At 44.9% G+C, this 115,343-nt stretch carries 113 protein-coding genes and 3 pseudogenes (2 of these 116 cut by a window edge); 60 read left to right on the forward strand and 56 right to left on the reverse strand.

The features are described 5' to 3' along the window. The 4 genes in view from IPL83_18555 to IPL83_18570 are tightly spaced (at most 13 nt apart) and all read left to right on the forward strand, a layout consistent with a single transcriptional unit that may run on beyond the window. Positions 1-180, forward strand: the final stretch of a protein-coding gene (locus tag IPL83_18555; GenBank protein ID MBK9041122.1) for a tetratricopeptide repeat protein. 597 nt of this gene lie to the left of the window's left edge; only the last 180 of its 777 coding nucleotides appear in the window; its start codon lies beyond the left edge, outside the window; the stop codon is at positions 178-180. A gap of 6 nt (positions 181-186) precedes the next feature. Next, positions 187-1,293, forward strand: coding sequence for a helix-turn-helix domain-containing protein (locus tag IPL83_18560; GenBank protein MBK9041123.1), 1,107 nt, complete (start codon positions 187-189; stop codon positions 1,291-1,293). Between the two features lie 13 nt (positions 1,294-1,306). Then, the gene (locus IPL83_18565) at positions 1,307-2,626 is read left to right on the forward strand and encodes a glycosyltransferase family 39 protein (GenBank protein MBK9041124.1); all 1,320 of its coding nucleotides are present in this window, start codon (positions 1,307-1,309) and stop codon (positions 2,624-2,626) included. After that, complete coding sequence (locus IPL83_18570) at positions 2,623-3,834, forward strand: hypothetical protein (GenBank protein ID MBK9041125.1); 1,212 nt, start codon at positions 2,623-2,625, stop codon at positions 3,832-3,834. The genes IPL83_18565 and IPL83_18570 overlap by 4 nt, the downstream gene beginning before the upstream one ends. A gap of 33 nt (positions 3,835-3,867) precedes the next feature. Here the strand turns inward: IPL83_18570 and IPL83_18575 are convergent, their stop codons facing one another. After that, positions 3,868-4,194, reverse strand: a complete 327-nt coding sequence (locus tag IPL83_18575; GenBank protein ID MBK9041126.1) for a (2Fe-2S)-binding protein — start codon at positions 4,192-4,194, stop codon at positions 3,868-3,870. 37 nt (positions 4,195-4,231) lie between these two features. Here IPL83_18575 and IPL83_18580 point away from each other — a divergent pair, with 37 nt between their 5' ends. Beyond that, a complete protein-coding gene (locus IPL83_18580; GenBank protein MBK9041127.1) occupies positions 4,232-4,855 on the forward strand; it encodes a 3'-5' exonuclease in 624 nt (207 codons plus the stop codon). Between the two features lie 16 nt (positions 4,856-4,871). Here IPL83_18580 and IPL83_18585 read toward each other — a convergent pair. The 3 genes and pseudogenes from IPL83_18585 to IPL83_18595 all read right to left on the reverse strand — a co-directional run bounded on the left by IPL83_18585 (position 4,872) and on the right by IPL83_18595 (position 8,011). After that, positions 4,872-6,516: pseudogene (locus tag IPL83_18585) on the reverse strand (NAD+ synthase). A 66-nt stretch (positions 6,517-6,582) separates the two neighbouring features. Continuing rightward, positions 6,583-7,005 (reverse strand): DUF2203 domain-containing protein, encoded by a 423-nt coding sequence (locus IPL83_18590; protein ID MBK9041128.1) that lies wholly within the window; start codon positions 7,003-7,005, stop codon positions 6,583-6,585. A gap of 133 nt (positions 7,006-7,138) precedes the next feature. Further along, positions 7,139-8,011, reverse strand: coding sequence for a hypothetical protein (locus IPL83_18595; protein ID MBK9041129.1), 873 nt, complete (start codon positions 8,009-8,011; stop codon positions 7,139-7,141). A gap of 41 nt (positions 8,012-8,052) precedes the next feature. Here IPL83_18595 and IPL83_18600 point away from each other — a divergent pair, with 41 nt between their 5' ends. The 14 genes from IPL83_18600 (at position 8,053) to IPL83_18665 (ending at position 20,076) form a co-directional block, all read left to right on the forward strand. Continuing rightward, positions 8,053-9,087: a tetratricopeptide repeat protein gene (locus IPL83_18600; GenBank protein ID MBK9041130.1), complete on the forward strand. Its 1,035-nt coding sequence runs from the start codon at positions 8,053-8,055 to the stop codon at positions 9,085-9,087. A gap of 256 nt (positions 9,088-9,343) precedes the next feature. Further along, the gene (locus tag IPL83_18605) at positions 9,344-9,538 is read left to right on the forward strand and encodes a hypothetical protein (protein ID MBK9041131.1); all 195 of its coding nucleotides are present in this window, start codon (positions 9,344-9,346) and stop codon (positions 9,536-9,538) included. A 117-nt stretch (positions 9,539-9,655) separates the two neighbouring features. Next, on the forward strand, positions 9,656-9,862 hold the full coding sequence (locus tag IPL83_18610) for a hypothetical protein (GenBank protein MBK9041132.1): 207 nt from the start codon (positions 9,656-9,658) through the stop codon (positions 9,860-9,862). 1 nt (position 9,863) lies between these two features. Further along, positions 9,864-10,358 (forward strand): prepilin peptidase, encoded by a 495-nt coding sequence (locus IPL83_18615; protein MBK9041133.1) that lies wholly within the window; start codon positions 9,864-9,866, stop codon positions 10,356-10,358. Continuing rightward, positions 10,359-10,643, forward strand: coding sequence for a hypothetical protein (locus IPL83_18620; protein ID MBK9041134.1), 285 nt, complete (start codon positions 10,359-10,361; stop codon positions 10,641-10,643). Next, positions 10,640-11,281, forward strand: coding sequence for a hypothetical protein (locus tag IPL83_18625; protein ID MBK9041135.1), 642 nt, complete (start codon positions 10,640-10,642; stop codon positions 11,279-11,281). The genes IPL83_18620 and IPL83_18625 overlap by 4 nt, the downstream gene beginning before the upstream one ends. A gap of 2 nt (positions 11,282-11,283) precedes the next feature. After that, entirely contained in the window at positions 11,284-11,814 is a 531-nt protein-coding gene (locus IPL83_18630) for a hypothetical protein (GenBank protein ID MBK9041136.1), read from the forward strand. An 18-nt stretch (positions 11,815-11,832) separates the two neighbouring features. After that, the gene (gene cpaB, locus IPL83_18635) at positions 11,833-12,720 is read left to right on the forward strand and encodes a Flp pilus assembly protein CpaB (GenBank protein MBK9041137.1); all 888 of its coding nucleotides are present in this window, start codon (positions 11,833-11,835) and stop codon (positions 12,718-12,720) included. 93 nt (positions 12,721-12,813) lie between these two features. Beyond that, positions 12,814-14,265, forward strand: coding sequence for a pilus assembly protein (locus IPL83_18640; protein MBK9041138.1), 1,452 nt, complete (start codon positions 12,814-12,816; stop codon positions 14,263-14,265). Between the two features lie 119 nt (positions 14,266-14,384). Beyond that, the gene (gene tadA, locus IPL83_18645; GenBank protein MBK9041139.1) at positions 14,385-16,637 is read left to right on the forward strand and encodes a Flp pilus assembly complex ATPase component TadA; all 2,253 of its coding nucleotides are present in this window, start codon (positions 14,385-14,387) and stop codon (positions 16,635-16,637) included. Beyond that, on the forward strand, positions 16,634-17,512 hold the full coding sequence (locus IPL83_18650) for a type II secretion system F family protein (GenBank protein ID MBK9041140.1): 879 nt from the start codon (positions 16,634-16,636) through the stop codon (positions 17,510-17,512). The genes tadA and IPL83_18650 overlap by 4 nt, the downstream gene beginning before the upstream one ends. A gap of 26 nt (positions 17,513-17,538) precedes the next feature. Then, complete coding sequence (locus IPL83_18655) at positions 17,539-19,239, forward strand: cell wall-associated protein wapA (protein ID MBK9041141.1); 1,701 nt, start codon at positions 17,539-17,541, stop codon at positions 19,237-19,239. A 22-nt stretch (positions 19,240-19,261) separates the two neighbouring features. Continuing rightward, positions 19,262-19,591 (forward strand): hypothetical protein, encoded by a 330-nt coding sequence (locus IPL83_18660; GenBank protein ID MBK9041142.1) that lies wholly within the window; start codon positions 19,262-19,264, stop codon positions 19,589-19,591. A gap of 227 nt (positions 19,592-19,818) precedes the next feature. Beyond that, positions 19,819-20,076 (forward strand): hypothetical protein, encoded by a 258-nt coding sequence (locus IPL83_18665; GenBank protein MBK9041143.1) that lies wholly within the window; start codon positions 19,819-19,821, stop codon positions 20,074-20,076. Positions 20,077-20,130: 54 nt separating this feature from the next. On the opposite strand, the gene IPL83_18670 is transcribed toward IPL83_18665, so the two are convergent. After that, positions 20,131-20,520: a hypothetical protein gene (locus tag IPL83_18670; GenBank protein ID MBK9041144.1), complete on the reverse strand. Its 390-nt coding sequence runs from the start codon at positions 20,518-20,520 to the stop codon at positions 20,131-20,133. Then, positions 20,517-20,894: a response regulator gene (locus tag IPL83_18675; GenBank protein MBK9041145.1), complete on the reverse strand. Its 378-nt coding sequence runs from the start codon at positions 20,892-20,894 to the stop codon at positions 20,517-20,519. Before IPL83_18675 ends, IPL83_18670 begins: the two co-directional genes overlap by 4 nt. A 51-nt stretch (positions 20,895-20,945) precedes the next feature. Here IPL83_18675 and IPL83_18680 point away from each other — a divergent pair, with 51 nt between their 5' ends. After that, on the forward strand, positions 20,946-21,605 hold the full coding sequence (locus IPL83_18680; GenBank protein ID MBK9041146.1) for a DedA family protein: 660 nt from the start codon (positions 20,946-20,948) through the stop codon (positions 21,603-21,605). 39 nt (positions 21,606-21,644) lie between these two features. Here the strand turns inward: IPL83_18680 and IPL83_18685 are convergent, their stop codons facing one another. Continuing rightward, a complete protein-coding gene (locus IPL83_18685; protein ID MBK9041147.1) occupies positions 21,645-22,862 on the reverse strand; it encodes a hypothetical protein in 1,218 nt (405 codons plus the stop codon). Between the two features lie 104 nt (positions 22,863-22,966). On the opposite strand from IPL83_18685, the gene IPL83_18690 reads away from it, so the two are divergent. After that, complete coding sequence (locus IPL83_18690; protein MBK9041148.1) at positions 22,967-24,583, forward strand: autotransporter outer membrane beta-barrel domain-containing protein; 1,617 nt, start codon at positions 22,967-22,969, stop codon at positions 24,581-24,583. Positions 24,584-24,712: 129 nt separating this feature from the next. Here the strand turns inward: IPL83_18690 and groL are convergent, their stop codons facing one another. The 3 genes from groL to IPL83_18705 form a co-directional block, all read right to left on the reverse strand. Further along, positions 24,713-26,365, reverse strand: a complete 1,653-nt coding sequence (gene groL, locus IPL83_18695) for a chaperonin GroEL (GenBank protein ID MBK9041149.1) — start codon at positions 26,363-26,365, stop codon at positions 24,713-24,715. A gap of 23 nt (positions 26,366-26,388) precedes the next feature. Beyond that, a complete protein-coding gene (gene groES, locus IPL83_18700) occupies positions 26,389-26,691 on the reverse strand; it encodes a co-chaperone GroES (protein MBK9041150.1) in 303 nt (100 codons plus the stop codon). 229 nt (positions 26,692-26,920) lie between these two features. Beyond that, complete coding sequence (locus IPL83_18705; GenBank protein ID MBK9041151.1) at positions 26,921-27,562, reverse strand: hypothetical protein; 642 nt, start codon at positions 27,560-27,562, stop codon at positions 26,921-26,923. Between the two features lie 269 nt (positions 27,563-27,831). Here IPL83_18705 and rmuC point away from each other — a divergent pair, with 269 nt between their 5' ends. The 4 genes from rmuC (at position 27,832) to IPL83_18725 (ending at position 32,697) form a co-directional block, all read left to right on the forward strand. Beyond that, on the forward strand, positions 27,832-29,328 hold the full coding sequence (rmuC, locus tag IPL83_18710) for a DNA recombination protein RmuC (protein ID MBK9041152.1): 1,497 nt from the start codon (positions 27,832-27,834) through the stop codon (positions 29,326-29,328). Positions 29,329-29,551: 223 nt separating this feature from the next. Beyond that, a complete protein-coding gene (locus IPL83_18715) occupies positions 29,552-30,694 on the forward strand; it encodes a hypothetical protein (protein MBK9041153.1) in 1,143 nt (380 codons plus the stop codon). A 233-nt stretch (positions 30,695-30,927) separates the two neighbouring features. Next, positions 30,928-32,139, forward strand: coding sequence for a hypothetical protein (locus IPL83_18720; GenBank protein MBK9041154.1), 1,212 nt, complete (start codon positions 30,928-30,930; stop codon positions 32,137-32,139). A gap of 135 nt (positions 32,140-32,274) precedes the next feature. Further along, complete coding sequence (locus IPL83_18725) at positions 32,275-32,697, forward strand: CoA-binding protein (protein MBK9041155.1); 423 nt, start codon at positions 32,275-32,277, stop codon at positions 32,695-32,697. 18 nt (positions 32,698-32,715) lie between these two features. Here the strand turns inward: IPL83_18725 and IPL83_18730 are convergent, their stop codons facing one another. The 7 genes from IPL83_18730 to IPL83_18760 form a co-directional block, all read right to left on the reverse strand. Further along, positions 32,716-33,495 carry a hypothetical protein gene (locus IPL83_18730; GenBank protein ID MBK9041156.1) on the reverse strand — a complete coding sequence of 260 codons (780 nt, stop codon included), beginning with the start codon at positions 33,493-33,495 and terminating at the stop codon, positions 32,716-32,718. A 151-nt stretch (positions 33,496-33,646) separates the two neighbouring features. Beyond that, complete coding sequence (locus IPL83_18735; GenBank protein ID MBK9041157.1) at positions 33,647-34,318, reverse strand: ABC transporter ATP-binding protein; 672 nt, start codon at positions 34,316-34,318, stop codon at positions 33,647-33,649. Between the two features lie 18 nt (positions 34,319-34,336). Next, positions 34,337-35,581, reverse strand: a complete 1,245-nt coding sequence (locus IPL83_18740) for an ABC transporter permease (GenBank protein ID MBK9041158.1) — start codon at positions 35,579-35,581, stop codon at positions 34,337-34,339. 34 nt (positions 35,582-35,615) lie between these two features. Next, positions 35,616-36,398 (reverse strand): efflux RND transporter periplasmic adaptor subunit, encoded by a 783-nt coding sequence (locus IPL83_18745; protein MBK9041159.1) that lies wholly within the window; start codon positions 36,396-36,398, stop codon positions 35,616-35,618. A gap of 61 nt (positions 36,399-36,459) precedes the next feature. Then, a complete protein-coding gene (locus tag IPL83_18750; GenBank protein MBK9041160.1) occupies positions 36,460-39,033 on the reverse strand; it encodes an FtsX-like permease family protein in 2,574 nt (857 codons plus the stop codon). Continuing rightward, positions 39,030-39,689, reverse strand: a complete 660-nt coding sequence (locus IPL83_18755; GenBank protein MBK9041161.1) for an ABC transporter ATP-binding protein — start codon at positions 39,687-39,689, stop codon at positions 39,030-39,032. The genes IPL83_18750 and IPL83_18755 overlap by 4 nt, the downstream gene beginning before the upstream one ends. Beyond that, positions 39,686-40,285, reverse strand: coding sequence for an arylesterase (locus tag IPL83_18760; protein ID MBK9041162.1), 600 nt, complete (start codon positions 40,283-40,285; stop codon positions 39,686-39,688). The genes IPL83_18755 and IPL83_18760 overlap by 4 nt, the downstream gene beginning before the upstream one ends. 86 nt (positions 40,286-40,371) lie before the next feature. Between IPL83_18760 and IPL83_18765 the strand changes: the two genes are divergently transcribed. The 6 genes from IPL83_18765 (at position 40,372) to IPL83_18790 (ending at position 45,358) form a co-directional block, all read left to right on the forward strand. Further along, positions 40,372-41,631 (forward strand): hypothetical protein, encoded by a 1,260-nt coding sequence (locus IPL83_18765; protein ID MBK9041163.1) that lies wholly within the window; start codon positions 40,372-40,374, stop codon positions 41,629-41,631. Positions 41,632-41,742: 111 nt separating this feature from the next. Further along, complete coding sequence (locus tag IPL83_18770; protein MBK9041164.1) at positions 41,743-42,252, forward strand: hypothetical protein; 510 nt, start codon at positions 41,743-41,745, stop codon at positions 42,250-42,252. Further along, on the forward strand, positions 42,224-43,621 hold the full coding sequence (locus tag IPL83_18775) for a hypothetical protein (protein MBK9041165.1): 1,398 nt from the start codon (positions 42,224-42,226) through the stop codon (positions 43,619-43,621). The genes IPL83_18770 and IPL83_18775 overlap by 29 nt, the downstream gene beginning before the upstream one ends. A gap of 102 nt (positions 43,622-43,723) precedes the next feature. After that, positions 43,724-44,029, forward strand: coding sequence for a 30S ribosomal protein S14 (gene rpsN, locus IPL83_18780; protein ID MBK9041166.1), 306 nt, complete (start codon positions 43,724-43,726; stop codon positions 44,027-44,029). A 142-nt stretch (positions 44,030-44,171) separates the two neighbouring features. Continuing rightward, positions 44,172-44,429, forward strand: coding sequence for a hypothetical protein (locus IPL83_18785; GenBank protein ID MBK9041167.1), 258 nt, complete (start codon positions 44,172-44,174; stop codon positions 44,427-44,429). Positions 44,430-44,662: 233 nt separating this feature from the next. Beyond that, a complete protein-coding gene (locus tag IPL83_18790; protein MBK9041168.1) occupies positions 44,663-45,358 on the forward strand; it encodes a response regulator in 696 nt (231 codons plus the stop codon). Positions 45,359-45,434: 76 nt separating this feature from the next. On the opposite strand, the gene sppA is transcribed toward IPL83_18790, so the two are convergent. Further along, positions 45,435-47,237 carry a signal peptide peptidase SppA gene (gene sppA / locus IPL83_18795; GenBank protein ID MBK9041169.1) on the reverse strand — a complete coding sequence of 601 codons (1,803 nt, stop codon included), beginning with the start codon at positions 47,235-47,237 and terminating at the stop codon, positions 45,435-45,437. A 238-nt stretch (positions 47,238-47,475) separates the two neighbouring features. Between sppA and IPL83_18800 the strand changes: the two genes are divergently transcribed. Both IPL83_18800 and IPL83_18805 read left to right on the forward strand, forming a co-directional pair. Further along, the gene (locus tag IPL83_18800) at positions 47,476-48,222 is read left to right on the forward strand and encodes a ParA family protein (GenBank protein MBK9041170.1); all 747 of its coding nucleotides are present in this window, start codon (positions 47,476-47,478) and stop codon (positions 48,220-48,222) included. Beyond that, the gene (locus IPL83_18805) at positions 48,219-48,692 is read left to right on the forward strand and encodes a hypothetical protein (protein ID MBK9041171.1); all 474 of its coding nucleotides are present in this window, start codon (positions 48,219-48,221) and stop codon (positions 48,690-48,692) included. Before IPL83_18800 ends, IPL83_18805 begins: the two co-directional genes overlap by 4 nt. Here the strand turns inward: IPL83_18805 and IPL83_18810 are convergent. The 3 genes from IPL83_18810 to IPL83_18820 are packed head-to-tail and all read right to left on the reverse strand — an operon-like array spanning position 48,687 to position 50,664. Beyond that, on the reverse strand, positions 48,687-49,364 hold the full coding sequence (locus IPL83_18810; protein ID MBK9041172.1) for a DUF4336 domain-containing protein: 678 nt from the start codon (positions 49,362-49,364) through the stop codon (positions 48,687-48,689). The two genes, IPL83_18805 and IPL83_18810, sit on opposite strands and share 6 nt — an antisense overlap. Then, the gene (locus IPL83_18815; GenBank protein MBK9041173.1) at positions 49,361-50,056 is read right to left on the reverse strand and encodes a ribonuclease H-like domain-containing protein; all 696 of its coding nucleotides are present in this window, start codon (positions 50,054-50,056) and stop codon (positions 49,361-49,363) included. Before IPL83_18815 ends, IPL83_18810 begins: the two co-directional genes overlap by 4 nt. 26 nt (positions 50,057-50,082) lie before the next feature. Continuing rightward, complete coding sequence (locus IPL83_18820; GenBank protein ID MBK9041174.1) at positions 50,083-50,664, reverse strand: NAD(P)H-dependent oxidoreductase; 582 nt, start codon at positions 50,662-50,664, stop codon at positions 50,083-50,085. Between the two features lie 256 nt (positions 50,665-50,920). Here IPL83_18820 and IPL83_18825 point away from each other — a divergent pair, with 256 nt between their 5' ends. Further along, complete coding sequence (locus IPL83_18825) at positions 50,921-51,223, forward strand: helix-turn-helix transcriptional regulator (GenBank protein ID MBK9041175.1); 303 nt, start codon at positions 50,921-50,923, stop codon at positions 51,221-51,223. Positions 51,224-51,249: 26 nt separating this feature from the next. Here IPL83_18825 and IPL83_18830 read toward each other — a convergent pair whose 3' ends face one another. After that, positions 51,250-52,575, reverse strand: a complete 1,326-nt coding sequence (locus IPL83_18830; protein MBK9041176.1) for an alkaline phosphatase D family protein — start codon at positions 52,573-52,575, stop codon at positions 51,250-51,252. Between the two features lie 232 nt (positions 52,576-52,807). Here IPL83_18830 and IPL83_18835 point away from each other — a divergent pair, with 232 nt between their 5' ends. From IPL83_18835 to pdxH, 3 genes are all read left to right on the forward strand, one after another. After that, entirely contained in the window at positions 52,808-53,719 is a 912-nt protein-coding gene (locus IPL83_18835) for a DMT family transporter (GenBank protein MBK9041177.1), read from the forward strand. A 133-nt stretch (positions 53,720-53,852) separates the two neighbouring features. Beyond that, positions 53,853-54,140: a cytochrome c gene (locus IPL83_18840; GenBank protein MBK9041178.1), complete on the forward strand. Its 288-nt coding sequence runs from the start codon at positions 53,853-53,855 to the stop codon at positions 54,138-54,140. A 133-nt stretch (positions 54,141-54,273) separates the two neighbouring features. Then, positions 54,274-54,945 carry a pyridoxamine 5'-phosphate oxidase gene (gene pdxH, locus IPL83_18845; GenBank protein ID MBK9041179.1) on the forward strand — a complete coding sequence of 224 codons (672 nt, stop codon included), beginning with the start codon at positions 54,274-54,276 and terminating at the stop codon, positions 54,943-54,945. Between the two features lie 59 nt (positions 54,946-55,004). Here the strand turns inward: pdxH and IPL83_18850 are convergent, their stop codons facing one another. Next, entirely contained in the window at positions 55,005-56,324 is a 1,320-nt protein-coding gene (locus IPL83_18850) for a chloride channel protein (GenBank protein MBK9041180.1), read from the reverse strand. 114 nt (positions 56,325-56,438) lie between these two features. Next, positions 56,439-59,663: a vitamin B12-dependent ribonucleotide reductase gene (locus IPL83_18855; GenBank protein ID MBK9041181.1), complete on the reverse strand. Its 3,225-nt coding sequence runs from the start codon at positions 59,661-59,663 to the stop codon at positions 56,439-56,441. Positions 59,664-60,065: 402 nt separating this feature from the next. Between IPL83_18855 and IPL83_18860 the strand changes: the two genes are divergently transcribed. Continuing rightward, positions 60,066-61,010: a hypothetical protein gene (locus tag IPL83_18860; protein MBK9041182.1), complete on the forward strand. Its 945-nt coding sequence runs from the start codon at positions 60,066-60,068 to the stop codon at positions 61,008-61,010. On the opposite strand, the gene typA is transcribed toward IPL83_18860, so the two are convergent. Next, positions 61,007-62,827 (reverse strand): translational GTPase TypA, encoded by a 1,821-nt coding sequence (typA, locus tag IPL83_18865; GenBank protein ID MBK9041183.1) that lies wholly within the window; start codon positions 62,825-62,827, stop codon positions 61,007-61,009. The genes IPL83_18860 and typA overlap by 4 nt on opposite strands. A 134-nt stretch (positions 62,828-62,961) precedes the next feature. On the opposite strand from typA, the gene IPL83_18870 reads away from it, so the two are divergent. Both IPL83_18870 and IPL83_18875 read left to right on the forward strand, forming a co-directional pair. After that, a complete protein-coding gene (locus IPL83_18870; protein ID MBK9041184.1) occupies positions 62,962-63,750 on the forward strand; it encodes a hypothetical protein in 789 nt (262 codons plus the stop codon). Positions 63,751-63,772: 22 nt separating this feature from the next. After that, positions 63,773-64,582: a mechanosensitive ion channel family protein gene (locus tag IPL83_18875; GenBank protein MBK9041185.1), complete on the forward strand. Its 810-nt coding sequence runs from the start codon at positions 63,773-63,775 to the stop codon at positions 64,580-64,582. On the opposite strand, the gene IPL83_18880 is transcribed toward IPL83_18875, so the two are convergent. Beyond that, positions 64,563-65,573 (reverse strand): hypothetical protein, encoded by a 1,011-nt coding sequence (locus IPL83_18880; protein ID MBK9041186.1) that lies wholly within the window; start codon positions 65,571-65,573, stop codon positions 64,563-64,565. The two genes, IPL83_18875 and IPL83_18880, sit on opposite strands and share 20 nt — an antisense overlap. A gap of 180 nt (positions 65,574-65,753) precedes the next feature. Then, on the reverse strand, positions 65,754-66,593 hold the full coding sequence (locus tag IPL83_18885; protein MBK9041187.1) for a hypothetical protein: 840 nt from the start codon (positions 66,591-66,593) through the stop codon (positions 65,754-65,756). A gap of 131 nt (positions 66,594-66,724) precedes the next feature. Between IPL83_18885 and IPL83_18890 the strand changes: the two genes are divergently transcribed. After that, positions 66,725-67,630 carry an RsmB/NOP family class I SAM-dependent RNA methyltransferase gene (locus IPL83_18890; protein ID MBK9041188.1) on the forward strand — a complete coding sequence of 302 codons (906 nt, stop codon included), beginning with the start codon at positions 66,725-66,727 and terminating at the stop codon, positions 67,628-67,630. Here IPL83_18890 and IPL83_18895 read toward each other — a convergent pair. Beyond that, positions 67,627-68,805: a class I SAM-dependent RNA methyltransferase gene (locus tag IPL83_18895; GenBank protein ID MBK9041189.1), complete on the reverse strand. Its 1,179-nt coding sequence runs from the start codon at positions 68,803-68,805 to the stop codon at positions 67,627-67,629. The genes IPL83_18890 and IPL83_18895 overlap by 4 nt on opposite strands. 12 nt (positions 68,806-68,817) lie before the next feature. Beyond that, on the reverse strand, positions 68,818-69,783 hold the full coding sequence (locus IPL83_18900; GenBank protein MBK9041190.1) for a hypothetical protein: 966 nt from the start codon (positions 69,781-69,783) through the stop codon (positions 68,818-68,820). A gap of 139 nt (positions 69,784-69,922) precedes the next feature. Here IPL83_18900 and IPL83_18905 point away from each other — a divergent pair, with 139 nt between their 5' ends. The 4 genes from IPL83_18905 to IPL83_18920 all read left to right on the forward strand — a co-directional run bounded on the left by IPL83_18905 (position 69,923) and on the right by IPL83_18920 (position 72,654). Next, on the forward strand, positions 69,923-70,678 hold the full coding sequence (locus IPL83_18905; GenBank protein ID MBK9041191.1) for a TerC family protein: 756 nt from the start codon (positions 69,923-69,925) through the stop codon (positions 70,676-70,678). Beyond that, entirely contained in the window at positions 70,675-71,679 is a 1,005-nt protein-coding gene (locus tag IPL83_18910) for an AI-2E family transporter (GenBank protein ID MBK9041192.1), read from the forward strand. Before IPL83_18905 ends, IPL83_18910 begins: the two co-directional genes overlap by 4 nt. A 57-nt stretch (positions 71,680-71,736) precedes the next feature. Continuing rightward, positions 71,737-72,090: a DMT family protein gene (locus IPL83_18915; GenBank protein ID MBK9041193.1), complete on the forward strand. Its 354-nt coding sequence runs from the start codon at positions 71,737-71,739 to the stop codon at positions 72,088-72,090. Between the two features lie 315 nt (positions 72,091-72,405). Continuing rightward, the gene (locus tag IPL83_18920; GenBank protein MBK9041194.1) at positions 72,406-72,654 is read left to right on the forward strand and encodes a hypothetical protein; all 249 of its coding nucleotides are present in this window, start codon (positions 72,406-72,408) and stop codon (positions 72,652-72,654) included. Positions 72,655-72,698: 44 nt separating this feature from the next. On the opposite strand, the gene IPL83_18925 is transcribed toward IPL83_18920, so the two are convergent. Further along, positions 72,699-73,175, reverse strand: coding sequence for a hypothetical protein (locus IPL83_18925; protein MBK9041195.1), 477 nt, complete (start codon positions 73,173-73,175; stop codon positions 72,699-72,701). A gap of 198 nt (positions 73,176-73,373) precedes the next feature. On the opposite strand from IPL83_18925, the gene lspA reads away from it, so the two are divergent. Then, complete coding sequence (lspA, locus tag IPL83_18930; GenBank protein ID MBK9041196.1) at positions 73,374-73,910, forward strand: signal peptidase II; 537 nt, start codon at positions 73,374-73,376, stop codon at positions 73,908-73,910. 20 nt (positions 73,911-73,930) lie between these two features. On the opposite strand, the gene IPL83_18935 is transcribed toward lspA, so the two are convergent. The 4 genes from IPL83_18935 to IPL83_18950 form a co-directional block, all read right to left on the reverse strand. Then, positions 73,931-74,908 carry a hypothetical protein gene (locus tag IPL83_18935; GenBank protein ID MBK9041197.1) on the reverse strand — a complete coding sequence of 326 codons (978 nt, stop codon included), beginning with the start codon at positions 74,906-74,908 and terminating at the stop codon, positions 73,931-73,933. Then, positions 74,905-75,966, reverse strand: a complete 1,062-nt coding sequence (locus tag IPL83_18940) for a branched-chain amino acid aminotransferase (GenBank protein MBK9041198.1) — start codon at positions 75,964-75,966, stop codon at positions 74,905-74,907. The genes IPL83_18935 and IPL83_18940 overlap by 4 nt, the downstream gene beginning before the upstream one ends. A gap of 2 nt (positions 75,967-75,968) precedes the next feature. Further along, complete coding sequence (locus IPL83_18945) at positions 75,969-77,129, reverse strand: aminotransferase class V-fold PLP-dependent enzyme (GenBank protein ID MBK9041199.1); 1,161 nt, start codon at positions 77,127-77,129, stop codon at positions 75,969-75,971. A 122-nt stretch (positions 77,130-77,251) separates the two neighbouring features. Next, positions 77,252-77,935 carry a PIG-L family deacetylase gene (locus IPL83_18950; GenBank protein MBK9041200.1) on the reverse strand — a complete coding sequence of 228 codons (684 nt, stop codon included), beginning with the start codon at positions 77,933-77,935 and terminating at the stop codon, positions 77,252-77,254. 23 nt (positions 77,936-77,958) lie between these two features. Between IPL83_18950 and IPL83_18955 the strand changes: the two genes are divergently transcribed. After that, positions 77,959-78,585 (forward strand): 6-phosphogluconolactonase, encoded by a 627-nt coding sequence (locus IPL83_18955; GenBank protein ID MBK9041201.1) that lies wholly within the window; start codon positions 77,959-77,961, stop codon positions 78,583-78,585. A 42-nt stretch (positions 78,586-78,627) separates the two neighbouring features. Here the strand turns inward: IPL83_18955 and IPL83_18960 are convergent, their stop codons facing one another. Beyond that, on the reverse strand, positions 78,628-79,884 hold the full coding sequence (locus IPL83_18960; protein ID MBK9041202.1) for a DUF1704 domain-containing protein: 1,257 nt from the start codon (positions 79,882-79,884) through the stop codon (positions 78,628-78,630). A gap of 142 nt (positions 79,885-80,026) precedes the next feature. Here IPL83_18960 and IPL83_18965 point away from each other — a divergent pair, with 142 nt between their 5' ends. The 3 genes and pseudogenes from IPL83_18965 to IPL83_18975 all read left to right on the forward strand — a co-directional run bounded on the left by IPL83_18965 (position 80,027) and on the right by IPL83_18975 (position 84,420). Then, positions 80,027-81,220 (forward strand): ATP-grasp domain-containing protein, encoded by a 1,194-nt coding sequence (locus IPL83_18965; protein MBK9041203.1) that lies wholly within the window; start codon positions 80,027-80,029, stop codon positions 81,218-81,220. 65 nt (positions 81,221-81,285) lie between these two features. Further along, a complete protein-coding gene (locus IPL83_18970; protein MBK9041204.1) occupies positions 81,286-82,692 on the forward strand; it encodes a hypothetical protein in 1,407 nt (468 codons plus the stop codon). Positions 82,693-82,832: 140 nt separating this feature from the next. Then, positions 82,833-84,420, forward strand: a pseudogene (locus IPL83_18975) (FMN-binding glutamate synthase family protein). Between the two features lie 54 nt (positions 84,421-84,474). Here IPL83_18975 and IPL83_18980 read toward each other — a convergent pair. The 7 genes from IPL83_18980 to IPL83_19010 all read right to left on the reverse strand — a co-directional run bounded on the left by IPL83_18980 (position 84,475) and on the right by IPL83_19010 (position 92,600). Further along, positions 84,475-86,238: a hypothetical protein gene (locus IPL83_18980; protein MBK9041205.1), complete on the reverse strand. Its 1,764-nt coding sequence runs from the start codon at positions 86,236-86,238 to the stop codon at positions 84,475-84,477. A gap of 284 nt (positions 86,239-86,522) precedes the next feature. After that, entirely contained in the window at positions 86,523-88,073 is a 1,551-nt protein-coding gene (locus IPL83_18985) for a PAS domain S-box protein (GenBank protein MBK9041206.1), read from the reverse strand. Positions 88,074-88,155: 82 nt separating this feature from the next. After that, entirely contained in the window at positions 88,156-88,983 is an 828-nt protein-coding gene (locus tag IPL83_18990; protein ID MBK9041207.1) for a ChaN family lipoprotein, read from the reverse strand. Between the two features lie 121 nt (positions 88,984-89,104). Continuing rightward, positions 89,105-89,410 (reverse strand): helix-turn-helix transcriptional regulator, encoded by a 306-nt coding sequence (locus IPL83_18995; protein MBK9041208.1) that lies wholly within the window; start codon positions 89,408-89,410, stop codon positions 89,105-89,107. Between the two features lie 194 nt (positions 89,411-89,604). After that, positions 89,605-90,579, reverse strand: coding sequence for a deoxyhypusine synthase family protein (locus IPL83_19000; protein MBK9041209.1), 975 nt, complete (start codon positions 90,577-90,579; stop codon positions 89,605-89,607). 101 nt (positions 90,580-90,680) lie between these two features. After that, entirely contained in the window at positions 90,681-91,682 is a 1,002-nt protein-coding gene (locus IPL83_19005; GenBank protein ID MBK9041210.1) for a YhdH/YhfP family quinone oxidoreductase, read from the reverse strand. A 132-nt stretch (positions 91,683-91,814) separates the two neighbouring features. After that, the gene (locus IPL83_19010) at positions 91,815-92,600 is read right to left on the reverse strand and encodes a hypothetical protein (GenBank protein ID MBK9041211.1); all 786 of its coding nucleotides are present in this window, start codon (positions 92,598-92,600) and stop codon (positions 91,815-91,817) included. Positions 92,601-93,209: 609 nt separating this feature from the next. Between IPL83_19010 and IPL83_19015 the strand changes: the two genes are divergently transcribed. Beyond that, a complete protein-coding gene (locus IPL83_19015; GenBank protein MBK9041212.1) occupies positions 93,210-96,095 on the forward strand; it encodes a M20/M25/M40 family metallo-hydrolase in 2,886 nt (961 codons plus the stop codon). Between the two features lie 9 nt (positions 96,096-96,104). On the opposite strand, the gene IPL83_19020 is transcribed toward IPL83_19015, so the two are convergent. From IPL83_19020 to IPL83_19030, 3 genes are all read right to left on the reverse strand, one after another. Beyond that, positions 96,105-96,593: a low molecular weight phosphotyrosine protein phosphatase gene (locus IPL83_19020; GenBank protein ID MBK9041213.1), complete on the reverse strand. Its 489-nt coding sequence runs from the start codon at positions 96,591-96,593 to the stop codon at positions 96,105-96,107. A 15-nt stretch (positions 96,594-96,608) separates the two neighbouring features. Continuing rightward, entirely contained in the window at positions 96,609-97,733 is a 1,125-nt protein-coding gene (locus IPL83_19025) for a DUF2914 domain-containing protein (protein ID MBK9041214.1), read from the reverse strand. A gap of 68 nt (positions 97,734-97,801) precedes the next feature. Next, the gene (locus IPL83_19030; protein MBK9041215.1) at positions 97,802-97,987 is read right to left on the reverse strand and encodes a hypothetical protein; all 186 of its coding nucleotides are present in this window, start codon (positions 97,985-97,987) and stop codon (positions 97,802-97,804) included. Positions 97,988-98,307: 320 nt separating this feature from the next. Between IPL83_19030 and IPL83_19035 the strand changes: the two genes are divergently transcribed. Then, positions 98,308-99,033, forward strand: a complete 726-nt coding sequence (locus IPL83_19035; GenBank protein ID MBK9041216.1) for a dienelactone hydrolase family protein — start codon at positions 98,308-98,310, stop codon at positions 99,031-99,033. Here the strand turns inward: IPL83_19035 and IPL83_19040 are convergent. Beyond that, positions 99,005-99,337, reverse strand: coding sequence for a hypothetical protein (locus IPL83_19040; protein MBK9041217.1), 333 nt, complete (start codon positions 99,335-99,337; stop codon positions 99,005-99,007). The two genes, IPL83_19035 and IPL83_19040, sit on opposite strands and share 29 nt — an antisense overlap. 200 nt (positions 99,338-99,537) lie before the next feature. On the opposite strand from IPL83_19040, the gene IPL83_19045 reads away from it, so the two are divergent. Further along, on the forward strand, positions 99,538-100,035 hold the full coding sequence (locus IPL83_19045; GenBank protein MBK9041218.1) for a MerC domain-containing protein: 498 nt from the start codon (positions 99,538-99,540) through the stop codon (positions 100,033-100,035). Positions 100,036-100,073: 38 nt separating this feature from the next. Here the strand turns inward: IPL83_19045 and IPL83_19050 are convergent, their stop codons facing one another. After that, entirely contained in the window at positions 100,074-101,234 is a 1,161-nt protein-coding gene (locus IPL83_19050) for a ferredoxin--NADP reductase (protein MBK9041219.1), read from the reverse strand. A gap of 14 nt (positions 101,235-101,248) precedes the next feature. Then, a complete protein-coding gene (locus IPL83_19055) occupies positions 101,249-102,103 on the reverse strand; it encodes a diaminopimelate epimerase (GenBank protein MBK9041220.1) in 855 nt (284 codons plus the stop codon). Positions 102,104-102,401: 298 nt separating this feature from the next. On the opposite strand from IPL83_19055, the gene IPL83_19060 reads away from it, so the two are divergent. Continuing rightward, positions 102,402-102,743, forward strand: coding sequence for a hypothetical protein (locus tag IPL83_19060; protein MBK9041221.1), 342 nt, complete (start codon positions 102,402-102,404; stop codon positions 102,741-102,743). A 130-nt stretch (positions 102,744-102,873) separates the two neighbouring features. After that, positions 102,874-104,040 carry a hypothetical protein gene (locus IPL83_19065; protein MBK9041222.1) on the forward strand — a complete coding sequence of 389 codons (1,167 nt, stop codon included), beginning with the start codon at positions 102,874-102,876 and terminating at the stop codon, positions 104,038-104,040. 3 nt (positions 104,041-104,043) lie between these two features. On the opposite strand, the gene IPL83_19070 is transcribed toward IPL83_19065, so the two are convergent. Beyond that, positions 104,044-104,319: a hypothetical protein gene (locus IPL83_19070; protein ID MBK9041223.1), complete on the reverse strand. Its 276-nt coding sequence runs from the start codon at positions 104,317-104,319 to the stop codon at positions 104,044-104,046. Positions 104,320-104,343: 24 nt separating this feature from the next. On the opposite strand from IPL83_19070, the gene IPL83_19075 reads away from it, so the two are divergent. Then, the gene (locus tag IPL83_19075) at positions 104,344-104,718 is read left to right on the forward strand and encodes a hypothetical protein (GenBank protein MBK9041224.1); all 375 of its coding nucleotides are present in this window, start codon (positions 104,344-104,346) and stop codon (positions 104,716-104,718) included. Here IPL83_19075 and IPL83_19080 read toward each other — a convergent pair. The 6 genes from IPL83_19080 to lexA are packed head-to-tail and all read right to left on the reverse strand — an operon-like array spanning position 104,687 to position 110,631. Continuing rightward, the gene (locus tag IPL83_19080) at positions 104,687-105,451 is read right to left on the reverse strand and encodes a hypothetical protein (protein MBK9041225.1); all 765 of its coding nucleotides are present in this window, start codon (positions 105,449-105,451) and stop codon (positions 104,687-104,689) included. The genes IPL83_19075 and IPL83_19080 overlap by 32 nt on opposite strands. Then, positions 105,448-105,990 (reverse strand): hypothetical protein, encoded by a 543-nt coding sequence (locus IPL83_19085; protein ID MBK9041226.1) that lies wholly within the window; start codon positions 105,988-105,990, stop codon positions 105,448-105,450. The genes IPL83_19080 and IPL83_19085 overlap by 4 nt, the downstream gene beginning before the upstream one ends. A gap of 36 nt (positions 105,991-106,026) precedes the next feature. Continuing rightward, the gene (locus IPL83_19090; GenBank protein MBK9041227.1) at positions 106,027-107,913 is read right to left on the reverse strand and encodes a PHP domain-containing protein; all 1,887 of its coding nucleotides are present in this window, start codon (positions 107,911-107,913) and stop codon (positions 106,027-106,029) included. After that, positions 107,897-109,165 (reverse strand): hypothetical protein, encoded by a 1,269-nt coding sequence (locus IPL83_19095; GenBank protein MBK9041228.1) that lies wholly within the window; start codon positions 109,163-109,165, stop codon positions 107,897-107,899. Before IPL83_19095 ends, IPL83_19090 begins: the two co-directional genes overlap by 17 nt. Continuing rightward, the gene (locus IPL83_19100; protein MBK9041229.1) at positions 109,158-109,826 is read right to left on the reverse strand and encodes a hypothetical protein; all 669 of its coding nucleotides are present in this window, start codon (positions 109,824-109,826) and stop codon (positions 109,158-109,160) included. The genes IPL83_19095 and IPL83_19100 overlap by 8 nt, the downstream gene beginning before the upstream one ends. A gap of 4 nt (positions 109,827-109,830) precedes the next feature. After that, positions 109,831-110,631, reverse strand: a complete 801-nt coding sequence (gene lexA / locus IPL83_19105; GenBank protein MBK9041230.1) for a transcriptional repressor LexA — start codon at positions 110,629-110,631, stop codon at positions 109,831-109,833. Positions 110,632-110,907: 276 nt separating this feature from the next. On the opposite strand from lexA, the gene IPL83_19110 reads away from it, so the two are divergent. Beyond that, positions 110,908-112,170 carry a hypothetical protein gene (locus IPL83_19110; GenBank protein MBK9041231.1) on the forward strand — a complete coding sequence of 421 codons (1,263 nt, stop codon included), beginning with the start codon at positions 110,908-110,910 and terminating at the stop codon, positions 112,168-112,170. An 18-nt stretch (positions 112,171-112,188) separates the two neighbouring features. Here IPL83_19110 and IPL83_19115 read toward each other — a convergent pair whose 3' ends face one another. Next, on the reverse strand, positions 112,189-112,557 hold the full coding sequence (locus IPL83_19115; protein MBK9041232.1) for a hypothetical protein: 369 nt from the start codon (positions 112,555-112,557) through the stop codon (positions 112,189-112,191). Positions 112,558-112,757: 200 nt separating this feature from the next. On the opposite strand from IPL83_19115, the pseudogene ung reads away from it, so the two are divergent. The 3 genes and pseudogenes from ung to IPL83_19130 all read left to right on the forward strand — a co-directional run. Further along, positions 112,758-113,461: pseudogene (ung, locus tag IPL83_19120) on the forward strand (uracil-DNA glycosylase). A gap of 84 nt (positions 113,462-113,545) precedes the next feature. Continuing rightward, a complete protein-coding gene (locus IPL83_19125) occupies positions 113,546-115,207 on the forward strand; it encodes an ABC transporter substrate-binding protein (protein MBK9041233.1) in 1,662 nt (553 codons plus the stop codon). Positions 115,208-115,276: 69 nt separating this feature from the next. Then, on the forward strand, positions 115,277-115,343 hold the 5' end (the start) of the coding sequence (locus tag IPL83_19130) for an ABC transporter permease subunit (protein ID MBK9041234.1). 950 nt of this gene lie beyond the right edge of the window; only the first 67 of its 1,017 coding nucleotides appear in the window; its start codon is at positions 115,277-115,279; the stop codon falls past the right edge of the window.

Genomic DNA, 115,343 nt, shown 5'->3' on the forward strand with positions numbered 1-115,343 from the left:
CAAGCGATTGCTTTATGCAAGTCTTCAAAATTCGATGAGCCTCATTATTTTAGCGCACTTAGTTATTATAAAACTGGGGACAAGTCTCGTGCTGTTGCTCGACTTGAGGAGTTGATCGCTCTTTTTCCCGAGGGGAAGTACAGTGGTCAGTCTAAGAATATGCTGAAAATGATCAGGTAGGTGGAAATGAAAAATACGGGCAAGGTACTACAAGAGAATCGCGAAAAACAGGGTATGACAATCAGTGAGGTTGCATTAGCAACTAAAATCAATCCACGTGTTTTGCAGGCCATGGAAGCTGGCAACATGGATAAGCTTCCAGCCATTTCTTTTTTGCGCGGTTTTGTTCGGTCCTACGCTGGTCACCTTAAGATGGATGGTGACCAATTACTGGCTCTCTTTAATGAAGAGTTAAACGTACAGCCTCAAGCGATAGAAGAGCTTGGAGTGGCAAACAAGGAGCCAGAGAAGAAAGAAAGCTCATCAATACCCTGGTATCACAATTTGCCGATTCTTAAGGATACTTCATTGACCTCAAAATCTTTGGTGGCAGGTAGTATTATACTTCTCATAGGATTGATTGTCGGAGTGAAGGGGATTGTTGAAAAATATGAAAAGGAGGGCCACGTTTCCAATGCCCCCGAAGATATTGTGGGATTGAAACATGAGGGTGAAACTAATATTGACGAAGGCGATCAGCTGAGAACGGCGAAATCAGTGGGATCTGCGGTTCAGTCTGAAACATCAAAATCTGATTTGTCGCGGTCGACAGCAAACGAGACGAAGAAGTCCCCAGTCCTAGCTTTGCCGTCCAATCAAAATCCAGAACCGAGTAAACAAATCAATGGGACAGGAGGACCAAAACTGCCTGTTGAACCGGTGGTGAATAAGCCAATTGCCGATATCAAGGTAACGCCGTCGGTTTCACCATCTGCAACCCCAGCGAAACTCTCAGATCAGCCAGTGAACAAAACATTGGAGGGAGTATCGCCGAAAGAAGTATTGAATACAGTTAAAAACCCGACTGAGGAAGGTGCAGCACCAGTCGGAATAAAAGGTGGAACTCAGGAGATTATTATAGAAGCCTTGGACAAAGTTGAAGTGACTTTTCGCATTGATGGCGGGGATCTGAAAAAGCTTGCGTTGCAGCCAGAGCAGGTCCATACGATTAAGGGTAAATCTTCAGTTAGCATTGATCTTATGGATGGGGGCGCAGTGAATATCATTCACAATGGCATTGACAAGGGAGTTCCAGGGGATCTTGGGAAATCTAAGAAACTAAAATATCCATAACCAGGAATTAATTTTGACACGTCTGAGCTGGCTATGGATTTTAGCCTTGCTAATCAAAATAATAGTTGCGGGTTATTTGCCCCTGTCCCCCGACGAAGCCTATTATTGGGTATGGTCAAAGTACCCTCAAATGAGCTACTTCGATCATCCTCCATTTGTGGCCTGGCTCTTCCAATTCGGTCGCATTTTTGAAAATTATCATTCTTTTGTGCGCATCCCTTCCGTGATTTTTCTTCATTTTTCATTTTGGATATGGATCCCTATTTTGAAGAGATTCCTTGGTGATGACGAAGTGTGGAAATGGGCAATTTTGTGGCTTTTAAATCCGCTCACCGGGCCTGGCTCGATTGTAGTCACTCCAGATTTGCCTCTGATGTTCTTTTTGCCCTTAGCGACTTTAGCGCTCCTTCGTACAATTGAAACAAAATCATTGAAATGGGCCGCCTCTTTTGGAGTTTGTTTGGGGTTGGGGTTTTGTTCAAAATATCACATGGGTCTTTTTGGACTGATTGCCCTGATTTGGGCTCTGTGGGAAAGGAAGCTGACTCGTGGTCATTTGCTATGTTTGTTGATGGCGACTTTTTCCTTTTCGTTGACCTCTTTGCCTGTATGGTTATGGAATTTGAATAACGAATTTGCATCATTTCGCTTTCAAATCCATCATGGTTTGGGCCATTCGAAATGGAATCCTTTTTGGACGTGGTCCTATTTTATTGGACAGGTCGGCTTGCTTTTTCCCTTCGTGGTTTGGGCATTTTTATTAAATTTTCGAAGCAAGAGATTGCCGAAATGGGTGAACTTTTTTGCCTTGGGCCCTCTCATTTTTTTTCTGGCAAGCTCTTTCAGGGGTAAGGTCGAAGCAAACTGGCCAATTGTAGCTTACCCCTTCTTTCTGGCGGTTGCAGGCCTCTATTTTCCTTCGCGACTTTTTAAGATAACTTTGGTTACTTGGGTTGCCCTGACTTCATTTTTTATTGTGGATTTAGGTTTCGGAATCATTCCAGAAAAGTGGACGCCATCCAAATTGAAAGAGATCAAACGGATAGAATCAGCTTTCGGGGAAACGAGAGAGTACCGGCCATTGTTTGTGCATTCCTATCAGATTGCTGCCAAGATGAGTTTTTTGAATAGAGAAGCCATCTACAAGCTTCGCGGAAGTGGGCGATTTGATTTTTTTGATGGACTGGAAGGATCAATGCCTCCTAAGGAGCCATTTTATTTTCTTACATTGCGTGGAGAATCATTGCCTGTCGAGTACGTTAAAGATTTCATGATTTCTGATCGAACGGAGATAGGGGATGATTTTGATTTACTAAAAGTGATTCCTCAATGAAAAAATTGCTGTTGTTATCTGGTGTTTTGATTTTCTTTATTGGATACGGACTTGTTATCAGTCAATGGAATCTTTCTGTGATGCCAACAGAGCTCGTTACCAAAAATCCGAGCGGATTTTATGATTATCAGGGAATTATGAATGTTCATACTACCTCTGGCAGGGGCAGTCGCAGCATTCAGGATGTGATCTCCATTGCCCAGGAATCAGAGTTGGATTTTATTTTTTTTACTGATTTAAATCAAGAGCTAAAGCCTAAGAATCTTGAGGGATATCACGGGAATCTATATGTTTTTGTCGATGGACAATACAGTTATTTAGATTCAAGAATTTTGAATTTTGATTCATCGGATCCCCTTGAATTAAGAGGACCTGGTCGATCGCAGATTTTTTTTGCAGACCAACTAACGAACATTAATACAGCGAGAGATTTGGGTATTTTTGTTTTGGCTCACCCTTTTAAGCCCGGCTTTAAATGGAAAGGGAATTTTCCGGTTGGGTTGGATGGGATTGAAATTATCAATCTAAAATCCATCTGGCAAAAGTCTTGGATTGAGCGAAGGGCATCATTTTTTTGGACTTTATTTCTGTATCCTTTTAACAGCAGAATGGCGCTTATTAGAATATTTGAAATGCCTTGGGAGGAAATTGCTCTTTGGGATCGTTTGAATCTCGATAGAAGAGTTTTGGGCTTTGCGGGTTCGGATGCCGAAGCAAAACTGAGGATTTCACAAAAATATTCAATTGAATTTCCTTCCTATTCAACTCTGTTTGGACTTGTTCGGAATCACATTTTACTGCCTTCAGAGTTGACCGGTGATGGCAAATCAGATCGAGAGAAAATCACCTCAGCCATTCGAAAGGGGCAATTTTATATGAGCTTGGATTCCCTTGCGAATCCGAGGGGTTTTATTTCTCTTATCGAACGATTGCATCAGCCTCCTGTGCTCATCGGAGGAGATCTCAAATTTGAGCCGGGAATGATCTTGAAAACAGTGTTGCCGCAAAAGCCAGACGTGCCATTCGATGTGATCTATTACCGGAATGGGGAGAAGATCATGGTGTCTAATTCTGTGGAGACAACTTTGAGGTTGCCCGGCCCTGGCGTTTATCGCGTCATGGTGAGGGTTATTCCAACCTTGCCTCTTCCCGATGGCAAGAAGTGGATTCCATGGATTTTTACGAATCCTTTTTTTGTTCGGAATTAGGCTGGGTCAAATAGCCACTGATTGTGAGGGGCCTTATTTTTGGTAATTTGGAATGCAGATTTCCATACCAGGACAGGGGGCCAGTTGGCAGGCAAGTCGTTCATCGTCAAGAAATCCTCTTTCAATGGCGACTTCATTTTCAATGGACGTTCGCGGTAAAAAACCCGAAACGGGATTTTTGGTAAGAATCACTCGGCAGGTCGTACAGGTCCCCATGCCTTCGCAGGAGTGTGGGATCTCAATATTATGTCTGAGTGCAACATCTAAGACAGTCTTGCTGGTTCCAATTGTGACTTTTTCTCCTGGTGGATTGAAGAGAATGGATGAAGTGTCATGATTTTTATTCTTTTTGATGAACATTGTTGAAACAGTATGACTTCTTCGTTAATAAAAATCTATGCAGTTTGTAGCTTTTGACCTTGAAACAACGGGAACTTTGCCCGGGGTAGATAGGATCGTTGAAATTGGGGCTGTTCGCTTTGTTGATGGGGTTGTGGAGTCGGTTTACTCAACGCTTGTGGACCCGCTCGTTCCAATTCCTCTTGCAGCATCTAGAGTTAACCAAATAACTGACGACATGGTTAAAGGAAAGCCGACAATTGATGTTCTGCTTGATTCCTTTGCTGATTTTTGTGATGCCGATGTGATCGTCGCTCACAATGCAATTTTTGACGCCCAGTTCTTAACGTCTGATATCAAGAAGTTTGATGCTCGCGCTCCTAAAGGTGTAATTCTTGATACCTATGGGATGGCGAAGAGGATCCTGCCAGGATTGGCTAATTATCGGTTAGGTACCCTTGTTCAGCATTTGAACATTGATTCTCAGGAATTTCACAGAGCCCAAGCAGACGCTTCCTATTGTGGAGAGCTTTTCATTCACTTGATAAGGAAAATAACTGGAAATATTCTAGAAATGCCTCCTCTTGAAAATCTGATCAATTTAACTGGCCGCGCAGAAATCCGATTCCCACAGATCGTACCTCAGCCAAAGCAACTTGGTTTTTTGGATGGTTTGTTATAGACGGCTATTTAGTCCTTCAATCGAGAGAATGTTGGGCGATGGGGAAACGGCGTCCTCGACCAAAGGCGTGATCTGATACCTTCAATATCGGTGGAGCCTGCCATCGTTTAAATTCTGAGGCCATCAGGAGGTTTAGGATTCTTTTTTCCAAAGGGCCCCGTGGCGGCTTTCGTTTGACCACCAATTTATGAACAATTCCATCGAGTAAGTCATAGGGAGGCAGAGTATCCTGGTCCAGTTGATTTGGCCTCAGTTCAGCAGAGGGAGGCCGTGTGATGATCTCTTGAGGTATGAGTTCAGATTCCAGATTAAAGTGTTTGCACATAGATATGACCTCGCTTTTGAGAAGGTCGCCTATCGGAGAAAGGCCTCCGCACAGATCTCCATAGAGAGTGCTATACCCAACAGCGAGTTCACTCTTATTGCTTGTATTTAGAAGAAGGCTATTTTCCCGATTTGAATAGCTCATCAATAGAAGTCCGCGCAATCGTGCTTGAACATTTTCATTCATCAAACCAAATTCTCGAGCTCCCAAGGACTGTTCAATCCCGGAAATAACAGAAGAGTACATGGGATTCAATGGAATGATCTTGAATTCAATTCCAATATTCTGAGCAAGTTGTTCGGCCAAGACAAGACTCTCTGGTCGGCTGTAGGGCCCAGGCATCGAGATGCCACATACATTCTGAGGTCCAACAGCATCTTTTGCCAAGCAGGCGACAAGAGCTGAATCGATGCCGCCGCTAAGGCCGAGATGCAGACGACCAATACCAATTTTTTGTGCGAAATCTCTGATTCCCAAAACAAGAGCTTGGCGGAGGAGTTCGATCTTGGAAAGTCGCTTCTTGAAGGAGGGGAATTCTCTTGGAGGCGTGATTCTTAGATCTATCAAGATCAAGGACTTGCAAATTCTCTTCGAAAAAGGGTGCTTGTGTCAGCAAACTGCCACTTCTGTCTACCGCGAAGCTGCCACCGTCAAAAATCAACTCATCTTGCGCGCCCACCATATTGACGTAAATCACTGGAGCTTTAAAATAGGAAGCGGTTTTTGCGACCACCTTTCTTCGAAAATAATCTTTTTGTGAAGTATAAGGTGAGGCGCTGAGATTTACCACCAGGTCCACTTTCTTTTTCACAGACGTCAGTGGATTTTTGGTGTAGGGGGACCTTCCCAAAGGAGATATCTCGGGCCATGCCCACAGATCCTCACAAATGGTAACAAGAATGTTTTTACCCTTAAGCGAAAAAAAATTATTCTTTTTCGGTGAGCCTGGTTCAATATGCCTCCCCTCGTCAAAAACGTCGTAGGCTGGGAGCAGTTTTTTTGGAAAGAACCTGAGGTGTTTGTCTTTTGAAATGAGTACAGCTGAATTGTGGTACGATTTTCCCGATGAATTTATATTATCTGTGAACGCTCCAAGTAGTACGGTCAATCCTTTTGGTATTTCCTTACTCAGAATTTGTAGCTGTTGTTTCTGAGATTCAATGACTGAGCGACGCTCGAGAAGATCCATTGGAAGGTATCCAAACAAGGATGCCTCAGGAAAGACAATGAGATCACAATTGTTTTCAGCCGCTCGTTGGCAATAGTTGAAAATCTTTTTTCGATTTTCAGAAAAATCTCCCAAAACCGAGTTGATTTGCGCCAAAGCAATCCTCATGAACATGCTCCTCACGTACAGACAGACCAGAAAAGTAGACGGTCAAGTAACAAGAAAATACCACTTTTAGTCTATTTGGAGTGAATAATTCCCTTCAGAGGTCCTCAGCTTTTCCTTTATCCAATCTTCGACGGGCCGTCTATTGCTAAAGCCATCGCTGTAGCCATGCCAATATTTGATTTTTTCTTCCGGATATTTCCAGCAGAAATGCCCATCTCCAGAGTCAAAGTCAACCAGCCAAAGTCCCTTAGAAACGGCGCCCAACTTTTTAATTTTGTCGTGCCATGAATTGATCAATGAGTTAATTTCTTCTTCAAGTTCCGAGCCTCCCCGTCCTTGCGGATATTCTGTTTCCAGGCGACTGATCAGTGCGTCCACCTTTTTGCTGTGATATTTAGTTAATCGAAGGATTACCGGCAGCAATTGACCGGCCTCCTCTAAAGTAAAAAGACCTTCACGATAAATCGTGACTATTCCCGAGCTATCCATCCCCACATCCCCCTACTGAATACTATTCATTACTTAGTATCAAATATTCAACATCCCAGATTTCCTTGAAAATTTTCTCTCATGTGATGCTGCTAAGGGCGGGATGGAATGCAATTGCCAATAACTTATCGCATTAATCCCAAGATTTGCTTATTTGTAGGCCTTGACCGCCAAGGAGAACAACAAGAGCGATAATGATTGCTGCTATAATTAGAATCCGGATGAAGTTTCCAAACGACATTTCATTTTCATCGATAGTTTGCTCTTTTGCAGCGATCTTACGGTTTACTCTAATTTTTTCTTCTCTGTTCGTTCCGCCTGCGAGTTTATCACTTTTTGTTTTTGCGGATATTTTCTCTTCTGCGTCCTTTTCTTTCTCGGCAGCTAGGCCAAAGGCCCTATCCAATGTCGATATCTTGATCTTTTTGCTCCTATCACCTTGTCCTGAGACTGAACCTGGCAAAGAAATTTCAGTACTTCCAGTGTAGAGATTCTTACTCCCAGCCTTGGCTCTGTTTCCTTTTGATTTTACGGAAGCTTGTGCGCCACCCTCACTTTGATCGAAACCAGAGTTAGCATTTGCCTTGCCTCGACCGCCAGCTCTCGAATAAGAGGCCTGGCCTGTCGAACTACCACTTCCTTCACTTCCTGGTGTGGGAGCCGGCTTTTTTGTTCCGCCACCACCGCCACCACCGCCTCCGCCACCACCACCGCCTCCACCACCTGGTGGCACACCGGCCGTAAAGGTAAATTTCTCGTAAAGTTGGCTGCAGATTCCGGTGTCACCACCAGCCCCCCCTATGCCTGGAAGCTCACCTGTTTCGAGGAGGCAAGCGAAGTAACTGCCAAAGTAGGAAGTGGCCCATCGGGAGAATGATCCGTTAAATTGATAGAGCACGCCAATAGCAATGGAGACGATAACAATGAGGACCAGGATATACTCGATCACGCCCTGTCCGGATTGAGAACGGATAAGTCGAGCTGTCGGCAGATTTGTTTCATTCATTTTTAGCGTCCACAAATGAACAATTGTTGGTATAATCCACTATGCTTTATCGGTTTATTTTGGGATTTTCAGTAGCCCTTTTAATTGGTACGTCCGCAATAGCAGGCAGGCCCCGAAAAGGTGAACCTTCTAGAGATCATTCGGAACCAAAGCAAACGATTAAGAAGAGAGAGGAAAAGGCAAATCAGGCCTTTCAGGCGGGTGATCATCGGAAGGTTGAAGAACTTCTTATTGGTCACTTGACTGAGATTTCGAAGTCCTCTCGTCTTTTGTTGGCTGATTCCCTGCATAGCGAAAAAAAGTACACAGATGAAATTCGCGTCTTAGAACTGACTATCAAGGAAAATGAATCTGACTATCTCGTATTAACAAGAAGAGGAGATGCCTACGCAGAATTGAAGAAGACTGATGAAGCGATTAGTTCATACCGTTCGGCAATTAGCTCGAATCGAAAGTATTTTCCTGCGTACGAAAATCTTCTTTTTCTCTTTGAATCGACAAATAATTACTATGAAGCAAAGGTAATTCTTAAGGATATGTCGAACATATTCGGCGCAAAAAAAGAATTTTATCACAAGCTTTGTCGCTTGGATTCCCTTGACGGATACATTGACAGTGGATTGAAAAATTGTCTCGATGCGATTTATAGAGATCCGGACTATCCTGACTCTTATGTCTACCTTGCAAATAACTATCGTGATGCCGGCGAAAAAGTAAAGGCACAGAAGGCCTATGTAGAGGCAGCAAAGAAATTTCAGGGCTCTGAGTTTGTTCAGAGTGCGGCTGGCCGATATCACTTGGAGATTCAGGATAACCATTCGGCATTTAAATATTTTAGCCAGGCCGTAAAATCTGATCCAGAATCGGTTCGAGCGCTAGTTGGATTGGCAAAAAGCGGTCTTGAGATTGGCGAATTCAAAGTTTCGCTAGATTCCTTCATGAAGGCCTGTAAGAGTGATAAGTCCGTAACAGGTGAGTTCCGGCACGCAGCAGCTCAGTTGCGGGTCAAACGCAATTATAAGTGGAGTGGGGACTTTGAAGCAAAATCAACTTTGTGCCGAGTTGATGACAGGTAGGTGTATAGGCTTTTGACACTGTCTCATGTTGAAGCATAAGAGTGTCAATTATTGCACGAAAGAAAGAGATTTCTTGAGGCTTTTCAGACCCATGCTACAATCAATTCATAGCGCATTTCACGTTTATCAATCGCTAAACGTAGTTCGTGAATTCATAGGGCAAATAATTAAAAACATATAAATTCTTTAGGAAGTTACTGTCCTAAGGCTCATGTATTGGTCGTCTTGTACCGATACAGAAATAAGGGAGAACGCTATGAAAGACCTCAAGAAATTCGCTAAAGCCATTTGGTCTGATGAATCAGGTCAAGGAGCAACAGAATATATTCTGCTCCTTGTGGTTGTTGTTGGACTTGTGATGCTATTTGGGCTGCGAATCAAAGGAATGGTTGGTGAGAAATTGAGCGATTTGGCTGGCGGAATGGGAAGTATTGTTCCTACTGGTGAGTGATTGTTTCTGAAGAATTTTTACTGGTCTTAGGCAATGAAGGACCTTCAATGAACGTATTGGAGGTTCTGCGTATGGCGTTTGTTGAATGCGGTTGACGCTCACATGGGGGGTTGTCTGATGACCGTTGAACTGGTTTTGTTATTGGGACTTTATGCTTTCATCATCATGGGAGTGTTCCTTGGTGATTCTGGGCCTTTGGGAACATTTAAGAAATCCGGTCCACGTTTAGGAGCTCGAGTTGAGAGAAATATTTCAACTGGTTGGGGCTTTCGTAAAGCAACAGATGGCGACAAGATCAATTGGTTAAAGCCAGGTGGGAGTTGAAGTGCAGACTGCATTGGCCGTGGGGCTGCCCACCACTATCCTATTGGCTGGTCTCATAGATGATCTTCGATCAGGTAAAGTTCATAACTGGCTCATCCTCAGTCTAGGATTAGTGACGATACTCACAGTTGGTATATTCATGCAGCTTTCTGGGATACATCAGGGACTTTTGGGCTCAGGAATGGCGATTGTCCTGTGTATTCCTCTTTTTAAAGGCGGAATACTGGGTGGTGGCGATCTCAAACTGCTTACGATCTTTGGATTGTCTACGGATTGGAATACGGTTCTTTGGGTTTTAGTGTATTCGTTTTTTTGGGGAGCCTTGCTGGGACTGATCAGAGCTGCGCTTTCTGGAAATGCAATACAGCTATTGAAAAACACAATCAAACTGGCCCTGCCAAAAACAAAGAGAGAGGAGCTTCAACTACAAAGGATTCCTTATACGGTAGCTCTCGCCTTTGGCTGGTTGACTCAATTGAGCCTGGTCTGGAGCTAAATGATGAAAATATGGGCTTCAATTTCAAACTCTCTCAATTCAAATGAAAAGGGACAGTCAGTTATCGAGGCGATTCTGCTAGCCGTCGTGTTGTTGGGTATTACAATGTTTGTCACAAATTTCTTTAAAAAGGAAGAACTCATAAAAAAGATTATCTCCGGACCTTGGCAAAATTTGGCCGGGATGATTCAAAACGGAGTTTGGGCGCAACGGTCAGCTAGTATGCAGGTTCATCCCAATGTTCACAAGCGGCATGTATCGGTGAAGGGAGCTGCAGCAAAATGAATGTTCAAAAGCCACTTTCAGTTTTGAATTCAGAGAGAGGTATTTTAACGATCGATTTCATTTTTGCTTTTATTATGGTTATGGGATTTGCATCTTTGATGTTTGCTCTGTCTTTGACTCTCACCTTAGTCGAGGTCACTCAGTACATTACATTTGCTTCAGCTCGAAATTTTTATGCGGCTCACATTGCTCCGCCTGCCCAGGAAGCCATGGCAACTAATAAATATGAAGAACTGACCAACCATCCCGTTTTTGCTCCACTTTATAGAAATGGTTGGTTTTCAATTCAGCATCCTCCCATTGTCGGAGACATTTCCATAAAATTTCCTGAATACCAGCCAACGAATGCAGGTGACCCAAACCTATTTTGGGGTGTTGGCACTTCATTTGTTGCGCGAATGCTTGATTTTAATATTCCTATTTACGGCTCCACCACAAATGAGGGGGATGGATCAGGCGACGGATTTAATACATTTATTGTTTCGTATCTAGGCAGAGAAGTGACTACGAACGAATGCGTAAATTTTTCGCGCAATCGGTGGATTTCGATTCGCAAGCTTTCGGCGATTGGGTCAGTGGGATATTCGGCGAACACATCTGATGGAGGCTATATGACCTTCACTGATAATGGGTGTTGAATATGGGAATTAATAAAAGTGGTCTTTGGAGGAAGTTTTTCGATTGGTCGCCAAGGTTGCGAACTCGCGATAAGAACCAGAGAGGCATGGCGACCATTGAGTCTCTGCCGCTTTTGGTGATCTTTGCTGTTTTGATGAGCTATGGAATGGGGCTATTTGGTGCCGTTCATACAGGTATTTTACAATCCATTGCCGCGCGCACCTACGCTTTTGAAACATTCAGAAACCGAACTAATCTTACTTTATTTAGAGAAAATTTAAGTGGATTGTCGGATCCATTGCAAACACAACTGTTTGGCATTCGATTTCACGCGGTATTGACTGAAATTCCAAGTCCGCAATCAGAGTTTTTTGCGTCCGAGCGACCTCTTGCTGTGGGACGTAATGTGGCGCAGACGGGCCGTGAGTTTAACATTCACAATCAAAATGTTTTTAATGGAATTGGATTGAGAAACGAAACAGTTGAGGTGAGTCCTATTTGGATCATGGTGGGCTATGGAATCTGTTTATCTGCAGCATGTGGGGACAACTGATGGAAGGAGCATTTTTAAATGAATCAAAATGAAACAAGAACACTTTGGATAAGCGTGGGGGCAGCCCTCTTTTCTGTCTTTTTGCTTTACAGCTACACTCAAGAGAAAAGTGCTGAACTAACAAAAAAGTTTGGAGCCAAACAAAGAGTTGTAGTGGCTAACCAGGATATTATGGAAATGAATACGATCGATGAAACCATGCTTCAGGTGGTCGAAAAGCCAGTTGATTTTATTGAGCCAACGGCGCTTTCTAATCCTGAGCTCGCGGTCGGAAAGGTTGCCCTGGCTCCGATCAAAAAGGACGAGCAAATTTTGGAAAGCAAAATCATGGAGCCAGGTCCAGTGACGGGACTATCTTTGCAGGTCGCCCCCAGTAAACGAGCGGTAACCCTGCCCGTTGATGAAATGCGGGGAGTTGGAAAGTTGGTAAAGCCTGGTGATCGCATCGACATTATTGCCGCACTCGATGTCGGCAAGGGGCCTGCTCAAAGGCGTGAAGTGAAAACAATTATGCAAGATGTAATTATTTTGGCGACTGGTCTAAAAATATTTAATGAATTGCCACGCTTGTATGAAAAGCAGGGACGAGAGGACTTTATCAAGAACATTCGAGGCGATACGACCTTTACCAATATAACTGTTGAGGTATCTCCCCAGGAGGCGCAGGATCTTATCTATATTTTGTCAACTTCTCCGGGCTCTTTGTTTTTGACATTGAGGCACCCCAGCGATCGGACTCCTCGGAGACTTCCGTCTTCCACGGTAGAATCAGTTTTAGGCAGGGTGACCGGCCCATTGCTCGCGGAGCAGCTAAGGGCGCCAACTGCGGCTTTACCACCACCACCGCCACCACTTCCCCCTGCCGCGTCCAAGAAAAAGGCTAAGGGCCCTTGGAAGGACTTATAACGAATGATTTTGAGTAAGCTATCCAACGTATTCAAGGTCTCTGGCTTGAGGAAAAGGAGGAATTCTTTTGCCCTTTCGAGACTGATGATACTGGTGTGCCTGCTCAATTATTCGGTAGAGGTTTATGGCGATGACAAGGCTGGCTATCCAGTAAAAGATCTCGCACTCTCAGTTGGAGTCTATCACGATGAGGTGATTCCCAATGCTCCAGCTAGCATCAGTCAATCCGGAACTTTTCGCGGAAAGACTCAGGTTCAGTACAATCCGGAGACGAAGACTCTCCGATTTTACCCTAAGCAGATAGGAATTGCGACTCTGATCGTTCAGGATCCCGCCACTGGTGTCGTTCTTTATGAGTTTCATCTCGACATTAAAAAGACTGATCTTCGCAAGGTCGCCCGCGAAATAGGCGACCTTTTAGGTGACATTGAGGGGATCACGATCAAGATTTTGAACTCAAAAGTGATCGTGGATGGGCAGATTTTACTGCCTCGAGACATGGCGAGAATTCACGCGGTAGTCAAGCAATACGGTGGATCTGCTGACACGCTTGTGGTTTTAAGTCCGGTTGCCCAACGCAAAATTGCTGAACTAATAGAAAGAGACATAAATAATCCAGAAATCTCTGTTCGTGCGGTCAACGGGAAATTTATTTTGGAGGGTTTTGCCAACGATAAGCTTGAGAAGGATCGTGCAGAAATTATCTCGAAAACCTATGTGCCCGATGTTGTGGTTGATACAGCAGAAGCAGACAAAAAGATCCTTCCTCGCAAGGTTGATGTAGTGATCAACTTAATTAAGCTTAAGCCAGCGCCAGCCGAAGAACCAAAGAAGATTGTTCAATTGGTGGTCCACTACGTCGAATTGCAAAAAGATTACACGAAGGGATTTCGCTTTCAATGGACTCCAGACATTGGAGATTCATCGTCGATGAAATTCACAACAGGCGGGGATTCTACCGGTGGAGTGGTGTCGACAATCACAGGTACGATTTCAAACCTTTTGCCAAAGCTCAATTGGGCAAAGGAACATGGACACGCACGCGTCTTGCAGAGTTCCAGTTTGATTGTTCAAGATGGAAATCCTGGAATTATCAATTCTATTTCGCGCATTCCCTATCAAATAGTAAATGCTCAGGGCCAGCCATCTACTAACTTTGAGGAGACTGGCATTCGAACAAATATCACTCCAGCTATTTTGGGGGCACGATCTGATAGTGTGCAATTGCAACTTAACTTTTCTGTTAAAAGTTTGATTTCCTACACGGATCAAGGACCTTTGACTTCCGCTCGAGAGGTTCAAACGGTCATTGTGGTGCGCAGTGGTCAAAGTGCAGCCGTGGGAGGTCTGATCACTAATGATAGTGGAACGAATTACAATAAGCTTCCGGCCAATGCCAGTCGGAATCCAATTATATCGCTCTACGCATCGAAGGATTTTCGACGCAATCAGAGTCAATTTGTGATGTTTGTGACTCCGATTATCAAAAGTTCAGCCAGTGCCGGGTCTGAAAAAATTAAGCGTAAATTTCGATTGAATAATTGATAGCTGGTCATTTGGTCGAGTCGGGGTGATCAAGCCTCAGACTTTCCCTCTTTTTTCCGATAGGACGATAGGGGGAGCGTAAATTGGCTATTCATGAAAATTGCCATTTGATTTGCGTCATGGGCGGTAAAGGTGGCGTCGGGAAAAGCGTTTTTGCAGCCAACCTCGCTTGTACTCTGATGCTTGAAATGAGAGCAAAAACGCTTCTCATTGATCTAGATGCGAGGAGTTGTGGTGATCAGAATGTGATCACCGGGCTACGTCCGCAAAAGACGGCAGGCGATCTGGCCAACTTGAAGGTTTCTATCAACGCCCAAAGCCTTGGAACAATCGTAGCCCAACACGCATCTGGACTTCATTTCTTAGGCGCGGTGCAAACCCCTGATCAGGTCTTAGATGCCTCGCCCGAGTTGTTTAGGAAGCAACTATTTGTTCTCAGCCAAAATTATAAATTTATCGTGGTGGATCTAGGATCAGATATAACTCCCCTCCAATTGGGTATGATTGAGGATTCGAGTTCCGTCATCGTCGTTACAACTGCAGAAGTCTTAGCTGTGAATCAAACTCGTAGAGTCATGAATGATCTTATGGCAGCAACTGTGCCTGGGGATTTATTTCAGATAGTTTTGAATATGGTCTCGCGTACCAGTATTGATCAAAGAGTGATTAGTCAGGGGCTAAGGCGACCAGTTATAGGATCTATACCTCAGGACGATCAAACGGCTTACACGGCTCTTCAACGCTCAACTCCTTTTGTTTTGACTGCTCAAAATATTCCAATTACCTCGGCTTATCACGATATCGTAAGAGTGCTAACTGGCGGAATCATTCAAAAACTGAAAGGCTTGTCTCGCCCGCAAAATTTGAAGTCCCTACCGACGACTTCCTCGTCAGGTGCCGCTCCCCAACTGAGGGCCGGGCATTCGGCTTCTCCAACGGAGAAGCCTCATCGAGAGTTGGATTTTCTCACGCAAATGAAGTTACAAATTCACAGTGAGCTGATCAAGGAGATGGATCTCAAGAAAGATTTGACAAGTTCAAAAGGTGATACAGCGAAGGAAAAGGAACTTCATTCAAAAACGCAACGAGTGATTACCCAGTTGGCCGATAAGCTTGGCCAGGGATTGCCCCGCGATCAACGGAGCCGAGTGATTAAAGAGGTTCTCGATGAGTCGCTCGGTTTGGGACCATTAGAGGACTTGCTTGCCGATCCAACTGTCACTGAGATCATGGTTAATGGGTCCAATAAAATCTATATCGAAAAGAACGGAAAGCTCACCTTGAGCACAGTGACCTTTACATCAAACCTTCAGCTGCGAAATGTGATTGAGAGAATAGTGACTCCATTGGGACGAAGGATTGACGAGAAAACCCCCTACTGTGACGCTCGCTTAGCAGATGGAAGTCGAGTTAATGCAGTGATTGAGCCACTGTCAATCGACGGTCCAGCAGTTACTATTCGAAAGTTTCCTCAAGACCGCATTGTTCCTGATGACTATGTTCATCGATTTAAATCGATGACCCAGTCTATGGTAGACTTCATCAGAATTTGCGTGGAGGAGGGTCTCAATATAATTATTTCTGGAGGCACTGGGTCCGGTAAAACGACTTTACTCAATGTGATGTCGGGATTTATTCCGGCCAATGAGAGGATTATCACAGTTGAAGATGCTGCGGAACTACAGTTAAAACAAGAGCATGTTGTAAGATTAGAGACTCGGCCTGCAAACATGGAGGGCTCAGGAGAGATTTCGATCCGAGATCTGGTTCGGAACTCCTTAAGAATGCGACCAGATCGGATCATTGTAGGAGAGTGTCGAGATGGAGCCGCTTTGGATATGCTGGCGGCTATGAACACAGGCCATGATGGGTCCATGACCACTGTTCACGCTAATAACCCGAGGGAGGCCGTGTCTCGGTTGGAGACACTCTGTCTTATGGCTGGGATGGATCTTCCCGTAAGAGCCATTCGGGAGCAAATTGCTGGAGCTGTTGATCTTATTGTGCAGATATCAAGAATGAGTGATGGTAGTAGAAAACTGGCAAGTATTACGGAAGTCGTCGGAATGCAGGGTGAAGTGGTAACTCTTCAAGAAATTTTCCGTTTCAAGGAGGAGGGCTTCGATAAAAATCGAAAAATTATAGGGACCTTTCAGGCGATGGGACTCATTCCCACATTCATTGAGAAATTCGAAGCGCGTGGAGTTACCATACCAAGGAATTTATTTACTACAAACACCACAGATGCTTCAACAAATGCCGGTCAGGTTGCGAATTCTCAGGGAGGTCCCCGTCCGCGGGTGTCTCCGCAAATCAATTCGCGAATGACGAGGTCGAATCCGACAAAAAAGGTGGGAGGAGAAGAAACATGAGTGTCATTTTTGGAAATGATTTTGTTGTTATTCTCCTGTTTGGAATTTCGGTATTTACCTTTTCTTATCTTATGTCAGATAAGCTTCTTTACAAGCTCCATGAACGCAGTTTAGGGAACAGGGAGGAGGTTCTTCGCTTACTTGATATGATGTTCGTAGAGACGGATCGTACGAGAGTGACCTTGCTCATGTTTCTTTTGAGTTTTGGTTTGGGCGCTCTGGTCTTTTTGATTTTTTGGCCCAATTTGGTTGTTGGCATTGTTATGGGCTTTATTGTGACTCTTATTGGATGGTCGATTCCAAAAAACCTGATGCGATCTCTCTGGGAGAAACGCTGCACTCGCTTTACGGATCAAATGGTTGATGGCTTGACGATTATGTCCAATGGGATAAAGAGTGGTTTGAGCATAACGCAATCAATGGAACGGGTGGTGATGAATATGACAGGACCCATCGCCCAGGAATACACTCTTGTTTTAAATAAAATTCGTCTTGGTATGTCTGTCGAGGAGGCGTTGAATGAAATGGGTGACCGAGTTCCTCGACAAGATGTGCAGATGTTTGTGACAGCAGTAAATATTCTCAAAGAAACTGGAGGAAATCTCTCCGAAACCTTCTCTACAATTGTGATGACTATTCGGGAGCGACAAAAGGTAGAGAAGAAGATACAAGCGATGACGGCTCAAGGTCTTATGCAAGCGGTAATTATTACCTTGGTCCCGTTTGTCTTGCTGATCATTTTTCTCGTTATTGATCCCAACTACGTCAAACCTCTTTTTTCCACGCCTTTGGGCTGGATTGCACTAGCCATCATGCTCGGTCTGCAAGTAATCGGTGGAGTGATGATGAAAAAAATTGTTACAATCAGGGTGTGAAAAAAGGAGAAACGGGTGACTCGAGAATGAGGAGCTTTATTCTTGTTATAATATGCATTTTTATTGTTCGCGAGGCATCTGCTGTCGTGGACATGAAAAATGCGAATTACGCCAATACATGGACAGACTTGACGGTCCCGGGGTCTGGTTATGATCTTCGCGTTCAGCGCACTTACAACAGTCGCTCACTTTTTAATGGCCTGTTCGGTTTTGGTTGGTGCTCTGATTTTGAAACTAAACTTGAGGTGACCGCAGAAGGGAATATACGAATCACTGAATGTGGAGGCGGGCTTGAAGTATCTTTTATGCCAAAAGATTACAAATCTGAAAAGGTAAATAACACAATTGATTCGATCATGGCTGAAGTCAAAAAGCGAAATGCAGATCTTAAACCACAATATTTTAAGGATTTAGAAAAGGAGTTGCTAGAGAGCTCCAGTCTTCGCGATGAATTCACCAGACAGTTAAAGCTGAAAGGCGATATTGTTTCTGGTCGAACTTACTATGCAAACGGCCGTGAGGCTGAGAATCTGGTGTTTGTGGATGGGAAGTATAAAAGGTCACTCGAAGATGGAACCTTTCAGGTATTTGATGGGGAAGGGCTGCTTTATTCTATGTATGACCGAAACGGCAATCATTTGAAGCTCTCCTGGAAGGGCAATTCTCTGATGAGCGTCGTTGATAACAATGGTCGTAAGCTTTCATTTAATTATGGTTCTACAAAGCGACTTGCCGAAATTTCGGGTCCCAATGGGATGGCAGTTAAATATAAGTTTGATGGTGAGGATTTGCGTGAAGTGACCAATGCTTGGAAGAATACATTCAAGTATAAATACGATGGAGTTCACAATCTCACTAAAATTGACTATCCGGATGGAACGTTTAAGGAAATTTCCTACAATAACGACAAAGACTGGGTGACTAAATTCAGAAATCGCCGAGGCTGCGTGGAGAGCTATAAGTATGATGTCGACAAGGAAAACCCCAAAGATCATTACTGGTCAACAGTAGAAAAGAAATGCGGAGAAAAGATTGCAAATAAAAGTTCCTATGAATTTTTTCACGAAAAAAGAAAAGATGGTCTCGGAAAGTATCTGTATCGAGTTCGAACTGATAACAACGGAGCTATTTCCGATGTTGTTTACCATGAAGTGTTTGGTAAACCCATTTCAATAGTAAAGAATATGGCTAAAGTGTTATATACCTATTACGACAACGGTATGGTCAAGACCAAGGAAGAGGCACTTAGGAGTTTGGCATTTAAGTACGAATCCAAATGTCAGAAGGTATCTGAGGTTGATGTGAAATACTTTATCTCAGAAGATTCGATTCTGGCCGCCGGGAAGCGCAAGGTATCAAGTGTCAAAAGGAAGCTAGCTAAAGAGACTAAGACTTCATTTAAATATGACAGTCCGAAGTGTAATTTGATTTTTGCGAAGAATTCCGAAGGTCAATTGGCTAAAATACAATACGATATCCGGGGCAGAATGGCGGTTGTCGAAGATCAATCAAAAAAGCTGGTCAAAATTGGATATGAAGAGAGATTTGGCCTGCCATCATCTGTGGAAAGACCGGGTCTTGGAACAATCAAAGTAAGCTACAAGCCAAGCGGAGAGGTGGATAAGGTTCAAAGCGCAGATGGCTTGACCGTGGCCGTCCAAGTGGGGAACATATTCAATACTTTTTTGGATCTTATTGCTCCAGCTACGGCAGAAACGAATCTCTAGTTCTAAGAGGGGTTACTTTTTTATGCTTGCAACATGTTTTGATAAGGCGACATTTGTGTTGGTTCGGCTTCTGGTTTTTTCTGTCATTCTCTATTCGCACAATTTGATGGTAATAGCCCAGGGCGGAGAGCCGGTGGAGTATCAAGAGGAGCCTAAAGTTGGTGGGTTGGAGGAGGAAGGAGCCGTCACTTCATCTGAGTGTGGGGAGTGTGCCAAAATGCACAGCCAAGTCCTGCTGACAGATAACCCAGAAAAGGATAAGCGCAGGATCTCGAGTATTCTCGACGCGCAAAAGGCGGGTGCAGAAGGCCCTCCAGCTCCTGGAAAAGGCAATTCTCCTTCAACCCGGTAATGGGATGCGGCCTCGAACTGTTTAATTACGAGACACTCCAGTGACAAATTTCCGATCTGTGGCCGCTGTCTGATTGGCAATGCCAAGACGGCGCTCCCGTAGGCTCCTAACATATTGAAATTATTATATATTATGAAAACAGAGAGCGACCTCGAATGGCATCATATTCGCTCTTCCTAACTTCTAGAGAGAGACCAAGTCGGTGAGCTCTCAAGAGGAGTAGCTATATGAAGAACCTGCAATTGATAGTATTAAGTTCGTCCCTATTTATGAGTTTAGTGGCGCATGGAAAGGCCAATCAACCTCAGATAGGTGAGTCGACTGTAAAGTGTTCGCATGCGGATGTGTACGGACCGGGCAGTCGAGAGCCCCAGAACGAAAAAGTGGTGGTAGGTAAGTGGCTGAATGGAGGCCAGAGATCAGAGGGCACACAGATGGAAGTCCATAGTGTTCCAGCTAGGTATAAATCTAAGCCCGTTCGGTAAGAATAAAATGGAATCTGTCATCTGGGTCTTGACCTCTGCAGAGCAGGGGAAAGTTTACTTGGAACTGGAATTTTTTGATTTTTCGCTCAGATTTGTATTTGTGGAGAGACTTTGCCATGACTCTTCCAATTTATTTTTGGCGTGACTTCCCTGTTCCTGTAAAAATTCTTTGCTTCGTTTTAATTCAAGTTGCAGGCGGTTTTTTTCCTTGTCCCCTGTGTTATTGAGCCTCGCTTGGATTCTTGAATTCACTTCCTGCCAAATTGCCCGAAAGGTAGTTACGGCTGAATTGGAAACGGATTTCATGGGCTCAAGAATGGGGCTCGTGGCTACCCATTGCATCAGGTGGGCTTCGAGAGGCCGATTGTCTACGATGACTTGAAGAAGAATAGCCAGAAAAAAAGTAAAGAGGATCGTTTTGAAAAAGAAAAAAAACTGTTTCATGCTTTCTCCTTTTTGTCGTTAACTTCATAGACGGAATTTATCAAAGTTTGAGCTGTAAAGGGTTTTGAGACAAAGTTGCAACATCCAGCATCCAGTGCCTTTAGAATCATTTCTTCCTGATCGATGGTTGTACAGGCAATTACTTTGATTTGAGGAAATTGGTTGAGAATTTTTCGCGTGGCATCTATACCACTCATTATGGGCATTACGATATCCATTAGGACGACATCGGGTTTTGTGGAAGACACGATATCAAAGGCTTCAGCGCCGTCGCTAGCCTCTCCCACGACATTTATGTCGGTCTTCAAGAAGATGTTTCTTATTATTTCCCTAATGAACGGAGCGTCATCAACTATGACTAGTTTTAGTTTCATATCATCTATTATAGTGGTGCAACTTGTTCATCCCAAATAGAATATTCTTTCATGGACTCTGAATCTTTCGGCGTAAAAGTGATCGCTTTCATCACCGCCTTTACTGGACTAAAGGCCTACCTTGTCATTTTGGGAATTCTTACAATCTGCGGTTTGGGTGTCCCAATTCCCGAGGACGTGACGCTCATTGCTGCGGGGATTTTGGCAGGTCTAGGTAATATTTCGTTGGCGGGGGCGCTCCTCTGCGGATTTGTTGGAGTTATGATCGGTGATTCGATTCTTTTTTTTGCTGGCAGGAAATACGGACGCAGGATATTTCAGTTGCCTGTGTTCAGTCGTCTTTTTACGCCAGAGCGGGTAGCTCTTGCCGAGCGAAGAGTTCTTAAGAATTCGAAGTTTATTTGCTTCTTCGCACGATTTTTGCCGGGGCTTAGGTCGGCTATTTTTCTGACGGCCGGCATAATGGGGGTGAGACCTGTCGTGTTCTTTTCTCTGGATGGTTTTGCTGCTTTGATCAGCGTTCCGGTTTGGGTGGTTGGCGGTTGGTGGTTTGCAAACCATCTGGATGAAGCGATGAATTTCGCCAAAAAGATGCAAATGTCCCTTTTTGCTTTGATCGGCCTCGCGATTCTAGGCTATCTGGGTGTGAAATATTGGAAACGGAAAAGGCGCAGGGCTTTAAGAACCGAATTGAGGAGCATGAGCAAATAAGTCTTTCACAGAAGGGAAGGGCTTTGAACTTCTCGCGGCTTATTCTCCCCAGGTGTACCCAAGGCGAAACAGAGTTGTTCCCAAAGTCACTTGTACCCCGGATGGCTGAATTCCCGAAATCGGGTCTACCTGATTTGCCTGTCCGTCATAGAGCGATTTGTCCAGGCAATGGGATATCTGCCAAAAATATTGATTTTTTCTGTCCAATAGAAGGCGAGAACCGATCCAAATTCCCACGGAATAGGTCTGCTGCTTAAGTCCTGATCGAACAATTGATGCCGTTTTGCCTTCTTGCTGATCTGCTCGCGGAAGGAGGCGGACCCCAAAATCCCAGATGTGGGTTTGGCTTGACGGCCTTTGAAGGCCGGCAGATATGGCCAGACCCGAGGTTCGAACACGGATGCGGTCGGGATCGTTGGCTGGCACTGTCATGCGGCTTTCATTGAAATCCAAACCAATCAGAAGGTGAGGAGATTTTCGATCGAGTCCAAAAGATTTGCGGAAGCGAATGCCACCAGACCACCATTGATGATCGGCAGGAATTTTCCTTGTTCCTGCTGGATCTCCGTCGATTTCACTGCCCAGACTGGTAGAGAACTCGCCCTTAAATCCCAAAAAAGGAGTGAGCCAAAAGGCCGTTTCGGCTGTAATCAGGGGGCTAAATGAGTAATAGCGACGATACCAATAGTTGCTGCCGGAGTTCTGATAGAACATGCCGGCGGAAGCTCCGATTTCGACGAGATTTTGGCGCAAATCGTAAGGATGAAGAAGTGATTTGTATTCCTGAATGCTCTCCTGAGATCCTCCCAAGATGAGTTCGCGCACGTGATCGCCCAATTCAGAGCTCTTCTCTTGGGGGGAATCATTCTCAGTTCCAGTCTTTGACCTCTCTCCGTTGTTAGTGGTCAAGGCTCGCAGGTCAACTGTCTCCGTGGGGAGAGGCGTTTCGCTTGGAAGAACTTGTCCCCTCTTTTGCTCTTGGCTCGCAGGAGATGGTGCCATCTCATTCGGTACTTTGAGCCTGAGGTTTCCTGATTTAGGACTTAAACTAGAATCTTTTAAAAGAGCATCTTCTGGTAATCTGCCAGAGGACTTTTGGTTTGCTTTTAAATTATAGCGGCTTTCGTCCAGTGACTCGCCATCAGTTTCGGTTTCGGTAGATTTTAGCAAAGCCGCACTGCTAGGATCTAATTGTGAGAAGGCGGGCAGAGCTTTTAGCGAAAGAATAAAAATTATCATCATTGTTAGGTTTCGCATGAACGCCTCGCTGTTGGGTAAAAATCGGAATTTTTCGAGAACACCTTAATGGAAATTGACCGCGAATATTCCCGAGGGGACAATCTCGTGGAGGGATTTAGCTGATGAAGGCACTGGTTTTTCTAAGGGGTCCGTTTTTTATCTTATCTGCTGGATTCGTAATTGGTCTGCACGGCCTTGGTATGGCGCAGGACCAAGGACGCAGTTTGAGCAGTGCCATCGACGACTTGGTGAGTATTCAAAGAATTTCAGTTTTGCCGGTGTCTGACAACCTTGAGGGAATCTATTCCCGTCCAATTGAGAGCGATCTTATTGAAAAAGTAAAAGCAGGTCATCGGTGGAATTATGTGGAAGCCAATGTGGCTGGCCCCCTCATGACGGCTCCTGAATTGGAACAAGATGAAAGTAAGGTTCGTGAGTTGGGAATCGGAATAGGTGCTGATGGAATAATTGCGGCAAAAATAACCAAAGGTCCTAACGGTGTTTCTATTCGATTGGACTTGTTTTTGGTGAGGGATGGGAAGCTGTTTATCCAGGTTGAAGCCAATGATTTGAAGCAGTTTGATATTGCCTCACTTCAAGAGCAGACATCGGTTCTGTGGTCGCGATTAATTAGCCAACTGCCCTATCAGGGTATGATTCTCAGTCGTCAGGGCCAAAGGGTGACTGTCAACCTCGGGAAAAGAGATGGAATTACGGAGGAGTCCGTAATTAACGCCATCCAAATTTTGCAGATGAAAAGGCATCCGAAGTTTAATTTCATGATTGGCACGGAAAAGGAAATCATTGGTAAAATCAAATTACTTAAAATCGATGATACCCTCAGTTTTGGTCAAGTTGTTCTTGAGAAAGACAAAAATGCTCTCGGAAAGGGTACAAAGTTAGCAGGACTTGATTCTGTGTCCTATCCTATCACGGGTTTGAGTTCTCCTGATTCTGGAGAGGCTGCGAAGGGGGCCCGCCTTGAAGGTCAGACATCCTTTGGTGAGAACCCCAATTCTTGGGTGCCAAAACGTCCACCTACGTTCGGACAAGTGGGAGCACGCTTTGGATTTGGACAATTTTACGAAAACATGTCCTTGAATACAGTTGGCCCGATAAGTGCCACCAATTCGTTATATCCACTGGTTGCTCTCGAAGGAGAACTTTGGATTACTCCTGAATGGACGGTGAGGGCGCGTCTCAATCAAGGAATCATTCCAATAGATAATCCTCGATCGAATTCCACTCCTACCAGTTTGTCTCAGTCGCTGACAGAAACAGACCTTTCCTTGGCCTATGTTTTTATTTCTGGCTACAGTGTTTGGGATACTAGAGTTGAGGGTAGTTTTGGGTATTCAAATTATCGTCTCTATGTCGATGACTCTGATTTGAGGGGATTTACGACATCGGATTTCGGAGGGTTCAAATTTGGTGCAAAGGGATCTTTTCCTGTCACTGATGACTTAGATTGGAGTGTTGGCGGCTATATCAATTATTTTTTAAATCCCTCATTAAAAGAAAGCCCAGTATCGTCTGGAGATGATAATGATGCCTCTATCAACCAGTTTGGTATTATAGGAAGCCGGCGTCTTGGTGAACACCTAAAAATTGAAGCCTCTCTCGACTTTGCTGCATATTCGGCAAAGTTCTTTGGAGCGGGGGGGCGTGGAGATGAGGCAGCGAAGAGCATGAGTCATCGTCACACGGGCCTGTCAGCAGCTGTGCATTTCCTCTTTTAATGGTTTTTTCAATAGCGTTAAAATTAAAGAGGCCCGGGACTTTACTCCCGGGCCTCTCATCTTAAAGCTTAAAGCTCACAGAATGGATTCGTTGAAGCTCTGAGAACATTTTAGGTTCTCAAAACCAAACTACATCATTGGCATTCCGCCCATTCCGCCCATTCCGCCTCCGCCCATGTCTGGAGCGGCTCCTCTGCCATCATCCTTTTTAGGGGCCTCAGCAATCATGGTTTCGGTTGTCAGCATAAGCGAAGAAACCGAAGCCGCGTTTTCAAGAGCACAGCGAACCACTTTCATTGGATCTATCACGCCCGCCTTCAGGAGATCTTCGTACTGCTCGGTGAGGGCGTTGAAACCGTAGGCTCCCGTCTTATTGCCAAGAACTCGATCGAGAACGATGGCGCCGTCAATACCCGCATTTGCAGCGATCTGGCGCAATGGTTCTTCACAAGCACGGCGAATGATACGAGCACCAAAACGCTCCTCTTCGCTTAACTCCAGCTCCTCAACACCACGAGAGGCACGTAGAAGAGCAGTTCCGCCGCCGGCGACAATACCTTCTTCAACGGCCGCACGAGTCGCATTAAGAGCGTCTTCGACTCGAGCTTTCTTCTCCTTCATTTCAACTTCTGAGGGAGCTCCAACGTGAATAACGGCAACACCACCAGCTAATTTAGCCAAGCGTTCCTTGAGTTTTTCCTTGTCATAGTCGCTGGTTGTTTCTTCAATCTGGGCGCGAATTTGGCCCACGCGACCCTGAATTTCCTTTTTGCCCCCGGCACCATCAATGATAGTGGTGTTATCTTTGTCGATAACGACACGTTTCGCCTGTCCGAGATCAGCCAAAGTTGCCTGTTCCAATTTTCGGCCAGTGTCTTCGCTGACAAGAGTTCCACCTGTCACGACGGCAATGTCTTCCAACATCGCTTTACGACGATCTCCAAAACCAGGTGCCTTAACGGCCGCAACCTGAATTGTACCACGGAGTTTATTCACCACAAGAGTTGCTAGGGCTTCGCCTTCAACGTCTTCAGCAATAATAACGAGAGGACGACCTTGCTTTGCTGTTCCTTCAAGAACACTGAGCATGTCCTTCATTGAGCCGATTTTTTTGTCATAAATCAGCACATAGGCATTCTCAAGTACGGTTTCCATTCTTTCTGCATTGGTAATGAAGTAAGGAGAGAGATAACCACGGTCAAACTGCATCCCCTCAACAACGCTGAGTTCAGTTAAGGCGGTTTTGCTTTCTTCAACGGTGATAACACCTTCTTTGCCAACTTTATCCATGGCCTCAGAGATCATGTTACCAATCTCTGAATCGTTATTGGCGGAAATAGTTCCCACTTGGGCAATTTCCTTTTTGTCTTTTACAGGTTTTGCCATTTTTCCAAGCTCAGCCTTGATGTAATCGACGGCTTTATCAATGCCCTTTTTGACAACCATGGGGTTGTGGCCTGCACTCACAATCTTCGCTCCTTCGCGAAAAATGACCTGTGCAAGTACGGTCGCAGTAGTGGTTCCGTCTCCAGCATCATCATTTGTTTTGCTGGCAACTTCCTTAACCATCTGCGCGCCCATATTTTCAAATTTGTTCTCAAGATCGATTTCTTTCGCAACCGTCACGCCGTCCTTAGTGATCAGCGGAGCGCCAAAAGATTTTTCAATAACCACATTGCGGCCTTTTGGTCCGAGGGTTACTTTCACCGCATTTGCGAGAACATTTACTCCACGCAAAATGGCGTTACGAGCATCTTCACTGAAACGCAATTCTTTACTCATTTTCATACCTCTTCTTTTTCTTTTTAGTTAAAAATTCCTAATACATCTTCTTCGCGCATCATCAGCAACTCATTGCCATTCAGCTTAAGCTCAGTTCCTGCGTATTTGCTAAAAAGGACCTTATCGCCAGTTTTCACTTCCAAGGGCAATACCTTGCCGTCCTCGGTGACTCGTCCATTGCCGGTGGCAACGATCTCTCCGCGCTGGGGTTTCTCTTTAGCTGTATCCGGAATGATGATTCCTCCGGGTGTGACCTCTGCCTCATCTAAACGACGAACCAGAACTCGATCGTGCAAAGGACGCACGTTAAAATTTGCATTAGCCATTCTAGGACCCTCCTATGAAATCAATGTTTCATGTTTAATGATAAAAAAATACCACCGCTATTACGTTTGTTAACGACACTGGCCAATATGGAATGACCCACTGGAGTGTCAAGGTGATCTGGAGAAATTTAATGGGATTTTCGTGAGGCGCATAGCCTCAGGTTCCAGGAATCGAAGGGGCTAGCAGCCATTCCGAGCTAAACACAGAAAGATAAAATAACATATAGCATCATTTTCTTTCTTTGGGAAATCCGTGGAGGCTATCTGCCATGGAGGTAAGAGGACTGCCGTGAGAGCCGATTGCCGACTGTTTCTCTCTTTCTCTCATGAGAGCCTGGGTGAGTTCAGCAGATTCTTGGTCAGAGAGACGGCCCATCAGATCCTTTAAGGAGGACAGATCATTTCTGAAATGAGGCAAATAGACCGAAACATAGTCATCTAGCCCCAAATCGTGAGCGTACTGCAGCCCCTCATAGGCGGCCCTCAGAAGGGTGCCTTTGCGGGGAGCTTGCTTTTCACTGCCTGGCAAATTTGCATTGGCAAATTTAACCCGATTTGAGGCGGGGATTTCACTAGGAGAAAGGTTCTCAGTCGTCGGGTCACCGCTCAATTTGCCAGGATTTGCTGCCTTTTCAAGAGTTGCCCGTGCCTCTTCAATTTGCTGCTGTTTCCAATCACGAAAGGCCATGGGCCGTTCGGAGCGAGTGATGGTGGTCGCAGCAGGAGGTAAAAGGCCTGCCGAAATGGCTCCCTGTTGAGGTTTCTGAGAGTTCGGACGGCTTGCCGAGTTTGCTGCATGTCCACATATCGTGAACAAAATGCTGACTTCAAGCAGCAGCGTGATGAGTAAAATTTTTTCCAAACTTTTCAAATTTTGTCACTTTCTGTAAGGTTCATTGCATATAACAACTTTTTATTCGATCTATTCGTTCCTCGGTCCTAATCTGTTCAACAGGCGTGCCAGCAAAGCATGAGTTTCGACGATCCTTTGTACTCGTTCTGCTATCAGGTTTTTGTCACATTGCAGAGCTCACAGATCAGCGCATCACGACTCAATGCAGTAAGCAAAATGACTCTTGCCCGACGACTTCAACTGAGGTCAGGTCGCCTAAAATCAAAAGAAAGAGGAAGAAATCCATCATGGAATTAACCGTTTGTCTCATTTTATTGGGAATTTCCTTGGCTTGTAATTTGATTCTTGGACTACTTTTTCGAAGAAAGTCCCTGCTCGCAGCTATGGCGCAAGCGGCTCTCACTCAATTAGAACTGGTTAAGAGTGATCTTCAAATAGAGCAATCCCGAATTCAAGAGGAAGTCCGGCAAAAGACATCTCAGATTGAAAATTTTCAGCAGGATTTGCGAACACTCGTAAACAGAAATCAAGATTTACTTCAGAATGTCGGTCGACTCGAATCAGAGAAATCAGGTTTAGCTCAGAGTCTTAGCGAACAGAGGTCATTTTTGAGTCAATCGGGCGAGCAATTGCAACAGGCGTTTCGAGGTCTCGCTTCTCAAGCTCTTGAAAGTAATAATCGCGTATTCATTGATCTGGCTCAGCAAGTTCTTGGCAAGGAAACACAGTTTCAGAGATCTGACCAAGAGAAGCGAGATCAGAATTTGCAACTTCTTCTCGATCCGATTCGCCAAACTTTGACAAAATATCAGGATTTTACTCAGGAGATCGAGATTGAGCGCAAAAAATCATTTGTGTCGATTGAGAATGAGCTACGGAGAGTGACGGACACGAACTCGGTGCTTTCGCGGACAACCGCCGCTCTCAAAAACGCTCTAAAAAGGCCCAGTGTGCGCGGCCGTTGGGGAGAACTTCAGCTAAAGAATTGCATTGAATTGGCGGGAATGTCGGAATACTCCGATGTTAATTTGCAAGACGTTAGAACTTCAGACGATGGTCAGCGTTTGATTCCTGATATGACAGTGAGGATGCCAGGAGGGAGGGTTATTGTAGTAGATGCTAAGACGCCAATTGATGCGTTTCTTGGCTCTTTGGAGGCAGTTGATCCTGAAATTCAAAAAGCCGAACTTGTACGTCATGGTCGTCATGTGAAAGACCACGTAAAAAAGCTATCAACGAGGGCCTATGGGGAGACGATTGCAGAATCTGCTGATTTTACCATTATGTTTTTACCTAACGAGAGCTTTCTCTACGCGGCTCTTGAATCCGAACCTGATCTCGTCGAATTTGCCCTCCAGAGAAAAGTACTCATTGCAACCCCTCCAACTTTGGTTGGACTGCTTAAGGTGATTCGATTTGGCTGGAGTGAAGAGAAGTTGGCAGCCAATGCACAAATGATTTCTGAGGTCGGTAAAGAGCTTCACAAACGTCTTTGCGATTTCATAGAGGCCTATTCAAATATTGGAAAATTTTTAGAAAAGGCACGCCACGAATACGAAACGGGACTCATGCGTTTGGAAAGGCGGGTGCTGGGTCAAGCCAGGCGGCTTGAAAAGCTAGGTGCAAAAAGTCATAAGTCACTTCCTTCAAGTTTGACTCATGTCGATGAAGAGGCAGAGGACGTAGACATAGACACAGACGTAAAAGAAGAAGAAGAGGCTTCCTCAGTGGATTTAGAATCTCAACAAGCAACGGCGGTCGCACCGTCGAACGCAGATATTTAAACGGAAGTCAGTGACCGCAGAGATGTTGCGGATCTGAAATGACTTGCTGGCCTTGTTTTAAGCAATTTTACCGGTCGGTTTCCAAGAAGCTTTTACAGGATTTGAAGCTCGATTTCATTTCAAACAAAAGATATTTTTCATTTTCGGGATCTTGATTCAGGAATACTTTTACAAAGCTCGACCTTGGGATACTAATAAAATAGGTGGGAACCAAGGGTGGGCTATGCATGTTCGCGAGGGGTTGCTTTGCCAAATTTTAGGTAATTATTTGAACCGCTCTGAGATGAGCTTATCCTCTCTTGCGACGAGTTTGAATATTTCAAAATCACATCTGAGCGATATTAAAAACGCCAAAGCAAGAGCGGGGATTGATTTGGGTCTCAAGATTCTAAAGAGTTGTGGGGCCACGCTTGAGACTCGCCGGGAGTGGTTGGATGTCTCGATGCGCGAGGAAATTCCTGAGTATGAGGAACTTCAGCAATGTGAGGCCAATGGGAGCAATGAGACCCATTTGCCTGAGAATGTTGGAAACCAAATAGGAAACAATGTCGAACTGATGCACATTGCTCTTGATATCATTGAGGAAAAGGAATTAGGACTTTCTGCCGCAGAGTTTCAAGATCGCTATGGGAAACGAGGTCTTCAGTTGGTCCAGTTGCTCATTTCCGAGGGGATCGTGTCGAACCGTTACGGCCGATATTATGCCGAGGATGTCAGATTGATATTATCTAAGAAATCATCCTTTTCATTTGTAGAGAGTATTTTGCGTGAGCAGAGGGAAAAACATAACACCCAAACATATGAAGGCCGATTTGAATTTCAGGTGGATGACGTGAGTGAGGACGTCATCAAAGAATTATTTAATTTACATCAGGAATATATGCGCGGGGTAGCTGAGTTGATTAAAAAATCTCGGCATCTCGAAAAAGGAAAAAAGGTGAAACGAGTTTTTGTTCAAGCGCTCTCGTGTGTACTAAGAAATAATTTGGTGCTATCTTTAGTTACGGTTGCAACATTCATCTGTTCTTGGTCTCTCGCAGTAGCTAATCAAGGAGGCCTGGGAGGTGGTAGCAACTCTGTTCGCACAGATTCCATACGCATTTCCGGCTATGAAAGGGAAACTCAAGCAATTGAGGAGGGGCGTCGCATTGAAGAATCAATCATGAGTGGTCGCTACGAGACTTTGAGAAAGTTAAGAAAAGATCTATGTAGAGATTCAAAGTCCATCCAGGGATTGGAAAAAGTGACCATGAGGCGCTATTCGGTGGAACGCTATTTTTCAAGTGGCAAAGAGTTGTTTGACCTGATTATGCTTGTCGAAATCGTATGCAAAAATGAAAAGCCAGACGGTTGGAATAGTTATTGAGTCTCACAAAAGGAGCGACGGGCTCAAATGTATCAAATTGAGGCGGTTCCAATCAAATGCGATCTGTCAAAAAACTAGGTAATTGTACGGCTTGATTGGGTAAATGAACATTATAGCCAAGCTCTGGTCGGCATGATCAGTGCACTCCACCATATATGTGAATAGAGAAAAGAAATGATTGAAAGCATCTTTGCTTTTAATCTGTGAGGGCCTAAGAGCAGGTAAGGTGTGACATGTCAGCATTCAAATTTCTGCCAATCGTGTTTCTTATTCTTGTGCAATTTGCTTGTACGAAGGGGAATCATGGGCAAATTCAGAGCACCAGCCAACAAGGAGTTCATGAAAAAATTATTATCAACTATGAACTGTCCAATTCGACGGCCCGGTTAAAAATAGAAATTCATAATGCGGGTCCTGAAGGGAGGATAAGAGAGAATGATCAGACCGCCTGGACTTCATTGGCCTCCAATCCTGGGGTTTGGACTACTTCCAATAACGATGACTATTTTCTTGATCAACCCCTAACGAATTTTACTCCAGGATCTCAATACCGCCTTTACGTTCTTAACCCCACGACAACAGAAACGGGCAACATGTCATTGAGTATACCAAACTCAACAACTCCTCCTCCTGTGGATGCGATCACATTGGACGTTCAAGTCGCTAACGGAAAGCTAAATATTGCGGCAAAAAATGTAGGCCCAAACGGTGAGGTTCGGACGCGTGGAACTGGAGCTTGGCTTAAGTTTATTGTTCCCGAAAAGTGGACGACGGACGGAAACAATTACTTTCTATCAAGGCCCATCACAAATTACACTCCGGGATCTGATTATTTAATGGAAGTCAGAAATCCGGATAAAAATAAAACTGCCTCAGCTCAGATACAAATTCCCGATCGACTTGATCGAGAGGGTACCATTCATGTGAAATACCAAGTGGTTGCCGGACGGATTAAAATTGACGTATTCAATGCGGGTCCGCTAGGCGAGACAAAGGGCGCCGGCACTTTGGATTGGACGAGGTTTATAGTGCCGGGAAAATGGACAACTGATGGAAATAACTATTCTATGGACAGGGCGATTGTTCCTGGTGAGGGCCCTGTTTACACCTTGGGGTACCGAAATCCGGAACGTGACAATGAAGTTTGGTTTGATGTTGACTTGAATAAATCTGGCGGGGAGTCGGTGGCCTTCATTTATTCTGTAGCCAATGGTCAGTTTCGTATGGCTGCGTACGGGGCTGGGCCCAGAGGAGAGACCATGGTTGATAATAGTTTTGATTGGACAGCCTTTTTGGTGCCATCCAAATGGTCCACGAATGGGACGGACTACTTCCGAACGGCAGCTTTGACTGACTATCCATCTGATGCGGGGTATGCAGTAAGGATTCGCAATCCCGACACGAAGTCGCAAGCATACATGTTTGTCAAAATCCCTACGCGTTAGTTTCAAGAAAAAATCCGAACCAAGGAGTAAGTTTATCAAATGAGATTTGATAAATTTGCTTATAATTTCTTTGGACGGGCAGCTGTCATCTGACTAATATCAGGAGTTCATCATTCTTTAAGGAGACGAGATGACATGGATAGAAGTTCATTAGATCAGAATTTGATTAAAGAGGTTTTAGAGAAATACAAAAAGGTGACTGTTGTGGGAATTAGCTCGAAGCCGACCCGGGCAAGTTACGGAGTCGCAGAGTACCTCCTCAACCAAGGGTTTGAGGTTGATGGCGTTAACCCAATTGAGAAATCTATTCTCGGTTGCTCCGTTTATTCGTCGCTGAATCTGGTGCCACATAAGCTTGAAATAGTGGACGTGTTTCGCGCGCCAGAACACGTTTTGGATCTGGTGAATGAGTTAATTCCGCTTCGACCTCAGGTTCTTTGGCTACAAGAGGGGGTTACTCACCGCGAGGCCGAGGAAAAGGCACGCCAAGCTGGAATTCGGGTCATATCCGACAAATGCATTCTAAAAGAGCATCGAAAATTATTTTTAATGAAATAAATAGGAATGAGGTGGGATTTAAAAAGTCTCCCCATCCTCAATTCGAGTTTTTGGAATAAGAACGGCATGAGGCTTAATCAATGCATTTTTACCAACGGTAACATCACCCATGATACTGGCTTTTAATCCGATCGTGGTCCCGTCCCCTATTTTGACAGGAGCGATGACGAGAATTCCTTTTTGGCCATAATGAGCAAATAAGTGGGCAGAGCCTCCGATTGTCACGTAATCTCCGAGGCTAATCATACAAGGGTCAGAAATATTTGTTGTGTTGATGACAACGCCTCTGCCGATTTTCATTCCCATCATACGATAAAATAGTACGTTGATTGGAGTTGGAGTTATGAGTTCTAAAAAACTATACCTTACAAGATAAGTAAGAGCATTGTGAACAAACCAGGGTATTGCTTCCAGAGAAAACCAAATCCCCCGCCAGGCCTTTAATCGAAGAGGGAGAATAAAATTAACCGCCGGTACGACAAATATGAGGGTAAACCCGTAGGTCAGATAGCCCAATACTATTCCTGATCCTGCAGCTATGTAATGGAGTATGGGATTCCAGGTTGATGTTGTCGATGAGAAAAGATCAAATATGTAGAGTCCGGGAGCTGCGGAAACGCCTGCACACAATACAACTATAAGACAAACTGGAGATAGAAGGGCCAGAAACGCCATATTGCGAAAAGTGCGCAAAAAGGTCTCAAGTTGCCCCCGCAAACCGGGCACATCTGAAGTTGTCGCGTGAATATCTAGACGCCGACTCCGCTTTTTCTCAAGTTTATAGACCGGCTCATCCAAGTTTAAGGTTCTCCAAAATGACCAACAGACATATATATTATCGGTCGAATGGCCGAATATTCTCAAGGGACTGACTCGGCAGGAGAAATCTGTGTCTTGCTCTGATACAATTTCCGCTCGGGGCTTTCGATATTTCGAAAACTGCCCAAAATTAAGACGAGGTTCCCCCCGCCAGGTGGCCGTCAATAAGTAGGATTTCTCGGTCTGCCAGCTGAGAATAGTCGGGATCATGGGTGACCAATACAATAGTTGTTTTCATTTTTTGATTGAACTGCGTGAGAATATTCATCACTCGTTCGGCGTTTGTGGTATCCAAGTTACCTGTTGGCTCATCTGCAAAAAGGTATCTTGGTTGCAAAATAAGGGCTCGGGCAATTGCGACTCTCTGTTGTTGACCTCCACTCATTTGGGCTGGAAATTTATTTGCTTGCTCGGGTATTTCGAGCTCTTCAAGAAGACTCATGGCTCGATTTTTTAGTTCTTCGTGACGCTTAAGATTTCGAGGTCCCAATAGCACGTTTTCTAGAGCGGTCAATTCAGGAAGAAGGTAGTGAAATTGAAAAATAAAACCAACTTGACGGTTTCTAAAATCATGAAGATCTCGGCTTGAAAGCTTGGCAATATTGGTCCCGTCAACGAGGACTTCACCTTGGGTTGGATTGTCGAGAGTACTCAGAATATAGAGTAGTGAACTCTTTCCGGATCCTGATTTTCCAGAAATAGAAACGAATTCGCCATCTTCGATATTCACCTCAATACTGTGTAGGACTCGAGTTGGCGGAGCTCCGAATTCCTTGATGAGTTGGTGCCCTTGAATTCCCAATTTTTGGCTCTCCTCAAATTAAATGTTTGCACGTATGATATCTAATGGAGTCAGTTGAGCGGCATGTCTGGCGGGAATAATACTTGCCACGGCCGCAGCAGCCTGTGCGGCCACAAACGCAGCAACAAAAATAGTTACATCGTAGGATATTGGTAGGTGTGTCCCTTTTCCAATCTTAAATCCCAGGTCAATATTTCCAATAAGAAGATTAGCACCAAGGCCAAAGACAAGGCCACTGAGTCCTCCAATCAACCCCAGTAGGAATCCCTGAATCATAAACAGCTGAAGAATTTTTTCGGGACCATAGCCGATGGAGCGGAGAATAGCGATTTCCTTCTGCTTTTGACTGATCATGATGCTTAATACATTGTACACTCCAAAGGCGGCCACCAGGAGTATAGCAAATGTGATAACGTATCTGGTGATATCCTGAATATTAATGATCTGCATAAATGAAGCATTTGCCTCTTCCCATCCTTCAACCTTGTCGTTTGAATAGAGCGACCAAAGAGACGCAATCGAAGAAGAGAAGTTAATGTCGTCGAGGGCCACAGAAATTTCGCTGACCCGCCCAGGAGAGTGGTTAAGAGATTGAACATCGGAGAGATGAGCCAGTGCCATTGTGTCGTCAATATTGTGATTTCCCAATTGAACGACTCCAACGATGCGATAGGGCCATGCTTCATTGAATCCGCTCGATATTCTAATCGTATCTCCAACCGACGCACCCAATTTATCCATGACTCCCTTGCCGAGAATAATTTTTCGTCCTCCACCCGTCAGCATGGAGAGATTTCCGGCTACGGTGTAGTCAGAAAGACTGGTTACCTGGGTGTGTTTTTCAGGAATTATACCAGTGAGACCAATGCTGGATCTCAGGGGACCGCGGGCTCCAATAGCATTTATTGATAATCGGGGAGAATAGGCCAAAACCCTTGGGTCTTTGTCCAGACGAGAAAACCAACCTTGCGGATTTTCAAGTCTTGATTCGCCTCGCTTTCCAGCTGGTGGGACGACCCAATGAACAAATTGGGTTTCTTCAAAAAAGCGATCGCGCAAATCTTTTTGCTGTATCTGCTGTTCATTTCCCTTAATGATGACATGAGCCGTGTTATTGAGCAATTGTTCTGAAATGTAGTTTCTCATTCCTAGCTGCATTCCCGCAATGACCACGTAGATGGTTGTGCCGAGCGAGATTCCAAGAAAAATTAAGAGCGTTTGCTTTTTTCGGGCGAGCATTTGGCGTAGGGCCAAAAACCACATAAATTGATCCCTCCTTTTCTTGCCTTTGAAAAAATCAGATCGATGTTTTGACGACAATGAGATCGCTGTCAATTAAAGCGCTTTCTTTGACCTCCGCCCACTGACCATCAATTCCTCCTATTTTTATTGGTATTTTCATTCGATTTTGATTCCTCTCAATAATCAAATGCCCATTAGAAACTGCGGAGAGAGGAACCAACATGACATTTTCATGTTGGCCCACTTGAATCGAAACGTCAGCGGTCATCCCAGGAAGAACAGCTTCCATCAATCCATCCACCTGTATATGGGCAAGAAACTCATCATTTTTTGGAAAAAGCGCTTTGACTTTTCCCTCCAATTTCACGGATCGGAGGCTTTCAAAAATAACATCAGTCGTTTGGCCTGCGCTTACCCTTAGAGCAGCTTGTTGTTCAAGAGACACCTCTATGTACTTGTCGTTAAGGTCCTGGACAGACAAGAGCACGACTTGAGGAGCGACACCTTCTGCCTTTCCGACTCCTACAAAGGTAACAGTACCGTTTATGGGTGATGAAAACTTTAGATTTTCAGTAAATCGAATAAGTGGGTCACCTTTTTTTACGACATCTCCCTCATGAACGTAGACATCCTGAACTGTACTCATGATTCCTAGTTTAACATCGTATTTGCTATACGATTTTACTTTTCCTAAGCCGTAAATGGCTTCAGTGATAGACCCTCGTTTTGGCTTGATAAGGTCGTATTTGCGGTTGTATCGATAAAAGAAAAAAATGCTTATCATTGCAACAGATAAAAGAGAAGCACCCAAAGCAATATAGTGAATTTTTTTAAACATTATTGCCCTCCAAGTTAGGAATTGATTCGGATGACCTATTGCTCATGCGTGATCCTGTCTCTCATGCTGTTTCTTGTCGCAAGAGTATATTTGGTTTTGTCAAAAAAATCTGTCTTGAGGAAATATAACTGACACAAAAACTGAGCGCAATGAGCGATAGAACCGAGAAAGTGGGCACTTGCCATTGCCAGATCCAAAGCCCATCAAAGAGGACAAAGGAAATTCCAAAACTAACCACTAGGCTGGTTATTGCGCCAACAATTCCAGCTGACAGGCCAATCGCCAAATGTTGAAATAAAAATATGTTGCGAACTTGTGCTGATCGATAGCCCAAAACCTTTAGCAAACTCATCTCCCATTTGCGCTGCCACATTTGGTGGTTGCAGATGGAGAACATGACAAAGAGCCCGACGACTATATTAAGACCCGCCATCAAATGCATGGCCCAGATCATCTGCTGACTTATTTCAAGGATTCGGCTGGCCAATCTAGAAACATCGATGAGACTGATATTTGGAAATTTGCTGACGATTGCGTTTTGTAGTGAAGACTTTATTGCGGCCTCATGGTCGGGAAGGGAGGCGAGGTAAGTTTTGGGAGCTGATTCCAAAACACCAGGCTGAAACTGAATAAAGAAATTTGGTTGGAAGCTGGCCCATCTCACAGTTCTGAAATTGACAATCTTGCCCTCGACCGGAACATCCTGAATATCGAAGGTAAGAATGTCGTTTCTTTTCAGGCCCAAGCGTTGCGCGAAGCGCTTTTCGACCGATATTTCTGGCACTGTGCCCTTTGCTTCTTCAAAAATACCGCTAAAATTATGGCCTTCTGATAGTTCTTCGGAGTCGGAAAGCTCGCTTCGGTAGGTTAAATTAAATCCACGATTGCGAAAGCGAGCTTCGCGTTCTTCTTCTCTCGAGAAGACTTGCTTTTCACCTTTTTCAAATTTTTGATTGTTGACTGCAATGAGACGGGCTCTTACGAGAGGGGAAACTTGCTTTAAAGGGATCTTGAACTCCGCTGTCAATTTTTTTAATTCGGGGAGTTGCTCTTCCTGAATATCAAACAAAAAAAAGCTCGGCAGGTTCGATTTTTCGGGGTGTTCAATTTCTCCCCGAAGATTAGCTTCAATTTGCGGTGCAATATTTATGAGGAGCACGCCGAGACTCAATGCCAAAAAGCTTGTTATGGTCGAAGACTGGTGACGGACCATTTCTCTTGTCGCAATCTGAATAAATGAGGGAAGTCGTTTAGGGACTCTCTCAAGTGGCTTTAAAACGAGGAATACAAGAAACCAAAAAAACAATCCGGAACATCCAAAAATAGCAGAAAATAGTGAGCCGACCAGCCAGGAATGGGCCTGCCAAACAGACATCATCCAAAATGCAACCACAGCAGGCAGATAGGAAAATAAAACCAGAGGAAGGGTGGTGGGCAGAATTCGAATTGTTTCATTTCGAAATAGAAGAGAGGGTTTTATTTGCTTCACTCGGAGGGCTGTTGGCAAACAAACTAACAGACTTCCAACGACGGCTGTAGCTACTGCAATTAAGATAGACATCGGATCCATTGCAGAGTCCAGTTGGACTGGAAGTAATTGCTGCGTGATAAGTGAAATTATAGGTACGAGTGCCAGCGAAAGACAAATGGCCGGAAGTGATCCAATTAACCCGAGTGCCGCGACTTGAAAGAGAACGAGAAATAAAATGCGATTTGGACTGAGGCCAAGGCTCAGAAATATCGCGAAAGAAAGAATTTTTCGGGAAAAATAGGCTTTGAATAGAAATATGGCTCCCACCGAGGAAAGAAAGAGTGCCGCCAAGGAGACTAAACCGAGGTAGTCACCCAAATAATTGGCCAGCCTTCCCATTTGTTCGCCGGCCGTTTGATGAGAATAGACATCTACCTCCGAAGGAATCACGGGACTGGAGTGAAGTAATTGTTCTATTTTCTTTAGTTGAGCATCAGTAGCAGAGGGGATCGCAAAAAGAGAAGTGTACCAGGCCAGGCTCTCGGAGGTCACCAGTTTGGTATTGGGAACTTGAGACAGAGGAATGTAAACGCGAGGTGCCATCCCCGTAGTGATTCCCGCAGCTGAATCATCGAGAATAACTCCGCCAATCCGAAATATCACGTCGCCGATACGAAGTGGCTCCCCCACTTTCAGGTTTAATTGAGTTAGCACCTCTGGATAGACCCAAGCATTGCTGTTGGTTGCTGAGGAATCAACGATCAATGGGGTCGTTTCTTGAGATGCTTGTGTCGAAGACATTTTTATAGTGCCATAGAACGGAAAATTGGGATCGATTGCACGAAGTTGAACAAGTTTTGATAGTCCAGAGGTATTCGCCACCATTGAATAGAGTTCAATTATGTCACTACATGAAACATTGCTCGGAAAACTTCTCGTGGCCAAATCAAGAACATCCTTAGAAAGAGGATTGCGGGAAGAAAGTCCAAGGTCGGCTCCAAGCACGATTTTGGATCGTGTTGATAGAGATTTTTCAATTGAGTAACGAAAGGAGTTCAAAGCAATAAAGCCGCTGAGACCGAGGCTGAGATTGAGAGAAAATAGGATTGTGAATTGCCGATGGTTGAACAGCTCTCTCAAAGATAACCAAAGAAGCTTTCTCATTCGATTCTACCGCTCTTGAGACAAATCTGGCGCTGGCAGCGCTTTGCAAGATCGAGATTGTGAGTCACTAGGATAAGGGTCATCCGATTCGTGCTAACGAGATCAAATATCAGATTCATGACCATTTCTCCCGTGTCAGCATCGAGATTTCCACTGGGTTCATCAGCGAGAAGGATGGTAGGTTGAGTGACAATGGCTCTTGCAATAGCCACTCTTTGGCACTCACCGCCACTCAGTTCCCTCGGAAAGTGATTTCTTCTGGCTTCCAATCCAACTGCGGCAAGGGCTCTCGCTGCGGCTTTATCAGAGTCAGCTTCATTCTGGATATCAAGAGGCAAACGGACGTTCTCAAGTGCCGTCAGATGAGGCATCAAATGGAATTGTTGAAAAATAATCCCCACATTCTTAGAGCGAAATTGAGTGAGATCTTCCTCGGAAAGTTGATGAATGTCGTGATCAGAAATATGAACTGTACCTGAACTGATTTCCTCAAGTCCAGCCAGCAGAGAGAGTAGGGTCGTCTTGCCGCTTCCTGAGGGACCAAGGATGGCCAAGGTCTCTCCCTTATTCATATTGAAGGAAATTTCGTCGAGGGCCACGATAATGTCCTGGCCTTGATTGTATCTCTTGCAAAGTCGATGGACAGATAAAATCATAGTAGCCTCTCTATAAAAGGAATGAGGTTTTCGGCAATTTTACGGTGTCCCTTTTCGTTAGGGTGAATGCCATCACTCAGATTTAAATCCCTTTTTCCTCCAACGTCGACCAAAAGAAAGGGCATGAATGCAACTTTGTATTGGTTCGCGAGTTCGGCAAATAAGGCCGTAAATTTTTTTCGATAGTCGTTTCCATAATTAACAGGAAGTTCCATCCCAGCAAGCAGGACGTTGATCCCTTCCTTTTTTGCCAACAGGATGGTTTCGCTGAGATTTTTTTTTGTTGCTTCAACGGAAACTCCTCGGAGGCCGTCGTTTCCCCCTAATTCAATCAAGAGAACATCAATTTTTTTTCTCATCTGCCATTTTAATCGACTGACTGCGCTTGCCGAAGTTGACCCTGAAATCCCGGCGTTGACAACGCTCACTTGGTGGCCGCGCGCTCTCAGTTGCAATTCAAGTTGGGCGGGATAAGAGCTTTCTTTGTCAACTCCGTCTCCAGCCGCAATCGAGTCACCCAAAATGACAATTCTTTGGTGACTTTCCTTTTCGAGAGTCTTCAAATTAGCGGCCGAAGCGGATACCGAAAGAAAAATGAGAAGCCAAGAAGGAGAAGATCTTCATTTTGAACCTGTTATATACAAGCATACCCCTTGCATATATATCATAGAATTGATTGAGGTTGGCAAGTAAATGGGGAGGTGTTGGAAATGCCTTTCATGCTCATCAAATGAAGAGGAATTTAGACAAATTGGATGAAATAGATCAGAGAGGGAATTTTTTTTTAATGACGACACCTGGCCTGGAGGAGCTTGCTCTTACTGAGTGGCAGACCAAGAGGAGGTTGCTGGCCGAGATTTATCCCTCACAGGCGATAGGGACGAACGGCGAGTCTGGGCAAATTGTCTCAGGCGGAGTCGAAATAGAGGTGGGTTTGGCCGAGGGTTGGGTGCTTAATCACTACCTGCGCATTCCAACACGAATATTGCAGAGGCTGGAGACTTTTCGATGTCGGGAATATTTGCGGTTGCAGGAAAAAGTGGGTCGCTTTGCTTGGCACCAGTATTTGCGAGAAGGTGAAGTCAAAGTTCATGTGTCCTATCATCGAACGAGGCTCAACATGAAGAAGCGCCTCGTCGAAGCCGTGAATTCTGGTCTTGATATGGCGCGAACAAAGCAGAGGTTTCGCAAAATTCACTTAGAAACCCCGCAGAACATTTTTTTGAGAATTGAGGGGGACAGGGCCACTCTCAGTATCGACACCAGTGGTGAATTGCTCTATCGGCGTGGATACAAAACTTGTGTAACGAAGGCACCCATACGGGAAACTCTCGCCAGTGCGCTTTTCTGGCTCGTGTGTTCGTCTGTGAAAGACTGTCCAGTTTGCATTTTAGATCCTATGTGTGGATCAGGAACTCTAGGACTTGAGCCATTGGTATTTTGGCAGTCCTTGGTAAAACGATCGTTTTCTTATCAGAATTTTCCTTCCGCACCATCTTTGATCCCCTCAAGTGTGTCTGGCGGATTAAAAAGTGGCAGAGGCGCAATGGAGACATTCTTTGGTGATATTGATTCTAGCGCAATCTTAGCAACTCGGGCTAATTTCAATGCTCTGTTTGGAAGGGAATTGCCACTGTCAAATGCTATCCTAGGTGATTGGCTTGAGTGTTGGGATTTTGTTGAATTCCTTCGTCCCCTTCTTATGGTTGTAAACCCTCCGTACAATGAGAGATTGAAGCAAAATCAGGACAAATTAATTGCTGATTTCAGCAAGATGCTTCGCAAAGTTAGACCGGACATCTGTGGAGTTGTTTGGCCAGGTCGAGTTCTCCCACGACTTCCAGGGCGATGGATTAAGTCAGTCGCTACTCTTAACGGAGGACTTCCTGTGACTTTGGGTGTTCTTTGCAAGGACTCCTCGACCGCCGTCGAGGCTCTTTAAATTTTATTCATAAAAAATGGTAATTTTTCGTGCTTTGAAGTGACTCAAGGAGTGCTCCGCAAAATCCGAAAAAGTATTGAGAAATTGAATGCTTGTCAAAGGGGTTGGACGTTGCGGATCAATCGTACCATTTGCCTGGGACTTATTCTGATGGTGTCGCTTCAATCTTGTGCAGAAATGGATAAGACCCTTGATATTGAAGGTCCAAGAAAATTGGGTGCCGAGGTGGCAAAAGAAAAAACGATTTACGTTGGGCTTATCACTGCTGAGAGCAAGTTCCACCCTTGGATGAAAGAGATGTTTCTTTCGCAGGACTTTTTTAAGTCTTGCTTCATTGTCCCCAATGACCAATCGATTGCGATTGTGTTGCGCTGGAGGAACTATCAGGGGGGATGGATCATTGACAAAGATAGATCAGCTGGAGAGGCGGCCAGCGAACTGATGAAATGTGTCACTCAGCAGTTTGAGATATGGCTTGCAAACCGATCTTCCCAGGTTGAACAGGGAGGGATATTCTACTTGGTAGAGAGCAAAGACCAGCTAAATCCAAGTTGGCCAGCAAACGGAGAGAAGTACAGTTGGCAGGTCAGGTTTGAAAAAAAGCGGAGGATTTTTCAGTAGCTTGAATACGACAAAGAAATCCACATTTGAAACGCCGGACCAGCCTAGAATTGTGATCTACGCAGATAAAAAGTATCTTCTTCGGCTGACCTACTCTTTGCTGCTATGCAATATTACCACGATCAGTTTGGGTTATATCTCCATGGGTTCGCGGCTTGGCATTTCGGTGAAACTTCTTTGTGGACTTCTATTTGGTGGGAGCTCTCTTTTTCTTAGTTGTCTTCTGATATACGCCATCGCTGTCATTCTTGTGAGAGGTCCTGTTCTGATCTTTGATAGCAGTGGTGCCTTCGAATTGGTTTCCGTTCTTAAAATTGGGAGGTTGCCTCTTGGTGACATTGTTGGAGTTCGGCTCAGTTTGAATTCATTCCAGGATTTGATTGTATTTCAAATTCGCCCACAATCAGAGGTTTGGCAGAAGGCCAGGAGGAACTCCGTTTTCGTTCGAAAATATTTCGGTTTGTTTTCTAATTGCCTTTGGATCCCGATTGATTTCCTCCTGATTGAGGAGGGCGACTTGATAAAGAATGTCGGTATTTTCAACCGAGCTCTCCGTCGGGAGACAAGTATTGGGCATGCTTCGGCGTCTGACGCATTATTGATCAGCGAATTGAAGAGTCGCTCCATTGAAAGTCCGATTTCCAGTGGAGATTCCACGGCCGAGAGCCCTGCCAATGATTTTTCGCACGCGCCGCCACCGCCACCGCCATCTTTGGTTCCTCTGTCCTCCCACACCCTGTTCAAGCGATTTGAAGCTATCTTCAGGGCAGGACAGTCAGAAGAGGCGGCCCAATCTCATGCTGATTTGCGAAAAACGGAAAAGGAAACGCATGCAGAGCAGCAGGACGAAGAGAAGAGGAATATTTTGGTCAAAGTGGAGGCGATCAAGAAGGATTTTAGGGAGTCAAAAATGGATCGTCTCCTCTGTGATTTATACTTGGATGAAATTTGTTACTTTTCGACCTGGGCCCAATCGAGTCCCATGCGGTTGCCATCGGATATCATCAACACTGAATCTGAGAATAGGAGCGCTTTCGAAGACGAGTCCCGCTTTGATTTCCGGGGTCATAAATTTGCTTTTCGACTCACGCGCCAGGAGAGTCCAAACGCTGATTCTCCGCTCAGCATATACTTTGACGGGGAGGAGGTTTGCCTTCTGAACGTGAGAGTGGAAATAGGTGAATTAGCTCCTCAGAACCTAATCAAATTTCTCCCTGGGCCTTGGGAAGCTCTGGTGCGAGAGCTTTTTGAAGTCTGTCGGTCTCAGCGCCAGAGCGTTGAAGAAATTGAGATGAACGAAACACAAGTGATCGAACATATTGAAAATACAGGAGAATTGAGGAAGCGATTCGGACTAGGTCAAGATTAGGCGGTCGGCTATGAACGGTATTTTCGCAAATCACTTGCATTTCTTGTCAATTCTAATAAAAGGTGAGTTTTGATTTCTCTGATTTTATGAGGGTATTTTTGTATGGCTACTTTAGGTGCTGTTGTTAAGAACAATCGTCGGAAGAAATTGGCGGTCAAATACGGTCCGATCCGTAAAGCGCTTCGCAAGAAGTCTTTGGACACCACTCTTACAGAAGAAGAGCGCACAGAGGCTTTTGTTCTGCTTCAGAAGTTGCCACGCAATGGTTCACCAATCAGAGTTCGTAATCGTTGTGTTATGACGGGCCGACCCAGGGGCAATCTGCGAAAGTTTGGCTTGTCTCGTCTGAGTTTTAGGGCCATGGCCCATCTTGGAAAAATTCCTGGAGTAACCAAGGCGAGCTGGTAACTTTGTTGAGGAGTTGACCAGATTTTCGTCGATAATTTGAACTTTTCTCAAAGCCAATACGTCTTGTTTTTCATGTGAATCAGAACATTTCAACTCAGACTTTGTTCTCACACTTTTTAGAGTTTCAGGGTATAATGAGTTTGTGAAAACAGAAGACATAGAAGATCTTTATCAGAGTCTGATTCGAATGCATCAGGAGAAGAACAAGAACCCATCCTTGGAAGTGGAAGTGGATGAGGAGTTCTTTTTGGTGGCAAAGAAAATTTTATTTAGTGAATTGGGTATCAGAGAGAACAAAATAAATCACAGTTTGCTTCATGCCCTGTTGGAATGCTCAAGTCCTTTCACTGAACTTCTTGAGGTACTTGGGCCTCATGAAGTCTTTCAGAATGCAGCTTAATAGACTGACTTTGGTCAAATTTGAGATCAATCAATTAAAAAATCTTCATATTGATTTGGATCTTATTTTCTAACTACTTGATTTTAGATATATTTATCAGATTGGGAATAAAGTGTATCCTTTTAGACGACTTCCTAGATCTCCTTTGTTGGTAATCTATGGAGGTACACAACGGATGTTTAATCTTTTTTCGGATCACAAATTCATATAGTGGGACGTAAGTGGAGCAGAAGATGATGGAACAAATAAATGTTAAAAATAGACCCCTAATTTTTCTAGTCGATGATGAGCCAATGCTTCTTGACACATTTGCCACTGTTTTGGGGGATGACTACGATACTCGATCATTCAATAGCCCGCATGCATTTCTCTCTTATATTGATAATCCAGCGGCCGTTCAACCAGACCTTTTGATTTCTGACCTGATGATGCCTGGGCTTACGGGCACCGAGATGATATCAAAGGCAATAGAAAAGAATATGGCCTTTCCTTCGATTCTTCTTTCTGGAAATTTGGACAAGGAAACGGTTATTCAAGCCGTAAATTTGGGAGTGTTTAAGGTATTTGAAAAACCAATTCGGACTGATGTTTTAATGGGGGCAATCGATCAGCTGCTTATCGAACATGAGGTGGCCCGCTCTCGGGTAGAGGTGAGGGAGCTCACCGCTCAACTAAGAGAAGTCTATAGGAACTTTCGTCTTGTTGCTGAACCCCATCTGCCGACTGAGGTGGCAGAAGATTTGAAGAACTTGGTCAGCGGGAGTGATTTAGGTCAAGAAAAGGGCAAGAAGGGGAATGCTGAGAATTCTACCCAGGGGAGATCTTTTGATGAACTCATGGACGATCTCGAAACTCGCTTGAATCTTCTTCTTGATAGGGAAACTGTACTCCAGGAGCTGAGGCATTCGCGGGCTAGGGCATCAGTCTGACTTAAACTGGCTCCCTTGGAGTTTGGAACAGCAATCAAGTAGGCGAGTTTATTAATAGCTGGAGCCTGAGTTGCGGTCATTTTGGGAACCTAAGATACTGTGGGTCCAGTGCCCATATTCGCCCCATTTTTTCTAAGCTTCTTAATTGCTGAACCTGATGGAACCAGGTTTCTTCATTTGGTGAGACTACTCGTTCCTGCCAGGATTGAAAGAAAGACATCTGTCCCATGACCTGAAATAGCTGCTCAATCGGAGACTTCTCTCTTGGAAAGACGTCAACGCTCCAGGGCTCGCTCAGTTTTGCGAGCGCTGCGGCTTTTTCTATCGCCTTGTTGAGATCACCATGTTCATCCACGAGGCCCAGTGCAAGAGCTTTTTGCCCAGACCACACCCTGCCTTGAGCGAGCTCTTCCACTTTTTCTGCTGACTTGATATTTCGTCCCTGTTGTACCACTCGGAGAAACTGTTGATAGGTCTGCTCCACCTCAGATTGAATCTTCAACCGCTCTCCATCAGACATTTCTCGCGTACTGTCTCCAATGTCAGCGTGTGGGTGGGTGACCACTCGGTCAAAGGTGATTCCCAATTTTTGATTAAAAAAATTCTGAGAATTGAACATAACTCCGAAAACTCCAATAGAGCCAGTTATTGAATTTGGATCTGAGAAAATATGGTCGGCACCTGCTGCAATATAATATCCACCAGACGCGGCCACGTCGCCAAAGCTTGCTACGACGGGTTTCGTCTTTTTTAATTCAGCAATTTGTCGCCAAATGACATCCGCAGCGAGAGCACTTCCCCCTGGGCTATTGATTCGCAAAACGACAGCCTTGATCTCCTTTTCTCGAGCAATTTGTCTAAGCATTGATATCATATCTTCGGAGCCTATGTATCCTTCGGAGCTAGAACCAGAAATGATCTCCCCACTGGCGAAGATGACCGCAATTCGATTTTTTTCGCCAATCAGATCGCCAACTTCTGGCAGTCTTTGGTAGTGGCTAAAACTAATCAGGTTCAATTTTTTATCTCTTGCCCTTTCGGTTAGACCCTTCATCAAGTCCAAGACCTGTTCTTCGCTAGAGGCATCATCAAGTAGCTTTTTATCGAGAGCTTCGCTCGCCCTCGTCACAGACAAATCTGAGGCAATTTGGTTGAGGGCTTCGGGGGCAAGTCCGCGAAAGGTACTAATTTCGCCGATAGTGTGGGACCAAATATCATCGAGGAGCTCCTGATTTTGCTTGCGGCTTGCCTCACTCATCTTGTCTTCATTGAATATCTCTACAGCTGATTTGAATTTCCCCACCTTGAAGATCTGAGGTCTGATACCGAGCTTATCGAGAGTACCTTTAATATACAGAGGCACCGTGGCGATACCATTGAATTCAAAAGCACCTTCGGGATACCCATGAATCTTGTCGGCAACGGCGGCTATGTAATAGGTCTTCTCATCAAAAATTTCACCATAAGCATGTATGAATTTCCCGCTCTTTTTAAATTCAGCCAAAGAATGAACGAGTGATCCCAATGAGGCCCAGCCGGCTGAGAGTGAACCTAGTTTTAAATAAATTCCTTTGATGTTCTTATCCTCTTTTGCCTTTTCAAGGGCCAATTGCACTTCCCAAAGTCCGATGTGGCGAGGTCCTCTAAAAAATGGGGAATCCTCTTCCCAGTCTAAGAACATGGTTCCCTTTCTTTCGACCAGTTCACCGTTTAGGGGGATAAAGAGGACGCTGTTTTTTTCGACTCTGGTCTCACTGAAATGGGTCGATACGGCACTTGATAGAGCAAGAAGAACAATTAATCCTAAAAATACGAACAAGAACAAACCGATGAGAGTCCCAAGGGCGCCCGCAAAAACATTTTTGATAAAATTCTTCATGGACAAAAACCTCGTTTTTAAGAGAAGACATCTTGTATAGTCTGCCTTATCCTAAATCATCTCGCGGGGCATCCCAATAGGAGATCTTTCAGGTCGAAGTTCAGGATCCAGAAGGTGTAACATAATAAAATGCAACTTTGAGGATTCGATTTTTTCATCTTCGCCTTTGGCCTAGTGCTTTGTTAGACTCGTTGCCAGAAGAAGTCGCATTTGATTGAGTCCAATATGGGAGATCAGAATGAATATTACCTCGGTTATCAACCAGAAGGGCGGGGTGGCGAAAACGACCACCTCTTTAAATGTGGCCGCAGCATGGGGGGCGAAAGGAAGGAAGGTTCTATTAATAGACTTGGATCCACAGTCCTCAGCCACGAAGGCCATTTTTGGTGATCGGGAGTTTGATCACACGATTTACGACGTGCTCCTCAGTAGCGTGTCCCCAGATAAAGCTATCGTTCACTCCGTTCATTTTGGTGTGGACGTGATTCCGTCAGATATTTTACTTAGCGGTGTTGATATTCAAATGGCTGCTCATTTTGGGCGGGAATCCATTTTGAAACGGAGATTGGAGCCGCTGCGGAGTCGTTATGATGCGATTCTGATAGATTGCTCGCCCTCCTTGGGTTTGTTAACTGTAAATGCTTTGATGGCATCTCGCGATATCATTATCCCTATTTGTCCTGAATACTTCAGTCTAAAGGGAATTGAGTTGATCCTGGACACGATTCGAAATCTACGATCAGGTTTAGGATATCGAGTCGATGTACGAGGGGTTGTCATTACCCGTTTTCGTGATCGAAAAATTGTTCGGGAAGTGATTGAAGAAATCCGTCGACACTATGGCTTAAGGATTTTTATGAATTTTGTGCCAGACAACATTGCTGTCGAAGAAGCTCATCATCTTCACTTGCCGGTAACCAAATATGCGCCCAAGTCAAAGGCCTCATTGGCTTATGGGTCATTAGCGGAGGAGATTTGGCAGTGAAGGGAAATAATCCACTCTTCGTCGATTCGACGAAATTTGCCGGTGACGGAATTAGGACTCAATTTGAACTAGGAAAACTAATTCTATATGACGGAGAAAAGGCCTTTGCGAAGGTCATCAATGTGGATGGACATCCGCAAATCGTTCCTCTGCATGAAAACCAGCCGACGGTGTTTTCTGGGAGTATTTACCTGCGGCATCAGGAAGAGATTCGTTTTCAATTTTTTATTAAGAGAGAAGATAGGATTCTTTTCAGGAGTTCGGAATATCGTGGTCGCGCGGCATACCTTATCTCGGAAACTTGGGAGCCTCTAAAAGAGATCGTTAAGGAGGAACCGACTCCCTCTACAAAGTTTGTTCACGGATCAAAAATCCTAACGGAGGCTCTCCCAGAGTTTGAAGCGCAGAGAAAGAGTTTGCTCAGTGCGGTCGAAGCTTTACAAAACTATTTTCCTGAGCCTCAGCTATAGCCAGGCGAGTGCTTTGCGAAGTTTCTCGGGACAGTCTTGAAGTATGATCTCTCCATGGGACATAATAATACGTTCAAATGGCCAATGAAGCACCTTATTCAAGGCTTCGCGAGCTAAGACTCGGTTCTTTACAAGACTCTTCACCTTACTGGACGTAGCAAAACAATGATAAAGTCCTAAAAACCAAAAGATGATGCTATGAAGTGGACCATATTTTTCATTTAGATTCATAGCAAGGTCAGTCAGAATAAGGCTTTTTGAATCTAAATGGTAAAATACAATTTCATGAAATGATTTTGAACCCTGAAACACGACAAAATCAATTTCTGATTTCCACTCTGGACAATACTCATCATTGAAATAACGGGAAAATTTTAAATCATTGCGTTTGATCCTGAGCCCTGGAGATCCTACGTACTCGGCACCGGAATAGCTCACCATAAAATCCTTTATGAACAGATGGTGGAGATCGTTCGGCGCTACGACAGTGCTTACGAGGCCAAAGTCATCAAGTTCCTGTCGGATTTCAGGAGTGAACCGAATAGGGTTGTGAACAAAGAGTTCTCCGTTTTTGAGTTTTATCACTGTCATTCGGGAGCCAACGTTGGCCCCAAACATTTTGTGATCGGCTCTATAAGTTCTCAAAAGTCCCAAATCCATTTCCAAACTCATATTGGCTCACAAGAGGTTGGGAAGGGATATTCGGTATTCTTTACTTGAACTTCGCGAAGGCCCGCGAACCATTCCTTTCGTGCGGGGTCCCAGCGAAATCCCAAGGCCTTTGCTTTATCACGTTCTTCGAATGAAACATGAGCGACAATTCGAACCATGGGAGAACGGGAAATGTTGAAAATTTCTTCGATGGGATATTGCGAGAATATTTTCATCATCGTGAGCACATCAAAGAGAGAACGGTGGGCAAAAGGGTTCAGAAATCCATGTTCGGCGGCAAGGTAAGAGAGCTTTCTCGTTTTCAAGGCTTTAGAATAGGGCAAATCGGTCAGGGTGTCGATCCAAGGAAGATCGATTTGGACTTCCGGGTACATTTTTAGATAGCGACCTATAAATAATTGGTCGAACTCCTTTCCGTTATGCGCGACGATCGAGGAACATTTTCTTGCCATAGATTCCAGATTTATCAAAGCCTCTTGGGGGCTGACTCCCCATTCTGCCAGGTCCTGATCTGTGATGCCAGTGAGGCTTGTGATCTCTGGTGATAGCGGTTCTTCCGCTATCACCATCTCGCTATACATTTTGATGGGTATCTGACGATGAGTATCCCAAATAACCGCTCCGAGTTCAATGATCTCGTCTGTGTCGGGGTTAAGTCCTGTCGTTTCTAGGTCTAATCCTAAGATGAGCATGAAGGTCTCCTCGGTGTATTGAATACTCAAGTCTTCATTTTTTGTCTATGCATTGATCGTGCATCAAGTTCTTGAGATTCAAGGGCCTTCACAAATCTATTAAATAGGAGGGATTGGCGCTTGAGAAGATCCATGACGCTCGGATCAGTAATGTTTCCCTCCTTGATGATGTGATGGCAGTTAATGAGAAAAACCCGTTCAGGAAACAGATAAGAATTTCGGTAACCAAAAACCTGCTGTAAGTGCTCAACGGCTCTCAAGCCTCCGAATCTTCCCCCTAAGCCAACAAAGGCAACAGGTCGATATTCGAAGGAATCAGGAAATTTCCAATGATCAATGAAATACTTCAAGATTCCTGGCATGGAGCCATTGTACTCAGGAACGACGAATATTAAGGAGCGGGCAGTCGAAATTTTATTTATCCATTCAGAGATCGGAGGAGGAATATTGGCGGCATACTGGGTGCCATTGAGTGAAGAAGTGTCGAGTGCACTCAAATCAAGTATCTCAAAGTTTTCTTTTAGTTCAGATTGAATGCTTTGTATAATTTTAGAGACTTGAAATGAATTGGAGTGAGGTCTGTTCGTTCCCGATATAATGTATTGCACGATTCCCCCAAGGATGAAGTTTTGAATGTTATTGTCTGAAGTGGGTCTTAATTCAAGAATTCGTAATGCAATGCATTTTTTCCTCGTACTGACGAGGTAATAAGTGAAATTGTTCCTTCCCTTTGAAAGAAGAGTTTTTTGTCACATTTGTTATGACGAATATTTTCTACGGCCTTGAAATTTCCCGTAAATTTGGATTTCTCCTAGGCGCAGTGTGGGCTATTTGTTAAGATCCCCTTCACTACTGAGGTGAATAATGGAACTAAAATCCGCCCTGCATGGCCCATTGGGAAGTTATTTGAAAGCCAAACGCATTGGTTGTGGTTTGACTCAACACGATGTATCGCATCAGCTCGGATATACAACGCCTCAATTCGTCTCAAATTTTGAGCGGGGCTTGTGCTCTCCCCCACTGAATGCATTGGCGGTTATTGTTCAGCTGTACAAGATTGACGCAGAGGAGTTGATCGACGTTATTCTTCTTCACGAGGAGCAGATTCTTCGCCAGGCGCTCATTGGTGACAAAAAGCGTTCGTCGCGTAAGTCGCGAAAAGCTTGATCGTTTCAAGTAGGCCAGTTTAAGTTTTAATTGCTCCTTTTGATGAGGAGATCTTTGTTGAAGAGAATTTCTTGAAATTTTGATTTTGCAGTCGCTTTCACAGCCAAACTGCGGTTGGAATGGGACCCTTCTAAAATCATATAGTTTATTTTTAAATCAGCGCCCACCAATTGTCTGGCGTTAGGTGTGACTTGCCATCCCGAAGGATGAGTTTTTGCATGAACAGGGCTCGATGTCAGTTCATAGGTTCCATAACTGAGGTCTGGTGGCCCTATCTTGCTGATTTCTGTCAAATGCCGATCTCCCGACGCAAAGACCAGGGGCTGTTGAATCCCTTGGAGGAGCTTCAAGAAATGTTTGAAACTTTTTGCATGATTGCCCTCGAAGGATTCAAACCGATGGTAGCCGCCAAAAAATTGATCACCCATCAAGAGCCAAGAGGGTATTGCGTGAGATTTAAGACTTTGAAATAGCCAAGTTTCTTGTTTCTCTCCAAAATGGGCAAATTTTCCGGAGTCACTGCCATTGGGTTCCCTTTCCGATCGGTTATCCAAAAAATAAAAACGCGCTTGGAAAGCATCAAATACAAAGGAATTAGCAGGTCCTCTGGTGAACACTCCTTTAGTTGGTTTTTGTGGATAAAAGGCTTGGAAGACTTCCATTGCCTCTCGACGATAAGGATTTGTTTTGTCTCCGTCATTCATTCCGTAATCGTGATCATCCCACTGTGCGAGAGTTGGGATGAGTTCATCAAGATAGAAAATGGCAAGTGTTCTCCTCGTTTGAACGTATCGATCCCATAGGCGGGATTTATCGACTGATTTTTCAAGCGGTCCCAGAATTGTCGTGGCATAAACGTTATCTCCAATCATGAAAAGGTATTCTGGTCTGTCCTTAGCGAGATCCTTCCAGATTTGCTCTTGGTCCTTCTCGAACCTATCGTTCATGCAAGATGTGATAGCCAATTTAAAAGTGCTTTTGTTGAGATTAACTTGAGCAATTTGCCTGCGATCCAACATTTGGCCCTTTGAATCCTTAATTTCGAGATAGGTCGGCTGTTTTCCCAATTTTGTCTCGATATGATCGACAACCCAAGGAGAACTTTCGAGCTCATAGGTAGTGGCCTGAAGGGCAGCAGAGAGCGAGGGGGAAAGAATGTCTGATGTCTGATGGTAAGTCAGCTTTTGTGATTTTTGCCGAAGCACCGAGAGAATGGCGCCTTGATTCCAAGTCAGTCCCTGGAGGATGGAGAATCTGGACTCAATTGATTTTGGCTCTTGGGGGGGCCTTATGGATGAACACGACAAGGAGATAAATAGGACCAATGTCGTGACAGTGAAATAATTCGGCATCTTGATCCTTCTCGCTTTGGTGGTTTATGTGAGTCGTCTATGGTTTTGCATCGACAATATCTCCCAGTTTGGTGTGTTTGCCAAATGTTCTAGGAATGAAAATTTTCGCATTCTCAAAAAAATCACATTATGATGAACTGGAATATCGGATAATAGAATATCGATTGAGGGAAGTTGATCAGACTATCATCAGACTGTCATTTTAGGAGTGTTTGAAAGGTTTGAGTGAAATATGCGGATCTTGTTATTGATGCTAGCGACTTTGATTTGGGGTTTTGGCTTTGTGGCGACAAAGTGGACTTTGCTCTTTTTTGATCCAACCTGGTCAAATTCATTGAGATTTGTACTGGCCGCGGGAATTGTTTTGCCGATTCTCATTTGGAAGAAGAGACTCAAGCTATCTTTGCCTGTCGGGGTGTGTTCTTTGCTGATGCTTGCGAGTTTGCAAATGCAAACGGTGGGAATTAATTCTACAACGATGACGAAAAGTAGTTTTTTCACTGCATTCTACGCCATTTTTACTCCTGTTCTCATGAAAATGATTTATAAACAGAAGTTCAGAATAGGGTATTGGATTTTACTCTTGCTTTCCTTGCTAGGAGTCGGATTTCTTTGTGAATTTAGTTTGGATGGCTTCAATTTGGGAGATGGATTTATACTTGGAAGTGCCCTATTGTTTGCCCTTCACATTCTGGCCATAGACAAATGGGCCCAAGAAGAGCATCCCGTTTTGTTTAATTTTCAACAGATTCTGTATGTCGGTATCATGGGTCTCCCTTTTTCGTTTCTGAGTTCGGGAGTTCCTGATTTGAATTCTTTGTGGAGGTGGGACGCTTTGGTTCCGCCTGGCCCCATCGCCGGACTTATTTTTTTAAGCTTATTTTCTAGTATTGGGGCTTTCAGTATTCAGGTTTACGCACAACAGACAACTCGGGCTCATGTCGTGAGCCTTATCTTTTTGACTGAATCGGTATTTGGAGCTTTTTTTGGATTTTGGTTATATCAGGAAAGATTGAGTGTGATTGGGCTCGTCGGAGCCGGTCTGATCTTGATGAGCGTTGCATTGGTCCCTTTGTTCACTCGATTTGAAAAAACAGACATCATGGCCCTTGGTCCTGAGGCTGAAAATTCTGAGGCTGTTTAACGCAATGTGATTTGAAAATCAGTTGAAAATGATCGAGTTTCAAGTCTGTTTTGATCCACTGCAAGATATCGGTTATCATACCCGGTAGTCGCTAGGTATTTTTGATGAGTTAATTCAAACAACGGAGGTCATAATGATAAGGTCGGTTTTTGTAGGAGCATTGTTGATGGTGGGTTCTGTGGCGTTTGCGAAGGAGCCAGCAAAATTGGCTGTGTGCGCGGCTTGTCATGGCAAGAATGGAATGGGCACTCAGCCAAAATACCCTCATCTCGCAGGTCAGCAGAAGGTTTATATGGTGGCTCAATTGAAAGCCTTCAAAGCGGGTGAGCGTAAGAATCCTGAGATGCAACCCATGGCTGCGATGCTCAGTGATGCGGATATGGAAGAACTTTCTGCTTATTACTCAGGTCTAAAGAAATAGGGCCAATCCCTCTCGGTTTTTGTTTTAAAAAGGGAGCCTTGAGCTCTCTTTTTTATTTAGAGTGGGCAGACCTGTTTGATTTTCTCTCACTTGAAGATGTACCAACAAGATACGAGTACCTAGGAATCACAATATGAAACATGAATTAGATATTCATCAAGAGGACCCTTGGAGATTATTTCAGCGTTGGTACAGCAATGCTTCGGGAAAGGGAGTGACTGGATTTTCCGATCGGGCCTTGTACCCGTTCAGGCTATTGATGAGAAAAACCTACCCTCCTTTTCAGCTGCATGGCGGAGATGCGATGGTGCTTTCGACAGCCTCAAGAGAGGGCCAGCCCTCGGCTCGTGTTGTGCTCTACAAAGGGATATGGGAAGAGGGAGTTCTTTTTTACACGAATTACAATAGTCGCAAAGCAAAGGAACTCATCGCGAACCCAATAGCCGCGCTGGTATTTCATTGGGCGCTCCCCGAGCGTCAGGTCAGATTTGAGGGATCCATTGAAAAGGTCTCAAATGAAATCTCAGATCGTTATTGGGCTTCTCGCCCTCGCGGAAGTCAAATTGGAGGATGGGCCTCTGACCAGAGTGTGGCGATCGCCGATCGTGAGGAACTTCTCTTGAAAGTGAAGGCGATTGAGGAAAAGTTTCGAGGTCAGCCGGTGCCAAGGCCTCCTCACTGGGGCGGGTTTGCTTTAAAGGCCTCGTCAATCGAATTTTGGGAAGCCTGTCTTGCACGTCTTCATCGGAGAAGAAAATACGAAAAGAGGGATGGAGTTTGGGGGTCCTCTCTGTTGGCACCCTGAGATTTCAATCCGCCTCGATCGCTGGCTTGAGCCTATGTCTATTACCGTTTCATTTAGGCTTAGGTTTGAGTGTTCTTATTTTTTTGTATCTTTCGATCCATGATGAGCACCAATGTTCCATGACTGATCAAAGAGGCAACCATGAGGGGAAAAATGGCTTGGTGACGATCCGTCATTTCCATTACGATGACCCAAGCAGTGAAGGGGGCTCGAACAATTGCACTTAAAAATGCCGACATCCCTACCAGGACAAGTAGTTCATGATTGGGATAGGAAGCAATTGTTGCGAGCATAGATCCAATAGCGGCTCCTAGACCTAAGGATGGAGCTAAAAAACCTCCGGCACATCCGCTTAAGTGCGAAATCACGGTTCCAAAAAATCGGGCAACGATAAGCTCCCAGGTTGCGTGTTTTCCTTTGATCAGCAAATCTTCAATAACTGAGATTCCTCCACCAATCGAACCAGAGTCAATAAAGATAGCAATTGCAGCGACACAGACCCCAGTGACAATTGAAAACTTCAAGCGTGTATTGAGATAGTTTGGAAATTTTTCTCGCCAATTTATTTGAAGCATTTTGTGGAAAGGAACAGCTAAGAGGCCGCAGAATATTCCCAGGAGCATGGCCCAAGGAACTGAACTAAAGGGGACGTAGTCAATTTTTGGATAACCAAAATAAAGATATTTTCCAGATAACCACTGAGCTGTCATGCCACCAACAATGGCTGATGAAATCACTACGGTCTTAAATTGGTGAAAATGCTGATGGGCCAGCTCTTCGAGAACAAAAACAACTCCAGCCATAGGGGCGTTAAATGCTGCAGCGACACCTGCGGCTCCTCCCGCGACGATCCAGGAGCGGTGTTCAGTATATGGCCACAAACGGTGAAATTGCCGCCCTATAAAATAAAATAGACAAGCCGACATGTGGATCATTGGACCTTCCCGGCCCAATGATCCAGCGCCCAGCACTCCTAACAGAGAGCTGATGGCTACAACTCCGGCGATTTTCATATTCAAATTTTTGTTAATTTCTAATTTCTGAGAAATGGGATTGAGATTGAGGACATGAATAACTCGCGGGACTCCCGTGCCGCCAGCGGCTGGTCCAAATTTTTCAACGACCCAAGTCGCCAGAAAAAAGCAGACTGGAGACAAAATAAAGAGCCAAAAGGGATGAGTCTGAAAAATATTTTTGGAAATCTGAATGCACCATGCAAATGCTCCAGAATAGAGAACGGCAATGACACCGACAATGGCACCACCGGTCCAATAAGGAATACCCTGTAAATAGGGACGATGCTGGACAAGATGAACTAACAAATCTTTAAATTCTGAGAAATCAGGTAAATTTAGTCTTCTCTTGATTCGTAAAATCACGTCACTCCTACGAATTTTGAATGAGATTAGAGAGCTTTTACATAATCACTTTTCTTCACCTTGCTCAGATAAATCTATTTTCTCCTCATCCTCAAGATGTTTTTTGTGATGGGATCATGAACACCCAATCGAACTTCCACAATTCAAGCATCTGTAGCAGCTGCCATTTCTCACCGTGACATGTCCACAATCCGTACACATTGGAGCATCTCCCATCATTTGTGAAAGATGAGAATCCAAGTTATCTGGTGCACTCGCCGTACTTGCGACTGTTGAATGAGGTAAGGCTTCTGAATTCCTCATGACAGCCTTTTCTGCCGAAAGAGACAGCTGTTGTCCTGACTGAATGGATTCGTGTTCGTTTGTGTTGACCATTTGGTTTTGATTGATCACTAAGTCTTCTACGGCTGGCTTGACATGCACGAAATCAGTTTTTCCGAGATACTCCATGCCGATCACGCGGAACACATAGTCCAGAATGCTCGTCGCCTGCTTGATGTTTGGATGGTCGACCATGCCCTGCGGTTCAAATCGCGTGAAAGTGAATTTATCGACATATTCTTCGAGCGGCACTCCATACTGAAGTCCTAGCGAACAGGATATGGCAAAACAGTTGAGTAGGCTGCGGAATGTGGCACCTTCTTTGTGCATATCAAAAAATACTTCACCCAAATCGCCATCATCATACTCGCCTGTGCGAATATAAATCTGGTGTCCGCCGACTCGGCCTTCAACAGTTACACCTCGCCGCTTCTGCGGAAGCCGCCTTCGTCGTGGAGAAGCCATGCTGATTGCCGTTGCAACTGCTTCTTGGAGGTCCTTTTCGGTGTAAATGGCCTTATCTGAGGATGTCTCCTCCTGTTTGCTTTGTAAGGGCTGACTGAGTTTTGAACCATCCCGATAAACCGCTACGGCCTTTAATCCCATTTTCCAAGACTGTTCATAAATATCTTCGATCTCTTCAACCGTACATTCATGGGGGAGATTGACTGTTTTGGAGATGGCTCCACTGATGAAGGGTTGAACGGCCGCCATCATTCGCACGTGAGCCATTGGCTCAATAAAACGCTCTCCGCCTGGTCCACATTTGTTGGCGCAATCGAAGACAGCGAGATGTTCCTCTTTTAGCAAAGGGGCTCCCTCAAGTGTTTGCTGGCCACAAATGTGGGAGTTGGCTTCTCTTATCTGCTGTGGAGTGAACTTGAGTGCCTCAAGGACAGTTTGCTTGCCCTCACTCAACTGTTCCGACTTGATACCTAAACTTTTTATCCTCTCCTCTCCCAACACCCATGGGGAAATGGCCGCATGGAGGTCAAAGGAAGTTGGCAAGGCCTTGGTTATTTTATAAAGATCTTCATCCGTCAGGCCCTTTGCCTTCAGAGATTCAGTATTGATATGGGGAGACCCATGGAGAGTCATATGGCCAATTGCATAAGCGACGATGGCTTCGACTTCGTCGAGCTTATAACCCAGAGCAGTAAGTGCACGAGGGACTGATTGGTTCACAATCTTAAAGTATCCCCCCCCGGCGAGTTTTTTAAATTTCACTAGAGAAAAATCGGGTTCAACTCCTGTTGTGTCACAGTCCATTAAGAGACCAATTGTGCCCGTTGGTGCCAGAACAGTCGCCTGAGCATTGCGAAAGCCGTAAAGTCTTCCCAATTCGGCGGCATCGGTCCATGCTTCATGTGCCGCCTGTATAAGTCCCTTTGGGAGGGAGGATGAATCGATTTCGGCTACTTTTTCTCCGTGTTGACGGATCACCCGCAGCATGGATTCATCATTTTTCTCATACCCATTAAAGGCACCTTTGCTACCGGCAATGATAGCGCTGGTTTTGTAAGCTTCGCCTGTCATAATAGCAGTCAGGACTCCCGCCCAAGCTCTCCCTTTTGGACTGTCATAGGGAAGTCCTTTAATCATGAGAAGAGTTCCCAAATTTGCATATCCGAGCCCCAAGGGTCGATAATCATGACTGTTCAGTGCGATTCTTTCTGTTGGATAGCTTGATAAATCGACAAGGATCTCCTGAGCCGTAAAAAGAACTCGAACGGCGTGTCGATAGGCTTCCAGATTAAATGAGCCATCAGGCGATAGAAATTTTTCCAAATTTAAGGAAGCGAGATTGCAGGCGGAGTCATCAAGAAACATATACTCCGAGCAAGGGTTGCTGCCGTTGATGCGATCTGTCTCTGGGCAAGTGTGCCACTTTTGGATCGTGGAATCAAATTGGACTCCTGGGTCAGCGCACTTCCAAGCGGCATATGCTATTTGTCTCCAGAGTTCACGCGCACGATAGGTGTTAATCGTTTCACCAGAGGTGCGAGCCGTTGTCTTCCAGGTATCATCCTTTTGAACTCTCTCTATAAATTGGTCTGGAATTCGAATGGAATTGTTAGAATTTTGTCCGGCCACAGTTTTATAGGCTTCTCCATTAAAATCGGAACTATAACCTCCGTCGACAAGAGTCTGAACTTTTCTTTCTTCATTGACCTTCCAATTGATGAAGTCCTCAATTTCGGGATGGTCAATGTCGAGACACACCATCTTTGCGGCCCTACGAGTTGTCCCACCTGATTTTGTTGCGCCAGCTCCACGGTCAAGTACCTCAAGAAAGCTGATGAGTCCCGAGCTTAACCCTCCACCGGAGAGAGTTTCTTGACGGCCGCGTATCTTAGAGAAATTTGTTCCCGTGCCGGACCCATATTTGAAAATGCGTGCTTCTTGTTTAGTTAAGTTGAAAATAGCCATCAAGTCGTCTTCTACGCTCTGGATAAAGCAAGCTGAACATTGGGGTCTTTCGTAGGAATTGGCAATCTCACTGATTCGTTCTGATTTAAAGTTGTAAGCGTAATTGCCACCTGATCCTGTGATGCCGTATTCATGATGAAGCCCGCAGTTGAACCACACTGGGCTATTAAAAGCTCCAATCTGATTAAGAAGAATGAAAGCCAATTCCTTTTCAAATTGTTCTGCATCTGACTTGGACGCAAAATAACCACCAAAGTCTTCGCCGGAAGATCGAATTGTGTGAACGATACGATGGACCACCTGACGAATGGAGGTCTCGTGTCCAGTCCCTGGTACTCCCGCTTTGCGAAAATATTTACTGACGGCAACATCAGTAGCCAATTGCGACCAAGACTCAGGGACCTCAATATTTTCCATAGAAAAGACAGAGCCACCCTGAGCGTCCTTAATTTTGCTCGATCGTTTTGACCATTCAACCATATTGTAAGGATTTTGGTCATTGGGAACATAGTAGGCTTGAAAGGTCTGGCCACCCGTATTTACTTTTGTTCCCTCCCTTTTGGCTCGTGCTTCCTGTTTAAGAGCCATTTTGGGAGATTTCTTATTACTTCCTTCTTCCGTGAGAAGAGTATTCATAGGGATGTCCTTTCATTCGCTGGGAACTCTAAAATTTTGCCATCTTTAAACGAGGGGAAACCCCTCTTCATGTGCTCCAAAGAGAACACGCTGAAAAATGGCTGTCAATTAAAAGAACCACTATATCTAGTGATGCAAGACATCTTAAAATACAATATGTTGTGTAATCAAAGCCAGTGGCGGTCTTTAGACGAAAGCCTAGAATCGACACAAAAAAATAAAATTTTAGGCCAAAGCGTTAGGTGCGGGGAATAAGTAATCTGTTGCCAGTGTGTCAGTGGCGAGTGGATTTTTGCGCATATTGACATTAATCTTTGTGCAGGGGTCTAATCATCAAAAGGTAGGTGAAGGAGCATGGTCACGAGAGCAGTCCGTCCAGCTGATATTCGGTTGTGGTTAGCGAAAAGCTGGCGTGTCTACAAGAAAAGGCCATTTTATTTGTGGGTTGCTTTCGTCCTCTTTGCACTCGTGACAATTTTCCCCTCTTTTATGTCTCCCTTTGGGCGGATATTCGCTGGATTCTTGCTGCCACTTTTGGTGGGTGGCGCCTTTATTTTTGTCCATCGAGTCATACGATTCAAGCAAGCCACTTATGATGACCTTTTCTTTCCGTTTCATGAGACCCGCCTGGGAATGCGCCTGATGCCCGTTTCATTTGTCAGTCTCATTTTTTGGACGGCCATTGGGGCGATCGAATTTATGAATCGCCAGGCATCTGCATATCATCTGAATAATCAGGTAGGGAGAGCGATTTATCTCGCTTCTGTCGCTCTGAACACAGTTTTCTTATTAGGAGTCACACCTATATTGATTTTCTCTTCGCTCAACATTATTCAAGCCACCGCCCTCGCCTTTCGTGCGATGAGGCAAAATTTTTTAGTTTTTGCCTTCACTTGGGGCGGGGGCCTATTGAGTTACTATCTCTCTCAGGAATGGATTCTTCCATTTATTCCTGTGGGAGCTTTTCTCATGGTCTTTTGGTACATTAGTTTTGATGGATGTTTTATGATCATGGAGAATCCTCTTCGGCACTTAGCAAAGCCACAGGTTCGCAGGGCGAATCCACAGGAATCGGTGAAGAATTCAGTGAGCCCTTCAAGAGATTCAGTTGAGCTGCCTGACCAACAAGGGACAAAGAAAGAACCGAGTCGGCAGAGTCTGGATTACTATGATGATAGGTACAAGGCCTATGACGAAGGACCGGCGCCCCTGGAAGAGGAGCCATTTGATGACGATCTGACCGAAGAAATTGGCGAAATCACTGAAACGAAAACTGACACAAAGCGCAGACGCGTTTAATGGGAGTTTTCTTCGGGCGAGCGACGGATGACGTGTCTTTGATTTGTCTTTAAAACAATTTTGCGAATTCGAATATTTTTAGGAGTAATCTCCACCCACTCATCTTCGTCAATCCAATCCAATGCTTCGTCTAAGGACATCTCCTTAATGGGACTCAATTTGGTTGAATCATCAGAGCCGGAAGCCCGCATGTTAGTCAGCTTCTTTTCTTTGGTTGGATTTGCATTCAAATCGTTCTGGCGATTATTTTCTCCAAAAATCATTCCTTCGTAGACAGGAGTTCCAGCCCGAACGAAAAGTCTGCCGCGATCTTCAAGACCAAACAGAGCGTACTCAGTCGCGACACCGTCCCGATCTGTGACAATGGCTCCGTTAGCCCGACTGAAACGTTTGCCCAGATATGGAATATATTTTTTGAAGGTGCTGGAATAAATCGCTTCACCGCGGGTTTCTGTTAGAAGAAGTGAGCGCAAGCCTATTAGACCACGGGAAGGAATTTCGAATTCCAAGCGGACCCGATGTGAATTTTCAAACTTTTCAATGTTTTGCATTCTACCACCACGAGTGGAAAGGATCTCGGTGACGGTGCCCATTTTATTTTCGGGGATATCGATGAAGAATGACTCCTCGGGCTCCCACAGTTTGCCATCTTTTTGGACGGGAATAATTTCCGGTCGGCCGGCCATCAATTCAAAGCCTCTGCGGCGAATCTCCTCCAAAACAATAACCACCTGAAGTTCGCCACGTGCCTTGAGGAGAAAAACCTCATTGGAATCGGTCGGTTCAAGAGAAAGGGAGACATTTTGCAAGCACTCCTTCTCAAGGACTTCTTCGAGCTTTCGGCTCGTCAAGTAGACGCCTTCACGGCTGGAAAATGGCGAGGTATTCACCGAAATGCGAATGGCCACAGTTGGCGGATCCACCTGGATTCTTGGCAAAGCCTGTGTGACCCCAATCTCGGCAATGGTATCACCAATAAGAGGAGCCTCGGCCCCAGCGATTAAGGCAATGTCCCCAGCACGCAATTCTTTGGCTCGTTCCGTACCCAATCCCGAGAAGGTTTCCAAGGCGGTTACCATAAAAGGAAGGTTCTTCTCGCTCCCCATCAATTGGACTCTCTGACCTTCTTTTACGACTCCAGCCTCAATGCGGCCCACTGCGATTTGTCCCAAGAACGAGTTGTAAGTTCGATTCACGACGATCATCTGAAAAGGCCCATTCGCATTCACTTTGGGTGGAGGGATCTCCTCGACAATGCGATTGAATAGGGGCGAAAAATCTTTACCGATTGTACCTTTTTCTAGGCTGGCCCACCCACTGCGGCCACTGGCATAAAAGGTTGTAAATTGAACCTGCGAATCATCTTCGGCCAAATCGTAGAAGAGTTCGAGGATTTTTTCTTCGATTTCGTCCACTCGGGCATCAGATCGGTCAACTTTATTGATGATGACAATGATTTTGATTCCACGCTGGAGAGCCTTTCGGAGAACAAAACGGGTTTGTGGCAGAGGACCCTCTGCTGCATCGACAAGCAGAAGTGCTCCGTCAACCATAAAAAGGGCCCTTTCAACTTCGCCTCCGAAGTCGGCGTGGCCAGGGGTATCCACAACGTTGATTCGGGTTCCATTCCACATGAGGGAAGCATTTTTTGCTCTGATCGTGATCCCACGCTCTTTTTCAAGATCGCCCGAATCCATGACCCTTTCCTCGACGGCTTGGTGGCTTTGAAAGACTCCAGCCTGCTGAAAGAGTCCGTCAATAAGTGTGGTCTTCCCGTGATCAACGTGTGCAATAATAGCGATATTTCTAATATTCATAGTCTCTCTATGTGCCACAACCTAAAGCCCTTTGCAAAGAGAACCCAAAAAACGGCCCAACAATTCCGATGACCTTGCTCTGCCTGTTTGTTAATTTGGCTGCGAAAACCCAGAACTTGGCAAAGGGGTAGCCTTTGATTGACATTTTTAAGTCCTACAACATCCCCCCCGGAGCGACTGGTCACTTGAAAATTGGACCCCTTGCACTGTGGATGGCAAACCTTCCCAATGAATGGAGAATCAGTTGGAGCCATTCAGAGGACTGGATTTATGAGGCCATTCAAGAGCTCGTGATTGAAGACAGTCCTTCTGACTCTTTGGGATTAGGACTGCATCGCTTTGGTTTTACAGATAAATCGGATTCTCTTATCATTTCAGCCAGACTGAGCGACCGTTCCATGGTGGTTCGTCCCGATAATCCTTTGCTCGTTCCGGGTGGGGAGAGGATCACTTTTGTTTTGAGTACTCCTTTGTGGCTCGGCATTCACGATGGTGGCAGAGGTTGCTTTCTGACCGAGATTCCAACACATCGTCCTTCTGATACCTGGTTTGGTGAGTCTCCTGTCGAGGGCGAACTGTGCTATTCGACAAGGACAGCCGCGCGTTTACGTATTGAGGAGTTGCCGAAGAGGCATCATCGAGCGATTACAATGGTTGCTATTAGCAATCTGGATCGCAAGCCTTTGCTGATCGATCGTATTAAAATTCCGATGAGAAATCTGAGTCTTTATCGAGGAGAAGCGGGTTGGTTTTACACGGACAACCTATCGTACGAGTGGGAGGGGGAGAAGGATGAAATTAAAATGAATCTCAGAGGGAAGCCAGATTTGCCTGATCATCATTTGGTCCAGTCATCAGGACCACGCGATCCTCTGGAGAGTAATTTGGTGATCAGAACAGTCAGGTCCCTTTTGAGATCATAAGGGACAAAAGGAGGAAGCGCCCATGCCCGATCTACATTTGAGCAGTTTTAGCTGGCTAGCAAGAGCTTGGGAGGCTCTCTTGATCTTGGGCGGGGGATTTGTTGTTTCACGTGCAGTGACAGCCCTGATCGTTCGAAGCTTGCGATTCTTGGATCCACAGGCGCACTTGATTCTTAAAAAACTTTTGTTTTATTCTCTTTTCGGAGCATTTCTAGGTTGGTCCTTGCACCGCTTGGGTGTCGATTTCAAACTCTTGATAGGTGCTGCTGGTGTCTTTTCGGTGGCCATTGGATTTGCCTCCCAAACCTCCGCATCGAACTTGATCAGTGGGATGTTTTTACTCGTGGAAAAGCCATTTGTCGTTGGTGATACGATTCGGGTCAGTGAATGGGAGGGAGTTGTCATTTCGATCGACCTCCTTTCTTCTCGGATAAGAACCTACGATAATTTGATGGTCAGGATTCCCAATGAAACATTGATGAAATCTGGGATCACCAATTTAACTCGTTTCCCAATTCGTAGAACGAATGTTGAATTTGGCGTTTCCCTTTGTGAGGACTTGGAAAGAGTCAGAAATATCCTGCTGGATTTGGCTCACAAGAACCCTCATTGCCTCGATGAGCCTTTGCCACAGTTTTTTATACAGAATTTTGGGGAGTCTTCCATTTCTCTCAAGTTTTGTGTCTGGACCAATACCGAAACCTATGCTGAATTTAAAACGCAGTTTATCATGAATTTGAAGAAGAGACTCGACAAGGAAGCCATAGAACTTCCTATCCCCCAGAGAAGAGTGGTCACCTCTTCTTCAGGATCTAAGTTGGAACCTGGCTGAGGCAAACGATCCATTCGCAGTGGGGAGTCATGGGGAACTGATCGATGCCTCTTACTTGCGCCACCTGATATCCCAGATCACATAAAATGGCTATGTCCGAACAAAGGCTCGGAGTGTGGCAAGAAACATAGACCAAATGACGAGGACGATTTTTTCGATCATGGTCTTTGAGATGATCAAGAACACTTTTGAGGCCAGATCGGGGTGGATCAACCAATAACCCGTCGTAGGAATCCAGTTGAGGAAGCGCCAGCTTTTTGTTTGCGTTTCCGTACTTAAAATCACAAAAAATGGGCGCCTTAAGTTCTGATATAGACCTTTGGGCTCCCGCCAAGGCGAAACGATCCACGTCGAAGCCTATCATTTCAATTTTCTCCATGGCCAGTGGAATTGTGAAATTTCCGATACCACAGAAGAGCTCAATCCAGCGTTTTCCTCCGCATTCAAGAACAGAGTTAACGACCTCATTTACTAGTCGGAGATTTGCTCTGAATCCCGGTTGAGTGAAAGAGGCAATGGAACAATAAAGCGGAATGCTTTTTCCCGACAAGTCGTAAGTTTCAAACCAAGGGTGATGTTCTGCCTTGCCCAATGAGAGTCGCCCATTCTCCAGGCAGAGAGCTTTTCGCTTTTGGCCCACCTCGACTTGGGCTTTTTTCATCAGGCGCATGAGCCAATTTTGTTCATCAAAAAGATCCTTTACGTCTTTATTTGAAAAATCAAGCCATACGCCAAATGTTTCGGCTGGAGAGGTTCGCAACCGAATGGAACCTCTTTTAATGGGAGGCAGATCTGATCTGAATTCTTTGAACCATTTTCTAAGGGATGGAGAAAGTTGTGGGCAATCTGGCATATCAAGGACGTCTTTTGAGTTGAGGTGATAGAGCCCAATGAGACTTCCATTGTCGGTTGACTCAATGACTAAGTCAGTTCGATCGCGAAGACCAAAGGGGGCAATCCTAAGGATTTTTGGTTTGGATTTTAGGCTCAATCCAAAATTCTTAAGGCCGCTCAAAAGTTGGTCTATTTTGAGAGAAGTCTGGATTTCCCAGTCCAGATGATGACTGGGGCAGCCGGAGCAGAAAGGTGCTATTTCGCAGGAAAACTGAGATTGTATCATACAGCCCAATAGGGTTCGCATGGGCAAAAGTCAATTTGTTTGCTCAGAAACCTAGAACGATAGGGCAAACTTTCCAGTCACGCGAGTGACGTCGATCATCTTACTGTATTCTAAACCGGCTTTTAAGAAGAACAGTTTAATTTCTGTTCCCCCAAAAAAATGAATTCCGCTTGTCGAAGCCTTTGCTGACTGCTCGGTGGTCAGAGTGCTATCAAAGATATTTCCAGAACCCACGATGCGAAATTCGCCCGAGGACTTTAGCATTCCGATTCCAAAATAGGGTTCAAAAATCAGCAATTCTTTGCTTACGACAAATGCGAGGCCATTTGAGGAACTCGCCAGTTCCAGTTTTGAGTCAACAGGAAGATTTGCGGTGCTGCTGTTGTTGATAACCGTTGCAAAGTGAAGGGAGGTTCGAGACGTGTGGGCCTTTAAGGCTAAGCTAAATGGCAAATTAAAAACCGTATCTGTCATTGTCCAGCGAAGGCCAAAATTGGTGGTTGTAATTTTCATTGTGTCATTTCCTATTGAAGGGATGCCGCTTCCTTCAAAGGTAAGACCAAATGGTACAGAGATCTGGGCGACAATGCCTCCATGAATGAGATGGGCGTCGTCTGCCAGAGGGTCGGCTTCCTTGATGAGGGAATTAAGGCCGGGAGTTGTGGAAATTCCACCGGCAAGGCCCAATTCGAATCCAAACACTCTTCCTAGAGAACTGGCTCCGCTCACTGATGTGTGGACAAAAATTCCCGAGAAATCACCAATAATTTTTTTTAGATCGGCCTCATTTACGTTGTTAAAATTGAAATCTGCAGCCCAAGCCGAAGAACTGAACAACAAAAAGACAAAATTCAGAGTGATCAATGCGTTTTTGAGAATTGAACCGGGCATTATTGCGTCCCCCCGAAAGAATTTTTTACTCTATCCAAAAAAAAAGTGAACTCCGAACAATATTAGGTTGGAAATCAGATCCCGTCTATTACTTTACAACGGACTGATTTAAATTGGGGAAGAGCCAAGTTATGGATAAGAAACTGGATAAGAAGTTGGATAAGAAACTGGGTGAGGATTTTTATCAATATTTTCAAGCAATTTGGGCCGATCGATGGCCCGCACTCTATGAGTCCCTCCTTCAGAAGGAAAGGCAAGTTCTTTTCCATCCCTTTGGTCAGAGTGCCGAGGCGAACGCAGCGGATGAAATAGAGTGGTTAAAATCCTGCTTGTGGCTAACCCAGGATCGTCGCGATTGGATTCAGCAGAGGGATGGCGAGGGCTTGCTCAAGTGCTATGTTATGGATCCAGCCTCAGTTCTAGTTGGAAGAGCCCTAGAGGTTGGAGTTTCGGATCACGTACTTGATATGTGCGCAGCTCCTGGAGGAAAAACATTGGTTCTCGCGCAGGGATTGGGGAGTCAGGGCCTTTTAGATGCCAATGAGATATCCTTACCTCGACGTAAGAGGTTAATTAAAGTTATTCAGCAATATGTTCCTCAGAAGCGACGGGCGGGGATTTACGTCAGGGGAAAAGAGGGACTCAGGTATGGAATTAGCCAGCCAGATTGTTATACGCGCGTTCTTGTTGATGCTCCTTGTTCGGGGGAGAGACACTTGTTATTGTCACCTAAAGACTTAAAAGCTTGGAAGCCGAGTCGAATAAAATCTTTGGCTAAACGCCAGTACGGCCTACTGGCCTCTGCTCTTTTGGCTGCCAAGTCAGGGGGGCTCATTGTTTATTCGACTTGCGCCCTGAGCTATGAAGAGAACGACGGGGTCGTAGAGCGATTGTTAGCGCGCAAGAAAGGCGATGTCGAAGTTGTGTTTAGGAACGCGCCCAGTCCGTTCGCTGAAAAGACCAGCTGCGGATGGATTCATTTGCCCGATCGTTGTGGATTCGGACCTCTCTATTTTTCTGTTTTGAAAAAAATCTAGCTTAGAGAATTCTTCCGATGAAATTGCGCGACGAGTTCGATATGGGGAGTGTGGGGAAACTGATCAACAGGCTGGACTGTTTGAAGGTCCCAACCTCTGCTCTTCAGTTTTTTAGCGTCGGCTGCAAAGGCATGAAGATCGCATGATATATACATCATGTCTTGGAGAGTGGGAAATTCGGAACAGAATTGGTCTATTTGCGGAAACCCACCTCGGGGAGGGTCAAGGAATAAGTATTGGGGTCTCTGGCTCCACCGACGGATTGAATTCCAATTCTTTATACGATAAAGGTCCAATTGCTCGCAAAAAACACCTGGAAGTTTCTTCTTTGCTAGCTGCTCGATCGCCTCTTGTCCGTTCTCTCCGGCAAAAACCTGAGAAAAAGAGAGGCCACTGAAAATCTCTGTGAAGTTTCCTGAACCACAAAAAAGCTCAATCAGGGGGAGGCGTGGGTCTAAGCTACTGGCCCACGTCCTTGCCAGAGATTTCATGAGATCATTTTGTTCGTCATTTGCCTGGCGAAACGGTATTTTTTGGTTTGGGATGAGGTTCGCGGGATTCATGGCGTCGTCAAATTCTAAGAAAGACCACAGAAATCCCTCTTTCGGATTCCATTGCCTATTGGGAAGTTGGCTTATCAGTGACGCGAGAATAGAGCGGATCTTTTTATTCACAATGAGGCAGTCCGATATGGGCGCAAAATTCTTAGACTCGGACGAAACAAATCCTATACTCGTCCCGTTCGATTTTACTTGAATTCGATTGCGATAGCCATATGGCTGGGAACAGCTCGCAATCTCCAAGATCCGGGTGCTAGGGGAAACAACTTTGGCTCGCTCCAGTTGGCTTTGAACTAATTTTTGCTTATAAAAGAGTTGGGAGTGATAGCTGGCAATCATCCATGGGCACCCTCCGCACTTGCCGGCTTCATGGCCTTGATGTGGACAGAGTGGCGTGGTTCGTTGTGGACTTTTCTCGATGAGCTCCACGAGGCGACCAAATCCATAGTTTTTATGCATCTTGATCGGTTCAAATCGTCCATGGTCTCCAGGCCAGACACCGGGTACAAAGAGAACTCTCCCATCAGGCAAATCCAGAACTCCAAGACCTTTTCCTGAAAGATCTCTCACCCTTGCTACAAACACATTTGATTCTAATTTGGAATTTAGCATCATGATTTCAAGGTCCTATTCCCCCACAATCACTTCAACTTTAAAGCTAATGGAAGCGATAAAAGAAAAGTTCTCTGTTCGAGGCCAATTGCCAACCGGTTGAATGTTAAAGAAAAACCAGTTCGATTTAATTCGACGCCGAAAATTAGCTCCAGCAGAATACTCCTCGGAGTGGGGAGACGGAACATTATTTCCGGTCATTCTAAGAAAATACAAGAATGCCCAGTTGTCATTTATCTTCTGAATGAGATTGAGGGACTGATCAAATACATATTTTTCATCAGATCTAAGCCAGGAAGCGGTATTCTCAGAGCGGAATAACAAAGAATCTGAGATCTCTCTGTCAAACTCGAGGGATTCAGTGTGGCCAAAACCCTGAGAATTAAACCAGAATGTTGTTGCCGTTGCTCGAATTTCCCAAAATTCGGGCCACCAAGTGCGTCGGACACGCAACCTCACATAAGGATCTGGAGGTATGACCAGTTTGATACCTGTATCTGCTCCCAGATTCCACTCTTGCGGGACTTCAGGGAGATAGCGGAGTCCCGCAGTGTAAATGTCCTTACCCAGGGATTCGCCCACCGTTTGTTTGTCCCCTTCTCGGTCGTCTCTAAAGCTTCGTGAGAAGTTTTGCATGACAAGGTTGAGTCGCCTTTCGGTGTTCGGTAAAGCAATTCGGGTACGAATATTGGCGGCATAGGTGTCGCCCGAATAGTCTCTAAAATTAGAAATCAAGTTGATTCGAATTCGGCTCTCAGATAGAGCCTCCTCGTCGATGCGACTTGATCCGAAAAATGTGTCCAGTTGCTTTGAAAACTTATGAAGGCGCAAACTCAGTTCCTTTTGAGATTGATCAGCCTTGTCAAGAAATCTCGCCGGAGGTTCTGGTTCGCCATCTGGATGGACAAAGTCCGGCCCTGTGGGGGAGGCCACAGCCGTCAGGCACCAAAGAGACAATGTAAACACAATAGAGCTTCGCACGAGGCGACTCTAGGGGAGGTTTTTGACGAGGTCAATGAATCCTCTCATCTTGCTGGAGAGGTCAAAATTGACATGTTTGAGTCTTGGGACTAACGTTCCCCTAAAAGAGACCATAGACAATAGCAAATTAAGGGGTTTGATGATGGATTTCATTTTTACAGCAGAGGGCCTTACGGCTCTGGCGACTCTTTCGGTGATGGAAATCGTTTTGGGGATAGATAATATTATTTTTATTTCTATTCTGGTATCTCAACTTCCCTCTGTTCAACAAAAGAAAGCCCGATCTCTGGGAATTTTTTTGGCGCTTTTTTTGAGACTTATCCTCTTGTTTTCAATCACCTGGATAATGGGGCTGAAGGAGCCATTTTTTACTCTTTTTGAAAAGTCCTTTTCCGGAAGAGATTTGATTCTTCTGGGCGGCGGGCTTTTTTTGATTTTTAAGTCAACCATCGAAATCCACAATAAGGTTGAGAGATCCGAGGAGGTGGCGAGCATTCACAGCCCCAGTGCGAGGGGATTTTTTTTAGTACTTTTCCAGATCATTGTTTTGGATCTTGTTTTCTCATTCGATTCAGTTATTACGGCAGTAGGGATGGTACAACAGGTGCCAATCATGATTACGGCGATGTCTTTGGCGATGCTAGTGATGCTACTGTCGGCGGGAGCTATTTCAGGTTTTGTGGATAGACATCCCACGGTTAAGATTTTGGCATTGTCTTTTCTATTGATGATAGGAGTGATGTTGGTCGTAGAGGGAATGGGCGGACACGTGAGTAAGGCATATATTTACTTTTCCATGTTTTTTTCGCTATCCGTCGAGTTATTGAATTTGCGATACCGGATGAATCGCCCTTTGCCAGGGATCAAACTTGAAGCCAAAAGGGAGGCGAAATGAAGAACAGAATGAAGTCGGAAAATAATTTGAATCAGTATTGCCTCTTGTTTCTGTCGGCGGTGGCGGCCACGGGAGCTCTGATTTACACCCGTACCATTATGATCCCGTTTGTCTTTAGTATTTTCTTTTTTGCTTTGACCTCTCCGACGGTCAAATGGTTGCAAAATCGAACACGGCTCCCCCGATGGCTTGCTCTCACTTTTGTTTTTTTGAGTGTTTGTTTGGTGAGTGTCGGCCTTATCTTAATCATTACATCCTCAATCGGGAACTTTGTAAGTGGTGCTGAATCATATAAAATTCGTTTGTTTGAGCTCTTTGCGACTGTGCTTGAAAAAGCAGGGGATTATGGTTTTTCCTCAGATAAGGAATCTATCATTGCCCAGCTAAAGGATCTCCCTGTTTTTGCATTTTTGCGGACGCTGACCGCAGAAATAACAGTGCTGTTCAGCAATTTCTTTTTGATCTTAATTTTTTTGATTTTTCTTCTGGCTGGGGAAAGTGCTGAGCGAAAGCCTCATCCAGTCTTAGACGAAGTGTTGAACAAGATTTCCCGATATTTGGTTTTGAAATCTTTGCTTTCTCTCGTCACTGGAGTGGGAGTTACTCTGATCTTGATTGCCTTTGATGTTGAATTGGCGGTTCTCATCGGGCTTCTGACTTTTCTGCTGAATTTTATTCCAAACGTTGGGTTTCTTCTTTCAACAGTTTTGCCCTTGCCTCTCATTTTCATTGAGTATGGATTTGGGGGGAGATTTTTAGCTGTCTTAATCCTTTCACTCATGGTGCAGTTGATAATGGGAAATTTTTTAGAGCCGAGGTATTTGGGAGAAAGCATGGATCTTCATCCTGTTACCATACTTGTGTTTCTTATATTTTGGGGTTTGGTTTGGGGGGTTGCTGGTATGTTTTTGGCAGTTCCAATTACAGCGGTGATGAAAATTGTTTTGGATCGGTTCTCGACGACAAAACCCGTTGCGGAGCTCTTGGCGGGGCGTTTCTAGGCCAGTATTCTTTCAGATCGTGACGGCGTCATGAGCTTTTTTTATCGTGGGGCGTGCATGTGGCAGACAGTTGTGCTTTTAGGTGTGTCGAATATTTTTATGACCTATGCCTGGTATGGGCACCTCAGGGATTTTAAGGGTAGGGCTCTCATCTTGGCTATTCTTGTGAGCTGGGGAGTGGCCTTTTTTGAGTATTGCTTCCAAGTGCCGGCGAATCGCATTGGATCCGAATATTTTACCTTGCCGCAACTCAAGGTTATTCAAGAGATCATCACAATGACCGTATTTTCTGGTTTTGCCATCTTCTATATGGGGGCTCCTCTGAGTCGAAACTATCTTTACGCTTCAGTCTGCTTGATTGCCGCAGCTTATTTTATTTTTCGAGATGGCCTTCCTCCCGTTGGAGGTTGAAGCACATTTAAACTGGCCCGCTTGATCGTTGTTCCAAACTCCAAGGGACCCTGACTTAACTAAATCTCAGGAATCCAGGATCTTCAAACATGCGTCCGGCAGCAGCGCTCACGTTGTGAGCACTGCACCAAGCCGAACTCGATCCTGAACCCCTGAGATTTAGTTAAGCCAGCTCCTTGTGTGTTGGACACAACAGAATCACCGAAGGCTTGCGGGCCAACCGCAGAATTAAGATTGGGATCTTTCGTTGCACGGGGGGGGGGGGGGGGTCACCAAAAATGAAACTTCCGAACGACGGTGGTGCAACTTATTTTTATGAGTCTAGACACCCTCCTTATCACCAGATCATCTGACAGTGAGAGCTTCCAAAAGGAAGATTTTGATTTTGATACAGTGGTTGGCCCGCAAGCCTTCGGTGATTCTGTTGTGTCCAAAAGACACAGGGAGCTGGCTGAACTAAATCTCAGGGGTTCAGGATCGAGTTCGGCTTGGTGCAGTGCTCACAACGTGAGCGCTGCTGCCGGACGCATGTTTGAAGATCCTGGATTCCTGAGATTTAGTTAAGTCAGGGTCCCTTGGAGTTTGGAACAACGATCAAGCGGGCCAGTTCAAAAGTAGTACCTGGCACCCACGCCTAAATTAGCAGCTAGGCCGGTATCTTCTATCAGGTCAACAATCAGTGCCACTTCGCAAAATATGTCTACTGGACTTGATCGGACTTTATAAAGAAATCCGCCCGATAGACGGGGGCCAAAATTATAGTCGTCTTGGCGAGATTTAATCTGTATGCGAGCTCCCAATCCCCAAAAGGAATCGATTCCCACGCCGTCGATATGGAGAGTTTTTTGGTGGTGTCGCAGAAATGTTGAGTGAAAATAGGTACGGTGCCCTCCAAAATTGAAGGCTAAGACAGCATCTATGGACTGGTTTTGGCTGGTAAAGTAGTTCCCGGAAATCCCGATGGGAGCACCAATCACAAGGCCCAAGCCCAGCTCACGGGCATCGGCGGTAGCATTGAGAAGAGTGAGTAGAAAAATGAAGGAAAAGGATATAGACCAGATTGTAGAAGAGGGAAATCGTTGCACGAGAATCTCCTTCGAAGAATTTTCAAGAATGTCTTGTGTCTCTCAAGAGTTCCCATTCTACTTGGAAATGGATTATCATAAAGTAAAACTTCATTTGATTGCAAATAGGGATGACCTCCCTTATGGATAGCGAGGGTATATTGAGAGGGACTGTTTTGGGCCTTTCAATTGGCGAAATGAATCAGGGGGTGAGAGCTCATGAAGGCAGGTAGGAAATCCTCAGTTAAAATTGGAAAAATCGATTTTAAAAAATGGACGGTCACTTCTCTGATTGTCTTTTTTTTGATCGTTTTTGATCAGGTTATGAAAGAAGTAGCAATATTCTATCTTCGGGGTCAGCCACTGCAATCTTTTTTTGGAGATGTTTTTCGTCTTCAATATGCTGAAAATAAGGGTGCTTTTCTGAGCCTGGGATCGAATTTATCGGGGCCCTCTCGATTTTGGATTTTAGGAGTCATTGTTCTTGTTTTTTTAAGTCTCTATGCCTATCAATTGCTGAAGGGTTCGCCAACGAAGCTTGTGGTTTTTGGGATTTCTTTTGTTATGGGAGGAGGGGTTAGTAATTTGTTGGATCGCTTTTTTCGCGCAGAAGGTTCAGTTATTGATTTTATGAATATGGGTATCGGCAATTTGAGAACGGGAATCTTTAATGTTGCAGATATGGCCATCGTTGTCGGAGTCAGTCTTCTTTTTTATGACTCCTGGCGAGTCAAACGACAAGAGAAAAAGGCCTGAGGCCAGAGTCCAGTGTAACATTAATTCCCATATAAAAAGAATAGGCGCTCTCGATCCACTGCACTTAATCCGATGAGTGTGGGAGTAAGCTGAACTTGACCGATTGGTTTCAGGGTTGTGTCCCCAGGAACTTTGGCAAAGGCAGTGGGAGGGTAGAGCATGGCTGAGAGTGGATCAAAGTCAAAAACACTGCCGCGATATTCATGAATAAGTGAGTCAGGCACCTCGGCAAACTGTGGCCAATAAAGGGGATCTATGTTGTTCCAAACGATCTCCAGATAATGAGTGCGATCTGGTCGTGAATGCTCATGAACAAATCCGAGGGCATGCATGAGCTCATGAATAAGTTCTTGGCGTCCACATTTATCAGCAACCATAATAGGTTGTTTGCCACCCGTGCGACCAATATAAGAGGCGCAGTGTGTGTCATGAGGAATAAAAACAACTGCATCCTCGTCCTTGATTTGAATCGGAACAAAGCGAATGACCGTATTCTCATTAAAATAGTTAATTGCTTTCATCACTCGGTCCGGATCCTTGAGATCTTTATGGATCGCATAGGGAATAACATTGGAATCCCAAAGCAAGGGCTTTTCTGGACGGTGCTGAGCCCTTTTTAATTCTCCGGCTCCTTCAACCTTGCCCAAGAGCACATCACCGTAGGCAATCGCCCAATCATTGTAGATATCGTATGTGATAAGAGATGATTTTTCCTTAAAGGGATTCGAGTCGGCAATTCGGTTCTTATGAGGAACAGCAGGTTTGAGAGGTATTTGTTTATCCTTATTAGGGGGATATTCGAAATTTACGTGCTCGTTTTCATTTCTGAGAGCCGAACCTTGGGAGACAGAAACTTGATGTTGAGGCTGCACTTGAGGATCCACCAGAGGAATTGATAATTTGGGCTCCCCGATTTGGCGAGGTCTAACCTGAACCCACCAAAGGTAACCAAAGGCGCCAGCGACTAAGGATAGGACCAAAACCCCTTTTATCTTCATGCCGAGACAATCCAGCCCGCTGGGGCTGGTCGACGAGCTCTTTGTAGGTCTTTAAGATTTTGCCTCAATAATGTTGTGATGGGGCCATCAGGGGCTTTGAGCGGATAAACAGTTCCATCAGCTTCTCCCAGGAGCTCCACGGCAGTAATGCCGGCAGCTGTTCCAGAAATAAAACACTCAGAGCATAGGCCTGATTCTATTTGCGAAGTCAGTTCATTGATAGGGATGGGCCTTTCTTCAACTCGAAGACCTAGCTCACCTGCTAAATAGATAATTGAATCTCGAGTAATACCGGCCAATATCGAATCACTCAGAGGAGGAGTGACGACACAGTTATCAATGACTGCAAAAAAGTTCATACCCGTCATTTCTTCAATGTATTTTCCGGTCATTGAATCCAGCCAAAGTGACTGGTGAAAGCCCTGTGCTTTGATTTTACGATCGCTCAGTAAACTGGAAGCATAGTTGCCGGCCGTTTTCACAGAGCCAGTTCCTCCGGGAGATGCGGCTCGTCGATATTGCCTTTCAATCATAACCTTGACTCCCCCAGGGGCCGAAAAATAGTTGCCCGACGGAGAACCTATCAGAAGAAAAAGGTAGGAGTTAGCTGGTCTGACTCCGAGACCGACCTGTGATGCGATCATGAAAGGACGCAAATAGAGGTTGAAATTATCTCCCTCCGGAACTAGCGGGGTGGCGAGACTCGAAAATTGAACGACTGATTCGAGAAAGCTTTCAACGGGGAAAGGGGGCATTGCTAGTCGTTCTGCGGAGCGATTGAATCTGTGCGCGTGGTCCAAGGGGCGAAACAGATTGAGGCCATTTGTTCCTCTATAGGCTTTGAGTCCCTCAAAAATTGTCTGACCATAATGAAACACCATGGCAGCAGGATCGAGAGAGAGTTCTTTGTATGGTTGAAGCTCAAGAGATTGCCAAGAGCCTTCTTGAAAAGAACCTTTAATCATAAATGGGCAGAAGAATTTTCCGAATCCCCACTCCGCAGGTAGCTGAGTTTTCGAAATTAGGCTGTGAATAGATGGATCTATCTGAAGGTTCAAATTTAGACTCCTGAATTGAGCGCTTGAAAACGATCCATAAAAGCAAGTAGGCGATCGATGTCAGAGCGATTGTTAAAAAAATGCGTGGCAATTCTTAGGCCACCTTGACGAAAACTCACATGGATATTGTTCTCTGTTAAGTAATAGAGGAGCTTCTCTGCATTTGGAACTCTCAAGAGAACGATCCCACTGTTAAATGTGTTCGTGTCGCCTTTACGGGACCTTTTACTCAGGATTTCAACGGAGGGCAACTTGTCTTGAATTTCTTCCACGAGATATTCAGAGAGTTCAAGAATCCTCTGGCTAATTGATTCGGCCCCGATGCGGTTCAGTTCTCTTATTTGGTTGCGAAGAGCCGCAATGGTCGCAATGGGCGGAACTCCCAGTTCAAAGGCGCGGGCAGTCTGCGCAAGATCAACGTGAAAATTATCCATGTTCATTGGTTTTCTGACCCCGAGCCATCCGGCCAGAGGCCAGCGGGCTTCTTGATGTAGTTTTTCATCCAGAAACATCAGAGAGAGCCCAAAACCGCAACACATCCATTTATGGCAACTGGCGGCAAGTGCTGTGATGCCCGAGTGAACGGTTCGAACGGGAAAGGCCCCGAGCGATTGAGTGGCGTTGACAATCAAATAAGATTGAGAACGACGGCAGAGATCACCTAAAACATCTAAATTCTGTCGAAAGCCAGTACCGTATTGAACCGCGCTCGTCAAAGTGATGGAAGGGGGAGACATGGTTAAGGTTTTTTCTAGATCTACAGCAGAAACCTGATTGACCTGGAAACCATGATGTATCCAAGCCAGCGTCGTCGATGGAAACTCTTCTTTGCAGGTGAGGACTGACAGAGGCTTTTTTTGCCTAAGAAGAAGTTCTTTAAAGGTCATGGCCAGTAAATTCATGGCAAGACTTGTGTTGCTCGTGAAGGCAATTTCAGATTCGTTGTGAGCTCCGATAAAAGGAACTATATCATTTCGACTTTCCTCAATTTCTTCCAGTGTTTTGAGCCAATGAATATCGCCATGTTCGAGTAGCTCAGAATAATGCGTCTGATAAGCCTTCCACGCAGCTTGTGATAAGGGACCTGCGGCGGCAGTCAGCAAATAAGTTTGATTCTGTGCAGCGGGAAATTGAGCCCGCTCCATTTCCCAATTTGGGGACATCTTTGTACCATCCATCTAAGATTAGCAGAATGGCGGTGATTCTAGCTGTGTAATGGTCAATCATCAATCCTAAAATACTTGGCAGGAAAGTGGTCATTGGCCGATTGTTGGGTGTCTTGGTTTTAGAAGGGGCGTTGCATTTGTGCCAAAGATCCATCCTTCATGTAGGACCAATACCACCTGAAGACATTTAAATCAGAAAGTTTTGGTTTCTTTCCATAGCAAAAAAAGGAGTAGAGAGCTTCAACTTCTTTGAGATCAACTTGTACGAATCCTTCCGAACTTGTCGCTGGCAGGAGGTGGGCAAATCGGCGAGTCTCAGATGCGTAGATCGTCGAGAGAATTCGAGCCTTTTTCTGGTAGGATTTTTCGGTGAGATGAATTCGCAAAGAGGGGAATGCGTTGTAAGCAGAACTGAATACAGGGACTTTCGTAAAAAATGCCCGGTGAACCGCAAGAGAGACGTCTTGATGGTGAGGATGTCCGTACTCTCCCAGAATATTGTGGGTAAAAACTCTGTGGGGAGTTAAGACCAAGTTGAGTTTTTGAATCAGAGTTGCAACATCTAGTCGTTTTTCATAGAGATCTGGATATTTCCACCAATGGGCCTTTGCAACACCCAGTTCCTTGCAGGCGCTTAAAAACTGGCGATGACGGCGTCGGCCCATTCCGTCGGCATTGCCATCTGTTACGCAGATCACTTCCCAGGGCCTTTGGCGAGGGCGACTTTGGATAAGGCCTGAAAAAAATAGAGTTTCGTCATCGGGATGAGCTGTAATGATAAGATCTGATTTTTTTCTTTTCATATGCTCCTCTTCAAGAAATAATTGTGCCTATGGAAATAATTGTCGGCAAGGGATTGCAAGATTGGGTCGAGCGAGCAGATAGCTGGTGTCTGAGAGCCTATACTTTAGATGAGTGTCGTTCCTTCTACCTTCCAGCAGGAAATACGCCAGTTCCCCTTTATCGCAATTGGGAAAAATTGCGGCCCTCCTTTCTTCGTGAGTGCAATCTCTTGCAAATTGACGAGGTTCTTACTGGGCAGAAGAAAGGCGTATTCAGTCGTTTTTTTCAGACTGAACTTCCAAGTTTGAGCAATGCAGTTGTCCCACCGAATAGTGAATTCTTTCAAGCAGATGCGGCTGTTTTGGGACTGGGGAAGAACGGTCATTTGGGTTTTCATGAGCCTGGATTGCCAGATTCAGTTTTTCTGGCTTGCGTGTCATTGGAAGAGATCACTTGTTTGAATTTGGGTCTTGAGCATGAGTCTTGGGGACTCACCTATGGTCTAGGAGCATTTCTTCGTTGCAGGAGAGTACTTATGATGGTCCGAGGCGAAGAAAAAAGAGAAATTTTAGAAGCAATTCTGAGACAGGATAATTCAACTCCCGCAGCTCAATTGCTTCGGCTGCATCCCGAGGTGACGGTTCTTTGTGATGACCTATCACGTCCATGAAATTGACGACACGCCCAAGAGGCAATTTTACTATCAAAACAATCAATTAAGAATTTTGGAAAAATAATTTTGAACTTTTTCCATATTGATCTTATTGAATGCGTTCGAAAAGCTCATCCATACGGAAATCCCATTGAGATCAGAGAATTGCGGGGGTAGGTAGAGAGGGGCGTCAACCAATCCCTCTTTGTGTTTGGCATAAAGAAGTGGGACATCCACGACATTGAGTTTTCCTGTAAATAGGTAGGGAATGAGTTCAACTCGCCCTGCTTTCATGGCAGTGCGAATGAAATTATAATTTTCGACAAAGCCTCGAACGTACGAAATATCCTTCGTAAAAGGAGCTCCGCCCTTTAGATCTCCACCGCGCAGGGTCCGTTGGCAATTTTTGAGAGCTTCCGATTCACTGTATCCTTCGGTTCTGAAAAATTCGATAAGTTCAAGTGCATCTGCTCCATCTTCGGCCTTATCTATGGCCAGAACGCGATCGTTGATGGCCCGGGCCCTCGTCGGATAACTAGAGAAAGTGAACAACTCAAGCAACACAGCAAGTCCTTCCTGGGTTGCTGTTGTGCGAGGGGGGCCCTTGGCCAGGTGCGTACAGAGGTGTTGTTTGAGACCATTCAGAGTTGTTCCAACATGTACCCAGCCTTCATGAACCTCTAAAACTTGAATATCCTTCAGGGAGAAAAAGGCATCTGTTTTTATTTTGATATAATCACTCCCAGCCGCCGCATCAGCTAAAATGCCGTCGGAGAGAAGAGCGCGAACGGGATCGTCTTTAAAATAGGCCTGAAATCTTTCGTTAAGAATGGCCACTGTGTCGACAGCGGAAATATTCTTTTCATATTGGCGACCCAGTTGTTTGTCGTCAATTCCAGACAGTATTTCATACATGAGCGTGGCGACTTCGCGAATCGTTGTCTCACCGTCAATAAATGTTTCCTTGGGACTTCCGTAAAGCTGGCGTGAGCAATGATAGAATTGCTTTGTTCCTCTCGCTAACAGCATTTGAATGACTGTCTGATATTCTTTGCAGGCCAGTTGCATGTGGTTACCCAGAGGATCTTCAGGTCCGAGATCGTTCTGAATTGCTTTCATGATATCTTCAAACTCGATAATTTTTTTTTCAGGATCGTAGCCGAGCGGACGAGCCAGGTATTCCTCGCGGCCGATTCTTGGAAGATCTTTAAAGTCTGATTCAACAATAAATTTTTCGACTTCTATCGGCCATTTAATGGCCTCCAGAATGCGGATGGGTTGCTGAGCTTGCACGATCGCGTCAGAGAGCTTTTTCAATTTTTCTTTGTAGGTTTTCCAAGCCATTTGCCAGATTGTACCAAATGAATGTTAAGAATTCAGTAAAAAGCGTTGTTACGGGCCTCAGTCGGTCGAGAAACACTTGAATCCCGCCTAAATATATTTTCTATTTGGAGGGAGTGTGCTTGTGCTGTGGAAGAAGGAAAGTGGGGTATTTTGCTTGCGTCAGAAAGTTTTGCTTCTCGGCTATAGAAAAAATGCCATAAAGGCGGCCAAGAGTCTGGGGATTGATGTGGACATTGCCTGTTTGGGAGGCGAGCCATCTCCGGCACATACCTATCCTCTCAATATTTGGCAGTCTGAATCTGAGGAAAAACTGACAGAACAGATAGAGGATTCGTTCGCGCCTGGAGATTTGGGGTATGCTGCAATCCTTGCACTCACAGAAAGATCAGTTCCATTTGCGGGAAGGCTGCGTGATCAATTTGGGGTTTCGGGAATGTCTGAGTCCTCAGCGAATTTGTGCCATTTTAAGAACCAAATGAAGGATGTGGCTCGAAAAAACGGAATTCGAGTGGCTGATCATGCGGTCATTACTCCGGAGACCGACATGGATCTTCTTATTGAGAAGTGGGGGTGGCCACTTGTCATAAAGGAAGCCGGACTATCGGGTAGTCGCGGCATGAAATTTTGTTGGAATAGATCGGAGCTAGTTGAGGCCTGGCATGTTGGCAAGCTAGTTGAGGCTTTAGTCCACGGGAGAGAGATGAGTATTGAGAGCTTACTTGTGAATGGCAAGGTGCGCTTCACAAACTTTACGGCTTACCATCGTTTGTTCGAGATGAATCTAGTTCCAGCGAAAATTTCAAAAGAAGTATCGGAAGATTTGCTGGATTTTAATCAGAGAGTTCTCAGTGCCTTTGGGATTCAATCAGGAATGACACATCTTGAGCTTTTTTTGACTGATGGAGGACCTGTGTTTGGAGAGCTTGCAGTGCGCCCACCGGGTGGTCACATCCTTTCTCTGATTGAGAAGTGCTATGGATTTGATCCTTGGAAATCAGTTTTACAGATTGAACTGGGGAAGGAACCAGATTTGTCGTCGTGGTCGGGAAAGTATGCAGGTGCCTGGATTATTCATCCCGGAGCGGGAAAATTAGTTCGTATCCAGGGGAAAGACGTTATTTCGCAAATGCCAGAATTGGAGAAGCTCAGATTGAAGGTTAGTTGTGGACAGAAGATTTTGCCGCGGGTCGGCTCGGGAATTGAAATTGGTCACGCCATTTTTACAGGTGACACCTATGAGCAAGTCGCTCAGGCGCTGGATTTAGCTAGGGAGACGCTTCTATTTACGGTTGAAAGTCCCTCGGGGTAAAACAGATTGAATGATGGCATTCCACGATGTAGATTTTTACCTGCTATAATGGGAGGTGGTGTGAAGTGTATTATTGTTTGTTGATTGCTCTTCTTTGGATAGGTGGTTGTTCTCACTTTCAACCAAAAGTAAAAGAGGTCGAAGAATCCGCTGGTGAGCCTTCTTTTTGCCGGAATAATTTTTTTCAGGAGAAGAATGGAAAAGAGGTTGTTCCTTTTTGCCCCGTTTCAGAAGGTTTGGTTCTTCTGCCCGCCACGTTTCCTCCTGCGCAGATATTTTTGGGATATGTTCCTCAGCCTTCCCATGTTCAATTTTTGAGAGATCTGTTGGATAAATTGGTCGAAGATTCTCATCGACCTCAGGTGATAGTCACAGTTCCGAGGCACGATAATGATGAGGCCTACCGTCTCTTCAAAAAATATCTGGAACCACCATACTCCAGTTTTGTCCGTTTCCTTTCGATGCCATCAGATGATTCTCTTTGGACACAGGATTATTTTGAAGTCGGGATATCAACGGTGTCAGGTCGGGGAACCATTGTGGATCTTCCTTCTCAGGGATTAGAGAGCGAGTCCATTCCTGCTTCTCTTGCTTTGAGTTGTCAGATGGGGTTAGTTCAGCCTGAAAATGTGATTGACCAAAAAAAGCTCAAGGGTCAAAGTGACTTTGGCGGGAATATCGAAGCCTTTCCAGGTAATTTTCTGGTGGTGGGAGATCACTTGAGCTCTTCAGCCCAAGATCTTCTCGAAGTCAATCTTTCTCAGGATATATTGAGGGTCAATACAAGCTGGGGAGAGCCGGGTCAAATAGATGAGATGTTTACGGTCTTGCCAGACCGCCAGAATAACCAGGGCCATTGTGGATTTTCGATTCTCTATTCTTCTCCTGAACTGGCCTTAAAGATTTTGCGGGAACAAGGATTGGAATCTAAGAGGAGCCGGTTGAGTCCACCCATTCCCGAAGGCGAGGAATCGATTCCTGTTATTGAGCGAGTTGACTTTAGTGAGTGTTATGGACTTTTGAAAGACGAGGCCTATAAGAATTCAAGTAATAAAATTCGCCAGAAATGTGAGGAACTTTTAAAGGCTAATAGCGCGTATGCAAAGTCTATCAACGAAAGTCTTGGCCAGATTATTGAATCCATTGAAAAACGCACGAACTGCTCAGCTATAAAGAGCATTCCTATGCCGGTCCTCTATGGTCCAGAAAAAATTAAGGGTCAATACGGCACGAAGGAGGATTATGCTATGAACGTTAATCCAAACCCAATTAATCTCATTTCGTTAGGACAGGTGGTTGTTTTGGCGAAGCAGGCCTATCCTCCCTTCGACGAGTATGTCTTGGAAAAAATAAAATCTTTGGGTCTAGATGTTCATTCTATCGACGGTAGCTATGTTCATTATTTGCGCGGCGGAATTCATAGCACTTCGAACGTGGTGAGAATGTGTCGTCCTCCTGATTCTGATAAATAGCTCATCTGAAAGCTCCTGTAGATAGGAACCTGTGCAGAGAGAAGACCAACCTGGCCCAGTCCATCCAAAGGCTTGTCGCAGGCTGGACCTTGTCAGGCCTATCCTGATGATTGATACTAATCAGCGTGGAGGAATCCGTTATGCGTAAAAGTTTTGTTATTGGATCTGTTATTGTTTCTGCACTTATCCTGGCCTTTTCAATTATCAACCCATCGGCTCTTTGGTGTTTTGTTGTCGTTGGCCCTTTGCTGATCATTGGCTATCACGATTTGTTGCAAAAATCTCATACTGTGCGCAGAAATTTTCCACTCATCGGAAACTTTAGATATCTGTTTGAGGCAATCAGGCCTGAGATCAATCAGTACTTCGTTGAGTCAAATACGGACGGAGTTCCGTTCAGTCGGGAACAGCGCAGCCTCGTATATCAGCGCGCGAAAGGAATGCTGGATACTCTCCCCCTTTGGGACTCAAAAGGATGTCTATCAATTGGGGTATGAGTGGCTCAATCATTCGTTGATTCCATCTCATGTTGATCCGAAGAGTTTGCGTGTGAGCATCGGTGGCCCTGATTGTAAGCAGGTTTACAGTTCCAGCATCATGAATATCTCAGCGATGAGTTATGGAGCCTTAAGTAAAAATGCCGTTTTGGCCCTCAATGGGGGAGCAAAGGATGGTAACTTTGCTCACAATACGGGTGAGGGCGGGCTGAGTCCCTATCATCTGCAAAGCGGTGGGGACATAACTTGGCAGATTGGAACTGGATATTTCGGTTGTCGCAGTCCAGATGGAAAATTTGACTCGCAGCTTTTTAAGGACAAAGCTCGTCTCCCTCAGGTAAAAATGATTGAAATAAAGCTCTCTCAAGGGGCAAAGCCCGGTCACGGGGGGATACTTCCCGCCGCCAAGGTGACAAAAGAAATTTCAGAAATTCGAGGCGTACCCATGGGTCAAGACGTGATGTCGCCTCCTGGCCATACTGCCTTCAGAACTCCCATCGAGTTACTTCAGTTTGTTGGTCGGTTGCGCGATCTCTCCGAAGGAAAGCCTGTTGGTTTCAAACTTTGTCTCGGAAAAAGACATGAATTTTTGGCGGTCTGTAAGGCCATGATTGAGACTGGTATCACACCTGATTTTATCACTGTCGATGGAGGAGAAGGGGGAACAGGAGCTGCACCCTTAGAGTTTTCGAACAATGTCGGCACACCTCTGACAGAAGGATTGATTTTCGTTCACAATTGTCTTGTCGGCTACAATCTACGCCACCGAATAAAGGTGATCGCTTCTGGAAAAGTCACTTCTGGATTTGATGTCATCAAAAGACTGGCCTTGGGAGCCGATGTTGTTAATTCTGCGCGGGCCTTTATGTTAGCCCTCAGCTGTATTCAGGCCCTGCGATGCAATAACAACAGTTGCCCAACTGGAGTGACCACTCAAGATCCTTCACTCGTATCAGGATTATGGGTGCCGAGCAAAAGAAAGAGAGTCCATGCCTTTCATGATCACACAGTTGAAAGTGTTGCTGAGATTCTAGGGTCCATGGGTATTGAGTCGACTCGGGATCTACGACCATGGCATTTGACGAGGAGGGTGGGCGTGGCCGAAGTGAAGAGTTATTCGGAATTGTATGAATATTTAAAGCCAGGAGCATTGCTCGAACCTGTTTTGCCTGAGTCTTACTCACGTGAGGCGAAAATGGCAGATGCTCACAACTTTAAAGATGTGGGGTAAGAATTTTTTTCCGTGTTTATTACGTTCAGCTGAACGGAAAGGTAAACACTTCAGTTAATATCTTTCTGGAATTTTGTAATCGATGAAATTCTCAAAACTCAAAGAATGAGAAAACCCTTGAGGATGAGTGACGGTCTGATACTTATAGAATAAATATCCCTTGCCATTTGGATTTCGTTCTTGAGTCATAATGTAATACATGAGGATGACGTTTTCTGATTTTTCATGTGCCAACTTACCCAGGTTGCTGGCCTGTTCCAAGGAGACCGCTTTTGTGTCAAAGACGGCTATACTCTTCAAATCGATGTTATAACAATTTTCACCTTCCGCATTAAATCCCGAATACGTTACTTTTAAATTTGTATTTTCTGGTCCAAAACTTTCCGGAGATCTAGGATGGCGTTGTTCTGCGAGGATGGTTTCGCCGGTAATTCCGCCATCGTATCGATTGAAAATATTGGTATAATTAACGGCTGCCGATTTGATTCCAAAAGTGAAAAATTCGATTGAGTCCAAGAAGCCATCTCCATCGCTGTCGGGATTTCTCGCATCCGCCGTGCCGCCGCCAAGAGTTCTCAATGCTTTGCTCCACTCATTTGTTGGGCCGTTTGCCTGACTATCGGAGAGCATTCTTTCTTCACAGGAATTCAACAGATCGAAATCTTTATCGGCTTCTAGATCAGTACAATTTCTAAGTCCTTCGGCCGTCGGCATCACCTTGAATTTCAAAGAAAACAAGTCGCTATAATTGGAATCAATTGAGTTTCGATTCACGGGATCAAATTTCTTTCCGTCTGGTAAGTTTTTGGCAAAGAGTTCATTGTAGTAGATTTCATCTCTGTCACAAATTCCATCTGCATCGCTATCGGCACCTCGAGAGCCATCATTGCAGTTGGCCCCATTGAAATTATAAATAACCATTCGTTTCATAATCCAAGACTCAGGTCTTGGACCTAATAGAAGTTCATCAAAGTCGAGTGAGTCATTGTTTTCAAGATCGACAAATTTTCCGCCCCCTGCTTTGGCCATATATTCAAGGCCCTTGGCAGAAACCCGACCTGGATCATTTGCAGGAAGTGTATAATAAGCTGTACTGAAAAAGATGCGATCCGGAGCTGTCCGAACCAAATTCTTTACGGCTGAGATGTAAGGATCTGTTGGCACGTCTTGAATGGTAGAGATATCCCCGCAATTACTATTCCCGATGGCAGGAAGCGTGTCGTTTGGCTTTCCATCCGACATAAAAAATACATTGTAGACAGAATCTTCGTCAGGATGGTCCTGAAGGTCCTTTTCGATCGCAAGTCGCGCGAGACTGAGGCCAGCTAAATAAGGAGTGCAGCCATCATTGTCCACTGCGCGGTGTGTGTCGATCGCAGTTTGCATGGCAGTTGCGTCATCAAAGGTGGGACTAGTAAGGCTGCCATCGTTGACGTAGGCGTGAGCATTGTTCACATTCACGCCAAAAGCAATGAAACCCCACCTGTAGTAGGGTTCTGTACGATGCCTGTCTAAAAAAGATTGAATGTTGTCGGCTCTTCGTTTGTCTTCGGGGTCATTTCCTAGGGTGACGTTTCCGAAAAGATCGCTTTGATCTTCGTTCGAGCCAGATTTATCAACTACAAAAAGAACTTTGTTTAATCGATCACGTATTTCAGGAGGCTTTAGGCAGAGCTGGTTTTTAGTTGAATAGACGGTAACGGGTTTGACTGGCAAAATACGAACATTGGAACAGGAGGTATAGTGTATCAACAAGATGAGCAGGAGGAGAAGCAAAGTAGATACGGCATGTTTGTGAATCGCTTCATAAGTGGTCATAGCTACAAAGTTCTCCAAACTGGCTCACTTTGAGAAGAGAGCCTTAATGGATACAAATGCCAAGGTCGGGCCAGATCCTCGTCAATTCATTTGAACTGGTGCTCTCCGCTTGGCTAAAAACAGCTGGTATGATCAAAAATATGACACCTGATTAAATTTTAAAAGCTTTGGAAATAGAAGTACTTAGTCCTTTAGATGTGTATGGCTTCCGCCTTCGGGGGACTGGCCTTTGGGTCGCACTTTGTGTCAGTGCTATCGCGGTTTGACTGTAAATAATCGGAATTTCAAATAGATGAATCTGCGAGGTGCAGTGGTAAAAGGACTCGGAAGCAAGTTTCCTTATAAGGCAGACTGCGAGCATAAATATTGCCCCCATGAGATTTTACGATGCCAAGGATGACAAAAAGTCCGAGTCCAGTTCCTTCTCCTTTTGGTTTGGTCGTAAAAAAGGGATCAAAAATACGTTCTAGTTTGTCTGGACTCATACCATGACCGTTATCGACGACAAGGAGCTCGGCATATTGTCCGGGGGGGAGACCGAGATCCTTTGAATCTTCGTGTCCAATATGATTTTTTCTTAAAGAGAGTCTCAGATGCCCTTCGTTCTCTTTCATGGCATAAAGAGAATTTGTCAATAAATTGAGCAGAATTTGCTGAACTTGAGAAATGTTTCCGAGGAGAGTGAGGGAGGGTTCAATGGAAGAATCAAAGACAATCTCGGTAGGGATACTAGAGCGAAACATACTTACAAAATCGCAAGTGATCGAACTCATATCAAAAGACGTTTTTTCAATTTTTTCATTGCGGCTGTACGACAGAATTTGATGAATGAGTTGGCGTCCGCGCACGCAGGCAGAAAGTGCCTTTTCCAAATAGACTTTGGATTTTTCACATAAGGTGTTATCCTGATCAGCCAATTCTATAGACATAGAAATGATTTGAAGAAAGTTATTGAAATCATGAGCAATGCCACGGGCGAGGGTACCCAAGGCCTCCATTTTTTGAGTTTGCTGAAGCTGCTTTTCTAAAAGCAGCCGTTTCTCTTCGTTATTTTTTTCTGCCGTGATATCAATCAGGACTCCATTCCATAAAGTTTGACCGTTGGACGACTTGCGTGGACTTGATGAGCCGCGAAGCCAACGAATATCATTATTAGGCAAGACGATCCTGAATTCAGCTTTCCAACTAGACACTTTACGATATGAGGTCTCAATGCTAAGAAAAAAATCTTTCAGATCGTCCTGATGAATCAGTCGAAAAATATTTGCGATATTTCTTGTTGCATCAGCTCTCGTGACATGAAAAATGTCCCAGATTCGCTCGCTAGCAAAAACCAGACGATATTTGCCTTTCTTTGAACGGAAAAACTGATAAACCATCCCGGGTATATTGGAGACTATCTCGTCGTACCTTGATTGACTTTCTTTTAAAGCCAATTCGGCCTTTCGGCGATCAGTGATCTCAGTCAATAAAATGAGTAGATGAGAGACTCGACCTTTTTCAAACAGAGGTTTTACTTGAGCTGCAAACCAGGTAAAGGGCAGGCCAGTAGAGGTTCCTGCTTCGTAGGTGGTAATTTGACCAGTATGGATAGCTTTTTGAAATGCCTCCTTAATGACTATTATGTCATCAGGCCTTGCATAATCGAACACGTTGGTTCCAACGACATCCTCGTTCTTGTAGGGGCGAATCGTCTTGTTAATAAAGGTTATATTGGCCTCGAGGTCGGTGACAAAAACCATGCCTGGGATGTGTTGAAGGCAATGATACAGGTCTTGCATTTTATAGCTTGAATTCTCGCCCGTACTATCAAATAAAGATTTTGTTAAAGGCATTCCAACTCCTGCCACTTCGGATATGAATAAGAAAACATAGAAATTAATACCTGCATTTATCAAGCCATAAAGAAGATCTTAATTAATTGTTTCCGATCCAAATATACTCTGCTCTAGAGCCATACCTTGCGTGAGGCATCATGGTTTGTTCGATTTCTGATTCTTCCATTTCGCTGATTGCAACTTGCGAAATGACGAGGGTCTTGGCCCATCCGCGATTTCGGATTTTGTCAGGTAGGCCTCCTCCGTAGGCGGCGTGGAAATCACCCACAAGGATGATCAAAATTTGTTGAGGGAATTTTTCCATATAACTCACGGCTCGCCAAGCCATCGTTTCATCCCAGATACTCTGGGCCTCGAAGTATCTGGCAATGGATTCTTGTGGAATACTGTGTCCACCGCGAAGGATAGTTTCTCGAAATCGTTCAAAATAGTTTTTGTTTCCAAGAGACCAATTCGGGGGAAGAAGGGCGATCTCATCAGCAGTTAAGCTTTCTACTCCTGTTCTCTTCACCTTTGCTGTGATCCCCTTTGGAGCGTTTAAGGCCAAGGTTGTGCCTCCTGCACCAGGAGGAAATAGAACCAAGGGGCGGTAATAGCTCCAGGGAATGCCACCCCATTCGATAGAAGTCAAAAATTCACTGTCTTGTATGTTTCCGCTGAGAAAGTCATACACTGTGTCCTGTTTGGTATAGTCAAAAAACTCCATGCCAAGACTGAGTCCCTTGTGGAAGCCTTTTTTTATGTGCTGAAGAACCTCCATCTGGTGCTGATGGTGAGATGGGTTGTCATGTAATTCTGAGATTATAAGGATGCTGCCAGGGCCGACCTGACTCAAAGCTTCTTCGAGGCTCTTTAGCCTGAGTGAAGAGCCATCATAAATCTGGTTGTCAGAATAGGTCGCAGCCATAGGAGAGGCTTGGATTCCTAGCAAGAATGACGCGATACAAAACGCTCTCAGGACAGGTCTCCCAAATAACCGAGGTATTTTCCGATACCAGAAACTATTCTCCGTAATTGTCCGTTCTTTGCTATAACATTGCATTGAGTTTGTTTTTGAGTTGTTTGAATCCCTCTTCCATGGCTTCAATTTCTGAAAGAAGCTGTGCTTGCTCGGGTCGGGTGCCTGTGAGCAATTCGGTCAGACTTACCTCAAGAGCTTGGGCCATTCTGACGTATGGCTCTCCCTGAATGGCCCTTCCCACTTCCCACTCTCGATAGGTTGTTTCTGGGACGCCCACTCGGCGGGCCATTTCTCGCATTGTGAGGCCCTTGGCCTTTCGCAGTGTTCTCAATCGTTCATGAAATGTAACGGATGCCATGGATAAAGTTGACATGAATTCCCCCTCCGAAAAAGACACTTCTCGGTCTATGCTAAGAGTAGCGAAGAGCTTCATCTAAGTAAAATTATATGAAATAAATGTCTTTATTGAATTTTTTTTACTGATCTGACCCGGTGAAAGCTGGAAAGGCCTTCACTTTGGGGCTTTCTGTGGATAGTGGAAAGAAGTTAAATAGGCCATTATATAACCTACCAACCAAGAATATAAGCGAACATGAGGGGAGCGACAATTGTGGCATCACTCTCAACGATAAAGCTGGGTGTGTCTTTGGTGAGCTTACCCCATGTGATTTTTTCGTTTGGAAAGGCGCCTGAATAAGAACCGTAGCTTGTTGTCGAATCACTGATCTGACAGAAGTATCCCCATTTTCGAACATCCTCTAGTTCTAAATCCTTTTCTAGCATGGGAACAACACAGATTGGAAAGTCGCCAGCAATTCCACCGCCTATCTGAAAAAAACCAAGGCTAGATTTAGCTGTCGTTGAACGATACCACTCAGAGATATACATCATATACTCAATCCCATTTTTGACCGTATTGGGACTTTTGAAATCTCCGGATAGGCAGCTTGCTGCAAAGTGGTTTCCCATTGTTGAGTCTTCCCATCCAGGAACAAAGATAGGAAGTTTCCTTTCCCACGCGGCATACAGCCATGAATCTTTGGGATCTATATGAAAACTGTTATCCAGCATTTTTCTTTCAAACAGCTGGTAAAATATTTCATGAGGAAAAAAACGTTGATCCTTGGACTCAGCCTCCTGAATGACTCGCTTAATGTGTGAATGAATGGCCTTGAAGGCCTTGTCTTCAGGAATGCAGGTGTCGGTCACTCGATTGTAGCCTTCGAGAAAGAGCTTGTGCTCGTCATCTTTAGTCAAACTACGAAAATCTTTAATTTGTTTGTAGTGGTTATGAGCAACTAAATTGAAAACATCTTCTTCGAGATTAGCTCCCGTGCACGAAATGGCGTGGACCTGATCTTTACGAATCATCTCAGCCAGGGACTTACCCAATTCTGCCGTGCTCATCGCGCCTGCGAGAGTAACAAGGATTTTCCCTCCATTTTTTGTGTGATCGACGTAGGCTTCAGCCGCCCATCGCAAAGTCTTTGCGTTAAAATGGCGATAGTGGGTGTCAATAAACTGGCTGATCGGGCCTGACATAGAAGCCTGCTCCTTGTTTACAGTGATTGGAAGAAAAACTCATCTCTTCTTGCGCTGATTTCTCAATAGGTCAATATTTAGATGAGAGATTAAACGACCTGTCATTCTGGTCTGAAGCTGACGAGAATTCGCCCGATGTTTCGGCGCTCAAGGATTTTCTCGAATCCGCCCTCAAGGTCTCGAAGCCTGAGCGTTTGGCAGTGGATCAAAGAGAGAAGTTTAGGCTTCCACTCGGTGCTGAGCTTATTCCATAATTCAAGTCTTAATTTGGCAGGGCAGTTGGTGGAGCTGATGCCGAGAAGGCTAACACCACGTAGGATCATGGGAAACACAGTCGTGTTGAGTTGAAAATCCTCTGCCATTCCGACACTTGCGATGTTGCCCCAAAGATGGATGTGGGCAAGGAGACGGCTCAGCAATGATCCTCCGACGTTATCAATAGCTCCAGCCCAGCGGACCTTTTCAAGAGGGCGATTTCCCAAGTTGAGTTCGAAAGGCGAAATAACCTCATTTGCCCCCAGTGATTTGAGTAAATCACCCGCCTCCTGTTTGCCTGATACGGCAATAACCTCATAGCCTGACTGGGAGAGAATCTGGATGGCAGTCATGCCAACTCCACCGCTGGCTCCGGTCACCAGGAGGGGTCCCATATCGGGCTTTTGCCCATTCGCTTCCAGTCGAGACAGGCACAGTGCTGCTGTAAAACCAGCAGTCCCCAAAATCATTGCTTCCTTGGGAGTCAGGCCATCAGAGAGTGGGACGACCCAAGCCGCTGGCACCCGGACGTATTCGCTGTAGCCGCCATCTGAAACCTCACCCAGTCCACATCCAGTGACAAGGACGAGTTGTCCTGCGGTAAACTGGGGGCCTTGCGAAGCGATGATTTCGCCGGAAACGTCAATTCCTCCAATGAGCGGAAATTTCTTGAGAATTTTTCCTTTTCCGGTGGCCGCAAGGGCATCTTTGTAATTGATGCTGGAGTAGTGGGTTTTTATGACGACTTCTCCCTGAGAAAGCTCATCGATGTGGCAAGGCTCCAGACGTCCCTGGATTTTTCCTCCTGGGCTAGAAATTCGGTAGCATGAAAAGGAGGAGGGAATCATTCGGTTTGCTCCTGGTTTTAAATGTCTACTGTCAGAGCAAGGAAACTAAATGAAAACGGATGTGACAAGTGAAATCTATGTATTCATAGAATCAATCTTGAATTGGGGGGATCTCCTCAGCTTCAGTGATTTTCATGGCGAGTTCAAGTGAATCGCCTGCTGCAATTTACAAATTCTGTGTTGTTCGCAAAAAAAATAGACATAGGGGTAACCCAATCCTGCCAATTGCGTCGCAAGTTCACTGTTTTGAGAAGTCCTCTTTAAAATAAAAACCGTGCCCACACTCAAAAATTGCGGCGAAAAACCGGCACCCCTTGCTGCGCCCATATAAGTCATGGGAACAATGTTCTCGAGTGAATTGTCCCCAATAGACTCTGCCATTTCAAAAAAATGATTTCCACGCAAATGGTCTTCCTTTTCACGGAGTACTTTGCGCAATTTGCCCTCAAACTTTTTAGAATTAAATGCGCCGTCTATTATGGATAGAAGAGAAAGAGATGATAGATTTGGCTCATCTTTCCACTTCACGAAGCTGTCTAGTTGCTGTTCTAGAGGCCTCAAGTGCAATGAGATTCTAGCTGCGCTTGGGATATCACCATCCAGTATGAGCTGGCTCAGACTCTTTCTGTGGCTGAAGCTAAAATCGAGTCTTATGCCAAACGCATCAAGGAATTGCCTGGCAAACTGCTTACCAGATTCAGATGCATTCCACACACCAAAAATATTTTCGTTAGTTGATTTGTCGATTGGAAGAAGGCCAATATCAAGATCGTAAATTGCCCCCCAGTATTTGTGAGTTCGACTACCATGGATTTCAAACCCACTCATCTCCTCCCAGATCGAAGTGTTTTCAATTGAATTCAGAAGAGACTGCATTGCTTCTGGGCGCACCTGGAGATGGGCAGATAATTTATCCAAATTGCTTGACGCCTCTGTAACTAATTGCCTATGGCAGCGGTCCGAATTTCGGCCTGGCTCACTAAAACGGTAACTTGATGCGCCACTGAAACTGCATAAAAAAATGAGTTTGAAACTGATAGCAATCCATATGAGCCTTTGCATAGGGTAGAATTAGCTCCAATTCTTCAACTTAATTTGTAATGTGAGATTTCACTAAGCTGTGGGATTTTCGAATCTTATACCTTTTAGCCTATTTCCATGAGCTAATCAATACCGGAGAGGTCTCATTTTTGGTTGAAAGTCGGGAACCGCTTTCAGGAATTCTATCTGACTTTTCTGCCGTTCTTGCTTTTTGTCAACGGACTCCGTTTGCAAATATTTAAGTGTCAGGGGAAAACCGCCCTTTTGTTATTGGCTACGACTTTCCCCATCATACAGCTATGATAGAGCTACGGTGACTTCGATCTTTAGCTAAACATCATCAATTCCAAATCCCATTAATGCGCTTCGCCATACTGCCTGTTTCGCAAGAACTCAAGAGACATGGCCCTCTTTAAGGGAGATAGTTATTCTAAAATATTTTAAAGTTTCAGAGGATTCTATAAAAGGATTTTAAGGAGAAGTGGAATGACTCGCTGGAGATCGATCCTATTTTTTATTGTGGCATTGATGGGTCAAATATCTTTTGGCATGGCGACAAAAATTGAGAAGTTCCAGGAGTCAGATTTTGTGGGACCGATCCGCCAACTGACCTTTGCCGGTGCTCGAAGCGGAGAAGGCTACTATCGCAGGGATGGAAAGCACATCGTATTTCAAAGTGAAAGAGATGCTGACAATCCGTTCTACCAGATTTATTTAATGAATTTACGTGATGGATCTTCGCGCCGAATTTCGCCAGGCATTGGCAAAACGACCTGTGCCTGGATTCACCCAAATCAGGACAAAGTCATTTTTGCTTCAACTCACCTGGATCCCCGGGCTCATCAAAAACAGAAAGAAGAATTAGAAATCCGAGCTTCGGGAAAAAAGCGTCCCTATTCTTGGGATTACGATGAAAACTACGATTTATTTGTTTCTGATTTTGGCGGTCAGAACACGAAGCGCCTGACAAGCACAAAAGGGTATGATGCGGAAGCTTCCTTTTCTCCGGACGGAGGGTGGATCGTCTTCGCTTCGAATAGGTCAGGATATCTCGAAAAACTTTCTGAGGAGGATTCTAAAAAATTTGCTTCCGATCCTTCCTATGAAATGGACCTCTATTTGATGCGCTCTGACGGGACAGATTTGAAGCGACTCACGACGACGAAAGGTTATGACGGCGGACCATTTTTTAATGCTGACGGAACCAAAATTACATGGCGAAGATTTTCGCCTGATGGCCGAAGCAGTGAGATATTCACAATGAACTTCGATGGTTCCAATGTTCAACAGTTGACTCAGTTTGGTCAGGTATCATGGGCTCCTTTTTATCATCCTTCAGGTGATTACCTGATTTTTTCTGCCAACTTAAGTGGCGGTCATAATTTCGAACTATTTCTGGTCAGAGCAGATGGTCAAGGTTCTGTTGTGCAAGTGAGTGAACATGAGGGATTTGATGGCTTGGCCGTTTTTAGCCCAGATGGAGGAGAGCTTGCTTGGACTTCTGGACGCGGCTTTCAGGGGAAACCCCAGATTGTTCGTGCCAAGTGGAATGACCAAGCCGCTCGCAAGGCCTTGGGATTGCCTAAAGAAGGAATGAGTCTGCCATACATCCAATCTCAAGCCGGCATTGATCGACTGGGATTCGAAGCCCACGTCCGGTATTTAAGTTCACAGAAGCTGGCTGGTCGCTTGACTGGATCAGAGGGAGAAAGGTTGGCTGCTGAGTACATAGAGCGAATCTTTAAGTCTTTGGGCTTAGAACCATTGAGGGGTTCAAAATCCTTTCGGCATCCGTTTGAATTTACTCAAAAAGTCGAGATGGGAAGGGAGAGCGGGCTGAAATTGCAGTTTGCAAATCAGGAGCGTGTTTTAGAAATAGAAAAGGATTGGATTCCACTGGCTTTTTCTGCAACGGGTGAAATTTCGGCCGCCGAAGGAGTATTTGCTGGCTACGGATTGAGAGTTCCGGCTCTTGGTGGTTTTGCTGGTTATGATTCTTATCGTGATTTAAACGTGAAGGGGAAATGGGTTGTGGTTTTTCGATATTTCCCCGATGGAACCGATGCAATTCAAAAACAACAGATCTCGCGTTACTCCACCTTGCGGGACAAGGCAATGCTTGCTCGTGATCTTGGGGCCAAAGGATTGGTTTTGGTGAGTGGTCCCAATTCGAAGGTAAAGAGGCAATTGATCGATTTTAGTTCAGACGAAATCTCGGGTTCAATGAGTTTTCCCGTTATTTCAGTCTCAGATGAAGTTGCTTCCCAATTGTTGAGCCATAGTCAGCGCGATTTAAAACTCTATCAGGAAGAATTGGATAGCGGAAAATCTGTTTCTTCGATTGAAATGGGAAAAATAGAATGGGAAGGAAAAATTGTTTTGAGCAAAGTCAAAGCAGAAGGATTTAATGTTTTGGCTCGCCTTCCGGGTCTTTCGCGAGAGGCGGTGGTCATTGGGGCTCATTACGATCATTTGGGTCGAGGTCATCGCATGAATTCTTTGGCAAAAACTGATGAGCAAGGTTTGATCCATCTTGGGGCAGACGACAATGCCTCCGGCGTCGCAGGTGTTTTGGAGATTGCTGATGAATTAGCGAGCCAGTATTCTAAGGGCAAGAGAGCCCCTCGGGACGTCATTTTTGCTCTTTGGTCTGGAGAAGAATTGGGCACTTTGGGATCAAGTCAGTTTGTTTCGGAGTTTGTCAGCAACAAGAAGATAAAGATACAGTCTTACCTGAACATGGATATGATCGGTCGGTCTAATGGCCAATTAATTATTCAAGGCATTGGTTCGAGTGCAGCTTGGGAAAGCATCATCGAGAAAGCAGTGCCTCCTTCTTCACTATCTGTGGTCCTTCAGGCGGATCCGTATTTGCCAACAGATTCAACCGCCCTCTATTTGGCGAAAGTTCCAGTGGTTAATTTTTTCACCGGAGCGCATGAAGACTATCACACACCAAGGGATCAGGCGGACAAAATCAGTTATGATCAATCCACTGAAATCGTCGGCATTGTCCATAGAGTCGCGGCCGAACTCATGACAAGAAAGAGTTCAATGCCCTATTCAGAAGTAACGGCTAAACCGGGCACGAGTTCGCGCAAGCTGAGAATATATCTTGGTACAATTCCGAACTATGCCGACGGCTCTGGAGACGGGCTTTTGCTAAGTGGGGTCCAAAAGGGAGGGCCAGGAGAGAAGGCGGGGCTCCAGCCGGGCGATAGAGTTGTAGAGATGGCCGGACACCGAGTTGAGAATATTTATGACTATACAAACGCACTCGATCGTTTAGAGATTGGAAAGGAATCTCCCATCTTGATAAAACGCAAGAATCGGGTTGTGAATCTTAAAATCGTTCCGGAAAGCCGGGACTAGATGAATCACTCAATCTTGTGTTTTGAGGTCTTGGAGCACTCGCTTCAGAAGTTGGCTGCAACTGTCTTCGAGGATATCTAAAACCAGTCGAAAGCCATCTTCGCCGTCATGGTAGGGATCGGGCACGTGAGGTACTTTGTGGATTCGACAGAAACTAATCATAGGATAAACTTTGGCTTTTGCTGCTTCAGAAGGTGCCCACTCAATAACGTTGTCGTAGTTTGATTCATCCATGGTCAGGATGTAATCGAAATTATCAAAGTCTCGAAGGGGATCAAACTGCCGTGCCAGAGAGGGGAGATGATAGCCTCGTTCCTGAGAGTGACGGCGCATTCTTGTATCAGCGGGTTGACCCGAGTGGAAAGCCGAAGTTCCCGCTGAATCGACACTGATTCTCTGGTCAATTCCTTCCTTTTTTGCCATGGAAAGGAAAATTCCTTCAGCAGCCGGACTTCTGCAGATATTTCCAAGGCACACAAACAACAATCTCACTTTCACGGGGACCTCCGTTTTTTACTGACTTTCAATTTCAAATTGGCGTTCTTCTGAAGAGGAAGCAGTTCTGATTTCAAAATACACTCTCCCTATCTCCCGACCCTCTGTTGTCTCGACCTGCACGCGCCAATTGCCAGGCTCATAATTTGCTTTTGTACCAAAGCCCCGAAAGCCTTCTTCTCGACCTCCGCTGACCCTCAAAGGGACTTTGTCCTGGCTCTCCCAGCCTCGGAGTGGATCCTTTTTTAACCAATGGAGGCGAATTTCATCTTTGAATTTCGCTGGAGAATAGAGTCGAAAATAGCAGAAAATCTTGTCTCCAGGGGAGGCCATGAAGACTTGGTCTCCATTTTGCCAGAATTTCCACCACGGTTTCTGATGGAGCAACTCATATCTGCCGTCTGGGGTTCGCTGAACCTGATGATAAATCCCCATGTATTTTATAGAAAGGGGAACTGGAGGAACCAATTGAAGCCAGTAAGCGATCGCAAAGACGGCCAGTATTGCAGTTGAGGGGAGAACAACGACCTTTTCAATTTTTACGGCAATATCCTTTTGCTTCCGAAGGTAGACCACGATCAGTCCGATGGATCCCAATGTCAAAATCCAGGAAATAAGAAAGGTGGTGAGGCCAACAAAACCAAGAACAATTGGAACCACATACAAAAGGTAAGAGAGCAGGCACAAGGCAAAGAGCGCCCACTTAAATGGGATTTCCAGCTCCTTGAATCTTTTCAATTCATTTGCAACGAGAAGTCCAATCAACACAAGGAGAAACCCAAACGATACAAAAATGGAACTGCTTTTGAAGTAAAACACGGTAAAGCCGCTCAGCAGGCTTCCAAACATGAAATGAAAAGCCTCCAGGTTGTAGTCCCAAGCCTTTCGCAGGTAAGGAGGCCAGGCCTGGGAGGGTTCCCATCGACGAGTATAGAGAACGAGGAAACCGAGTATGATTGCTATGAAAAGACCCTGTTGGGCAATATTCAGCCAATCATCGATGCGTTGAAGAGTGATGATATCAAAGATAAATCCCGCAAAAAAAAATTCTGCAGCCAAGAACTTTTCATTTCTTAGCCAGAATTTATGCACAGAAGGAGGAACAGCAAGTTTGGGTTGTTTCAAAGTTGAGGTGTTAACCACGATTTTTTTGACCCTAGTTTGACTTTGGCGCTAGACTCAAATCAAAAAAAATTAATTTAGTCTCGGCCTTACCATTTGATTATGCCACGTCCGCGCAAACGGGAGTAGGCCAGAATGGTGCCACAGATAAGTAAAGTCATCGCAGAAACTTTGCCGGTTGCGGTCTGAACCTCTGTGGCCTTCAAAATAAAAAAGGCGAAGCCAATACAAAGATACGGCTTTATCTCATAAAATAATTTCTCTACAACTTCCATATCGTACCCCCCAGAAAAATGTTTCAAAAGGCGTCGTTTCTACAACAGCCTCTGATTGATATAACTCAGTTTAATTAAATTTCTAGATTCATTCCATAATATTTTGAAATTATTAGTGATTTTTGAATTTCCCTGAATATCTCATAGTCAGATGAACAGATCATCAACGGTCAAAGCCGGCTATATTGGAGTTGGAGGTCGGCTGGTCAAATTTTTAGTGTCTCAGAATAGGAGGTCTTCTCATAGATTAATGGCCTCAATTGTACTTGGCGAAAGCCATTTGTCTTGTCTGTTCGGAAAAGTAAGATTATCTATCGCTGATGTCCTCAACAAAAAAAAGGCTGCAAAGAATAGGTTCTCTTGACTGCGTGTACCTTCCCGGAGAAGAGGCTGGCCCTTTGGTCGTATTTTTTCACGGCTATGGTGCGGATTGTTGGGATTTGATCTCAATCAGTGAATCTCTTGATCTGCCTGGTGCAACTTGGGTTTTCCCGAACGGAATTATTGAAGTTCCTATTGGTCCTGGATGGATGGGGCGAGCTTGGACCGAAATAGATACGGAGGCATTCAATCTCGCTCTTGCTTCCGGGGTTCCTCGTGACCTTAGCTCCGTGCGCTTAACAGGAATGGATCGGGCGCTTGATGCGAGCCTCGGTTTTTTTAAATCTCTCGGGGTTGAAGATCATTCCCATCTGATCGTGGGAGGGTTTAGTCAGGGAGCGATGCTGACGATCGAGACCATACTGTCTTCATCTTTGCCGGTTTCGGCGGCAGTCATATTGTCCGGTACTTTGACAGATGAAGAGAATTGGCGTCAAAAGGCCGCTCACCGGCAACCCGTTCAATTTTTTCAATCCCACGGTACTCAAGATTCGGTCTTGGGATTTGCGGGTGCTCAGAAGCTCGAGCAGCTATTGCGAAAAGCTAATTGGAAGGGGCATCTGCGTAGCTTCAAGGGAGGACATGAGATTCCCCCTGTGGTAGTCAATGACCTTCAAGCCTTTTTACTCGCCAGAATTAAGGACAGCGGTAAGCTTGGCCAGTGACGGATGTGCCGCTAGCGGAGTATTGCTCAACCACCAAATAATTAGCCCCCTTGTTGGCAGCCTCCTGTTTCATGTTATCGAGCACCATTTCAGGAGTTGCTTTTACGGAGAGACTATTTCCAGTGACTTTTCCAATCAACGTGCAATCGGCGGGCACTGTTCTTGACGTCTTTACTTCAGATTTTTCAGGGAGAACAGATTGACTGGAACATCCTATGCCTATCAGGGATAGGGATAGGAAACCAAGGTTTGTGATCGTGCCGACCAGAGTGAAAAAAGGGGATTTTCGTCTTTTTTCTATCATTGTAATATTACCCGGTTGGATTTATTTCCGTTATTATGATTTGGATTGTCCTCAAGTTCAACCCCGTTTCATCCAACTCGCTGAGCCCTATGTGGAGTTACTCCAGGACCCTATATCTAGGCCCATATTTCTGGGTCCTTATTTCTAGGCCCACCTATGCGGTTGTTGACTCGATGAGTCCTTGGTTCTATGAAGATAGAATGAAGAGTGAAATTAAGCCGATACTGGATTTTGAGTCGCCGCTAGAATTGGAGTCGCCGCCCTGGGATTTGTGGGGGTTGTTTTTATCTACTCTCTGTCTTGTGCACTGTTTGTTGACCCCTGTTATTGTTTTAATTTTACCAAGTTTAGTTCCGAACTGGCTGAGAGCAGAAGGTCACAGCCATAATTGGTTCTTTTTCGGCTTGGTTTTTATCGCGGGCCTTTCTGTAGCGGCCAGCTTTCGGCGACACCGTCGTTGGAATGCTTCGGCTTGGCTTGTCTGTGGCCTCATAATTGTAGGTATTGCCACATTTGTTTTGGATGGCAACTGGGAGTATGGCATGAGCCTCGTGGGGAGTTTGGCTCTGTTGCGGGGTCACTACCTGAATAGAAAATACTGCAAGCTTTGTGAAAAACTGCCGGTAAAGCCAGTCTGTTGCTCCGATACAGTCCCAAATTTGCCCCCAACCAAAGAGCAAATTTTAGACAAAATCTAAAATAGTTAGAGAGTTTTTCAAAAATCCAAGAAAAACAACTAAGCATGAAAGCGGACTTTTACCTTCTTGCTGAGAGGCTTGGCCTGACAGGTGAGAATTTCTCTGTTTTTAATATTGTCTTCCGAAAGTATCCCGGGATCTTCTTGAATCACTCGTCCCTCCTCAAGAGTTGCCATGCAGGCCATGCAGGCACCACTCATGCAGGAATAGGGCGGATTATGGCCCTCGTCCATGAGTGATTCAAGAATACTAAGATGAGGATGGGCGGAGATTTCAACTTCAGTTCCATCGATAATTGCGACCAAGGTTTCGGGCTTCTCGCTGGGGTCGTTGAGGCTGTTTCCAATGATAAGTGATCCATCTCGTTGGATTCCTTCTTGTGGCTGAAGATCTTTGTCGGTCGGAATTGAGGATTTGGCAGCCGGGTTTGCAGAAAGGACTTCTGCTGGAGATCCAAAACTTTCAGAACAAATGCGATCAGGTGAGACACCAAGAGTGGTTAGTGCTTCACGGCACATACTCATAAACGGCTGAGGGCCGCAGAGGTAACAGACAACTGGATTTTTATCTCGTTTCAAAATTTCGCTATAAATGTTTGATAGGGAGTTTGCATCTAGGCGTCCACTCAGGCCCTTCCATCCCGGTTGTGGTTGACTGAGAATATAGGAGGTTTTCAAGCGATCACCATATTTAGTTTCGAGGTTTATTAGTTCCTGCTCAAAAATAATGTCTTTCTGAGAACGATTAGAGTAAACGAGGCTCACTCGGCTCTGTGGCTTACTTGAGAGAACGTGCTTGAGAATCGATAGGAGAGGAGTGATTCCGCTGCCTGCCGCGATCAAAAGATAATGAGTCTTATCTTCTGCATATTGAAAAAATTGGCCGGTGGGAGGGGTGCACCAGAGTGTTTGTCCACTCTTAAGCTCATCCAAAAGAAACGTGCTCGCTTTTCCAGAAGGAACTTTCTTGACTGTGATTCGAAATTCTTTGTCAACGGAGGGGTCCGTGCTGAGACTGTAACTTCGAAGAAGTTCCTGTCCTCCGACTTCAATAAATATAGAAGTGAACTGGCCCGGCTGATATTTGAATTTTTCCTTCAGCGTATCTGGAATAGAAAAAGTGATTGATTTCGCTTCAGGTGTTTCGTGTTTGATTTTCTCAACCCTTAAAGGGAAAGCAATCTTTTCCTTCATTGACATAGATTTACCTTTTCTCAAAAGAAGTCTTTAGATAGTTTGATTTCAGCCAAAAATTTAACATCGCCTCGCAAGATTGGGCAAATATTTGTGAACTCCACTTCCAATTTTCCACCCGGCATGTTTACTTCGACAAACCGAATCTCAGGGTGTAGCTTCCGAAAGCTCCAGGCTGCGGCCACTGCTCCTGTTCCGCAGGCTTTGGTGAAGCCTTCTACTCCACGTTCAAAGGTGATGGCCTCGATAGAGGATGGAGACTGTGGACAAAAAAAAGTGACGTTTGTTCCTTGTTGTTTGAATTGATGATGTGATCGTATCAGAGATGCGAGGTTGCTGAGTGTCTCATTGGGTTTCACTCCTCTGCTCTCTTCAAAACAAATCACAGTATGAGGAACCCCCGTATTAACAGCGTCAAATTCAATTGTCTGCTGTTGAATTGTCAAAACTTGATTTGTCAGTTTCTCTGAAGGGCAAGGCATATTGACTTCGACTCTTCCACCATCGAGAACTTTTGCTCTAATTGAGCCTGCCAAAGTTTTAAAAGTCATTTCTCTTTCCACACCGCCCCTTGAGTAGCAAAAGAGGGCCACACAGCGAGCCGCATTTCCACACATTTCGGCACTCGAACCATCCGCATTAAAAAAATCCCATTTAAAATCATCGGGCTCTGGAGAGTTTTCAACAAACAAGAGTCCATCAGCAGAAAAACCATTTTGACTTAAGCAGAGTATTTGGGCGATCTTAGCTCGCGGTTGTTTATAAGCTTCAGATTCTTTCCAGAACTCAATGAGGTTCTTATCCCGGAGATCCAATAGCAAAAATGTATTTCCTGTTCCGCTCATTTTAACAAAAATCAGATTTAAATCGGGCATGGTTGGTCCTATCAGGGCAGTAGAAACACCGCAAGAAAATTTAGAATTGCGCATTGGTTTTGATCGCGCATTTTGTCCTTTAGCGAAGTCAGAATATTGGCCTCCCTAAGTCTATGATTACTGGTGGCTTGTATCAATGATCTGACAGTCTGTCTGATATTTGGTCAGGGGAAGTGGACACCGGAAATGAGATGACATTCAATTGTGATCTGATTCTAATATGTTAGAGATACATTCAAGTTGGTCCGTTTCTTGTTCTATACAATTCCTGGAGGTTCCCTTGAGGTACCATCAAAGGATGAAAGGCAAAATTCAGGCTGCCACTTTAATTTTTGGATTGATCTTTCCTTTGTCACTGTGGGCCGGAAGTCAACCTTCAGTTCAAGGTTCTTCTGAAGTCTTAGAGGAGGACTCATCGACATTGCCATCGGTCCTACCCGATGATCATCCTGATTCTTTCTTTCATCCCAGTCGGGATCCCAATATGAATGATGATGAGAATGATGTTTCTGAAGCGACAGGCTCGAGTCCAGTTTCCTCCATGTTCGAGCCGATCTCTGTTCTCAAGGAGCAGGTCGATATGCTTATTCAGAAAGATAGTGGTCCTCTGCGCCTTCCTACCTCGACATTATCAAAATGAGACGCCTGTCTCAATCAGTGACAGATGACGATTGTGTCGTCTGGAGGGACTTCTTAAATCGCTTTGGATGGCAGGGAAGTAACTGTTATTGGGACCCATAATTGCATTTGATACGGGAGAGGTGTTTTGTATGGGAAAGCCCAGATTTCATAAAGTGCTTAAATTGTCGGGAGAGGACTTTCTTTTTAAGGCCATCCTTTTGGTGTTTGCACTTGCTTCTCTTGGGTGCAGCAAAACAGGCAAGGATTTTTCTCAGCAGAATGGTTCTAACACGCCCAACTCAGACGGATCTGTCGCGACTATTATTTTTTCTAGCACTCAGGGTGGCGCTGGCCAGAGTTCATTCAATGCCTCATCTGTAATTTACGGGCGCGTTCAAAATAGTGGTCCTGGTGCGAGTTCGTGTTTGGAAAAATTTGGGTCAAATGATGGTTTCTGTCAGACGCCCACAAACTACACGAATATGCCTAACTCCGAATGGCAGTATGATAGCGGATCGTCTGAGTGGAAAGCCACTTTGTCCGCTCAGTTCTTTACTGAAGGGACTTATAAAGCATATTGGAAAAATGCAGGCTCTAATAAATCTGTTTATGTCTCCATACAAATTTTGGAGCCAGGTAAGCCGCAAATGTTAGCGGTAGAGTATCCCTACAATAAGCCTGAAACGAGCTACAATGAGTTTGAGGCGATTTACTTTCAAGCGGCGAACGCTCCTCAGACGGGGTCGCAATCTTGTACGGAGGAAGTCGGAGTCGGCGATGGGACCTGTTTACAAGGTGGAAACTGGGTCAATATGCCAGGAAATGGTTGGAAATATTCAACCACCCTTCAACGCTGGGAGGCTCTCGTTAAATCTGGCGATGCGCCTATTGGAGCCTATCGATTTTTCTGGAAAAATTCGACAACGGGGGCCGTGAGTTCACCAATGGTTTTGACGGTATCGGCTGACACAGGACCAACCGTGGTATTCTCTGCCACCGCCTTCGGCCCTCCGACTGCGTCCTTTAAAACAACAGATACTTTTTATGCATACTTCATCAATGGTGATCCAATTAGTTCTTTGGGCTGCTTGGAGAATTTAGCAAGTAATGCTGGACTCTGTAACACGGACAGTAACTTCGTCGCTTTGCCGAATAGCGACTGGAGTTTTAGTGTGGCTAATCAAAGGTGGGAAGCTAAGTTCGGCCCTAATGGGACAACGCAGTTGTCGACTGAAACTGTCGATCTTAAAGTGTTCGGAAAGAACGGCAGCACCGGAAAGAAAAGTCAGCCGACTTCGCTCAAGTTAATAAAATAGTAATCATATTATGAACTGGCCCACTTGATTGTTGTTCCAAACTCCAAGGGAGCTGGCTGAAGTAGATCTCAGGAGTCCAGGATCTTCAAACATGCGTCCGGCAGCAGCGCTCACGTTGTGAGCACTGCACCAAGCCGAACTCGATCCTGAACCCCTGAGATCTGCTTCAGCCAGCTCCCTGTGTCTCTTGGACACAACAGAATCACCGAAGGCTTGCGGGCCAGCCGCTGCATTAAAATCGAGATCCTTCTTCTCGAAGCTTTCACTGTCATTTGTCATGGACGACAGATTATTGATTTTTGCATGAATCGAATGCCGGCCAAGGGGAGGTCAATCGCCTCATCCGCAAAACCTTGTGTACAACGAAAGATTCCAGAATCCTTAAAAATCATATGTCATGATCGCCATCCGAAGTTGGAATCCTTGGTTGGCCCACAAGCCTTCGGTGATTCTGTTGTGTCCAAGAGACACAGGGAGCTGGCTGAAGTAGATCTCAGGGGTTCAGGATCGAGTTCGGCTTGGTGCAGTGCTCACAACGTGAGCGCTGCTGCCGGACGCATGTTTGAAGATCCTGGACTCCTGAGATCTGGTTCAGCAGGCGCCCTTGGAGTTTGGAACAACAATCAAGTGGGCCAGTTTATGATTATTATGGACGCCAGTTTAAGGGAAATATTTTAAGAGCCTTGATATTGATCACTCCCTCACATTTTTCTAATACTCCTTGAACCTCGAGCAAAGGCGATTTCAGCAGCGTCAGACGGTAAGTTTGATAAACTTGAGGGCTCAGGACAATATTAAAGAATCCAGTTTCATCTTCGAGAGTCAGAAAAGCAAAACCTTTCGCTGTCGGTGGACGCTGCTGAATGCTGAGAAGTCCGGCCACACGCACAGGCTTTCCATTGTTTAAGGTAGAAAGCTGCTCGCTGCAAAAGTAGGGAATAAGATTTTTTTGGCGAAAGGAATGATTCGCTTGAGAAAGATGCGAACGCAGTAGACTCAAGGGGTGGTAATTGAGTGATAAGCCCGTAAATTGATACTCCCTCATTAATTGCTCCCAAAGGCTTTCGCTGGGAATTATTTCGATTCCTGGCAAGGAACAAATGTCTGATGTGAGATTAAAATTTTCTTTGGGACGACCAAACAAGAGACTTTGCGGGTCGAGAGAAAGGGACTGAATCGTCCAAATGGCCGCTCGTGGAGAAATCCTCCAGTCATCAAATGCTCCGGCTGAAGCGAGGCGAATCAAGATGTGTCGAGGCAACTGAGTTCGACGAATCATATTTTCAAGATCATCAAAGGAGCCAATGAGGCTTCTGTTTTCAATGAGGGATTCTATGTGTTTTCTTTTTAAACCATAGACGGCGCGAAAGCCCATTCGAATCCTTGGAGAGTCTGGTCTTTCAGAAGTCATCGAGGTATTCTCGACTGTGTAGTCATACTCAGATTTTGAATTGAAAGTGGGAGAAATTTGACTCCACTTCTTTGGGCCTCTCCAATGAGAGTCCGTGATGAATAGAATCCCATGGGCTGACTATTAAGGAGAGAGCAAACGAAGAGCTCTGGGTGATGGCATTTGAGGTAGCAACTGGCATAGGTAAGAAGGGCGAAGCTAGCAGCATGGCTTTCAGGAAAACCATATGAAGCAAAACCTTCAATCGTTTGATAAAGCTTTTCTCCATCGGCAAGAGAAATTCCGTGCTTGAGCATGCCATTAAGAAGCCGTTGTCTCAGTCCGCTCATCACATCGGGATTCTTCCAACTTGAGGACATTAGCCTTCGCAGTTCATCGGCCTCACCTGGAGTAAAATCTCCAACCGTAGAAGCTATCTGCATAATTTGTTCTTGGAAAATCGGAACACCAAGGGTCTTGCCTAAAATGGCCTCTAATTTTGGATGAGGATAGTGAACCCTCTCTCGTCCATGGCGCCGTCGAATAAAGGGGTGAATCATACCTCCCTGGATGGGACCTGGTCGAACGATGACGACTTATATCACCAAATCATAAAAATGAGATGGCTTCAAGCGCGGGAGGAGTGACATTTGAGCTCGTGATTCGATTTGAAAAGTTCCTACCGTCTTCGCTTGTTGAATCATTTTATAAGTGGGCTTATCGTAAGCGGGAATTGTCGAAAGACTAAGGTCGATCTTCTTGTGAATTCTTAATAGGGCAAAGCACTTTCGAAGGGCCGTCAGCATTCCAAGACCTAAGATATCGACCTTCATCATTTTGAGCGTGGTGAGATCATCCTTGTTCCATTGAATAACGAATCGTTTATCCATGCTCGCCTTTTCAATGGGCACGCATTCGGTGACAGGACGTTCAGAAATTAAAAATCCGCCTGTGTGAATTCCCAAATGGCGGGGAAAGCCCTGCAAGGAATAGCTGATTTTCATGAGCAATTGAAACTTATCCGAATCGATTTCAAACTTTTCAACCTTCTTCGGACAGGCCATAATCTCACGCAGTCCTTCCCGCCCCGCGAGCTTAACAAGATGATCCACCCGGGTCTGAGGAATTTCCAATACCTTGGCGGTTTCTCTCAGAGCCATGCGTGTGCGATAACAAATGACAGTAGAGACCATGGCTGCGTGCAGTTCTCCATACTTTTGGTAAATGTATTGAAGAACTTCCTCACGACGATCACTTTCAAAATCGATATCGATATCGGGCGGCTCTCCTCTTTCTTTAGAAATAAATCTCTCAAAGAGGAATTGAATCTGGGTAGGATCAACTGCCGTTAGCCCTAGGGCAAAACAGACGACAGAGTTGGCGGCAGAACCACGACCTTGAAAAAGAATATCTTTGCGTCGAGCAAATTCACATATGTCCCAGATCGTGAGAAAATAGTCCTCGTATCCCATTTCAGTGATAATGCTGATTTCGTGTTCGACCAGTTGGCGAATATGAGGCGGTTGACCTTGCGGAAATCGCCAGGCCAATCCCTTCTCTACTTGATGAGAGAGATGTTGCGCTGCCGTTCTCTTGGGAGGGAGTTGAGATCGAGGATATTGATAGCGAAGCTCGGTTAGGGAAAATTCTAAGCGATTTGAGATCTCCAAGGTTCGCGAAAGAAGATCAGGTCTTTCACGCCATAAATAGGTCAATTCATGTAAGGGTTTCAAGTGACGCTCTGAATTTGCGAGAAGCAGAGCATTGGCTTTGTTGAGAGTGGTCTGATGGAGAATACAGGTGAGAACATCGTGGAGAGGTTTACGATCTGGATGGTGCATGAAGGGACGTTGAGTTGCAAAAAGAGGAAGGTCAAATTTCTCCTCTAGTTGAAGAGCTTGCTGATAGATTTGAACAGAGGACCATGAAAAATCCTTCCACACCGGAAGATAAAGCCGACGGGGAAAAATTTCTCTCAGTTGGTCGATGGTGTTTGGATTCCATGGAGGCAGAGGGCAGGCGATAAGTTCATCACTCAGGGGTTGAATCTGTTTCAGGCTAAGAGAAGAAAAGCCTTTTGGTGACTTTCGGAGGGCCAATGTCAGGATTTGACACAAATGAGAATAGCCTTCTTTATTCATGGGCAAGAGAACCAAAGAACCAAAATTGGAATCACTGAAAGTCAGTTCTGTGCCGATGTGATACTTGAAGTCATCGTTTTGTGAGGCGAGTGCAAACGCATCATTCATTGTGAACGAAGAGGGTCGTTCGGCGGCCTCGTAGCCCTTGACAACTCCATAAAGACCATTGAGATCACAGATGGCAAGTCCTCTGTAGCCAAGAGATTTGGCTTGTAAGACCATTTCGTTTGGATGAGAGGCTCCTTGTAGAAAAGAAAAATTACTGCGTCCAATAAGCTCAACAAAATTAATTGGAGTTCTGAATTGTGTTGATTGAAGGACAGATCTAGTCAAAGTACCCATGAATATAATACTCATTTTTAATAAGATCGCGATAGAGCCACAGACCTTGCTTGAAAGGAGAAAGGGCAAAAAAGTAATCTCTTTTTTGTAATTCCTCCCACCATTTATCTTCGATTCTTTCGATAGGGAAAGAACTGAGAAAGCGCAATTGCTTCACTTTCGATGGGCTTAGTCGCTCCGGAATTTTTAATAATCGAGTTGGTCTTGGCGAAGAGGGAAGATGTCTACTGTATGCGGGTTTAACTCGAGAGGACTCCTCCTTCTTGTCTATACAGTCTGTAAGGGGTGTAAACTCAATAAAATCATGAGAAAGAGACCATGAGTTTTCAGGAATTAATGAATGAGAGAGATTGAAAAAGCCGGCTTTGAGTGAGCACTGATTAAAAAGACTTAAGAGTTGATCTAATTTGTCTCGCTCATAAGTGCGTGGAGAGAAAAAATCCAATTGAAGGACTTTTTCTGGGCATGGCAAAATTTTTATTTCCATATCCTGAATTGGATTTTCTAAGTCGGTGGAGGCAAGTTTATTTTCCAACAATTTTAGAAGTAATTCCAAATCTCTGCTTGGCTGAACTGGCCGTAGTTCGATGAAGTGAGTTCGTTGAGAATATTCACAATAGAGATAGAGAGAAATGAGGCGAGCGTATTCGGCCCTTCCCTGTAATCTCTGACAGAGCCGTCTGAGAATGACTCTGAGAGAATGAAGCAAAGAAGAAAGTAGGGATATCGGCCAATCCAAATGCACGAATTCGTGTAGAGTTTCGCTTGGGATAAGGGGAGATATGATTTGCTTCTCGGCTGCGTGAATCTTTTTCCATAACATTTCTCCCATTTTCCCCCAGCGCTCGCGTAAAGATTCGATTTTCAGTTTATCAAGCTCATGAATAGCCCTAAGGCCCAGTGTTTGAAAGAAAGAGACAATGGACTTGATCGCATCCGGTGAATCCCAAGGGATTAGGCCTTCGAGATGGATCAAGGCCTCTACGGGGAGATTCAGTAGAAAGTTCCTCTCTTGTCCTGGTGGAACAGTTGGGAAAGAAGGCTGTAAGTTTGTAAGAACTTGGGCTGGTGCTGGAGTGTCGGAAATGGCCGCAGTTGCATCTGGGTGAGAGTCTCTAGCCAGACGTAAAGCCTCATTTAATAATGGAAGCTCTCCTCCAAATAGGTGACTGGTACCAGTAATATCAACAAAGATAAATCCTGGCTTTTGAAACTGTACCAGAGGGCTCAGTCGAAGAAAGTTTTCAGCCACTGAGAAATGTTCTGTCCTGTGTAAGTTGACGCATAAGGTTCTCATAAGAATTTTCTTTCACAATACAATGGGGGGTGGGGCGATGTAGGGCCCGTTCCACGCCTATCTGCTTTGCATTAAAGTTCAAAATGAGAGAGTACAAAGAACTTCGTCGAATAAGGGGATTGGTACTTGATAAAATAAGGGCCGTGTCAAATTTTCGTGTCTGCCGACTGAGGCGGGCAAGATCTTTATCGCTCAGACAAGAACCGCCAAGATCGCAGCCGATCATTTCAAATAAGGAAAGCGAGAGGAGCTCTTGCAGAATCCATGAAATATTTTTGATACCATCGGGAGGAGAAACCACAAGCACACGAGAAAAATTAGCACGTGCCTGATGCAAGCTCCATGGGCAAAGTTCTGCATTGGTGCTGTTGATCCAAGCGACCCACTTCTTTTGTTGGGTCAGTGGTGCAGCAGTTTGGCTCCAAAGACTTGTTGCGCCTCGTCCTAAAGAACTCACCAATAAACTGACAGCTCCTCGAGGAAGCCCCTTCCATAACAAAAAATGATCAAGTCCTGCCAAGCCTGTGGGAATGCCCTCCTGTGGTTTTACCAAATCGGAATTAACTAACTTGCCGCCCAATTTGCTTTTTAGTTGCTCAAGTGTGCAGGTATTCATTGCACTAGTAATGTCTGATTAAACCCACGACGATGCCTCGAATTTCTACCTGTTCAGGGTGGAACCACATGGAATCCATTTTTGCGTTAGCAGGTCGCAGTTCAATTTGAGGAGAGAGGGTTTCGTTTTTTTGTGAAGAACTCTGTGGAAAACGGTGGATAAGTTTTGGCTCTTTTGAGTTATGCAGATAAAAATGCTTCACTGTGGCCTCATTATCAATAATGGCTACAATGATCTCTCCATTTTTTGCGTGTGACTGCTGTTGCACAAAGATAAAATCACCATCCATGATGCCGTCCTCGATCATTGATTGGCCTTCGACCTGTAGGGCAAAAGTTTTGGCCGGATTTCGAACCATACTTGAAGGAACTTCAATAAATTCGTTGTTATGGAGAGCCTCAATGGGCTTTCCCGCAGCGACTCGACCGAGTAGAGGTAAGGATAGGGACTCGGACGGAGATTCGGAGTTTTGAGAGAGAGACCCCATTCTCTGAGGTAGAGAAAAAAGCCGTCCCCGGAAAGGGGGACGGCGATGGTTTAGTCCTAGGGGAGACGAAACAGTTTGAGCCGATTGCAAAACGGAGATGGCGCGCTTTTGGTTACTGCCGGGACTGTGGATATAACCCTTGCTTTGTAGTTGTCGCAGATAGGACTGCACGGAGTTAATCGAACGAAATCCAAAGTGCTCTTGGATCTCTTGGAAGGAAGGGGATAACTCCTGTTCGTGTATAAAGCTTTCGATAAACTCGAGAACTCTTTTTTCCTTTTTAGTGAGGGGACAAGCGATGGAACCGAGTCTTTTCATGGGCCACTCCTACTTACAGTATGTAAGTTATTTATAAGTAATATGTAAGTCAATAAATAAAATATGTAAGTTCTGAGTCGTAAAGCACAGCGCAATAATCTTCGGAGGCCAAAAATAGTGCATAGCAGAATATGGCCCTAAACGGAGATATATGAGGAATCCTGGGGTTGTTCTCATTTATACCTTCTAACTATAATTGCTCCGATCACCAGTTCGAAAGCAATAGACTCAAACATCACCCCATGACTGAGGCAAAATTTTGGTGAGGAAATTGCGATGATTGTTACAAAACTGAGAGAAGACAATTTGTTGATCGAGACAAATGGAAAATCGATTCGAACGCTTTTTGGTTCAGAGAAAGCATGCTTATTTGATTTGAGCGGCCCAATAGGCAAGGGCTCGCCTCCTGATATTCTCATTTTTCGTGGAGGGCTTGATGATCAGAGAGGAGCAGAGGGGGCCAGCGACCTCTTGAGCTTTGTTCTAGACCAACTGCCGGGTACAGGAATATTGGTATTGGGACAGAGGGCGTATGAGAGTTCCTTTTTTCTTGGCGGTCGCCGAGCGGACAAGGTTCACTATCTGAGTTCATTTCAGTTTCTGCGCATTCATGATATTCAATTTATGGGAGTCCCGGGAGAAATCGGAGGAGGCTCAGTCAATTGGACCATGGCAGCAGGCAAGACCCATATTTGGTTTCAGTGGCCTCATCCTTCGCACCCAGAAGTATCTCGTTTTGCAAGGGTATTTAGTTCTTATCCGTTTTCGGCTGTTTACACAAAAGTTGCGGATGAGTCATTACGGAGAGACAAAAAGGCCTATAATTCATGGATTCAATCTGTTTTGGGGGCAAGAACTCAAAGTATTTTTTTGGGCGGCGAAACTTCAGATACTCAGCTTGTCGCTTCCGATTTTAAAAATCTTGATCCCCGCCTTCAAATCCATCTATTAAAGGAGAAATCGGATTCGTGTCTGAATGAAAATTTACCGAAAGAGGATTTAAATCCCCGCAATTTCGCTGTGAGAGGTAATGTATCTGTCCAAAAGAATCCATGTGTTCCAGCAAAGCTAGCAAAACAAGACCCCTTAGGAATTTGTAGAAGATATCTCTACACGCCAGAGCAGGAAAAAGCTTTGATCGAGCGTCTCATTGAAGTCGAATTTCACTCCCGCATTCTTAAAACACTGCGCGAAGAAAGCGAAAGCCCATTCCAAGAGATAGTCGATAGCCGAGCGGTATTGCAAGTGGAAATAAAGCTATCAAACGGCCCTACCTGCTGCTGGACATTTTCTCATCTCTGGCCCCGATTCGAGATCAGTTTTAATCCACATCCTGAACCAAGGTATGCATTTCATTACTCTGCCGCTGAAATTCTGTCCTTTGTTTGGGATTCCGCTCAAAAGTTGAACTATTCGTGCACTGATTCTCCCCGTGCGGGGTGGCAGCCTTTAGAAATATTGAATGGAATATGGGGAAATTCTGTGGCGAACCCCCTGATAGATTCCAAAGAAAAAGATATTATCCTTTACGGGCTATAAAAGTCTAATCAAATACAATCACTGAAACCGGCCGCCTCCAGAATAAAAACGAATCAAACTATCCCGCTCAGCTGACTGTCGAGCCGCATTAACAAAAGGGGAAAGTCTCTGCACCATAAGGTCTTTGGCCTTGATGCAAGCGTCATAAATGTTATCGCTCTCACCTCGGGCCTCTATGCGAGCCCCCCCCGGCGCTACAACCAGACGAATTGCGTAAGTCTCAGCCTTAATTCCAGGCTTATCAGGCTTCTCAATTTTTTCAACGAATACACCCATCGAGCCAACCTCGCCAAGCATTGGCTCCAGACTCTGGATCTGTTGAAAAATAAAAGCCTTCACTTCCAAGCCTGGCTCGTATTGTTTTATTTTTGATTCTCGAGTCTTCACGCCTCTCACACTCCTCAAGACCTTAATTTGAATATCTTGCCAGAGCTGTCAAGGTTTTATCCCCAGAACATGCAGGCATATACAATAGGGTTTTGGCGGTTGGCTCCATTTCGATCTCATTTGGTGCTTGGCATTAGGCGAGTGATTGGGTACCCATGGATCACATCGGATTTGGTCAGAATTTTTCATTGGGGTGTAGAATGGCCTTGGAGTCTATTTCAGAAATAAAATCTGAGATCAAACTTGAACCTGGGTGGAAGGCTGTTCTTAAGGCTGAGTTTGAAAAGAAGTACATGGAGAGCCTTCGTATTTTTTTGCGCAAAGAACTGAGACAGGGGAAGCGGATATTACCCCCTGGCCCTGAGTATTTTGCAGCATTTAATCTGACTCCATTTGAACGTGTCAGGGTGGTGATATTGGGTCAGGACCCTTATCATGGGCCGGGACAAGCGCATGGACTTTGTTTTAGCGTGAGGTCTGGCCTGGACCTCCCGCCCTCATTGCGAAATATCTACCAGGAATTAAGCGAGGATATTGGCTGTAAAATACCTAGAGATGGCAATTTAAAGCCTTGGGCTGATCAGGGGTTTTGCTGTTAAATGCAACTCTCACTGTTGAGGCTGGAAAGGCGGGAAGCCATCAAGGAAAAGGGTGGGAGCAGTTTACGGACGAGGTTGTTCGAGCCTTAAATAGCCACCGAGAGAATTTGGCATTCTTGCTCTGGGGAGGATATGCGCAAAAAAAAGGTGCAATTATTGATCGGAGGCGGCATTTGGTTTTAGAAGCTCCTCATCCATCTCCCCTTTCTGCATACCGAGGATTTTTTGGCAGTCGTCCGTTTTCAAAAATAAATGACTATTTGGTAAAAACGAAGCAGGATCCGATTGACTGGTCGCTTCCGTGATAATGATAGATCCTAGCACCTTCTAAGATGTTGTGGGATGATTCAAAATCTTGGTTTGAATTCGCTATTTGGGAGAATCCTAGAATGCTTTGTCATATCGAAAATTGTTTGGTCGCTCATCGAACCAATCTGTTTTTTTACTTCGGATCGAAGTTGTGTCTTTGGGTTTTGTTGGCATTTGGGACAACGATAGTGGGTCCAACAGCTGTCTTTGCTCAAGAGAAGGTATTTGTTTATTGTTCCGAAGGCAGCCCGAGCACTTTCAATCCTCAATTGGCGGCCGATGGTCCAACCTTCAATGCAAGTTCTCGCATGATCTACAATCGCCTCGTCGATTTCGAAAGTGGTGGAACCAAAGTGATCCCCTCTCTCGCCGAATCTTGGGTCGTTTCGAAAGATGGTTTGGAATTCATTTTTAAACTCAGGCGAGATGTGAGTTTTCAAAAAACAGATACCTTTATTCCGAAAAGAAAATTTAATGCAGATGATGTCATTTGGTCATTCAATCGTATGCGTGACAAAAGCCATCCTTTCAATAGGATCGGTGGGGGTAATTACGAATACTTCACGTCGATGGAAATGGACAAAATCATAAAGGATATCATCAAAGTCGACGAGTACACTGTGAAGTTTAAGCTCTCCCATCCGGAAGCGCCATTTCTATCTAATCTAGGAATGGATTTTGCTTCTATAATCTCTGCTGAATATGGGACTCAGTTGTTAACAGCAGGCAATCCCGAAAAGTTGGACATTGAACCTGTCGGTACGGGACCTTTTATTTTCAGGCGTTACGTGAAAGACACGCTGATCAGATATGAGGCCAACCCTGGGTATTTTCTTGGCCGTTCAAAATTGGATAAGGTCGTTTTTTCAATTACCAAAGACCCCAGCGTAAGATACCAAAAGTTAAAAACGGGCGAGTGTCAGTTGATTGCCGAACCATCACCCACAGATCTAAAGGCGATGGGATCGAATCCAAATATTAAAGTCGTGCAGCAGCCTGGATTAAATGTGGGATATTTAGCGATGAATGTGGAGAAGAAGCCCTTTGACAATGTACTCGTTCGTCGAGCGATACATCATGCACTCAATCGAAGTTCTTATATTGAAGCGATATATCTTGGAAATGCCAAAGTTGCGGTGAATCCAATTCCCCCTACGATGTGGTCGTACAATGGGGATGTTAAGGACTATGGCTATGATTTAGCCGCTGCGCGAAGGCTGCTGGAAAAGGCTGGTCTTGCGAAAGGTTTTGAAGTTGAGTTGTGGACATTGCCTGTGTCCCGTCCTTATTTGCCAAATGGGAAAAAAATGGGGGAGCTTATACAAGCCGATCTTTCTAAGATAGGGATCAAGGTGAAATTGGTAAGCTATGATTGGCCAACCTATTTAGCAAAAGCGAGAAAAGGTGAGCACCAACTGATTCAGTTGGGTTGGACCGGAGACAACGGTGATCCTGATAACTTCTTTGGCATTCTGCTGGGGTGTGCGGCGGTTGAAGCGGGTAGTAACGTGGCCCGATGGTGCAACAAGGAATTTGCTCAACTCATAGAAAAGGCAAGGTTGACCACTGATCTCGCGAAGAGAACACAGTTCTATCGGGAGGCTCAACAAATCTTTAAAAGAGAGGCACCTTGGGTGACACTTGCCCACTCCACTGTATTTAGAGCGATGACAGATCGAGTTCAGGGCTACAGGCTAAATCCATTTGGTACAGAATCCTTTTTTGAAGTCGATTTAAAATAGCCAGTCTGCCTTGCGAGTGGATTGGTATGAGCATTTTTTGAAGCCAAACTGGCAAGAGAAACTATCGTGATCATTCGTTTTGTATTTCGCCGTCTTTTGATTTCAATTCCAACTTTGATTGGTATTTCAATTATTG

It is taken from the genome of Bdellovibrionales bacterium (assembly GCA_016716765.1).
Classification (GTDB): Bacteria; Bdellovibrionota; Bdellovibrionia; order Bdellovibrionales; family UBA1609; genus JADJVA01.

Excerpts from the sequence above, each read along its gene's own strand:
- IPL83_19050 (MBK9041219.1), bottom strand. The coding sequence starts at position 101,234 with ATGTCAATGAAGGAAAAGATTGCTTTCCCTTTAAGGGTTGAGAAAATC.
- IPL83_18715 (MBK9041153.1), top strand. The coding sequence starts at position 29,552 with ATGCATGTTCGCGAGGGGTTGCTTTGCCAAATTTTAGGTAATTATTTG.
- IPL83_18890 (MBK9041188.1), top strand. The coding sequence starts at position 66,725 with ATGGATAAGAAACTGGATAAGAAGTTGGATAAGAAACTGGGTGAGGAT.
- IPL83_18860 (MBK9041182.1), top strand. The coding sequence starts at position 60,066 with ATGGTCACGAGAGCAGTCCGTCCAGCTGATATTCGGTTGTGGTTAGCG.
- IPL83_18655 (MBK9041141.1), top strand. The coding sequence starts at position 17,539 with ATGAGGAGCTTTATTCTTGTTATAATATGCATTTTTATTGTTCGCGAG.
- IPL83_18650 (MBK9041140.1), top strand. The coding sequence starts at position 16,634 with ATGAGTGTCATTTTTGGAAATGATTTTGTTGTTATTCTCCTGTTTGGA.
- IPL83_19045 (MBK9041218.1), top strand. The coding sequence starts at position 99,538 with ATGAAGAGTGAAATTAAGCCGATACTGGATTTTGAGTCGCCGCTAGAA.
- IPL83_18755 (MBK9041161.1), bottom strand. The coding sequence starts at position 39,689 with ATGATTTTATCTGTCCATCGACTTTGCAAGAGATACAATCAAGGCCAG.
- IPL83_18815 (MBK9041173.1), bottom strand. The coding sequence starts at position 50,056 with ATGCTCATCTTAGGATTAGACCTAGAAACGACAGGACTTAACCCCGAC.
- IPL83_18605 (MBK9041131.1), top strand. The coding sequence starts at position 9,344 with ATGAAAGACCTCAAGAAATTCGCTAAAGCCATTTGGTCTGATGAATCA.
- IPL83_18600 (MBK9041130.1), top strand. The coding sequence starts at position 8,053 with ATGCTTTATCGGTTTATTTTGGGATTTTCAGTAGCCCTTTTAATTGGT.
- rmuC (MBK9041152.1), top strand. The coding sequence starts at position 27,832 with ATGGAATTAACCGTTTGTCTCATTTTATTGGGAATTTCCTTGGCTTGT.
- IPL83_18610 (MBK9041132.1), top strand. The coding sequence starts at position 9,656 with ATGACCGTTGAACTGGTTTTGTTATTGGGACTTTATGCTTTCATCATC.
- cpaB (MBK9041137.1), top strand. The coding sequence starts at position 11,833 with ATGAATCAAAATGAAACAAGAACACTTTGGATAAGCGTGGGGGCAGCC.
- IPL83_19125 (MBK9041233.1), top strand. The coding sequence starts at position 113,546 with ATGCTTTGTCATATCGAAAATTGTTTGGTCGCTCATCGAACCAATCTG.
- IPL83_19085 (MBK9041226.1), bottom strand. The coding sequence starts at position 105,990 with ATGATTCACCCCTTTATTCGACGGCGCCATGGACGAGAGAGGGTTCAC.
- typA (MBK9041183.1), bottom strand. The coding sequence starts at position 62,827 with ATGAATATTAGAAATATCGCTATTATTGCACACGTTGATCACGGGAAG.
- IPL83_18675 (MBK9041145.1), bottom strand. The coding sequence starts at position 20,894 with ATGAAACTAAAACTAGTCATAGTTGATGACGCTCCGTTCATTAGGGAA.
- IPL83_19070 (MBK9041223.1), bottom strand. The coding sequence starts at position 104,319 with ATGACAAATGACAGTGAAAGCTTCGAGAAGAAGGATCTCGATTTTAAT.
- IPL83_19035 (MBK9041216.1), top strand. The coding sequence starts at position 98,308 with ATGTCCTCAACAAAAAAAAGGCTGCAAAGAATAGGTTCTCTTGACTGC.
- IPL83_18630 (MBK9041136.1), top strand. The coding sequence starts at position 11,284 with ATGGGAATTAATAAAAGTGGTCTTTGGAGGAAGTTTTTCGATTGGTCG.
- IPL83_18725 (MBK9041155.1), top strand. The coding sequence starts at position 32,275 with ATGGATAGAAGTTCATTAGATCAGAATTTGATTAAAGAGGTTTTAGAG.
- IPL83_18945 (MBK9041199.1), bottom strand. The coding sequence starts at position 77,129 with ATGTCCCCAAATTGGGAAATGGAGCGGGCTCAATTTCCCGCTGCACAG.
- IPL83_18625 (MBK9041135.1), top strand. The coding sequence starts at position 10,640 with ATGAATGTTCAAAAGCCACTTTCAGTTTTGAATTCAGAGAGAGGTATT.
- IPL83_18575 (MBK9041126.1), bottom strand. The coding sequence starts at position 4,194 with ATGTTCATCAAAAAGAATAAAAATCATGACACTTCATCCATTCTCTTC.
- IPL83_18840 (MBK9041178.1), top strand. The coding sequence starts at position 53,853 with ATGATAAGGTCGGTTTTTGTAGGAGCATTGTTGATGGTGGGTTCTGTG.
- IPL83_18985 (MBK9041206.1), bottom strand. The coding sequence starts at position 88,073 with ATGCCTTTAACAAAATCTTTATTTGATAGTACGGGCGAGAATTCAAGC.
- IPL83_18665 (MBK9041143.1), top strand. The coding sequence starts at position 19,819 with ATGAAGAACCTGCAATTGATAGTATTAAGTTCGTCCCTATTTATGAGT.
- IPL83_18915 (MBK9041193.1), top strand. The coding sequence starts at position 71,737 with ATGTGGCAGACAGTTGTGCTTTTAGGTGTGTCGAATATTTTTATGACC.
- IPL83_18740 (MBK9041158.1), bottom strand. The coding sequence starts at position 35,581 with ATGTGGTTTTTGGCCCTACGCCAAATGCTCGCCCGAAAAAAGCAAACG.
- IPL83_18620 (MBK9041134.1), top strand. The coding sequence starts at position 10,359 with ATGATGAAAATATGGGCTTCAATTTCAAACTCTCTCAATTCAAATGAA.
- IPL83_18800 (MBK9041170.1), top strand. The coding sequence starts at position 47,476 with ATGAATATTACCTCGGTTATCAACCAGAAGGGCGGGGTGGCGAAAACG.
- IPL83_18910 (MBK9041192.1), top strand. The coding sequence starts at position 70,675 with ATGAAGAACAGAATGAAGTCGGAAAATAATTTGAATCAGTATTGCCTC.
- IPL83_18570 (MBK9041125.1), top strand. The coding sequence starts at position 2,623 with ATGAAAAAATTGCTGTTGTTATCTGGTGTTTTGATTTTCTTTATTGGA.
- IPL83_18920 (MBK9041194.1), top strand. The coding sequence starts at position 72,406 with ATGAGTCTAGACACCCTCCTTATCACCAGATCATCTGACAGTGAGAGC.
- IPL83_18950 (MBK9041200.1), bottom strand. The coding sequence starts at position 77,935 with ATGAAAAGAAAAAAATCAGATCTTATCATTACAGCTCATCCCGATGAC.
- IPL83_18680 (MBK9041146.1), top strand. The coding sequence starts at position 20,946 with ATGGACTCTGAATCTTTCGGCGTAAAAGTGATCGCTTTCATCACCGCC.
- IPL83_19060 (MBK9041221.1), top strand. The coding sequence starts at position 102,402 with ATGAAAGGCAAAATTCAGGCTGCCACTTTAATTTTTGGATTGATCTTT.
- IPL83_19100 (MBK9041229.1), bottom strand. The coding sequence starts at position 109,826 with ATGAATACCTGCACACTTGAGCAACTAAAAAGCAAATTGGGCGGCAAG.
- IPL83_18810 (MBK9041172.1), bottom strand. The coding sequence starts at position 49,364 with ATGAGTTTGGAAATGGATTTGGGACTTTTGAGAACTTATAGAGCCGAT.
- sppA (MBK9041169.1), bottom strand. The coding sequence starts at position 47,237 with ATGAAGAATTTTATCAAAAATGTTTTTGCGGGCGCCCTTGGGACTCTC.
- IPL83_18670 (MBK9041144.1), bottom strand. The coding sequence starts at position 20,520 with ATGAAACAGTTTTTTTTCTTTTTCAAAACGATCCTCTTTACTTTTTTT.
- IPL83_19065 (MBK9041222.1), top strand. The coding sequence starts at position 102,874 with ATGGGAAAGCCCAGATTTCATAAAGTGCTTAAATTGTCGGGAGAGGAC.
- IPL83_18750 (MBK9041160.1), bottom strand. The coding sequence starts at position 39,033 with ATGAGAAAGCTTCTTTGGTTATCTTTGAGAGAGCTGTTCAACCATCGG.
- IPL83_19040 (MBK9041217.1), bottom strand. The coding sequence starts at position 99,337 with ATGATAGAAAAAAGACGAAAATCCCCTTTTTTCACTCTGGTCGGCACG.
- rpsN (MBK9041166.1), top strand. The coding sequence starts at position 43,724 with ATGGCTACTTTAGGTGCTGTTGTTAAGAACAATCGTCGGAAGAAATTG.
- IPL83_18905 (MBK9041191.1), top strand. The coding sequence starts at position 69,923 with ATGATGGATTTCATTTTTACAGCAGAGGGCCTTACGGCTCTGGCGACT.
- IPL83_19075 (MBK9041224.1), top strand. The coding sequence starts at position 104,344 with ATGAATCGAATGCCGGCCAAGGGGAGGTCAATCGCCTCATCCGCAAAA.
- IPL83_18935 (MBK9041197.1), bottom strand. The coding sequence starts at position 74,908 with ATGAAGATAAAAGGGGTTTTGGTCCTATCCTTAGTCGCTGGCGCCTTT.
- IPL83_18895 (MBK9041189.1), bottom strand. The coding sequence starts at position 68,805 with ATGATGCTAAATTCCAAATTAGAATCAAATGTGTTTGTAGCAAGGGTG.
- IPL83_18720 (MBK9041154.1), top strand. The coding sequence starts at position 30,928 with ATGTCAGCATTCAAATTTCTGCCAATCGTGTTTCTTATTCTTGTGCAA.
- lspA (MBK9041196.1), top strand. The coding sequence starts at position 73,374 with ATGAAGGCAGGTAGGAAATCCTCAGTTAAAATTGGAAAAATCGATTTT.
- IPL83_18690 (MBK9041148.1), top strand. The coding sequence starts at position 22,967 with ATGAAGGCACTGGTTTTTCTAAGGGGTCCGTTTTTTATCTTATCTGCT.
- IPL83_18835 (MBK9041177.1), top strand. The coding sequence starts at position 52,808 with ATGCGGATCTTGTTATTGATGCTAGCGACTTTGATTTGGGGTTTTGGC.
- IPL83_19015 (MBK9041212.1), top strand. The coding sequence starts at position 93,210 with ATGACTCGCTGGAGATCGATCCTATTTTTTATTGTGGCATTGATGGGT.
- IPL83_19005 (MBK9041210.1), bottom strand. The coding sequence starts at position 91,682 with ATGATTCCCTCCTCCTTTTCATGCTACCGAATTTCTAGCCCAGGAGGA.
- IPL83_19110 (MBK9041231.1), top strand. The coding sequence starts at position 110,908 with ATGATTGTTACAAAACTGAGAGAAGACAATTTGTTGATCGAGACAAAT.
- IPL83_18685 (MBK9041147.1), bottom strand. The coding sequence starts at position 22,862 with ATGCGAAACCTAACAATGATGATAATTTTTATTCTTTCGCTAAAAGCT.
- IPL83_18855 (MBK9041181.1), bottom strand. The coding sequence starts at position 59,663 with ATGGCTCTTAAACAGGAAGCACGAGCCAAAAGGGAGGGAACAAAAGTA.
- tadA (MBK9041139.1), top strand. The coding sequence starts at position 14,385 with ATGGGCGGTAAAGGTGGCGTCGGGAAAAGCGTTTTTGCAGCCAACCTC.
- IPL83_18995 (MBK9041208.1), bottom strand. The coding sequence starts at position 89,410 with ATGTCAACTTTATCCATGGCATCCGTTACATTTCATGAACGATTGAGA.
- IPL83_18580 (MBK9041127.1), top strand. The coding sequence starts at position 4,232 with ATGCAGTTTGTAGCTTTTGACCTTGAAACAACGGGAACTTTGCCCGGG.
- IPL83_18790 (MBK9041168.1), top strand. The coding sequence starts at position 44,663 with ATGATGGAACAAATAAATGTTAAAAATAGACCCCTAATTTTTCTAGTC.
- IPL83_19090 (MBK9041227.1), bottom strand. The coding sequence starts at position 107,913 with ATGGGTACTTTGACTAGATCTGTCCTTCAATCAACACAATTCAGAACT.
- lexA (MBK9041230.1), bottom strand. The coding sequence starts at position 110,631 with ATGAAAAGACTCGGTTCCATCGCTTGTCCCCTCACTAAAAAGGAAAAA.
- IPL83_18980 (MBK9041205.1), bottom strand. The coding sequence starts at position 86,238 with ATGACCACTTATGAAGCGATTCACAAACATGCCGTATCTACTTTGCTT.
- IPL83_18990 (MBK9041207.1), bottom strand. The coding sequence starts at position 88,983 with ATGGCTGCGACCTATTCTGACAACCAGATTTATGATGGCTCTTCACTC.
- IPL83_18745 (MBK9041159.1), bottom strand. The coding sequence starts at position 36,398 with ATGTTTAAAAAAATTCACTATATTGCTTTGGGTGCTTCTCTTTTATCT.
- groL (MBK9041149.1), bottom strand. The coding sequence starts at position 26,365 with ATGAGTAAAGAATTGCGTTTCAGTGAAGATGCTCGTAACGCCATTTTG.
- IPL83_18830 (MBK9041176.1), bottom strand. The coding sequence starts at position 52,575 with ATGCCGAATTATTTCACTGTCACGACATTGGTCCTATTTATCTCCTTG.
- groES (MBK9041150.1), bottom strand. The coding sequence starts at position 26,691 with ATGGCTAATGCAAATTTTAACGTGCGTCCTTTGCACGATCGAGTTCTG.
- IPL83_18885 (MBK9041187.1), bottom strand. The coding sequence starts at position 66,593 with ATGCCCGGTTCAATTCTCAAAAACGCATTGATCACTCTGAATTTTGTC.
- IPL83_19000 (MBK9041209.1), bottom strand. The coding sequence starts at position 90,579 with ATGTCAGGCCCGATCAGCCAGTTTATTGACACCCACTATCGCCATTTT.
- IPL83_18825 (MBK9041175.1), top strand. The coding sequence starts at position 50,921 with ATGGAACTAAAATCCGCCCTGCATGGCCCATTGGGAAGTTATTTGAAA.
- IPL83_19055 (MBK9041220.1), bottom strand. The coding sequence starts at position 102,103 with ATGCCCGATTTAAATCTGATTTTTGTTAAAATGAGCGGAACAGGAAAT.
- pdxH (MBK9041179.1), top strand. The coding sequence starts at position 54,274 with ATGAAACATGAATTAGATATTCATCAAGAGGACCCTTGGAGATTATTT.
- IPL83_19080 (MBK9041225.1), bottom strand. The coding sequence starts at position 105,451 with ATGACTTCTGAAAGACCAGACTCTCCAAGGATTCGAATGGGCTTTCGC.
- IPL83_18595 (MBK9041129.1), bottom strand. The coding sequence starts at position 8,011 with ATGAATGAAACAAATCTGCCGACAGCTCGACTTATCCGTTCTCAATCC.
- IPL83_18590 (MBK9041128.1), bottom strand. The coding sequence starts at position 7,005 with ATGGATAGCTCGGGAATAGTCACGATTTATCGTGAAGGTCTTTTTACT.
- IPL83_18660 (MBK9041142.1), top strand. The coding sequence starts at position 19,262 with ATGCTTGCAACATGTTTTGATAAGGCGACATTTGTGTTGGTTCGGCTT.
- IPL83_18560 (MBK9041123.1), top strand. The coding sequence starts at position 187 with ATGAAAAATACGGGCAAGGTACTACAAGAGAATCGCGAAAAACAGGGT.
- IPL83_18875 (MBK9041185.1), top strand. The coding sequence starts at position 63,773 with ATGCCCGATCTACATTTGAGCAGTTTTAGCTGGCTAGCAAGAGCTTGG.
- IPL83_19030 (MBK9041215.1), bottom strand. The coding sequence starts at position 97,987 with ATGGAAGTTGTAGAGAAATTATTTTATGAGATAAAGCCGTATCTTTGT.